This is a genomic window from Ochrobactrum sp. 19YEA23, from assembly GCF_029909865.1.
Lineage (GTDB): Bacteria > Pseudomonadota > Alphaproteobacteria > Rhizobiales > Rhizobiaceae > Brucella > Brucella gambitense.
Genome location: NZ_JASAMQ010000005.1, coordinates 228,465 through 343,807, shown reverse-complemented (window position 1 = coordinate 343,807; position 115,343 = coordinate 228,465). Strand labels below are relative to the sequence as shown.

Genomic DNA, 115,343 nt, shown 5'->3' with positions numbered 1-115,343 from the left:
AAGCGATTCATAGATATGCTTGTCGAGACGGTAGGTTTCCCAGGAATATTGCCGGTTGGGGTCGTAGAAAGTCGGCTCCTGATACTGTCCAACCACGAGTGTGCCGCCGGAAACAGGCTCGCCCGTTGCGGCTTTCGTCGCGCTTGATGTTGCATTGGATGCGGCTTTGGCAGCCGTCGACAGGGTGATTGCGAGAAGCGAGCTGCCCACAAGAAACGAGCGGCGGGAGATAATGCTGGATGTCATAAATTAAGGCCTCGAAGGTTGGACGGTCGGTGGGATTCTGTCGTCTTGCCTTCGGTCTTGATGGCCTGGACAGTCTGGCTCAAACCCTAGATTGGGCGGCGCGGACTGATAAGAAAAGTATTTCTATATTTTTTATAGACTATAAAAAGCCAGTTCGTTCCAGCTCATCTTAATTATCGCGGAATGGCAGAAACAAGTGAGCCTTCCGCCGGAGACGGAAGGCCCAAACGCTTCGTTGTGAAGGGCTAAGCTTGGGAGGTCATTTTCTAAAGGTCTTCGGGTGTTTTGCCCTCAGTGGCGGCGCGCGCGAGCAGTTTCGGCACACCCCAGGAGGCCGGGTCTTTGGCCGCATATTCCGCAATGCGTCGCGCTATTTCCGACAAGCCGACATGTCCCGCCCAACGCATCGGCCCGCCGCGCCAGCGCGGGAATGCATAGCCGTAGATCATCACCAGATCGATATCGGCGGAACGTGCAGCAATGCCTTCTTCCAGAATGCGGAAGCCTTCCTCGACCATGGCCGCCGTCGCGCGGGCAACGATTTCCTCGTCGCTGAAGGCGCGACGCTCAATACCGGCGCGCTTTGATTCTTCGATGACGATGGCGTCGATCAGCGCCGAAGGCGTTGCCTTGCCGCCCTCGTAATCGTACCAGCCCGCATTGGTCTTGCGACCGAGGCGACCCGTTTCATCCACGATGCGGTCAGCAATGGCAATGTAACGGAAGCCTGCTTTGGTCTTCCAGCTGAGACGCTCGCGGTTGGCATAAGCAATGTCGAGACCGGAAAGATCCTGCACCTCGTATGGCCCCATCGCCATACCAAAGCCGCGCATGGCGGCATCGATCTGAGCGGGCAACGCCCCTTCGATCAGCATGATATCGCAGGTCTGGCGATAACGGGTCAAAATGCGATTCCCGATGAAACCATCGTAAACACCGGCCAATACGGGGATCTTCTTCATGCGCCCGGCGAGGCGCAAGGCGGTCGCGAGTGTTTCCGGGCTGGTGTCATCGGCGCGGATCACTTCCAGAAGTTTCATCACATGGGCGGGGCTGAAGAAATGCAGCCCCAGAAAGCGGGCCGGATTGCGCACCACTTCGGCAATGTGATTGACGTCGAGATAGGAAGTGTTGGTCGCCAGAATGGTCGTTTCCGGCAATGCAGCATCGAGTGCGGTAAAGACTGCGCGCTTGACGTTGATATCCTCAAACACAGCCTCAATAGCAATATCGGCTGCGGGCAATGCATCATAGCCGACATGGAAACTGAACCGCGCCGCCTGATCCGCTTCGACCTTTTCCTGTGTGGATATTCCGCGCGCGACCGCCTCGCCGTAGAGCTTGGCGATATTGGCGCGGGCGCGCGCCGCGCCGGCTTCATCGGTTTCGACCAGCGCCACATTGATGCCAAGACCGGCCAACGCATAGGCTATGCCTGCCCCCATCGTGCCGCCTCCAACCACCACCGCGGAGGCGATATCCGCGCCACCAGTCTTGCCCTGTCCCATTGCCGCGCGCTCGGCGAAAAAGACATGGCGCAAAGCAGTCGCCTGATCGCTGGACTTCAGCTCCAGAAAGACGGCGCGCTCCTGCTCCAGCCCGTCATTCAAAGGCAGCGTGCATGACGCCTCGATCAGATCGATGGCCTTTTGCGGAGCAATCTGATTCGGACTGCGTTTTGCCACCTGCTTGCGGGCCGCTTCGATTGCAGCGTTGTTGAGCACAGGGCCACGCAATGCGCCGGTCGCCGGGCGTTCCAGCCAGGAATAGCGCCGCGCTGCTTCAACCGGATTGTCGGCCAAAGCATCGACAAGGCCGATCTTTTCCGCCTCGGCGGCACCGATCACCTTGCCTTCGGAGATCAGCGACAGCGCATTCTCCAGCCCAACCAGTCGCGGCAGGCGTTGCGTGCCGCCAGCGCCCGGCACCACGCCGAGCGTTACTTCCGGCAAACCAACCGTTGCCTTCGGCGCCGCAATACGCACAGCGCAAGCCAACGCCAGCTCCAACCCGCCACCGAGTGCAGTACCGTTGATAGCGGCGACAACCGGCACCGGAAAAGTCTCGATACGGCTGACAATATCCGGCAGATGCGGCGGTTGCGGCGGCGCAGAAAATTCCTTCGCATCGGCCCCGGCCACAAAAGTCCTGCCCGCCCCGGTCAGAACAACCCGTCCGACACCCGCCGCCTGTGCCCCGTCCAGTGCCGCCATCAGCCCTTCACGCACCGCACGTGATGTGACGTTGACGGGCGGGTTATCGATGGTGATCAACGCAATGCCGTCATCAATGGACAGGTGGACCGGATCGGACATGAATAGGCTCTTTACAAATGAGGGTGGAAGCCGCCGGAAACGGCCATGATCTCGCCCGTGACAAAACGGGCAGGCTCCGAAGCGAAATAGGCGACCGCCTCGGCAATTTCCTCCGGCTCGGCCATACGCCGGTTATAGGCTCTCGACACCAGCCGCGCGGCGTTTTCGGCAGGCATGGTTTGCGTGACGGATGTACGCGTCAGCCCCGGCGCAACGGCATTGACGGTAATCGCGGGCGCAAATTCTTCCGCCAGACTGCGCGTGAGCGAGGCTATCGCCGCCTTGCCCGCCGCATAATCCGCCTGCCCGCCCTCACCGCCGATGCGAAGTTGACGATCCGTCCAACCCCGCCCTTCAGCATGCCCGGCGCAAAGGCGCGGATCAGATGGAAACTGCCCATCAGATTGAGGTCCAGCGTGGCGCGAAACCGCGCCTCGTCCATTTGCAGAAAGGGTGTGTAAAGCTGCGAAGAACGGATACCGCCAACCGTGTTCACCAGCACATCGATACCGCCAAAGACTTTGAGCGTTTCCGCGGCGAAAGCCTCCGCTTCCGCCGTCACGGTCACGTCGCCGCGCAAGGTTACGATATTCAGTTCCGGAAATTCCTTCGCCAGCAGGGTGGCTGTTTCGCCAAGCCTTGTGCCGGAAATATCGGTCAGTGCCAGTTGCCGCGCACCGTCCGCGACGAGCCGTCGAATGATGGCGCGGCCCATCGGGCCTCCAGCACCTGTTACGACGACACGCGGTCCGGCGATACGGTTGGCACTGTTGATGGTCACTTGCGGTTCCTCTCATATTCTTCACGCAACTCGTTGCGCAGCGCGAATTTCTGGATCTTGCCGGATGCCGTCGCAGGCAGACGGTCACGCAGTTCCAGACGCTCGGGGAAATACTGGCGCGCCAGATGCTGCGCACCAAGGAACGAAATCATACTGTCGAAATCAACCGTCTGACCAGACCGCGCGACGATGAAAGCGCAGGCGCGTTCACCCAGACGCTCGTCGGGATAAGCGACAATGGCCACCTGCTGCACGGCGGGGTGCTTGTAGAGAAGCGCTTCCACCTCAACGACTGGAATATTTTCCGCGCCGCGAATGATCACATCCTTCGAACGGCCGCAGATACGGATATAGCCTTGCGCATCCATGCGCGCGATGTCGCCCGTATCGAACCAGCCATCGGCATCGGTATTGTTCCATTGCGGGCGCTTCAGATAGCCGACGAAATTCGAGCAGCCGCGCACGAAAAGCTCGCCCTCATGCCCCGCCGGGGCAGGCTTGCCATCGGCCCCGCGTACCTGCAATTCCATGCCGGGCAAGGCCGGGCCGTCAGTATTCACCGAACGGTCATCCGGGTCTTCCGGCGGCACAACGGTCACCGCGCCGTTTTCCGTCATGCCCCAGGCGGAAATCACCTTCGCGCCCAGAATGCGATTGCCACGCTCGACAAGCGGACCCGGAATGGCTGTCCCTGCGCAGAGGAAAATACGCAGGGAAGACGCATCCGTGCCTCCGTCCTCAACCGCCGTGGACAAGTCCATCAGGAACGGTGTGGAGGCCATGGTGAAGGTCACGCGTTCTTCCGCAATCACCCTTGCGGCCAGCGCCTTGTCCCAGAGATCGAGCAGGACCATGCGCGCTTGCAGCATGAACGGCATCAGGAAGCCGTACATAAAGCCGGTCTGGTGCGCCATCGGCGAAGCCATCAGGACAATATCGTCCGTGCCAAGCCCAAGTCGGGCGGCATAGGCAACCAGATTGGAATACATCGTATTGGCGGTGTGCATCACGCCTTTCGGCTCGCCCGTCGTGCCGGATGTGTAGATCAGCTGGCAGACATCATTGGCGTCGCCGCGCACTGTCAGGGAGTAATCACGCAGACCCGGCGCATTATCGAATGCAGGGTCCATCAGCAGTGCGTCGAAACTATTGTCGCCTGCTCCGCCCGCCACGATCACATGCTGCAAATCCGGCAGATCGGGGCGCAAACCTGCGGCCATGGCTTCATGGTCGAAATCGCGGAACACCTTCGGTACAACAAAGGCCTTTACCTCACCGTGCTTCAGCATGAAGCGCAACTCGTGCTCGCGGAAGATCGGCATGACCGGATTGAAGACGATGCCGAGACGACGGCACGCGATATAGAGAACGACAAACTCCCATGAATTGGGCAACTGGCAAGCCAGAACATCGTCCTTGCCTAATCCCAGGCGCCGCAACCCCTCCGCTGCGCGCCAGGACAAATCTTCCATCTGCTTCCAGCTCAGGTCGCGTCGTGCGCCCGAAGATACGGCAATGCTCGTCATCGCCAGCGCATCAGGCTTGGCTTCAAGGCAGTCTTCGAAATAGTCCAGCAATGTCTTGCCCGGCCAGAAGCCTTCGGCCTCCATTTTCGCGCGGCGTGGCTCGATCAGCACAGCGTCGAATTTCATGGTTTCCTCCTCCCACTCATTGTCGGCGCAATGTCAGCCGCTGACAGCGGCCCTTCCCGCACGTTCGCGTGCGATGATGTTTTTCATGATATGTGCGGTGCCATCGCCGATCTGCAGACCGAGCACATCGCGCAGGCGCTGCTCGAACGGCAGTTCGTTGGAATAGGCCGCATGGCCGTGGATCAGCAGGCAGGCATGGATTGCCTCATAAGCCAGAAGCGGCGGCCACCACTTGGCCATGGCAGCCTCGGCCACATGCGGCATGCCCTGATCCTTGAGCCACAGCGCATTGAGCGACAGAAGCCGCGCAGCCTCCACCTTGGTGTCAAAATCGGCAAGCTGATGTGTGATCCCCTGAAATGTCGCCAGCGGCTTGTCGAAGGCCTTGCGTTCCTTTATATAATCCCACGCTTCATCCAGCGACTGGCGCGCCGTGCCAAGACATTGCAGGCCGATCAGCGAGCGCGAGAAATCGAAGCCCTGCATGACCTGCACGAAGCCCTTGCCCTCTTCGCCGAGCAGATGATCCACCGGCACCCGCACATTGTCGAAGAAGATCGAGCCGCGCCCGATCGCATGCTGACCGACATCGACAAAACGCGTGGTGGAAATGCCGGGTAGATCCATCGGCACGAAAATGGCCGAGATGCCCCGCGCCTTGTCTTCCGGCTTGCCGGTGCGGGCAAACACCACTGCGCCCTTGGCCTGATCAGCTGCGGAGATCGACGTCTTTTCACCGTTGATGACGTAATGATCACCGTCGCGCTCCATCTTGAGGCCAAGATTGGCCGCATCCGATCCGCCACGCGGTTCGGTCAGCGCAATGGCAAGCATCAATTCGCCTGCGATGAGTTTCGGCAGCCATTCGCGCTTGATCTCGGGATTGGCGAATTTGGCCAATATCTGCCCGTTCAGCGAGGCGAGCACATTGATATAGCCCATGTTGAAATCGCCGCGGGCAATTTCCTCGATGATGACGCCTGAATAGAGCGCACCGGAACCGAGACCGCCGAATTCTTCCGGCAGCTCAGGGGCGATCAGGCCAAGGCTGCCCATTTCGCGGACCAGTTCCGGGCCGAAGGCGCCGGATTTTTCCCGCGCCTGATAGCCCGGCGCGAGACGGTCCCTTGCAAACTTACGGGCGAGGTCGCGCAGTGCGTTGATCTCTTCGGTATCAAAAATGGTCGGATACATGGCTACCTCACTGACCCTGACGTCAGCGAGGAGGCGCAAAAGCGCTTATGAGGCACTGAAATGCACAGCATTGGTCCCTCCTCCCAGATAGACGTCTGCATATGTTTGTTGTCTGCGCCGGATATGCGGCGCGCCTTGCAACAGGCGCGCCGACCGGTCTTAGCTGGGCGGCTTATTTCGCGAATTTGCGGAAATCGGGCTTGCGCTTTTCGCGGAAGGCGACGCCACCTTCCTTGCTTTCTTCGGTATCGTAATAGAGCGACAGAGCGCGCATACCGAGCGCACCGATGCCCCGGATGTTTTCGCTGTCCGCGTTGAACGACAGCTTGGCGAGCGCCAGAGCGGTCGGCGAGCGCTCCATCAGTTCGGCCACCCAGCGATCCACTTCCGCATCCAGCTCTTCATGCGGGACGACCGCATTGGCAAGGCCCCATTCCAGCGCCTGCTGCGCAGTATAGCGCTTGTTCAGATACCAGATTTCGCGGGCGCGCTTTTCACCGATAACGCGGGCGAGATAAGCGGTCCCGAACCCCGGATCGACGGAACCGACCTTCGGGCCAACCTGTCCGAACTGCGCCTTGTCGGACGCGATAGTCAGATCGCAAACCGTGGCGAGAACATTGCCGCCGCCAATGGCAAAACCGTTGACGCGGGCGATCACCGGCTTCGGCACATCGCGGATCAGGCATTGCAGCTCGTCGACCGGCAGGCCGATCACGCCGCGACCGTCATATTGCCCGTCATGAGCCGACTGATCGCCGCCGGTGCAAAACGCCTTGTCACCAGCGCCCGTCAGCACGATGGCGCCAATGGACTTGTCCCAGCCTGCCTTCTGGAAAGCATGAATCAGCTCGTCAATCGTATGACCGCGAAAGGCGTTGTACTTGTCGGGGCGGTTGATGGTGATCCATGCCGCACCGCCGCGAACCTCATAGAGAATATCGGTATATTCAGTCATGGCTTCCTCCTCCTCATTCAGCCGTGCATCGTCAGGCCGCCGGAGACGCTGATCGTCTGACCCGTGATGAAAGCCGCATCGTCACTCGACAGGAATACAATCGCGCCGGGCAGATCATCCGGGCGACCAAGACGACCAAGCGGCACCGCCTTGGCAAAGGCAGTGCGCAGCTTTTCCTTGTCGCCCGCCGCTTCCATGAAGTTTTCCAGCATGGCTGTCTCGGTCACGCCGGGGCAGACGGTGTTGAAGGTGATGTTGTTGCGCGAATGCTCGCGCGCCAGCGTTTTCATGAAAGCGATCACACCGGCCTTGCATGCCGAATAAACTGACTCACCCGACGAGCCGCCGCGACCCGCATCTGAGCCAATCGACACGACACGACCGCCATTGCCACGCGCCACCATCGAGGCCAAAACCGGCTTGGTGATGTTCAAAACAGCGCGCAGATTGATGTCGATGATCTTTGCCCAATAGTCCGGCTCGGACTTGAGGAAGGGTATGAACAGATCCCAACCTGCATTGTTGACCAGCACATCGACCGGACCATATTCGGCCTCAAGCTTGGCTACTGCCGCACCCGTCGCGTCGAAATTCGTCAGGTCCACGATCATTGCCGTAGCATCGCCGCCCTTGGCCGTGATCGTATCCACCACCCTGGCGGCTGCATCCGCGCTGATATCTGCAACGACAACGCGTGCACCTTCTTCGGCGAAACGCAGGCAAGTGGCTGATCCAATCCCGCCGCCGCCGCCAGTTACGACAACTACTTTACCTTTTAGGCCACGCATGGCGTCCTCCTTCCATATAACAGATCAACAACGAAACGCCTTATAACAAACGTTAAACGCGTATATATCGCCGCATCCTGCCCCGAACCTCGGATCAAACTCCCATTTGAAATAGTTACAGCCAGCGAAAATTTATGTCAATATATTTACGTTATTTTATATGTCACACTCTCTTGACCTAAAGTCGAAGGACGTACACTCTGTCGCCGACAACCGAAGCGGAAAACATGACAAAGACCACAAAAGAGCGCGCTAAATTTACCGACCTGTCGCTAGGTCTCAGCAACCGGCTGTTCTTCCGGATGTATCAGTGCGCCAACATGCTGCATAAAACGGGCACGCGCGCGCTCGAAGAATATGGAATCACCACTCAGCAATGGGCTGTACTCGGCGCGCTGACGCGTACGAATTTTGAAAATGGCGTCGCGGTGGGCGATCTCGCCACCTTCCTGCTAGTCAGCCGTCAAAATCTGGCGGGCGTCCTGTCACGACTGGAAAGTCTCGGCTATATCGAGCGCGCCGTTTCGGAAACCGATAATCGCTCGCGCCTCATCCGGCTGACTGAAAAGGGCCTTAGCCTCTGGGACGAAAATATGCGCCCCGTCATCACCGGCTATTACGAGGAAGCGCTGGACGGATTCTCGACCGAGGACAAGATCCACATGCTGCATTACCTCGACAAGATGCTGCACAATTTCAAAGCCATTGACCCCGAAGCGACCTCAACCGAAGACGCTGCCGAATAGAATAAAGGCGGCAGATCAATCCGCCGCCTTCTGCATCAGGGTTACAGACCGGCCCGCTCTTTCGCGCCTGCAACAAGCGCCTTGGCGATAACGATCTGCTGGATTTGCGTCGTGCCTTCATAGATACGGAACAGACGCGCATCGCGGTAAAGCTGCTCGGCGCGATATTCACGAATATAGCCGTTGCCGCCATGCACCTGCACATTGCGGTCGGCAATGCGCCCCACAGCCTCCGAGGCAAACATCTTTGCGCAGGACGCCTCGACACTGACATTCTGCTTTGCGTCGCGCTTGCGCGCCGCATCCAGCACCATGCAGCGCGCCGCATAGGCATCCGCCTTTGAATCCGCGAACATCGCCTGCAAAAGCTGGAAGTCCGACAGAGGTTTGCCAAACTGGCGGCGGCCCACCGCATAATCCAGCATATCGTTGATGATGCGGTCCGACAGACCAACGCAGGCAGCAGCGATATGCAGACGCCCCTTGTCGAGCACTTTCATGGCCGTTTTGAAGCCCTGCCCCTCGACACCGCCTATCAAAGCGGAAGCCGGAACCCGGCAATCCTCGAAAATCACATCACAGACATGCGCGCCTTGCTGGCCCATCTTCTTTTCCGGCTTGCCAGTAGAGAGGCCGGGCGTACCGCGCTCAACAGCAAAGGCCGACACGCCCGCCGCACCTTTCTGGGTCGGATCGGTCCGCGCCATCACCGTGAACAGACCCGCATGCGGCGCATTGGTAATGAAACGCTTGGTGCCATTCAGCACATAGAAATCCCCATCCCTGCGCGCCGTCGTCTTGACCGCAGCCGCGTCCGAACCAACATCCGGCTCGGTCAGCGCAAAGGAACCGGTCAACTCGCCGGAGGCGAGAAGCGGCAGGTATTTTGCCTTCTGCTCATCGGTACCATCAATGGCGATGCCCTGCATACCGATGCCGACATTGGTGGCGAAGATCGAGCGGAACGCAGGCGCGGCACGCCCCAGCTCAAACATGACCAGGACCTCCTCCTCCATCGTGAGCCCCAGGCCGCCGAACTCCTCCGGCGCGGTCAGGCCAAACAGGCCCATCTCCCGCATCTCGCTTAGAACATCCGCCGGGATGGCGTCGGCTTCGGCCACTTCAGCCTCCGCCGGGATCAGCCTGTCATCAACGAAACGGCGCAGCGTATCCAGAAATTGCGCCAGCGTATCGGAATCCATAGCCATGATATCCTCCCATGTATGGCAATATATTGTCATTTATACCCATATGCCATTTGAAGCAACAGGCTTTTAAAGCCGATATTTAGACGTTATGGTGAAAGAAGCTTGATAAATTGAGTAAATATATTTACCTTCTTTGGCGGAAGGATCGATCATGAAAGCCATTGTTTTGAAAGAGCGCGGCGCAGCTGGCGTCGCCTATATGGATATGCCGAGCCCAGCTTGCCCACCGGGCTTTGCGCGGGTGCGGATGCTTGCCGCCTCGGTCAATCGCGTCGATCTTTATATGCGGGACAATGGCGCGGGCATTACCCATGACCTCCCACTGATCATGGGTGTCGATGGTGTGGGCGAAGTGCTTGAAGCCCCGCAGGACAGCAGCTTGACCGCAGGCGACCGCGTCATACTCTATCCTTACGAATTTTGTGGCACCTGCCGTCCCTGCCTTGCCGGAGACCAGCCGCTTTGCCATTCGGCGCGCATTCTCGGCGAGCACCGCCATGGAACTTTTGCTGAAGAAGTGGTCCTTCCGGCGCGATCTCTGGTCAAGATCAGCAACAAAGCGGATATCGATCAGGCCGCCGTCCTCGGCGTCGCCTATCTGACAGCATGGCGCATGGTGTTCGGCAAAGCACCAACAGGCCCCGGCAGCGTGGTGTTGATCCAGGGTGCGGGCGGCGGCGTTGCCTATGCGGCCATGCAGCTTGCCCGCATGGCTGGCGCTCGCGTCATCGTCACCACATCCGGCGATGACAAGCTCACCCATTTTCGCAATCTCGGCGTCGAGGTCATCGACTATCGTAACGAGGATGTACCGAAAACTGTTCTGCGCCTGACCGGCGGCGAAGGGGCCGATCTCGTGATCGACAATGTCGGCGAGCGGACATGGGGCGCAAGCCTGCGCAGTGCTGCGCGCGGCGGCCACCTCGTCACCTGTGGCGCGACGACAGGCGCTCATCCTTCCGCCGATCTACAGCGCCTGTTTGTGCGCCAGATCTCTATTGACGGCTCAACCATGGGCAGCATGGAAGAGTTCGGTCGCCTGATCCGCGCCTGGGAGACGGGCGGTTTTAAGCCGCTGATCCACAGCACCGTCACGCTGGAAAATGTGCCCGACGCCTTTGCCCAACTCGAAGATCCGGCCCGCATGGGCAAAATTCTGGTCCGCATCGCCTGAGCTTGCCAAGAGGTTCTCATGTCTTATGAAAATATCCTTGTCACCGTCGAAGGACAGGTCGGCATCATCACATTGAACCGCCCGGAAGCGCTGAATGCGCTGAACCGCCAGCTGACCGCCGAGCTTTCCGAAGCTGCGGCCGCTTTCGATACCGATGCGGCCATCGGCGCCATCGTCATAACCGGCTCGGACAGGGCCTTTGCCGCCGGAGCAGACATCAAGGAAATCAAGGACAAGACATTCGCCGAAGTCTATGAGGAGCAGCTCATCACCTCGACTTGGGAGGGGTTGGCGCGGGTACGAAAGCCGACGATTGCCGCCGTTTCCGGCCACGCCATCGGCGGCGGCTGCGAGATCGCCATGATGTGCGACATGATTATCGCTTCCGAAACCGCGCGTTTTGCGCTGCCGGAAACCTCTATCGGCATTATTCCCGGCGCCGGCGGCACACAGCGCCTGACCCGTATCGTCGGCAAAGCCGTGGCGATGGATATGATTCTGAGTGGCCGCGCGCTTTCAGCAGCGGAAGCCCAAAGCATGGGATTGGTGAGCCGCGTCGTTCCGGCGGGGTCGCAGGTGCAAGAGGCGGTGAAGCTCGCCGCCAAGGTTGCCGCTTATTCCCGACCCGTCGTGCAACTGGCCAAGGAAGCAGTCAACAAGGCCTACGAGACCCATCTGCAGGAAGGCATTTATGTCGAGCGCCGCCTGCTCTATTCAACCTTCGCACTGGACGACCGTCGCGAGGGCATGAACGCTTTCGCCGAAAAGCGCCCGCCACAGTTCCGCAACCGCTGATATCGAAAGCGTCTGTCTCGAAGACGGGTGGTCTGCCTTGATGCTCGCATCAAGGCAGACCACCCGAATTTTTTTAATAAAACCATATTGATAAAACGTACTTCTGCTTTAGCGCGCGGCCAACCGCCAGGATGTGGGCACTCAACCGTCATCGGCACGCTGGCTGACATTCCCGCTATTGTCGACGGCAAGAAGGGCACGATCATCAGCGCGGGCTTTTCAGAACTAACATGGCATTGAATTAAGTATTGAAACTCCGATCTTTGATGAAAGATCGGAGTTTTCTTTATTTACACTTGAGCCTACACTCAATTCGCTATCGGGGAGACCATGACGTGAGCGAAAGCGAACAGGGTTCAACAATTGGCGTCCGTCCTCCATCCATGCTGGATGCTCTGGTGCCTTGCATCGCGCTCATCGTCTTTCTGGCCCTCTCCTATTATCTGTTTGGGGAGGAAGCTTCGTCCGGCCCAAACCAGATCGCCCTTGCAATCTGCGGCATGATCGCAGCAGGCGTCGCCTACAAGAACGGATCGCCATGGTCTGCTGTCCGCGCATCCGTCGTCGACGGGATTTCAGCCGGCTTACCGGCCATTCTCATCCTGATGGCGGTCGGCGCATTGATCGGCACATGGGCGCTCAGCGGCACAATCATTTCCATGGTCTATTACGGGTTGAAACTTCTCAATCCCGATTATTTCTATGCAACCACAGCCGTCGTTTGCGCCGCTGTTGCATTCAGCATCGGCAGTTCCTGGACTGTCGCGGGCACCATCGGCATCGGCCTGATGGGTGTCGCGGCCCATATGGAGCTATCACCGGCCATTACGGCGGGAGCGGTCATTTCCGGCGCTTATTTCGGCGACAAGGCATCACCGCTATCCGATACAGTCAATCTGGCGGCGGCATCCGCCGGTTCGGAAGTATTCGACCACATCAGGGAATCGCTCTGGGTATCGATCCCCTCCTTGCTTCTGGCGATTGTGCTGTTTGGCCTTTTGGGCGAGCAGAACGATTTTGACGCCAGTTCTCTGCTCACAAAGATCGACAGCCAGATACAGGTTTCTCTCTGGGCGTTCCTGCCGCTGCTGCTGGTCTTCGTGCTGTCGGTCGCGCGAGTTTCTCCCGTTGTTGCGATCTTCAGCGGCGCTCTGGCCGGAGCGGTGCAAGGCGTCGTCATGGACCCGCAGCGCGTGATCGCTTTTGCCAATGACGCCACGCTGCCCAGCGCGCTCGCGTTGTTGAAGGGCGCATGGTTGGCGCTTGCCACCGGCTATACGAGTTCCGTTGGTGACCACGATATCGACATCATCCTCAGCCGAGGCGGCATGGCCAGCATGATGACAACCATTTGGCTTATCATCACCGCACTCGCCTTCGGCGCGGTGATCGAACATGCGGGCATTCTCAATCGCCTGATCGGCCCAATGATCCGCCGTACCAAATCCGATGCCGGTCTGGTCAGCACCGTTGCAGGAACCGCCGTGCTGACAAATGTGGTCACGTCCGATCAGTATATTTCGATTGCCCTGCCGGGACGCATGTTCAAACAGGCCTTTGCCAATCGCGGGCTGGCGCCTGCCCTCCTGTCCCGCGTGCTCGGCGACAGCGCAACCGTGACCTCTCCGTTGATACCATGGAACAGCTGCGGTGCTTATATGGCCGCAGCGCTTGGGGTCAGCACCACCGCCTATGCGGCCTTTTGCTTCTTCAACATCATCAATCTGGTGATGTCGATCAGCTTTACGCTGCTGGGATGGCGCGTGCTTCGCATCGCCCCCAAACAGGCGTCTAGCTGACGATCCCTTTCCTGCGATAAAGCAGCCAGAGGAACCAGATACCGCCCACCAGAGACGCGATGAGACCCGGCGACATCGGCCATGGGTAGGCGATATTGCGCCCCAGCCAATCGGCGAAGATCAACATCAGCGCGCCAACCAGCGCCGCTGCGGTCAAGCGAACCCCGATGGTGCGAAAGCCAAGCAGCGACACAAAATGCGGAACCATCAGCCCGATGAAACTGATGGGACCGACAGTCAGTGTCGCGGCTGTCGTCGCCACACCGGCTATCAGCAGCAAAATCCCACGGCTTTGCGGCACCTTCAATCCGATGGCGCGGGTGGTGGTATCGCCAAGCGGAAAGATTTCAAGCGGGCGTTTCAGAAGCGCGGCTGCCAGAAAGACGATCAGCGCACAGACACAAACCAGAATGGCGTCGCTGCTGCCGACATTGCCCATGGACCCGGAATACCAGTTCAAAAGCCCGGCCACACGCGGGTTACCGCTGGCGAGAAGCAGAATCATCAAGGCGTGGAAAGCACTGCCAAGACCGACCCCCACCAGCAGAACCCGCTCCGGCTGAAACGCCATGCGCTTGCCGATCAGCGCAATCGCCGCCAGAACGGCAAATGCACCTATGGAGGCGACCACCAGTTTGGACATGCCACCGGAGTTGGGCAGAAACAGCACCGCGACAGCCAGACCGACGCCTGCACCATAGCCGATACCCAACAGATCGGGGCTCGCCATCGGGTTTCTCAATGTGCCCTGCAGGATCACCCCTGCAACAGCCAGACACACGCCAGCACCAGCCGCCGCAAAAATGCGCGGGACACGCCAGAAGCTCGCCGCCATGTCCGACACATCGGGCAGGCTGAAAGCCCAGCCTTGCGCGTTCTTCGTCACCAGAAATGACAAAGCTGCACTCACGATGCATAGACCGCAAAGCATTAGCAGCGCTCTTCCAGGATGCTTGAGAGCGTTGATTTCCGATGCCGGTTCTCCGATTTGCGGCGCGCTGCCAAGCCGCACACGCGTTGCGAGGATCACCAAGACGGGCCCGGTGAAAAGACCTGCAGCAGCGCCCGCCGGAATATTTCCGACAAAGGGCGTGATTGCCCGCAAAAGCTGATCAATGCCCACGAGCAACAGTGCACCCAGAATGGCCGACCATCCCAGACGCCGCCCGTCATAGCCCGGTGCAAAAGCGCGCGCCAGATTGGGAGCAGCAAGCCCGACCATCCCGATCAGCCCGAGGCTGCTGGTGACGATTGCAGCCATCGCCGCAGCGGCAGCCAGCAGGACCAGCCGCATGAAGGCCGGGGACACACCCAGCCCCTTGGCCTGACCATCGCCCAACGACAGGAGGTTGAGCGGTCGCTGCAACAGCAAAATCAGCACAGCCAATGGCAGCAGACGCGGCAGAAGATAGAGGAAGACCTCCCATCCATCCTGTTGCAGGGAGCCTGCCTGCCAGGTCAGAAGATTGATCAGATAATCATGATTGAACAGGACAAGCAGGCTGAAAACAGCGTTGCAATAGAGCCCCACCATCAACCCAGCCAGCACGACGGTCGTGGATGAGAACCGCCCTGCCGAAGCAACCAGCAGGGAAATACCGAGCGCCACAGCAGCTCCGCCAAGCGCGATGGGCTCGCTGCCGACGGTCCACAGACCGGGTGCAAAAACCAGCGCCAAAGCGAGGGCGATCTGTGCACCGGATGCAACGCCGAGCAGGCCCGGCTCTGCCAACGGATTGCGCAGTACCGTCTGGAAAACGGCACCGCCCAACCCCAACACCCCACCCACCAGAAGCCCCACCGCAAGGCGCGGCAGAAAACTGTAGAAACCGATCACATGGCGCGGATCGTCAAGATCGGGCGCGATGAAAATGCGCAACCATTCCGTAGGCTTTGCAATGCTGAGAAAGCCTTGAACCACAAGCAGCAGAACCAGAACCGAGGCAATGATCAGCACTGGCCAGCGAAGCGGAAAGCGCCGTTGCGCGTGTTTGTGGCCGGATGAAACGGAGCCGATACGCATCACCGCAACCTCACGCCTTTTCCGGCATCTGCGTCAGGGCAGAAGCGATCAGCCCCGAAAGATGCACCGCGGAAGCCACACCGCCGAAGGGGTGAAACTGGTTCAGCCAGGCAACGCGTTTGTTACGCACGGGCGCAAGCAATTTCCACATGGTGTTTTGTTGCAGTGATCGCTCCGTCTGAAGCCGTTGCGATGGAATATCGACCACCAGAAATGCCGCATCGGGGTTGTCCATCAGCCGGTCGAGACCGGCGCGCGCCATGCCGGTTCCGTTGACCGGCCCTGTCCATAGATTGGCGAGGCCGAGCTTGCGCAGCACGGCATCCGGCAGCGTACCCGCGCCATACATGGTCATCTCGCGCCCGCCAATATCGGGCAGCATGATACCGACAGGATGATCGTGCCCGGCAAGCTGCGCTCGCGCCTCGGCAAAGCGGTCCTCGGCCATTTGCGCAATCGCATCTGCGCCGGAACGCGGCACGCCGCAAAGCTCGGCCACCCGGTTGAGAATATCGACGGCCAGCTGATAGCGCTCGACATTGGGGGTAGTAATGCTTGGCACCAGCTCCACCCGCGCCACATCCGCGATGCGCGGTGTCATGACCATATTATAGTCGGTGGCGATGATGAAATCGGGCCGCAATTCCGCCAGCGCTTCAAGATTGATTTCCCAGAATGGACCGACATCGGCAACAGTGTCGGGCAAGACCGGCGACGCCATGCGCTGACGGTAGAAACTCGTATCGGACAACCCCACCGGCACGATGCCCAAAGAAAGCATGGCTTCTGCCGCCGCCCAGTCTATCGACACAATGCGCGCTGCATCCCCTGCCCGTGCCTGATGCAGAACGCCGGAAGGCCCCGCGCAAAGCGCGAGGCCCGATCCCGACAACAGGCCGAGTAATATCTGGCGACGGGTCAGCAAAGCATTCGCCTTAAAAACTGACTTTCACCCGGCCGATGACCGAGCGACGGTCGCCTTCATAGCAGCTCACCGCATCCTCACAGGTGGTGAAATACTTCTTGTCAAAGAGGTTTGTCGCATTGAGCTGGAAGGTCATGTCCTTGTATTTGTAGCTCACACCGGCATCGACCAAGGTGCGGCCATCAACCTTGACCGTATTGGCCTTGTCGCCATAGCTGGAGCCGACATAACGCACGCCGCTGCCAAGGCTCAGACCTTCCAAAGCGCCGCTGTTGAATGTGTAGTTCAGCCATGCCGAGGCCTGATGTTCAGGCACCATTGTCGACTGCTTGCCGATATAGGCGGCGGCGTCCTCAGTGATTTCGGTATGGGTATAGGTGTAGGACCCAATGAAGTCCCAGCCATAGGAAAGGTTGACCTTGCCTTCCAGCTCCAGACCGCGCGAATGGACTTCGCCGGTTGCTTGCGGGCCATCAATATAGCTGTAGGAAACTACATTGGACTTCACGATGTCGAACCATGCCATTGTGAACAGGCCGTCGAATTCCTTCGGCTGGTATTTGACGCCTGCTTCCCACTGACGCCCTTCCGACGGATCGAAGGTGTTGCCGCTATTGTCCGTACCGAGATTGGGAACGAAGGATTCCGAATAGCTGACATAGGGTGCAATACCCCAGGGCGTGACATAGGTGATGCCGGCGCGACCGCTGAACTTGCCGATATTCTGATCCGTATCGCTGTCATCGAGACGGTTATGATTGTCGAGGTTCAGCCAGTCATAGCGACCACCGAGTGTCACGATCCAGCTATCGTTGAACTTGATCTGATCCTGCGCATAAATGCCGGTCTGATTGTATTTCTGGCGATAGCTCTGGGTCAGTGTCGTCGGCACGGCGATGGGAATACCGTAAGACGGGTTGAACGGATTGAGGCTTGGCGCAGGATCGCGATACTGCGAGACGTCGGAGTCGGAATAGGAATAGTCGAGACCGAACAGCGCTTCATGCGCGATATTGCCGGTTTCAAATTCGGCTACCGCCTGATTGTCCACGACAAAGCCGCTCATATTCTCGTCGAAACGACGCGCCTGCCGGGTAATCCCCGTTGGTCCAAGACCAAGCGCCAGCACATTGTCGAGAAGGAAGCTGACCTGACCGTAACGCAGGTTCTGCTTCAGGGTCCAGGTGTCGTTCAGATGATGTTCGAACTCATAGCCGATGCTGCCCTGCTTCTGCACGCTTCTGTTGAAGTCGGGATCGCCAACCAGAATGTTCGGGGAGTTCGGATAAAGATTGCTGATCGTGGCAGGCAGAACGCTGCCGCCGCTGTCGTCACGCAATAGTTGGCCGGAAACAGTCAGCGACGTGTCGGCATCCGGCGCCCAGGTGAGCGACGGTGCGAACATGTAGCGGTCGTCCTTGACCTCGTCGCCATTGGAATATTCGAACTGCGTATCGCTTTTGCGCACCACGCCGATCATGCGATAAAGCAGTGTCTTGTCTTCATTGACCGGCCCCGTCAGATCGACGCCAAACTGCTTGCGGTTATAGCTGCCATATTCCACCGAGGCTTCATGAAAGGCTTCGGCCTGCGGCTTCTTGGTGACGCGATTGACCAGACCACCCGCATCGCTCTGGCCATAGAGCGACGACACCGGACCGCGCAACACTTCAATCGAATCCAGCTCGTAGGGGTCCGTGCGGAAGAAGGTGTAGCTGTTGGATAGCTGCCGCAGGCCATCCTGATAGGAACTGGTGGACTGGGCATTGAAACCACGCATCAAAATCCAGTCATAGCCCTTCGGGTCCGGACCATAGGTTTCAATCGTCACGCCTGGCACATAGCGCAGGATTTCCGTTACGCTCTGGGCATTCTGGGTTTCGATCTGCTTGCGGCTGACCACCGAAACCGACTGCGGCACTTCAATCAAAGGCGTATCGGTCTTGGTTGCGCCTCTGGAATTTTCGACCACGACGCTGCCAGACGTGTCGCCCGCGACTGCGCCTTGCAGGGTGATCGTGTCGAGAAGCAGCGAACCGTCCGCAGCCACGGCTCCCGCATCACCTGCCTGCTGGGTGGAAATGGTCACGGTGTTACCGCGAATGCGATAGGAGAGGCCCGAGCCGGACAGGATGCTGTTCAACGCTTCCGAGCGGGTGAGCGAGCCTTTCGCACCGGACGAATTCTTGCCGCGCACGATATTGGCATCATAGAAAAGTTGGACGCCGGTATTGTTGGAATATTGCACCAGAGCCTTGGACAAAGGTTGCGCGGCAATATCGAAGGAAATGCGCTGTACCTGCTGCCCGGCACCAGCCGCCTGCGCCCAGACAGGGCTTGTCGCAAACGAAGCGACGGCAACCAGCGCACTTGCTGCCAGAAGATGCAAGGATAGCTTCGATTTGAGAAGAAGAGCTGCGCGTCCCTGGCCAATCCCTGTCTGAATTCCGCTCGTCTTATCCACGCGCATGCTGCAATCCCCAATGTCTGACACCCCCGCCGACGGGCGGGAAACTCCGTTTCATGGCGGCCGCCAAGCAGCCCCTCAGATGGTTAGACACCTCGGAAGCGCGAACTAATGATCGGTCTGGAAAATATTTCTGATAATTTTTGTCAGGTTAACGTCGCGTGACGACTGTTACCCAGCCGGAAGCGTTCATAACCTTGACGGGAAGGGTTTCCGCAATGGTGGCAAGCGCCGCCTCTGCATCGCGCGTGTCGAAGATTGCCGTCACCGGCATGTTCCCTATTTCGGCATCGGTCAGGAAAATCCTGCCCCGGCGATAACGTTCCAATTCCGTCAATACACGGCGCAGCGGCACATCTTCGAAGATCACGCGGTCATTGCGCCATGCTTCGACAATCTGACTGTCGGAGCGATGCGGCGCGGCGATAGCGTCACCACCGAACGTCAGTTGCCAGCCTTCGTCGAGCCGCACCGGCGCGGCATCGCCAAAGGCCACCGACACAGCATGTTCAACCACGGAAACCGTAACCGCATCCTCGTCCAGCTTGACATCGAAGGCTGTGCCAAGCGCGGTGATGGTGCCGCCTTTGGCGGAAACTACAAAAGGGCGCGCCGCATCGGCAGCAACCTGAAAGAAGCCTTGCCCCTGATGCAGCACCAGATCGCGGCGCTTGTCGGAAAAATCGACCGAAAGGGCGGAATAGCTGCCAAGCTCCACCGTGCTGCCATCGGCAAGGGTAAAGCTGCGGCGCTCGCCCACACCAGTCTTGTAGGTCGCAAACAAGCCGGGGCGCGATAGCATATAGGCACCGGGCGCCAACACCAGCGCCGCAAGCCCGCCCAGAACGACCCCACGCCTGCTGACGCGGTTCGAGCCCTTGTACCTGTCATATTCGGGTTTTACAGCATCGAAACGCTGCCACAGGACTTGCGCACGCTCATAAGCAACACGGTGCGCCGGATCGGATGCCATCCAGGTCGAGAACGCGCGCCGGTCATCAGCGCTGACGGCGGTATCCTGCAAAAGCACGAACCATTCCAACGCCTTCATGAAAACCGGGTCGGTCTCGAAATCCTTCATGCCTGTCCACAACTGCCTTGGCTCTTCCTAGGCGGAGAGCCGTTTGTCGAGTTCGGCCAGAGCCGCCACAATCTGGGTTATAACCGTATTGCGCGAAATTCCCATACGCTCGGCAACTTCGTCGTAAGTCAGGCCTTCGATCCTGTTGAGGACGAAAGCCTCACGGCGACGTGGCGGCAAGTCTGCAATGGCCTGCAAAAGACGGCGCAGCTCGCTGCGATAAAGTGCTGTGATTTCCGGCGAAGGCGTGCTGTCGGCATAACGCTCCGGCGCGTCATCTTCAATCTCCACATCGGAGCGGCGGCGCGCATCGCGCAGGTGATTGAGAGCCAGATTGCGTGCGGCGCGTTTGACATAGGCCGCGCCTGGAGCACCATCGCGTGAGCCGTCATCCGGCCGCGACAGCATGTTGAGAAAGGCCTGCTGGACGACATCTTCTGCGGTCGCCGTGTTGCCGACGATGCGCCGCACGAAAGCGCGCAGACCAACCTGTTCGCTCTCGTAAAGTTCAGTCAGATCCCACAGCCGTGAGGTCATTCTATCGCGATCCCCGCAGACATATTGCTCTGCATCGGCAATAGCGTTTCGCAAAATCTCATGCAATCACAGTGATTTAGAAGAATTCCAGCTAACGCGACAAAATCATGTGCTAAATAGTCATGTTTTTACAAACAAAACATAGGCTTCCACTGATAAGCCAGCGTTCCATCAGTCTGCGAACAGGGGCTGGACAGCCAAGCTTTCCAAAGCGCATGTATCAAAAATACCACATTTTATAGGGAGTTGCGGCGCGCCAGGAGCGCAATGAAGCAGGCCCCACCCAGAAGCGAGGCGAACAGGCCAAGCGGCAGATTGTAAGGGAAGGCCACCATCCGCGCGAGCCAGTCTGCGCTGACCATCATCAAAGCGCCGATCAGCATGGAGGCCGCCAGGAAGCGTTTCGGCGTATGCAGCCCGAAATTGCGTGCCAGATGTGGAGCAATCAGCCCGACAAATGAAAGCGGCCCAACCATCATGGACGCAATGGCCGTCAAAAGCGCTGCAATCATCACGATGACAAGACGCGGCAGGATGAGCGAAAGACCAAGACTCCGCATGGTCACCGAACCGAGCGGCAAAATGTCGAGCCAGCGCGACAGGGTGAGCAGAAGGGCAAACCCCACCGCCAATGCGATTGCCGCCAGCCAAAGCTGCATCGGCGTCGCCTGCGCACCGGTGCCGCTTAACCAGCCGAGCAGGACAAAAGCCTGCGGAGAACCGGTTGCGATAATGGCTGTCAGAATGGAGCTGACCATCGCGCCAAGGCCGACACCAGCCAGAAGCAGCTTTTCAGCACCGAAGCCGCTGCGCGCTGCGACGGCCAGAATGAAGATCAGCGCCAGTACCGACCCGATGGAAGCGCCTAACCATTGCATGGACAGGCCCGCAACCGGTAGCAGCAAAACCACCGCCAGACCGCCACCCGCACCAAGGCCGACGCCCAGAATTTCCGGACTGGCGAGCGGATTGCCGGTCATGCGCTGGAGAATGGCCCCGGCCAAGGCCAGCATACCGCCCGATAGCCCGGCCAGAGCAAGCCTTTGCAAGCGCCAGTCGAAAAGCGCGTCGAACAGTTCACCACGGGCAAGGACAAAACCGTCCTGCCCCCGACCGAGACTGAGCGTGATGGCAGCAGCAAGCAGGACAAGCACAAGCAGAACGGCGAAGAAAAGACCCGTGCGTTTCAGACGAATCGCGTTCGCTTCGCTCTGACCGGCTGGCCATTCAAACATGCGCAGACGCGGCAGCATCCACAGCAGCAAGGGGCCACCGAGCAGTGCGGTCGCAGCGCCGACCGGCAGGCGGTCGCCAGTGACAGTCTGCAACAGGCTGACGCAGCCGTCAGTCAACCAGAGCAAAACCGCCCCAATAGCGGGTGCAACGATCAGCTTTGTTTTAAGACGCCGCGCGCCGGACAGCTGCGCCAGCGTGGGGGCGACCAGACCGACAAAGCCCAATATGCCGACCTCGGCGGTAATGCTGGCCGCCAGCCAGACGGCAATGGCAATCACCAGAAGGCGGCTTGCCGCCAGCGACAGGCCGAGACTGCGCGCATTGGCATTGTCGAGCGCCAGCAATGTCAGTGGGCGCAGCAGGAAGAAGGCAATCCCGCCGCCGATCAGAACCCGTAGGCCAAGTGAAACGCCCGGCCCCCAGCTTTGCTGTTCCAGCGAACCGCCGCCCCAGACGAACAGCGAGAAGACATATTCACCATTGGCGAGAATAAGCGCCGTGCTTGCCGCCGTTGCGGTCAGCGACACGATCATGCCGCAGAGAATGACCGAAGCCGGTTCCAGCGAGCGTTTCCAGTTGAGCCCCAGCACCAGACTGACCGCCGCCAGACCGCCCGCCAGTGCCAGCCATTCGCGGGAGATCAACGCCGCGGGTAGATAGAGCATGCCAGCCGTCATGGCGAGTTGCGCCCCGGCAGCAATGCCGAGTGTCGAAGGTTCGGCGAGGGGATTGCGCAAGACCTGCTGCAACAGCAAACCCGAGAGCCCAAGACCTGCACCGCAGATCAAGGCCATGGCATTGCGCGGCAGAACGGTGTCGAATGCAATCACGCGATGCAGCGCCAGCAGTTCCGGTGAACCGGCTGGAGCATTCAGTGCCCGCGTAAACTCGAAAGCGGCCATAAGAGCTGCGACAAGGGCGAGCAGCCCCCAGAACAGGATCGGCCTTATGCCTGCAGCTCTGGCTTCGACCACCTGCGTCATAGGCGGGCCTCCCCGTTCTCTCCCCAAGTCTGGAGAAGAAGCCAGGCAAAGCGGCGCGCCGCTGGCAATCCGCCGAAATGATCGAGCGGCGGCAGGAACAGCACGCGCTTGTCACGGACGGCTGGCAGCGCATTCCATAGGGAATTCTGCGGCAAACGATAGAGCGTTTCGGGATCGGTTGGACCGATGACCATGATGGATGCGTCCGGCGCTTGGGCCAACTGTTCCAGCCCCACCGGCGCTGCGGCTGAATAGCTTGTGTCCTGCGCCCACGCATTTTCGAACCCAAGCCGAACCAGCACGTCGCCAAACAGACTATCGCGACCAAAGGCACGAAAATGCCGGGCATCGCCCAGACTGATAATGAAGACCTTATGCCTGGAAGCTGATGCGAAATGCTGGCGCGCCTCGGCAATCTCGCGCGCGACCATCGCAATATAGGCGCGAGCTTCGGTAGCCAGACCGAGCTTTTCGCCAAGGTTCAGTGTCGCCTCTTCCAGCATTGCGTAGGGCGGTTGACCCGCACTGTAGACAGTCGGCGCGAAGACCGGCGCAATGCGTTCAAGGGCCGCCCGCTGATACTCATAGAAGTTGGACGCGACGATCAGATCCGGCGCGATCATGCGCAGCAGCTCGAGATTGGGTGCGCCGCGCAAACCGAGATCGGCGACGCTCTCCGGTACTGCCGGTTCAAGCTGCATCTGCCGGTACTGGCGCAGTTCTGATGCTGCTGCCGGCACAGCGCCGATGGCCAGCGCGGTCTCCAGCATGGCCCAGTCGATCACCGCAAAATGGGTTGATGCGGCGTGGGCCGAACGCAGTGCAGGCGCCACGAAAAGGGCGCCTGCAATTCCGAGAACCGTGCGACGGGTAACTGTCATGACGGAACGCGCGGCCAGAACCGGTGCATCACCACTTGGTGTGCACCTTGAGCAAAGCCTTCCTGCCTTCGCCATAACCGCAGACATAGACGCCCTGACATCCAGCGACATAATCCTTGTCGAACAGATTGGTCACGTTGAGATCAATGCCCCAATTATCCTTTTCATAGCCGAGTTTCAAATCGGCGAGTGCCACAGCTGGCACCTTGAGCGTGTTCTGCTCGTCGGCATAGGACGAACCGACATAGCGCACGCCGCCGCCGAGCGTGACGCCCTTGAGCGCGCCTTCAGGCACCTTGTATTCGACGAAGAGCGAAGCCTGCTGTTCCGGCAGAAGATAAGGGCGCTTGCCAACCAGCGATTCATCCGAAGCGTTTTCCTTGACCTTCAGATCATAGGCGGTCACGCTCGCCGTGACTTTCCAGTCGTCGGCAACATTGGCCTGCACTTCAAGTTCGAAGCCGCGCGAATTAACCCTGCCAAGCTGTTCGCGGGCAAAGCTGGAACCGGTCAGCGAGTTTTCCTTGGTCAAGTCAAAGAAGGACGCGGTGATCAGGCCGTCAAAGAATTCCGGACGATATTTGACACCCGCTTCGTACTGAACACCAGTTTCAGGCTTGGCATAGCTGCCGTCATACAGGGTCTCGATGATGGGATTAAAGAAGGTCGCGGCGCTGACATAAGGCGTAATGCCGTTTTCAAATTCGTAGCCGAGACCCGCACGACCCGAAAAACGGCCCGTGTCATATTCGAAGCTCGGCAGACCCGAAGCCTCGGTCCAGACATGATCATAGCGACCGTTCAGCGTCAGTATCCAGCCATCGCCGAACTCCATGCGGTCCTGCGCATAGACACCCACCTGATTGCGACGCAGATCCTGATCGATATAGGGATCCCACATGGGCCCCTGCGGCTCACCGTAAACCGGGTTATAGGCGTCGATGATCGTCGCGCCGCCCGTCTGCTGCATCTGGTCGATGCGGAAATAGCGGTATTCCGCGCCGAACAGCAGATTGTGGTCGATGGCCCCGGTCGTCACCTTGCCTTCAAGCTGGTTGTCGGCCTGGAAGGTGTTTACCGTCGTGTCGTGCTTGAAGTTGATGCGAGACAGATAAGGATTGCCCGCCGTCGGCTGAGCAAGGAAACCGTCATATCCGTATGGATAGAGGCTGTGCTCCTTCACATGCGCAAAGCCGTAGCGGACGTTCTGGCGGATCGTCCAGTCACTGTCGAATGTATGTTCGAACTCATAGCCGATCGATAGCTGCTCGCGGTCATAGGAATCGACATCCGGCTCGGTAAAATTGGCCTTGCGCGAAATCTTGCCGAACTCTGTCGGCACCACCGTGCCATAGTAAGGCAGAAAGCCGCCATCATGTGTCAGGTCGAGATGAGTATAGTTGGCCAGAATGGTGAGGCTGGTCGATTCATCCGGCTTATATTCGATGCTCGGCGAGATGACGCCGCGAAATTCCTTGGAGAAATCCGTGTAGTTGTCGCCGCCCTGAATCTTGCCATTGACGCGGTAATTGACCGTCTCCGTTGCCTTGTCGCCAATGTCGAAGCCGAGATAGCCATTGCCATAGCTGTTGATGCCCGCTTCGAGATAGCGCAGCCGCTCACCCGTCGGGCGCTTGCTGATATAGTTCACGATGCCGCCCGGATTGGCGCCGCCGTAAAGGGCGGATGCCGGGCCGCGCAGAACGTCGATACGCTCGATCCCGAAACTGTCGATGAAGTAACCGCCGAAGCCGTAGCTGAAATTCTGCAACCCATCGAGATAGGTGCCGTTGGCCGTCGCGTCGAAGCCGCGAATATAAAGCCAGTTGGTATCATTATCGACGCCGAAAGGCTGGGCCAGTACACCGGGCGTATAGCGCAAGGCTTCGTCGATCTTCTGCGCGCCGAGCGCGTCCATCTGATCGCGACCGACAACCGATACGGATTGCGGGATCTTATCGATTGCAACACTGTCTTTCGAACCGGTGGTCGTCGCACGCGGGACAAAGCCCTTGACCGGTCCAAGACCTTCGGCGCGCGTGGTGCCGCCATTGCCATCCGACTGGATGACAACCGTGTTCAGCTCGAGGGGTTTGGCGGCTTCCTGCGCAAATGCAGGAATAGCGGCAAGCACGGTGCCGCTTGCCAGCAGGACGAGAAGATTGTGCTTCATCGACGGCATATGATGTGACCCCTCAAAGGATAAAAACGCGAGCCTTCCCAGGCTCCCGCGACCCCGCAGACGGGCTCGTTAATATGAGTGCTTATATCAAGATTATACGGCGGGATTGTTCATTCTTCCGCCAAATTGAACGATTTTCAGCTCATCTCAGCGCGCGGTAAAAAAGCAATCGGGACTGTTGCGATATTACAATTGCTGCTTTAGCCAAGCAGCAGGTGTAGTGCCAGTCTGCTTCTTGAAAACACGGGTGAAATGGGCCTGATCGGAGAACCCGACCAGCGCCGCAATATGCGGCAATGGCGTGTGCGCCTGAAGCAGCAGCACTTGCGCCCGCGCAATGCGCCGCTCCATCTGCCAGCTATGCGGCGACACGCCTGTCGATGCCTTGAAGGCGCTACAGAAATAGGTTTCCGACAGGCCTGCCAGATCGGCCAGTTCCTGCAAGCGGATAATGCGCGCGTAATTATCCTCGATAAAATCGGTCACGCGCCGCAGCCGCCACGGAGAGAGCTTGCTGGCGCCCGCTCGCGGCTGCGCTTCCGCTCCGAACAATTCCGCGACCAGCGCGTTGATCAGGCCTTCGCCATAGAGATCGTGCAACGGCGCATTGGACAGGCACTCTTCCGCCAGAAGCCCGCCGATCTGTTCAATCTTGGTATTGGAAAACAACAGTCGCGGACGCTCAATCGCGGCTCTGTCGAGCGCGCCGCCAAAGCGCTGCTGAAGCGTGTTGATGTCCAGATGCAGATCGAGATGCTTGAGCTTGCCCGGTCTTGCACTCTCGCTCCAGATCGTCATGCCCGCCGGAATATAGCAGAGGCGCGACGGGTTCGCGCCTTGCGCGACCGCACGCCCTTTGCTGCCGGGACGGATATCCAACGCGCCCTGACTTTCGCAGACGAGAAACAGGCGCGGCGCTTGCGAAACATATTCGCCACGCGCGCCGGGACCGCATTCGACAGACCACACGTCGGCAATCGCGCCGTTCCAGACGCGATAATGAAGATCGTCAAGTAAAGTGACGTCTTCGATCCGGCTTTTCATATGCGGATGGAAACCCAACTGATCTTTCCCAAGGCCACGATTGCGAGCATTTCCTGCACATGCGAGACGGCTTTGCGTTTTGACGTGCTCAAAATATGTATAACGCACTCATGTTTTTGTGGCAACTTTCGAAAAGCCGCGTTATTGCATGGCATCCATCTGCCAAAAGGACAGAGATTGATGACTTCCAACTTGTTCGAACTTGAGAATGTCAGCTTTTCGGTTGCCGGGCGCACCTTGTTGCAGCCTTTGACCATGTCGATACCGGCAGGAAGCGTGACGGCTTTGATCGGACATAATGGCTCCGGCAAGTCGACGCTGCTCAAAATCCTGGCCCGACAGCAGCTCGCTTCGGGCGGCACAATTCATTTTGCAGGCAAGCGCCTCGACCAATGGGGCGACCGCGAATTTGCGCGTAAGCTTGCCTATCTCCCGCAGCAAACGGCATCCGCATCGGGAATGCTGGTCAAGGAACTGGTCGCGCTTGGTCGCTATCCGTGGCACGGCGCATTGGGCCGGTTTGGCGAGACCGACCGGGCCAAGGTGGAAGAGGCAATCGAGCTGACCGGCATCGCACCCTTTGCCGACCGGCTTGTCGATACGCTATCCGGCGGCGAACGCCAGCGCGTCTGGCTGGCCATGCTGGTGGCGCAGGATGCGCAGTGCCTGCTTCTCGATGAGCCTACATCGGCGCTCGACATTGCCCATCAACTGGAAGTTCTGTCGCTGGTGCGCAAGCTGTCACAGGAAAAGGAATTGAGCGTTTTCATCGTGCTGCACGATGTGAACATGGCCGCGCGCTTTTGCGATTCCATTTTTGCGCTGCACAGCGGCCGCCTAATCGCCCAGTCAACGCCTGAAGGCGTGATGGAGCCAAAACGACTGCAAGAGATTTACGGCGTGCCGATGGAAGTCATGCGCCACGCCGCAACCGGGCATCTGATTGCCGCTCCTCTATAATGAGAAGCGACACTGTGTTCTATCAAAGCGGCTGGCCCGCAAGGTAGCGCTCCAGTGTCTTGACCGTGCCATCCTGCCAGATTGCTTTCAGTGCCGAACTGAATGCGGCGACATAGGCAGGATTGGCGGAAAGCGCCCCGAAAATATCATCCATTGCCAGCCACGCAGCCGGATCGGCCTTGGCAAGCGCCGCCTGTTTGGTCAGGCGATCCCATGACGGATCATTCGGCTCGATGACCGCACCGCTGTCCGTCGTGCCATAGCAGTAGCGGCACCAGAGAGCCGAGACCAGCGCCAGCCCGGTCACCGAATGGCCCTTCGCCGCGCGATCGGCAGCGGTGGGCAGGATGAATTTCGGCTGGCGGTTGGAGCCATCCAGACACAGGCGACGGATGGTGTCGCCAATGCTTGGATTGGCAAAGCGCTTGTCGATCAGAACGCGATAGGCTTCAAGATCGGTATCCGGCACGGGGGGTATTTCCGGGATGATCTCATCCTTGGTCAGCTTTTCCAGATAGCGCCGGATTAGCGGATGCTCCATGGCCTCATGCACGAAATGAATGTCGAGCAAGCCGCCCGGATAGGCGATGGCCGCATGGCCGCCATTCAGGATGCGGATTTTCATCAACTCATAAGCGGCAACCTGATCGGTGAAGGTAACGCCGACTTTTTCCAGAGCCGGGCGTCCGGTCGGGAAATTATCCTCCATCACCCATTGCTTGAAAACTTCGCAGAACACCGGCCAGCCGTCATCGACGCCGAAATCCTTCGCGGCAATCTCGCGTTCGCGCGCGCCGGTGGCTGGCGTGATGCGATCCACCATGGAATTCGGGAAAGCGACATTGGCGGAAATCCAGTCGGCAAAGGTTGGATCGCTCAGCTTGGCCAATCCCGTCACGGCGTCTTCCGTCACATGCCCGTTGCCCGGAATGTTATCACAGGACATGACCGTAAAAGGCTGGACGCCTGCCGCCTTGCGCAGTTTCAGCGCCTGAACGATCAGGCCGAATACGGTTTTCGGATGGTCTGGATGCGCGGCATCCGCAACGATATCCGGATGAGCGGGATCGAAAGTCTGGCTCGCCGGATCGATATAGTAACCGCCCTCGGTGATGGTCATCGCAACGATACGTGTGTCCGCTGACGTCAGATAGGCCATCAGGGCCTTGCGCCCTTCCTCAGTTGAAATGGTGACATAATCGACCATCGATGCGGTGATGCGCGCGCCCGCATGATCGGCCTCCTGCTCAACAACGGTGGTCAGCCAGTCCTGCGCCTTGAGCGTATCGCGCATGGCATCGTCGCTTGGCCGCACTCCAGCGCCCACCAGCGCCCAGTCATGCCCCTCGCCAGTCGCAAACAGATCGTCGAGATAGACAGCCTGATGCGCGCGGTGAAAATTGCCGACGCCAAAATGCACGATACCCGGCTTCAGCGTGGCTGGGTCGTAGCCGGGCTTGTGCACTTTATCGAAGCTTTGAAGCGTTGCGCGCGATAGCTTGGTCATGACGGTATCCTTTATTCAAGCGGGTACGAACTGGACTTTCATGGTCGCGGGGTCGCCACCATGCTTGGTGAAGAACGGCAGCATTTCCTCCAGCGGCAGCCGGTGGGAAACGAGCCGCGCCATTGAACCGCCATTTGCGCCGGAAAAGTCCTGTTTCAATATTTCCAATGCCTGCGGAATATTACGGTTCAGCGAATGCGAACCGGCAATCTTGATCTGGCGACGGAAAATCTCAAACGGCGCTACCGAAATCCGCGCTTCGGGGGCGCAGACGCCGAACACGAGAACCGTCCCACCGTCGGCGGTGAAACCGACCATGCTTTCCGCCACCTTGGCTATACCTGTGGCGTCGGCGACGAAATCGAAGCTGCGCTGACGCTTGTCCAGCGCTTGAGAACCAGACACGACCGGCTCAAGCCCGAGGCTTTCAACGAAGGCCAGTCGGTGCTCGTTGATATCGGCGACGGCGACCTGTGGCACGCCCTGTGCCTTTAGCGACAGGGCCAGCAACAGACCGATGGGACCTGCCCCGAACACCAGCGCGTTTTCAGTGCCATGCGGACCGGTTTTCAACTCCGCCGCGCCAAGCCCGTTCAGGACGCAGGCCAACGGTTCGGCAAGGGCCGCCACATCATAGGGCAGATCGCCGATGGAATGGAGATGGCTGGCATTGACGAGGCTCATGCCCGCAAAGCCGCCATTATGGGTCACGCCATAGGCTTTCAGATCAGAGCAGAGATTGGTCAAACCCTTGAGGCAGGCGCGGCAATGACCGCACGGAATATTCGGATCAACCGCAACGCGGTCCCCCACCTTCACATTGGTCACGTCTTCAGCCACTGCCACGACAGTGCCAGCATATTCATGCCCCGGCACCAGCGGAAAAGCACTGGACCCGTAGCGGCCATGCAGCACATCGATATCGGTGTGACAAAGACCCGACGCCTTGACGTCGATCAGCGCGTGTCCCGGCTGCAATGCCGGTTCCGGCAAATCGGCCAGACCTGCTTCGCCATGGCCGGTAAAATAAATCGCTTTCATTGTCTGTCCCGGCCTCGTCTCACGCCATCCAGTTGCCGCCGTCGACACCAAAGGTCTGGGCGAGGATATAGTCGCTGTCGGACGAAGCAAGGAAAACGGCCATGCCGGTAATATCTTCCGGCGTCGCGAAGCGACCAATCGGTACCGACTTTGCCACGGCTGCTTTTTTCTCGCCCGGCTTCAGGCCTTCCCATTTGGCGAAATTCGCATCCACCACGTCCCAATGTTCGCCATCAACCACGCCCGGCGCAATCGCATTCACGTTGATGCCGTGCTTGACCAGAGCGAGAGCCGCTGACTGCGTGACGGAAATCATCGCCGCCTTGGATGCACAATAGAGTGTCACCAGCGCCTCGCCGCGGCGACCGGCCTGGCTCGCCATATTGATGATCTTGCCGCCGCGCCCGCGCTTGATCATCACATTCGACACCGCCTTCATCATGAAAAGCGGCCCCTTGAGATTGATGCCCAGCACGCGCTCGTAGCTCTCTTCGGTCAGTTCGTTGATCGGCGCCATGTCGAAGATCGCCGCATTATTGACCAGAATATCGATGCCGCCATATTCGGCGTCAATGGCTGCAACCACCTTGTCGATTGCGCCCAGATCCGTCACGTCCAGCTTCACCGCCTTCACAGACGGACCGATACCGCGTGCTGCTTCTTCCGCCCGCTCGATATTGATATCGGCGATAATGACCTTTGCACCCTCTTGCGCATAGGTCGCCGCAAAGCCAAGCCCAATGCCGCGCGCAGCGCCGGTAATAAGGGCAACCTTGTCTTTCAGTCTCATAGACTTTCTCCGGTAATGTAATTAACTTTTTTACGCATTATCCGACGCAAAACCGCTTCGCACTTTTGCTGGAAATGCTTCTTTAACGGTGCGTTTTCTTTTCAGACAGGATCATCGGGTGGCGGTCACGGCGCTGGAGCGACAGGCCATCGGGCGTGAAGAGATGCGCGTCGGCGGCATCGAAGCCGAGCCGCGCCGTCTCATGCGCACGGGCCGTGCTATTGCCGCCGGCTTCCGCCACGATCAGGCCGGAAGCAGCATCGTTTTGCACATAGAGATATGTCTGCCCGCCAAGACGCTCGACCACCATGATCTCGCCTTCGAGAATGCCGTCATCTGCCGGATGCAAATGTTCCGGGCGAACACCGAGAACCAGCGGCGCACCGGCACTGACGCCATCTACTGCGACTGGCACTTTGACCGAACGCCCATTGGCAAGCTGCACCGTCACGCCGTCGCTATCGACCGCGCTCGCCTTGACCTCGATGAAGTTCATGGTCGGCGATCCAATGAAGCCCGCCACGAAACGATTGACCGGGTGGTGATAAAGCTCCAGCGGCGAACCGACCTGTTCCAGCTTGCCATCGCGCAGCACGACAATCTTGTCGGCCAATGTCATGGCTTCAACCTGATCATGCGTGACATAAATCATCGTCGCATTGAGCCGGTCATGCAGGCGCGCCAGCTCGATGCGCATCTGCACGCGCAGCGCCGCATCGAGATTGGACAGTGGTTCGTCGAACAGGAAAATCTTCGGCTCGCGAACCATGGCGCGCCCGATGGCGACACGCTGGCGCTGACCACCCGAAAGCTGTTTCGGTTTGCGATCCAGCAATTTGTCGAGCTGCAATGTCTTCGCGACGTCTTCCACCTTGCGGTCGCGCTCGGCTTTGGCAATACCTGCAAGCTTGAGCGCGAAACCCATATTGTCTCGCACATTCATATGCGGGTAGAGCGCATAGGTCTGGAACACCATCGCAAGCCCGCGCTCATCCGGCGGCGTATCATTGCATTGCTGCCCGTCGATCAGCAGATCACCGCTGGTGATTTCCTCCAGCCCGGCAATCATTCGCAAAAGCGTGGATTTGCCCGAACCGGACGGGCCGACGAAGACCACGAATTCGCGGTCTTCGATATTAAGGTCCACACCCTTGATGACATCGATATTGCCGAAGGACTTGGTGGCGTTATGAAAAGAAAGCGTAGCCATGGGGTTCCCTTTATTTCACGGCGCCGAAGGTGAGACCGCGCACCAGCTGGCGCTGCGTAACCCAACCGAAGACGAGGATCGGCGCGATGGCGAGCGTGGACGCTGCCGAGAGTTTTGCCCAGAAGAGCCCTTCCGGTGACGAGAAGGACGCGATGAATGCGGTGAGAGGCCCGGCCTGCGAAGCCGTGAGATTGAGGCTCCAGAAGGCTTCGTTCCAGCACAGAATGATGGAAAGAAGCGCCGTCGATGCAATGCCGGGCAGGCTCAGCGGCAGGAGCAGATAGCGTATCTGCTGGCCAACCTTCGCCCCGTCCATGCGGCTCGCCTCAAGGATTTCATGCGGCACTTCCTTGAAGAAGGAATAGAGCATCCAGACCACAATCGGCAGGTTGGAAAGGGTGAAGATGATGATCAGCCCGGTGCGCGTATCGAGAAGCCCTGTATCGCGTGCCAGAAGATAGATCGGCACCAGAACACCCACCGCAGGCAGCATCTTGGTGGAGAGCATCCACAACAGCAGATCCTTGGTGCGCTTGCCGGGAAAGAATGCCGCCGCATATGCCGCCGGAACGGCGATCAACAGAGACAGGATCGTCGCGCCAAGGCTCTCGATCACGCTGTTCATGGCGTAGCGGAAATAGTCGGCCCGCTGATTGACCGCCGCGAAGTTTTCCAGCGTCGGCTCGAAAAACAGCTTCGGCGGAGCGACCGCGTCGATCTCCGTCTTGAATGCCGCAAGCAGCATCCAGAGGATCGGAAAGAACATCAAAAGCGCCACGATCCATCCAATAATCCCGGCGGAGAGTGCAGCTTTGTTGAACTTGCGTTTTGCAGCCATCGTTCATCTCCCCCTAATTGTCCAGATTGCGCGCCACGGTTCGGATCAGAAACGCGGCAACGATGTTGGCGAGGATGATGGCGATAACACCGGCAGCCGAAGCGCCGCCGATATCCCACTGAAGGAGCGCCTTCAGATAGATGAAATAGGTCAGCGTCGTGGTGGCGATACCCGGCCCACCGGATGTGGTGACGAGGATTTCCGCGAAGACCGACAGAAGGAAAATCGTCTCGATCATGATGACGACCGAGATCGGGCGCAACAGATGCGGCAGGACGATATAAAAGAACATCACCGGCCCTTTGGCGCCATCAAGCCGCGCCGCTTCCATCTGCTCGCGGTCGAGCGACTGCATTGCAGTCATCAGGATCAGTGTTGCGAAAGGTACCCACTGCCAGGACACGATCATGATGATCGACGCCATCGGAAACTGTCCGAACCAGTCTATGACCGGCAGCCCGAGACTGCGCGAGATAAAGGCGAACAGCCCGTTCACCGGGTGCATCAGAAGGTTTTTCCAGATCAGCGCCGACACCGTCGGCATGACGAAGAACGGCGCGATGACCAGAAGCCGCGCAATGTTCTTACCCCAGAAATCCTGATCGAAAATCACGGCGAACAAAACGCCGAACACCACCGAAATGGCAAGAACCGAGCCCAGCAGAATGAGCGTCTTCATGATGGCCGACCAGAGCCCCGGATCGGACAGCAGGAATTTGTAGTTCGAGAATCCGGCAAAACCGGTCACGAAGGGATTGATGAGATTGTAATACTGAAACGAAAACCAGAGCGTCATCGCCAGTGGGACGATCATCCATAGCAAGAGCAGGATGACGGCGGGTGCAAGCAGAGGTCCGGTGCGGACGCTGCGGCGCGATTTTGCGGCAAAGCGCGATTTGGTGCCTGTGGCCAAGGCCGGATTTGCTGGCATGTCTGACGTTCCTCCCCTTCCCGCTTTGACATCGGCTGCGCCTTTCAAGGGTGCAGTGGATCGCGCGAAAATCGAGCCTGCCGCCCTGCTCCTTCAGGCATTTCCAGTAAGGGGCCAAGTGGCTTTGCTGGAAATGCGCAGAAGCGAACATGCGGCGGCAGGCTGATGGTAACCGGATTACTTGATGTAACCGGCCTGCGTCATGATCTGTTCGGCCTGCTTCTGTGCGCCATCGAGCGCCGCATCGACGCTTTGCTGACCGGCGACAGCCGAAGAGATAGCCTGACCGACAATCGTACCAATCGCCTGAAATTCAGGGATCGCCACGAACTGGATACCGGTATAGGGGACCGGGTCCTTGGTCGGCTTGGTTGGGTCGGCCGATTCAATCGCCTTGAGAACAGTCTCGGCGAAAGGTGCGGCCTTCTTGTACTCTTCATTGGCATAGGTCGACTGACGCGTGCCTGGCGGAACGGCAACCCAGCCTTCCGACTTACCGACCAGTTCGACATAGCCCTTCGAGGTCGCCCATTTCAGGAACGACTTCGCAGCTTCCGCCTTTTTGGTCGATGCGGGGATGGCGAGGTTCCACGACCAGGCCCATGAAGAACCGTTCGGCGTCACTTCGACAGGCGCCTTGGTGAAGGCGACCTTGTCGGCAACCTGGCTCTGCTTCGGATCATAGATGCGGCCCGCAGCCGAGGTGGCGTCGATCCACATGGCGCAATGGCCGGTGGAGAACAGCGCCTGATTTTCATTGAAGCCGTTCGAGGTGATTCCGGGAGGGCCTGCTTCCTTCATCAGATCGACGTAGTAGTTGATGGCTTTTTTCCAGGTATCGGAGCTCATCTGCGGCTTCCAGCTCTCATCGAACCAGCTGCCGCCAAACGTGTTCACCAGCGTCGAAAGATAGGCCATGTTTTCGCCCCAGCCCGGCTTACCGCGCAGGCAGAGACCGTACTGTTCTTTCGATTTGTCGGTGAGTTTGGTCGCGAATTCCTTGATCTCGGTATAGGTCGGCGCATCCGGCATTTTCAGGCCGGCAGCTTCGAACAGATCCTTGCGATAAAGGGTGAACGAGCTTTCTGCATAGAATGGCACCGCATAAAGCTTGCCATCGACGGTCAGACCGGCGCGCACCGGCTTGATGAGATCGTCATAGTCGTAATCGTCGCCGAGATCATCGACCGCAAGAAGCCATCCGGCCTTGCCCCAGATCGGGGTTTCGTAACCGCCGATGGTCATGATGTCGAACTGGCCGCTCTTGGTTGCGATGTCGGTGGTGACACGCTGGCGCAGCACGTTTTCTTCAAGCACCACCCAGTTGAGCTTGTTGCCGGTGGCCTTTTCCCATTCCGGCGAAAGCTTCTGCATGATGATCATATCGGCATTGTTGACCGTTGCGATCGTGAGCTCCTCCGCCCACGCCGAACCGGCCAGCATCGCGACGCCAGCGGCAGACGCAATAAGCCCTGTCACATAAGTTTTGGTCCGCATTTCGTCTCCTCCTTTACGAATGCATAGCAAAATTCTTACATATGTAAAATTTATGACGCGGCTATCCGTAGCTTGTCAAGCACGGTTTTTGATTTTGATTTGCGCGACACAAAGACTGCCAATTCGATTGCTTTCGCGGCGGAAATAACGGATTTTCCACCACGCGACTTGACCCCGAAATTATCTTAGCACATTCGGATATGCACTGCATCGGTGCAAGTGTTTGATATTGTCCGCTTGACCTTTGCTTCAGCCTTTGACAGTTTGACTTGGCCTTGCCTTGAAAAACTTCGGGGCGGGTCTGGTTGGAGGAACATCCTGAAATTATTGGGAAACAAGCTGCAGACCACGTGTCATGCATCTCTGGGTCAGCTCATCTCGACCCGACCGATAGCAGGAGAATGTGAGCTACCACCGCAAGAAATTGCAGCGGGCAGCTGACGGACAGGACAGAGAACCGTGCGCAAAACCATACGCACCATGGAAGACTTTTCGGAATTCGTCGGGCTGTCTCGCCCTACGGTTTCCAAATATTTCAACGACCCATCATCCGTCCGCCCGAAGACCCGCGAGATCATAGAAGCGGCCGTCAAGCAGTCCGGCTTTCGGCCCAATCTTTTCGCGGTGAACCTTAATCGTCGTCGCGCGACAATTTTGGGAATCATCATCCCGAACCAGCTCGATCATTTTTACATGGCGATGACGCGCAGGCTGCAAACGCTGGCCGAGCAACGCGGTTATCTCACTGTGGTTCTGTCTTCGGACGGCAAGCCGGAGCTGGAAAAGCGCGCGATTGAAACGCTGCGCTCGCTCAATGTCGCAGGCGCGATTATCGCGCCGCTTGGTGAACAATCGCAGCATTCCGCGCTGGCGCGTCTCGCTGATGACGTCCCCATCGTCTATGTCGACTCGCCGCTTGACAGCACGTCGCCCTTTGTCGGCACCGACAACCAGAAATCCTTCCACCTGATCGTGGATTATCTCTGCCGTTCCGGCAGCGAGCCCTGCTATTTCTCGATGCCGATTGTGAACAACAACGCCATAAAACGGCGCGAAGCCTATACGACGGCGATGGAAAAGCTCGGTCACGAGCCACGTATCATCGAACTGGAACCCAGCCGCAGCTGGGATTTCGAACAATATGCCTTCGAGCAGACGGCCCGCATCATGCGAGAAAAGGCGAGTTTTCCGACTTCGACGGTGCTCTGCTCCAACGACCGTATCGCCTTTGGCGTTACGGGAGCTCTCTGGCAGGCGGGGCTGAAAATTGGCAGGCTCAAGGATTGCGATATTCGGGTCGCTGGTCACGATAACAACCCGCTGTCGGAATATACCTGTCCGCCGCTTACCACTGTCGCGCAGGATTATAACGAAATCGGCAGGCTGGCGATTGAGCTTCTTTTCCGCACATTGGGCGAAGATTCCGAAGACCGGCTCGAACTGCCAGAAAACAACCGCATCCTGCTGAATGCTGAGATCAAGCTGAGAATGTCAGCTTAAAGCATTTCCAGCAAAAGTGCGAAGCGGCTTTGCGTAGGATAATGCGACGGGAAAGAATCTGTCAGGCAGAGCTGCGCATGATCAGATGGCTGTCGAGATAGCGGATATCCTCGCCAGTCGCGCTGCTGCTGTCCTGTTCATTGATGCGTGAGAACAGCATATCCAGACCAAGCTGCGCGATCTGACGGTAATCCTGGGCAACCGTCGTCAAGGGCGGGCAGGTGAAGCGGCTGAGCGGATGATCGTCGTGCCCGGCAACCCGCAGATCGCTGCCTTCTTCCCTCCCGACATGACGTCTGCGCTCAAAGGCGGCCGAAATCACACCGAAGGCCAGACGATCATTGGCGCAGAGAACCGTGCGCGTCGGGAAACCGCCGCGGTCGAGAATACGGCCTGCCTCCTGATAGCCAAGCTCTTCAAAACTCCAGTTTTTTGGCGTCATCGGCAAAACGATGGGCTCGATACCGAGCCGTTCCATCGTGGCGATGTAAGCCGCGCGGCGCTCAAGCGCGTTCTGGTTGACGGCAGGCATTTCCAGAAAACAGGGGTGCTCGCCAGTCCTGCACAGATATTCCGTAATGTTGCCAATGCTGACCCGGTTGTCGGTGCCGACAAAGGGTTGATCCTCGCCGATACGGCTGTCCAGAAACACCACAGGCATCGAATCGGAAAGGCTGGTCAGAAGCTTGGTGTCGGTTTCGAAACCGAGCGGCGCCATCAGAACACCGGCGATCTTGAGCGACATCAGCGAGCGCATGGCGCGTGCTTCAAGCTTGCGCTCGCCATGCGATGACAGAACGATAGTCCAGTAACCTTCGGCGAGGCATCGCAATTCAATCTGGCGAATGATTTCGGCGTAGAACGGATCTGAAATATGCGGAACGATGACGCCGATATTCTTCGGCTTCTTCCGGTTGAGACTGACGGCAAAAATGTTGGGCTGATAGTTGTGATCCTTCAGCGCCTTCTCGATGCGAGCCCGCGTCGAAGGCTTTACGCTTTCAGGATTATCGAAATATTTCGAGACCGTAGGACGCGACAAACCGCTCGCCACGGCGAACTCCTCCATCGTCCTGATCTTGTTTTCAGCCATGCTCCGCTTTCCTCGGACTATCCCCGACCGGGTGCCGAGACGCTCACTCCACGCCTCAATATTTTTTCATGCGTAAATTTTTTTCTTCACAGAAGCAACTTGAATTTCATCAACAGAGACGCCCAATCCCTCGACAAAAGCTGATAAGCCCCGCTGGTTGGCCCGGATTTGATACTCCTTAAGCGAATTTAAATCGTTATAAATTTTACACGTGGAAAATTATATATTGACACGTTGAACAAGCTCCATCATGTCTAGTGAAGCTCGATAATGAGCTGAAGGCACCTGCCCTTCCGGGAGGTTTGAAGACTGACGCAAAGCGCGAAGGTCCGATGAACCAGCAGGTAAGTCATCATTCATGTCCCTGTTAGAAGGACAGCCCGGCAAGCGCCGGTTCATTCGGAGGAAATCATGTTTCGCAATTCTCTCGGCCGTATTCTCTTTTCCGGCGTCGCTCTGGCCATGATGGCAGGCGTTGCCTCTGCCGAAGGTGTTGGCGCATCGCTTCTCACCCAGCAGCATCCTTTCTACATCTCGCTCGCTGAAGCGATGAAGAAGGAAGCGCAGGCAGAAAACGTGCCGCTCGAAATCTCCATCGCCAATCAGGATCTGAGCAAGCAGCTCGCCGATGTGGAAGATTTCATCACCAAGGGCGTCGACGTCATCATCATTTCGCCGGTTGACAGCAAGGGCGTTCGCTCGGCCATCAACAAGGCTGAAAAGGCTGGCATCAAGGTCATCACTGTCGACGTGCCTGCAAACAATGTCGACGTGACGTCCTTCGTCGGCACCGACAACTTTGCCGGTGGCGAACGCGCTGCCGAGCTGATGGCCAAGACCATCGGCGAAAAGGGCAATGTCGCCGTCATCGACTATCCGACGGTTCAGTCGGTTGTTGACCGCATTGAAGGCTTCAAGAAGGGCATCGCCAAGTACCCGGACATCAAGATCGTGGCGATCCAGCCGGGCATCACCCGTCCGGAAGCTCTGGCCACTGCGCAGAACATCCTGCAGGCCAATCCGGATATCGTCGGCATCTTCGGCTTCGGCGACGATGCTGCACTGGCTGCCGCATCGGCTGTGAAGGCTGCCAAGCTCGAAAATCAGGTCAAGGTGATCGGCTTCGACGGCATGGAAGAAGCCCGCAACGCCGTAAAGAACGACCCGATCATGGTCGGCGTTATCGCACAGTATCCGGACCAGATGGGCAAGGTTGCGGTTGAAACCGCTGCCAAGATCATCAAGGGCGAGAGCGTTCCGGCCAAGCAGCCAATCGTTCCGGGCGTCGTCACCAAGGACGGCGAAACCAAGTAAGACCGCGTGAAGCAGCGACACTCCTCCCAGTCGCTGTTTCCTTTCAGCGTGTGGCGGCCAGGAAAGCCTCCCCTTTCCGAGCCGCCACCGCATCCCTTTAGACAGCAGCACTGTGCGACCCCGGTAACATCCGGTTCGTGACAGACTGCAGCAAACGGAGCGTGGAGGCCTCAAAAGTGACAGATCCTGTGACAGCCACCAAATCCGAACAGAAGACGGCAGCAGATACGGTTCTGGAAATTCGCGATGTCGCGAAATCTTTCGGCCCGGTCATCGCGCTGAAGCGCATGAACCTGACGGTGCGTCGTGGTCGCGTGCATACGCTGCTCGGCGAAAACGGCGCCGGCAAATCCACACTGATGAAGATTCTGGCCGGCGTGTTCAAGCCAACCTCCGGCACCATTCTGCTCAAAGGCGCGGCCTATGCGCCGAAGAATCCGCGCGACGCACGCGCCAGCGGTATCGCTATCGTCTTTCAGGAATTGAGCCTCTCCCGCAACCTGACTGTTGCCGAGAATATTTTCGCGAACCACGAGCCAAGCCGTTTCGGCTTTATCCGTGAGCGCGAGCTGAATGCGGAAGCGACCAGGCTTGTTGCCGATCTCGGACTCCCGGTCGATCCGCGCGCCAAGGTCGGCGATCTTTCGATTGCCCAGCGCCAGCTCGTCGAAATCGCCAAGGGATTGAGCCAGCCTGCTGACGTCGTCATTCTGGATGAGCCGACCTCGTCGCTGTCGGACAGCGAAGCGGAAATCCTGTTTTCGATCATTGAGCGCCTGAAGACACAAGGCACTGCGGTCATCTATATTTCGCACCGCATGGAAGAAATCATGCGGCTTTCCGACGACATTACGGTTGTTCGCGATGGCGAATATGTCACGACCGCCGAAAAGAGCGAGACCAGCATCGACCGTCTGATCGCGCTGATGGTCGGCCGCGAGATGAACGACATCTACCCGCCGCGCGAAGCGCTGCGTCCCTCGGAAAATGTTCCGCCGATTCTGGCGACGAAAAACCTCTCCGTGCCGGGCAAATTTCACGATGTCACCATCGATGTGAAGCCGGGCGAAGTTCTCGGGCTGTTCGGGCTTGTCGGTTCTGGCCGTTCGGATGTGATGAAGGCGCTGTTTGGCATGCTGCGGCCCACGGGCGAAATCAGGCTCGATGGCGAGGTCATCACGCTTTCCTCGCCGACCGATGCCATTCGCAATGGCATTGCTTTCGTGACCGAGAATCGCAAGGAAGAAGGCCTTGTTCTTCCGCATAGCGTTGAGCGCAACATCAACATGGTCGGGCTCGGACAGCTGGCGGGGCCTTTCGGCCTGATGCGTTCCAGAGCAGAGCGCTCCGCTGCCAAGGCGGAAGTGCTGCGTCTTGCCATCAAGACAGCATCCATCGACACGGTTGCCGGATCGCTCAGCGGCGGCAACCAGCAGAAGATCGTGCTGGCGAAGTGGCTGCAGACAAAGCCGCGCATTCTCATTCTCGACGAACCGACGCGCGGTGTCGACGTTGGCGCGAAATTCGAAATCTATCGCATCATCCGTGAACTTGCCGCCAATGGCGCGGCGATCCTGATGGTTTCCTCCGAACTGCCGGAAGTGCTGGGTCTCAGCGACCGTGTGGCCGTCATGCACAACAAGCATGTCGCCGCCATTGTCGATGCCGATGGCCTCACGCCCGAAACCGTCATGAGCTACGCAGCAGGAATGCACATATGAGCAACGTACCAAATCTCCAGAAGAAAGCCGTGGACGCAGAAGTCCGCCGTTCGCTTTTCAGCTCTCCGCTGATCCGTCAATATGGCGGCATCATCATCTCGCTGGCCGTGCTCTGCGTGGTCTTCGCAGTGCTGAACCCGCGTTTTCTGGCCTTCAACAACTTCATGAACATCATGCAGCAGGTGGCGGTGATTGCCGTTGCCGCCTATGGCATGACCTATGTGATCCTGCTCGGCGAAATCGACCTTTCCATTGGTTCGATCATTGCGGTTTCCGGCATGGTGGCGGCGCAAGCCTTTGCCATGGGTTTCGGTTTCGTGCCGACTGTTGTTTTCACCCTTGCGGCGGGCGCCATCATGGGCGGGCTGAATGGTGTGCTTTCGGCAAAGCTGATGCTCCCATCCTTCATCGTGACGGTCGCAACAATGGGCATCTATCGCGGCATGGTCAGCCTGCCGACCAATGGCGCGCCTGAAATCATCGAAAACGACACATGGCTCGCCATCGGTTCGGAAAATTGGCTCGGACTGCCGATCATCATCTGGATCGTCGGCATCCTGTTCGTCTTCAACTATATCCTGCTGTCGAAGACCGTTTTTGGCCGCCGCATCTATCTGTCGGGCGGCAACAAGGAAGCAGCGATCTATTCGGGCATTCGCGTCGACCGTATCAAGATCATAGTCTTCATGCTTTCCGGCGTCATGGCGGCGATCAGCGGCATTCTCCTGTCGTCGCGTCTTTCCTCGGCGCAGACCAATGCGGGCATGGGCTACGAACTCGACGCCATTGCGGCGGTCGTGCTGGGCGGCACCTCGCTTGCTGGCGGCGTCGGCACCATGATTGGCACCATCCTCGGCGCGCTCATTATCGGCGTCATCAATAACGGCATGAACATGCTGTCGGTGCCTTACTTCTATCAGCTCATCGTCAAGGGCGTGGTCATTCTGGTCGCAGTCTGGCTCGATGTGCGCTCGAAATCCGTACGTACATAATCTCGGTGCAGCATATGAAAAAGATCATCACCATCGGCGAAATCGTCGTCGAGATCATGGCCGTAGAAACCGGCAATGGTTTCAAGTCCGCCATCCCGTTGATCGGCCCGTTCGCTTCCGGCGCGCCTGCGATCTTCATCGATCAGGCGGCCAAGATGGGCCAGCCTTGCGGCATGGTCAGCGCGGTCGGCAATGACGATTTCGGTGCACTCAATGTCGAGCGCCTGCAAAGAGACGGCGTTGATGTTTCGGCCATCGGCGTACATCCGACAGCCGCCACCGGCAGCGCCTTTGTGCGTTATCGCCCGGATGGGAATCGCGATTTCATCTTCAACATCAAGCACAGCGCCTGCAGCGCCATCGGCCTGACGCCGGAAGCCGAAAAGCTGATCGAGACCGCCGATCACCTGCATATCATGGGCTCGGCCCTGTTCTCCGATGGCATTGTTTCGGCGATCCACGAGGCGACAATCCGCATCAAGGCGAAGGGCGGCACTGTCTCCTTCGACCCGAATATCCGCAAGGAAATGCTGGAATTGCCGGGCATGCGCCAGGCACTGGCCCATGCGCTGGAAAACACCGACCTGTTCATGCCGAGCGGTCCGGAAATCTTCCTCTTCACCAAGGTGACCGAGGAAAAGGCTGCCGTGGAGGAACTGCTGGCCCGCGGTATCAAAGCCGTAGTGATCAAGCGCGGTGCTGAAGGCGCAAGCTATTTCGACCAGTCCGGCGAAGTCTTGGCACCTGCTTTCAAGGTCGATGAAATCGACCCAACCGGAGCAGGCGACAGTTTTGGCGCAGCATTCGTTACCTGCTGGCTGCGCGACATGGCCCCGAAGGAAGCTCTTGTCATCGCCAACGCCACCGGCGCACGCGCCGTTGGCGTCAAAGGACCGATGGAAGGCACCTCGACCATGACCGAAATTGAAGCCTTCCTTCAGAAAAACGGAGTTCCAGCATGAGCAGCACGAAAGTTCTGAGCGCACTTCCCGCACGTTACGCCCGCGGCATTCGCGGCGGCATCACGTCGATCTGCTCTGCGCATCCGCTGGTGATCGAGGCAGCCCTTCTCGAAGGCATCGCGACCGAGACGGACGTGCTGATCGAGGCTACCTGCAATCAGGTCAATCAGGACGGCGGCTATACGGGCATGACGCCTGCCGACTTCCGTCGCTTTGTGGAAGATATCGCGGCTCGCGTCGGCTTCGACACCAAGCGGCTTATTCTGGGTGGCGACCATCTCGGTCCGAACCCGTGGAAGCATCTGCCTGCCGAAGAAGCCCTGCTGAAATCGGATGTCATGATCGATGCCTTCGTGCGCGCGGGTTTCACCAAAATCCACCTCGACACGTCGATGGGCTGCGCTGGTGAACCGGTCGCGCTGCCCGATGCTGTGACCGCCGAGCGTGCAGCGCGCCTGGCCAAAGTTTCTGAAGCAGCGGCCCGCGAAGCCGGATACGACCTGCCGGTCTATATCATCGGAACGGAAGTCCCGATCCCCGGCGGCGCTATGGAAGAAATCGAAGAGCTGGAACTGACCAAGCCGGGCGCTGCGGTCGAAACCGTCGCCATTCACCGCAAGGCTTTCGCAGCACTTGGACTGGAAGACGCCTTTGCTCGCGCCATCGGCGTGGTGGTGCAACCGGCTGTCGAATTCGGCAACGAAAATGTTGTCTTCTACAACAGCGAGAAGGCGACGGCGCTGAGCGGTGTTCTCAGCGAAATGCCGCAATTCGTGTTCGAAGCCCATTCAACCGACTATCAGCCGGTGGAAGCGCTTTCCGATCTCGTTCACGACGGTTTCGCCATTTTGAAAGTCGGCCCCGGCCTGACTTTTGCACTGCGCGAGGCGCTTTACGGTCTCGACCAGATTGCAGCTTTCCTCGACAAGCTGCCGGAAGAAGAAACCCTGCGCGGCAAGATGGAAGCATTGCTTCTGACCGAGCCGAAGAACTGGGAAAAGTACTATCACGGCGATGCGGAAGAACTGCGTCTGCAACGCCATTTCTCCTATAGCGACCGCATCCGCTATTACTGGCCGCACCCGGTGGCAACCGCTGCTGTGGATGCACTTTTGAAGCGTCTGGAAGGTCGCAAGATACCGGAAACGCTGATCAGCCAGTATCTGGGCACGCTTTATCCGGCGGTTGCCTCCGGTGACGTCGAACCGACGCCGCACGCCCTGATGGTGGAAGCCGTCCGCAATGTCGTGCGCACTTACGGCAAGGCTGTAGCCTAAATTTCAAGAATAGCTTGCGCCCGAAACGGGCGCACGCTGTTGCCTATTTCTCCGGCGCAAGCCGTGCCAGAAAATCGTCGCACCATCGTGTGACGTCGTGGGTTTTCAGAAAATCCATCATCCCGTTAAAGCGCTCCTGCCGCTCCTCCAATTGCATGGAGAGCGCACGCGCTATCGCATAGGCCACCGCTTCCGTGTCATAGGGATTGACCAGTACCGCGCCGTCCAGTTCCTGCGCCGCACCAGCAAAGCGTGAGAGCACAAGCACACCCGGATCATCGGGGTCTTGCGCCGCAACATATTCCTTTGCAACGAGATTCATGCCATCACGCAGCGGCGTGACCAGCCCCACTTTCGACAAGCGATAAAGCCCGGCCAGCACATCACGGTTGAGAGACCGGTTGATGTAGCGGATCGGCGTCCAGTCGAAGGTCGCATTGGCCCCATTGATGCGCCCGGCCATTTCCGCCACCTCCCGCTGCATCGCCTTATATTCCGGCACCTCGGTTCGCGACTTCGGCGTTACCTGCAAGAAGGTGACATTGCCGCGATTGACCGGATCGATTTTCATGAAATGCTCGAAAGCTTCGAGCCGATTGGTAATCCCCTTGGAATAATCGAGCCTGTCGACGCCGATGATCAGATCGCGCCCACTCATGCTGGCGCGCATGCGCTTTACGGATGGGCTGTTCTGGGTCTTGCTGGCGATCTCGGCAAACATCTCCGTTTCGATACCGATGCCGAAACTGTCCACGCTGAAACTACGCCCGAACGCTTCGAAGCGGCGAGGTTCGATCTGTTTGCCGATCTTTTCGCGCCGCAAACCACTGATGAAATTCTCGACATCGTTTTCAGTCTGAAACCCGACGAGATCATAGGCCGTCAAGCCGCGAATGATCGCCTCATGCACCGGTAGCGTCAAAAGCAGATCAGCCGGCGGCCAGGGGATATGCATGAAAAAGCCGATGCGATTTTCCACACCGCAGCGCCGCAACTCTTCGGCCAGCGGGATCAGATGATAATCATGCACCCAGATGATGTCGTCCGGCTCAAGCAGCGGCAGCAATTGCTGCGCGAACAACCGGTTCACGCGGAAATATCCCGCCATGTCTTTGCGGGTATAGTCGATCAGGTCGAGCCGGTAATGACAAAGCGGCCACAACATTCGGTTGGCAAAGCCAGCGTAATATTCGTCGATATCTTTCTTTTGCAGGCTCAACAGCGCATAGCTGATCGGCCCGACCTGCTTTGTTTCAAGCTGGTGTGTCTGCCTGCCGGACAATGTTTCACCCGACCAGCCAAACCAGACCCCGCCGCGCACATTCAAAGCCGCCTGCAAGGCGACGGCCAATCCTCCCGCCGGTGCTTTCCCCTGCTTGTCCGGCAAGGGCACCCGGTTGGAAACCACGACAAGGCGTCCCACTCCATTCTCCTTTCATCATATTATTGCTCACCCGCCATTTCGATCACCCATGCCCGCAAGGCTTCCGGCGAGGCAACCCTGTCAGTGGACAGATCGCCGATCGCATCGCCCACCGCAACGCCCAACCCGCCCATATCCATCGCTGCCTGCAGCATCGGCACATCCGTCAGATCGTCACCGAAGGCGATCGGAAGACGACCGGCAAAGGCCGCGCTCCGCATCAAACGGCGCAAGGCTGCTCCTTTATCGCCATGACGCGAGCGCAGTTCGAAGACATATTTTCCAGCCTGCACCCGCCAATCGGGACCAGCCAGTTTTTCCGCCGCGTCGATCAGCTCTCGGGCGATGTCTTCCTTGTCGGGCGCAGCCCTGAAATGGACAGCGATGGCATTGCCCTTATCCTCGACCAGAAGACCGGCAATCCCCGCCTGCGTCTGACGAATGAAATCCTTGGCACGCTCGAATTGTTCGCCGGGTTCCAGCATCTCGACATGCCCCGATGGCAGGCGAAACTCGGTGCCATGCAATGCCGCAACAGCGCCCGAATAAGACGGAAAACGCTCCGCCACAAATTCCAGCGGGCGTCCGGTCACAATCGCCACAGCACCGGACAAACGCTGGCGCAGTTTTTCCAGCGCGGTCACCAGCGCTGAATCGACCACGACGCTGTCCGGCGTCGGTGCCAGATCCAGCAAGGTTCCGTCTATATCGAAGAAAAGCGCATATCCGGCATTATCCGTCGATAGCGCCGCAAGCGAGGTGCTTTCTGAATTCGCTTTTGAAACGTGCATGAATTTCAAACCCCTCACAGCGTGAATGGTTCCCTATTTCATGCAGGCGCCGGAGCACGGCTGGAAAGTTTCATTCAAGCCGTGCGCGGTGTTTTCCTTTTGAACAGCACCGCCGCCAGACCGAGGATCAGGGTTCCCGCGATAAACAGGAAGGCTGCGGCGGCAATCGCCGGGCTGATGTTTTCGCGGATCGTGGAAAACATCTGTCGGGCCAGCGTTCGCTGGTTTGGCCCGGCGACGAACAGCGTCAGCACCACCTCGTCCAGCGACGTGGCGAAGGCCAGCACGGCACCTGAAACCACGCCCGGCATGGCAAGCGGCAAAGTCACCCGGCGAAACACAGTCAGCGGTGATGCGCCAAGGCTTTCCGCCGCAAGTTCCACGCGCCGGTCGATGCCCGCCAGCGCGCCGGTGACGCTCACCATCACAAAGGGGATCGAAACCACCGTATGCGCGACGATGACCCCGAAATAGGAATTCGCAATCCCCAGCCGCACGAACAGCAATTGCATGCCGACGCCCATCACCACCGCAGGCACGACCATCGGCAGCAGAAACAGCGTGCGGATCGGGCCCGACAGGAACAGCGCCCGATTGCGCAGGCCAAGTGCTGCCATTGTGCCAAGCACCGTCGCCAGCGCCATCGTGCCAGTGCCGATGATCAGGCTGTTGACGATGGCGCGTCGCCAGGCATCGGCCGTTGCCAGTTCTTCGAACCAGCGCATCGACCAGCTCGGCACCGGATAGGTGAGAAACACGCTTGAGGTGAACGCCAGTGGCAGAATGGCAAACAACGGCGCGACCAGAAATATGACCGCAGCAACGCCGAAGATGATTTTGACGGGACGGCCCATGGTCACGCCCTCCCCGGCTTTTCGTTGGTCAAGCGGCCATAGACCGCATAGAGCACCAGACAAACGACCAGCAGCACCATGCCCAGCGCACCAGCCATGCCCCAATTGGCCGAGCCGGTTGCATAATAAGCGATGATGGAGCTGATCATCTGGTCGCTCGGACCGCCGATCAGCGCCGGTGTGATGTAATAACCAATGGCGCTCATGAAGACGAGCAGCATGCCGGACAGGATACCACGCATACTGAGCGGCAGCAGGACCCGCAGGAATGCGCGCCATGGCGGCGCGCCCAGCGAAGCGGCGGCAGGCATCAGATTGTTCGGGATCGACACCAGCACGCTGTAGATGGGCAAAACCATGAACGGCAACAGCACATGCGTCATGGCGATGATCACGCCCGTCCGGTTGAAAATCAGCGGCAGCGGCCCGTTCGTCAACCCGAGCCAGGTCAGCGTGTCATTGATCAACCCCTTGTCCTGCAATAGAATGAACCAAGCCGCCGTGCGCACCAGAAGCGACGTCCAGAGCGGAAGCAGCACCGCTGCAAACAAGGCGCTTTTCACCCAGCCCGTGGCGGAAGCCAGCAACACCGCATAAGGATAGCCGATAGCGGCGCAGGCTAATGTGACCAGCGCAGCAATCCAGAAGGTGCGCAGCATGATGGCGCGATTGGCCGATGTGCCCGGCGCCATGGAAACAATCTCGCCGGAACTGTCGCGTTCCATATCCACGGCGGCCAATAAATTGCGATCCGTGGTGGGGGACAATGCGTTGGCGATTGCGCGCCAGTATTGGGACTGGCTCCAGCGTTTATCAACGGCCTCAAGATCGAGCGCGGGATCGCCCTTCTCAATGGCCGAGATCGTCTTGCTCATCAGCGTTCGAAAACCCGACTGGGCGCTGTTCAGCCGCCGCACCATATCGCCGACAGCCTGCTGGTCCGTGGAGGTCTTGAGATCGGCAACCAGCGCCTGTTTCATCTCTGGTGTCGGGCCGGATTGACCGTCCCATGCGCCCACCGCTTCTGCCGTTTGCGGCAAAACACGCAGCACCGCCGTGTCGGAAATTGCCTGTTTCACCATTACGCCGAGCGGCCACAGGAAGAACAGCGCAATGAAGATTAAAAGCGGGGCGATGAGCAGAACGGAGCGTGTGCTCTTGGTGGAGAGTACCGTCATGCGACAATGGTCCAGCAATCAGCGGCATTGAAATGTGCCACAACATCGACGCCGGGCTGCCATTCGCGCGCCTTGCGGTCGAGGCGAACAATGAAATTATGCGCCTTGTCATCCAGCTGGATGCGCAGGTGGTCGCCCTGATAGACACTGTCGGTAACGCGCGTGATAAGACTATTGTCAGCCTTGCCCTCACCACCCAGTTCTATCCGCTCTGGACGGATTGAAAGCAACACGTTCTGTCCCGGCGTCAGTGCCCCGGACGAAGAAGCGTTCAGCTCGGCGCCATTGTTGAGGCGGATCAACGTATTGGTTCCGTCGATACGTTCCACCTTGCCTTCGGCAAGATTGGTTTCGCCGATAAACTCCGCCACGAAACGGGTCTTGGGTTCATCATAGATTTCGCGCGGTGAACCGATCTGTTCAATCTGACCTTTGTTGAACACGGCGATGCGGTCCGACATGGTCAGAGCCTCGCTCTGGTCGTGCGTCACGAAAACAATCGTCAAACCGAGGCGGCTATGCAGAGCGCGGATATCGAGCTGCATCTGTTCGCGCAACTGCTTGTCGAGCGCCCCGAGGGGTTCGTCCATCAGCACCACACCCGGTTCGAAAACCAGCGCGCGGGCCAAAGCCACACGCTGCTGCTGCCCGCCGGAGAGCTGCGACGGCTTGCGCTCGCGCATAGTGGAAAGCTGCACCATATCCAGCACTTTTCCGACCTTGTCGGAAATTTCCGCCTTGCCAAGCCCACGCATCTGCAATGGAAACGCGACATTCTCGCCGACACTCATATGCGGAAACAGCGCATAGTTCTGGAAGACAACGCCCATATTGCGCTTATAGGACGGCACATCGTTGATAGACTTGCCATCGACGATGAGCTTGCCGCCGCTCGGGTTTTCAAAACCTGCGAGCATCATCAGAAGCGTAGTCTTGCCCGAGCCCGATGGTCCCAGCAGACTGACAAACTCACCGCGTGCGATATCGAGGTTAAGCCCGTCTATAACTTTGAAATCGGCGTAGGATTTACTGATATTCTCAAATCGAATTCGATAGTCCGTCAATGAATCACTCCATTTGCCGGCAATCGGAATATCCCGTCTACCAGCCAGAGCCGTTCCGGTATTAACGGAACCGCTCCGGCCATTTGTTGTCACGGCAGACGGGACGGCGATGAACTTTGGCAGGCTGCCTCTGTTACTGAGCCAGCCAGGCGTTGAAACGCTTCGTCAGCTCTTCCGAATTGTCGATCCAGAAATCGACATTAAGCGGAATGGCATCTGTCATGTTAGCTTCCGCCGTCGGCAGATCGTTTGCGAATTCCGCCGGAACCTTGCTGGCGGCTTCCTTGTTCGGAAGACCATAGGCAACAAATTTCGGTAGCTTGACCTGGTTTTCAGGCTCGCTTGTGAAAGCGATAAAATCCATGCCCGCGTCCTTGTTCTCGGCGTCCTTCAGAACAACCCAGCTATCGACGGCATAGATGCTGCCCGGCCAAACCACCTTGAAATTCTTGCCCTCAGCGCGATTGATGCCGGTGATACGACCATTATAGGCCGAGGCCATCACGACTTCGTCGGATGCCAGCAGTTGAAGCGGCTGCGCGCCGGCTTCCCACCAAACGATATTTGGCTTCAGCTCATCGAGCTTTTTGAATGCACGGTCAACACCTTCCGGCGTGCCCAGCACGTCATAGACTTCGTCCTTCTTGACGCCGTCTGCGAGCAGCGCGAATTCCAGCGTGTATTTTGCGCCCTTGCGCAACGAACGCTTGCCGGGGAACTTCTTCACATCCCAGAAATCCGCCCAGGACTTGGGGCCGTCTTTCAGCTTGTCGCCATTATAGGCGATAGCCGTGGACCAGACGATGGCGCCGACGCCGCAATCATTGACCGCGCTGTCGAGAAACTTGTCCTTGCCGCCGAGCTTGGACCAGTCGATCTTTTCATAAAGACCATCGGCACAGCCGAGCGCCAGCTCTTCAGCTTCCACCTGCACCACATCCCAATTGGGCTTGCCAGCCTTCACCTTGGCCTGAACGACACCGTAACCGCCGTCCCAGGATTCATCGAGAAGCGGCTTTCCGGTCTTTTCCGAAAACGGTTTGAAATAGATTTCGCGTTGCGCATCCTGATAGTTGCCGCCCCAGGAGACAACTGTCAGATCGCGCGCCGCAGCAGGCGCAACATGAAAACCGGTGACAGTTGCGAGAAGTGCACCGGCGAAGGCAAGGCGTGCCATTTTCATAATCTTATTTCCCCATTTGTCTCGACAGGTTTGTCCTGCCGTTGTTGTAATAGGGACATGCTAGCCCGATCATTTGCTGCGGGCAATAAAGTATTCTCAGTATATTGCGAAAGGCTAATATTTGCCGCCTGCCGCGAAACCACAGCTGAGGAATATGCCGTTCATTCCTTGCTTTGCTGGGGGCTCCTATGCTGCCGCGAGCAATTGTCGGGAGCGAAGCACCGATAAAGCGCCTTCGGCGAAATAATAGGCTTCCTCGATATGCGGCTGGCCGGACAGGATGAAGTGATCGAACCCGACCTCGTGATATTGCGCAATCAGCTCTGCCACCTGCTCGTGACTACCGACGATGGCCGTTCCCGCACCACCGCGAACCAACCCATAACCCGCCCAAAGGTGCGGATAGATTTCGAGGACGCGCGCGCTGCGAAGCGTAAAAGCCTGTTCGCTTTTGTCCTTATGGAGCGCGTTCATCCGCGTCTGGCCGACCGACTGGGTGCGCGCCAGAATAGCCTGCGCGCGCTGGATGCGTTCCGGTGAAAGCTTCGCCAGCAAGGCATCGGCTTCCGCCCAGGCCTGCGCCTCCGTATCGCGACTGATCACATGCAGGCGAATACCGAAGGACAATTTGCGCCCAAGCGCCGCCGCCTGCGCCTTGAGGGTTCGGATGCGTTCCGCCTCGAACTCTGGATTCTCGCCCCAGACCAGATAGGTATCCACATGCTGCGCCGCGACATCACGCGCGGCCTCGCTTGCGCCGCCGAAAAAGATCTTCGGCAGGCCATATCCGCCGAAGTCGATCTGCGCACCCTCGATGCGATAATGCTTGCCATCGAAATCGAAGCGCTTGTCTCCACCTGCCGGTAAGGCGACACCACGCAGAACTTCCAGAAACTCGCCCGTTCGTTCATAACGGGCATCGTGATCGAGATAATCACCGAACCGTCTCTGTTCGACCGGATCCCCGCCCGTCACCACGTTTAGCAACAGCCGTCCGCCGGAAATGCGCTGGAATGTCGCCGCCTGATGAGCGGCAAGCGTTGGCGAAATGAAGCCCGGACGAAAAGCGACGAGAAACTTCAAGCGGCTGGTCACGCGTGACAGCGCGGCTGTGGTTATCCATGCGTCTTCGCACCATGTGCCGGTCGGCGTCAGCACGGCTTCGAAGCCAAGAAGTTCCGCTGTTCTGGCAATCTGCTCCAGATAATCGATGGTCGGTTTGCGCCAGCTCAGACCTGATGGGCCATTGCCGAGATGTGAGTCGTCACCGGAGCCGACAATCTCACGGCTGTCGCCATTGGTCGGCAGATACCAGTGGACATGAATACCGCTCACTGCGCCGCCTCCGTAACAGGAGACGCCCATTGCGAGCGATCACGCGCCGCTGCACCCGGATGATCGTCACGCAGCAGACGGTGACCTTCGCCCTGAAAGCGCTCGCGGATTGTCAGCGGCTCATCAGTGCGCGCACGGATACGCCCGCGCTTGCGCAATTCCGGGACGACATGTTCGACAAAATCTTCAAAGGTGCCGGGGCTGATCACATAGGCCAGATTGAAACCGTCGATACCGCCCTCATCGGCAATACGTTCCAGTTCGTCGGCGACAGTCTGCGGCGAGCCAACCAGCTTGGGATGAATGCCGCCCACACCGATATATTCGGCAATGCCTTCCACCGTCCAGCGACGATCGGCATCGATGCTGGTGAGGCCCGCAAGCGCCGAACGCCCGGCATTGGTTTCGATATATTCCAGCGGATGGTCGAGCGGATACTGGCTCCAGTCCACACCGGTCCAGGCAGAGAAAAGCGCCAGCGCCGCTTCCACATTGGTATAGGACAGATAGTCCTTGTACTTTGCCTGTGCTTCTTCGTCGGTCGGCGCGGTGATCACGGTCACAGCCGTGATGAATTTGATGGCATCGGGCGAACGGCCAAGCGCGGCGGCCTGCGCGCGGATGGCATCCGTCGAGCGGCGGATGGCCGCCGTATTAGTACCGCCGAGGAACACCACCTCCGCATTGCTTGCCGCAAATTCGCGCCCACGCGGCGAAGTGCCTGCCTGAAACAGTAAGGGTGTCCGTTGCGGGCTTGGCTGCGAAAGATGAGCGCCCGGCACATTGAAATAGCGACCGTGGAAATTGATCGGGTGGACCTTGGAAGGGTCGGTATAAATCCCGTTTTCCCGATCGCGCACCACGGCGTCATCCTCCCACGAACCTTCCCAGAGACGGTAGGTCACGTCGAGAAATTCCTGCGCGCGATTATAGCGCTCGTCATGATCGATCTGGCGATCAAGCCCAAGGTTTTTGGCTGCTGACTCCAGAACCGACGTCACGATGTTCCACGCAATTCGCCCCTTGGTCAGATGGTCGAGCGTCGTGAATTTGCGCGCCAGCAGATAGGGCTGCTCATAGGTCGTCGAAACAGTAATGCCGAAGCCCAGATGACGGGTGGCCGCACCCATAGCGGAAACGAGCAGAAGCGGGTCGTTCACCGGCGACTGCGCGGCTGTGCGCAGCGATGAATCCGGCGTTCCGTTGAAAACATCCAGATGCCCAAGCGCATCGGCCAGAAAAAGGGCGTCGAAGCCACCTTCGTCCAGCGTTTTGGCAAGGTTCACCCAGTAGTCGATGCTGGTGTAATTGTGCGCCTTGTCCTGCGGATGCCGCCACAGGCCAGCCGAGACATGGCCAACGACATTCATGCCGAACCCGTTGAGAATGAATTGCTTTTTTGTACTCACGGCAGTGTTCCATTACGAATTATTCTATAATTTCCATATATTTAATTCGATGAATGGATACTGTCGTGCGCATTCCTGCCAAAAAAGAGACCCGCAGGAACATATTTTTCCTGCGGGTCTATACTTGATCCCAATACTTAAAAGCTGTCGGCTAGTGGATTGAAAAAGGTGCCGCTTCTTATACGGCCAAATGTCTGGTGGCTCTCAGCATCAGCGTCCAACCCCAGTCATTGGCTTCGAGCAGATCGCGAAGACGATGTCCCATCACCGGCGCGAGCGCATTGTTGAGTTTCTGCGATGTCAGGAAACGCCGATAACCGCGTTGCGCCATAGGCGTGATGGAGCGCAGCTGTTCTATCTTGAAAAAAGGCGACGCCAGCCCGGCCAGTTCTGTCCGGTCGACCCAACGGCGAACCTGTCCCGGACCGGGCGGCGCGACGCTGCAATGCTTTTGCAGCACGGGCCGGTTTTGCGTTGCGAGCAGCAACATGCCACCGGGCACTAGCAGATCGGCCAGCCGCTCCATGAATTGGGGCTGGTTCTCGACATGCGACAGCACTTCCAGACTGACAATCACGTCGAAGGATTGCGGCTCGAAGGACAGCGAGAAGAAATCACCCGACACGAATTTGATCTCAGGCCAGCGCGTCTGCGCCCGTTGCAAAACCTCGTCAGAAAGGTCGGTTCCCACCACATCGCCAAACCGGGCAAGCTCCGGACAGAGCCACCCCGCGCCGCAACCGACTTCGAGGATTTTCAACCCGCTTCTTCCGGTGCGCGCCAAGCTGTCGAGAACCATCTCGGCCTGCCGACGCGAGATTTCATGCAGCTCCTTTTCGCGGGTCTGCGCGTTCCAGTCATTCCAGAATTGGCGTTGCTGTTCAGCTTCTATCTTCATGCAGATAGAATGCACAAACAGAGCTACCGGGCATATCGCCGTATAAGGCGGAACCGCTACGCCTTTCGACGGAGCGACGGCCCCACCGTTACCTATAATTTCTTCGCGAGAATCTTGTCGATGCGCCGGCCGTCCATATCGACGATTTCAAAGCGCCAATCGTCATATTCGAAACTGTCGCCAACGGAAGGCAGATCGCCGAGCTGAAGCAGGGCAAAACCGGCAATCGTGTGATAGCCGCGATCTTCCGGCACTTCTGTAAATCCCAGACGATGGAAGGCCTCATGGGCCGACATCAAGCCGTCAATCAGAAGCGACCCGTCCGTGCGCGTCACGATATCCGGCTCTTCGTCGTCAATATCCGGAATGTCGCCAGCAATCACTTCAAGCAGGTCCGACTGGGTGACGATGCCTTCGAGGATGCCATATTCATCCACGACGACGACCAGCCGCACAGGACTTTTCTTGAAGATTTCAAGCACACGGAAAATCGGCGTCGCCTCATGCACCACGACGAGTTCCCGGATTGCCTTCAGCGGATTGACCGCATGGCCATCGAGCACCTGATCGAGCAGATCTTTCTTGAGAACCATGCCAATGGGTTCGTCGATGCTCTGATGCGCAACCAGCAATTGTTCATGGCGGCAGTCGCGGACAGTCTTGAGCATCTGCTCCTGCGTGTCGTCGGCGTCCACCCAGTCGATCTCACGCCGGGGCGTCATGATATCGCCCACGCGGCGGTCACCGATGGTCAGCGCACGCGCCACCACCTCGCGCTGCGTCATTTCAATCAGGCCAGCTTGCTGGCTAGCCGCGACGAGCAGCTTGATCTCTTCGGGAGAATGGGTCGATCCCTCTCCATTGCCCGGTTGCAAACCGCACAATCGCAGCACCAGATTTCCCAGCGCGTTGAGCGTGGAAATAGCGGGCCAGAAGATAAAGGTGAAAGCACCGAGCGCACGGACGACAAACAACGCCGTGCCCTCGCTGCGCTGCAAGGCGAGGCTTTTGGGCGCAAGTTCGCCCAACACAATATGCAGCGCCGTGATGATGATGAAGGCAATCGCAACCGCGATGGCATGCGACCCAAAACTCACCCATTCGGTCGGCAGCGCGCTCAAAGCGGGTTCGATGAGATGGGCAAGGGCCGGTTCACCGATCCAGCCAAGCGCAAGCGAGGAAATGGTGATACCGAGCTGTGTAGCCGCCAGGTTGGCATCGAGATGATCCACTGCGCGCTGAAGAGCAGTCGCGTTCGACCGCTTGGCGGCGACGAGTTCGGCCACCCGGCTTTTGCGGACCGCCACCAGTGAGAATTCAGCGGCAACGAAGAAGCCGTTGGCGGCCACCAGAAGAAGGACCGCCAGAATGCCAATAATATCCGCCCAATACATGCTCAATCCTTATCGCGGCGCCCTATCGCGGGTTGCGACTCTGTCATAATTGAAAACACTATGCCTTAGGCTTGGGCGACGCTCAAGAAATGCTCGAATTTTGCTGGCAAATCAATCAGGGCTTTAGTCGACCACCGTTACCATTGACGGTGCGTCACCGACCGTTCCGATAATACGCGCCGCCGAATAACCGGCGGAGCGGATTGTCGCGAGAATACGCTCCGCCGCATCCGGTGCACAGGAAACAAGCAGTCCGCCGGAGGTCTGTGGGTCGGTCAGCAATTGCTGTTTCCAGAGTGGAGCGTCAGCCGCAAGACGCACTTCGTCGCCATAGCTCGCCCAGTTGCGGGTCGAAGCGCCGGTGATAAAGCCCTCCTCTGCAAGGCGTGCAGCCTGACCCAAAAGCGGAAGTTCACTGTATCGAAGTGTGATGCCGACCTTCGATCCCCGCGCCATTTCAAGTGCGTGGCCGAGGATGCCGAAGCCTGTCACATCGGTGACCGCATGAACGGCCTCATCCTTGCCGAGTTCAGCGCCAACACGGTTCAGCAGAGTGACGGTGGCCATCATCTCCTCATAACCGGCACTGTCGAGCACCTGTTTCTTGAAAGCGGCGGAATAAATGCCGACGCCAAGCCCCTTGGTCAAAATGAGCACGTCGCCCGGTTTGGCTCCGCTGTTCTTGCGCAGATTGGAGAGCTTGCATGTGCCGATCACCGCCAGCCCGTAAATCGGTTCCGGCGCATCGATGGAATGGCCGCCTGCCACCGGAATACCGGCTTCGGCGCAAATGCTGGAACCGCCTTTCAGAATATCGCGGATCATTTCCGCAGGCATCTGGTTCACCGGCATGCCGAGGATCGCCAGCGCCATGATCGGCGTTCCGCCCATGGCGTATACATCGGAGATGGCATTGGTTGCGGCAATGCGCCCGAAATCGACGGGATCATCCACCATCGGCATGAAGAAATCCGTCGTGGCGATCACGCAGGTTTCATCGTCGAGCTGCCAGACCGCCGCATCATCGCCGGTTTCGGTACCGACAAGCAACTGCTTGAACGGCTGAATGGCGGGCTGATCGGCAAGCAGATTCTGCAACACGGCGGGCGCCAGCTTGCAGCCACAACCGCCGCCATGCGCCAGAGTGCTGAGACGGATGGGCGATGCGATATCCATAATTCCTCCTGAGCCGAAGGCGGTTCCTTCGTTGATCCAAACAGAAACCGCCCCGGCATGTTATTTCGTATCAGATCGAAATTTCGCGGGCCGTCATGCTGTAACGGAACGCGTCCGCGTCGAGACAATCGAGACGGGTGCTGGCGACTTCTGCTTGCGGATACATCAGGAAGCCAAGCTCCCCACCCTTCGCGGATGGCAGATCGACGTCACTGCCGTCATTGAAGGCGATCCAGTTGCCTTCCCATGCACCGAAGAGCTTCTGACGAACAGCAACGACACGCGGATCGTCTGCTGTCAGCCCGTCCTTTTCCTCTTCAAGCATGACCTTTCGGACATCGGCAGGATCAGTCGCCACCCAACCGACGCCGTCGAGATAGATTTCAGCACGGCAATGCTGCGACTTGGTGATGACCTCGTTTTTCGCGCCAAGGCTTTTGTAGCCGAACACGGATGGTGCCACCCGCACCCCATAGAGATCACGTGCAGGAATGCCGGCTGAGCGTACCAGCGCCACGAAAAGCGGGTTGAGATCAGCGCATTTGCCGCCAAGATCACCGCTCTTCAGCATGGCCACGATATCGCCATCACCGCAACCGCGCGTGGAGGCGCGTCGATAGGTGTTGGCGACAACCCAATCATAAATGCGGCGCGCCTTGTCCTGATCGCTCGCGGCATCGCCGACAATCTTGTCGGCGGTTTCCCGAACGATACCATCCACTGGAGCCAGCCGTGTTCCGGCAAGATACTTGGCGCGCTCTGTTTGCGTCAGCGGCGCTACCGCCGACGATGCTTCAAGCTTGCTTGCGCGGTCGCGGGTCGAAATGAGGCTGATGATTTCCGCAGACGGCGCTTCCTCGCCCGGCGCCCATTCGAGATAGAGAAGCCCTACCCCGCTATGCGGATCGCGATCCAGTTGGGCGACCTTGGCGTTGGTCGTCCAGCGATTGCCTTCCGGGCGGTTCCAGTCATCCGCCTGAAACCCGGCCAGTGGCACCCATGCCCGGATGACATCCTTGGACGCGGTCGGATTAACGACGGTCTTGATTTCGAAACTGCGCCAGTTCGACGGCTGCGGCGCGAAGGTGCCGTCAGCAGCGAAGGCAGGCGCCAAGGTTAAGCCCGGCATGGCGCTGAAGGCGGCGCAGGCCGCACCGGATTTCAGGAGTTCCCGACGATTCATGACGATCCCCTTAAATAGCCCCTGCTGGAGCCATGAGCTTTGTTTCTTGCGTTTGTGGGGAGAAAGCGCTGCTGTTGCGCCTGACCGGAACGGTCAGCGCAGGCCAATATTGATCCGTGATCAAGGCCCCGAAACTCGGGAGCAGCGAAAGAAGTCACACCGGTAGTCTGCCGCGTTTACAGAAGTCCGTCAATCAACGAACAAACAATACAAAGTGTTCGTGAAGATTACATTCATGTATTAATACCTGACTGCAACAGTCATGTTATTTATAAATGCACTTTGTTGTTACATTTTTCGACCTTCGCTTCGGTTGACAACTGCAATTTATTGCGTTGAACTAACGACTTGAAAGTCAAGCCTGCCCGGCAACGTGCCTGCGACTATATCCCGGCACGTCGGTTCTGATCATCAGGGAGGTATCGCGCTATGAATGTAGAGCTCTCACGCCGCCAGTTTCTGGGCGGAACGGGAGCGGTGGTAGCGGCTTCGGCGCTCGGTTCTTTCGGCTTTGGTGCGGTGGAAACCGCCTATGCCGAGTCCATTCGCCCCTTCAAGCTGGCCAATACGACCGAAACCCGGAATACCTGCCCCTATTGTTCGGTGGCCTGTGGCATCATCCTTTATTCCAAGGGCGATGTGCGCAAGGGCGAAAAAGCCGACCTGATCCATGTCGAAGGCGATACAGACCACCCGACCAATCGCGGCACACTGTGCCCGAAGGGTGCGGCTCTCAAGGATTTCGTCAAGGCGGAAACCCGCCTGCAATATCCGATGGTCCGTGAACCCGGCTCCGGCGCATTCAAGCGCATTTCATGGGACGACGCGCTGGATCGGATCGCGCGTCACCTCAAGGATGACCGCGACGCGAACTTCATCGCCAAGAACGATGCCGGCATTACCGTCAACCGCTGGACATCGACAGGATTCCTCGCCGCTTCTGCAACAACCAACGAAACAGCGTTTCTCACCTACAAGGTGGTGCGCAGTACCGGCATAGTCGCATTCGATAATCAGGCACGCGTCTGACACGGCCCGACGGTGGCGAGTCTCGCCCCATCATTTGGCCGTGGCGCAATGACCAACGCCTGGACCGACATCAAGAACACTGACCTCATCGTCGTCATGGGCGGCAATGCGGCGGAAGCGCATCCATGCGGCTTCAAATGGGTGACGGAGGCAAAGGCCAACCGTGGCGCCCGGCTGATCGTTGTCGATCCGCGTTTCACGCGCACGGCATCGGTAGCGGATTATTATTCGCCGATCCGTCAGGGTTCGGATATCGCCTTCCTGCTCGGCGTCATCAACTACTGCATCCAGAACGATCACGTGCAGTGGGAATATGTGAAGCACTTCACCAATGCCAGCTACATCGTCAAGGACGGCTTTGAATATAAGGACGGGCTGTTTACCGGCTATGACGAGGAAAAGCGCGATTATGATCGATCGAGCTGGGAATATGTGATCGGCGACGATGGCTATGCCGTCGTGGACGACACATTGCAGCATCCGCGTTGCGTGTGGAACCTGCTGAAACAGCACGCTTCCATCTACACACCGGAAATGGTCGAGCGCATCTGCGGCACGCCGAAGGAGAAATTCCTGAAAGTGGCCGAAATGATCGGCGAATGCTCGTCGCCCATCAAGACCATGACATCCATGTATGCGCTTGGCTGGACGCAACATTCCAAGGGTGCGCAGAACATTCGCGGCATGGCGATGCTTCAGTTGATCCTCGGCAATATCGGGGTGCGGGGCGGCGGCATGAATGCGCTGCGCGGCCACTCCAATATTCAGGGGCTGACCGATATCGGCCTGATGTCCAATCTTCTGCCGGGCTATATGAATATCCCGGTGGAGAAGGAGATTGACCTCGACACCTATATGTCGACGCGCAGCTTCAAGCCTTTGCGTCCGAACCAGACGAGCTACTGGCAGAACTACAAGAAGTTCTTCGTAAGCTTCCAGAAGTCCATGTGGGGCAACGCCGCCACCGTGGAAAACGACTTCGCCTATGACTGGCTGCCGAAGCTCGACGTGCCGAACTATGACGTATTGCGCATTTTCGACATGATGAACGATGGCAAGGTCAACGGCTATGTCTGCCAGGGCTTCAACCCGCTGATGGCGGTGCCAAACCGCAACAAGCTGACCGCAGCCCTGTCGAAGCTGAAATTCCTCGTCACGATGGACCCGCTCGAAACGGAAACATCGCGCTTCTGGGAAAATCACGGCGAATATAACGACGTCGACACGGCGTCGATAAAAACGGAAGTGTTCCAGCTTCCATCCACCTGCTTTGCAGAGGATGAAGGCTCGCTAACCAATTCCGGCCGTTGGCTGCAATGGCACTGGCCGGGAGCAACACCGCCCGGCGAGGCGAAGACCGACAACTGGATCATGGCGCAGATCTACATGCGGCTGAAGGCGCTTTACAGCAAGGAAGGCGGCCCGTTCCCTGATCCAATTCTCAATCTGGTCTGGGATTACAAGGACCCGGATGAACCGACCGCCGAAGAACTGGCACAGGAGCTGAACGGTCGTGCGCTGACCACGCTGATGGACCCGACAGACCCGAGCAAAGTGGTTCTGGAGGCTGGGAAACTGCTGCCCGGTTTTGCCGCGCTGCGCGATGACGGTTCCACATCGTCGGGCTGCTGGGTTTATTCCGGCTGTTTCACCGAGGCAGGCAACAACATGGCCCGTCGCGACAATCACGATCCCGACGAGACCGGAGCCTATCTCAACTGGTCCTGGGCATGGCCCGCCAACCGGCGCATCCTCTATAACCGCGCTTCCGCCGATCTTGACGGCAAGGCGTGGGATCCGAGCCGCAAGCTCATCGAATGGGATGGGACCAAGTGGACAGGCTATGACGTGCCGGACATCGCGCCGACCGCCAAGCCGCATGAAGTCGGGCCGTTCATCATGAATGCGGAAGGCACATCGCGTCTGTTCTGCCGTGGCATGATGCGCGACGGTCCGTTCCCCGCCCATTACGAGCCGTTTGAGTCACCGCTGGCCAATGTGGTTGCGCCGAATATCCGGGGTAATCCGGTGGCCCGCGTCTTCAACAACGACTTCAAACAGTTCGCCGATACGGCATCCGAGGAGTTCCCTTATGCGGCAACCTCCTATCGCCTGACCGAACACTTCCACTACTGGACCAAACACGTGCATGTGAATGCCGTGCTGCAGCCGGAATTTTTCGTGGAAATTTCGGAAGAGCTGGCAAAGGAAAAGGGCATCGCCAAGGGCGACTGGGTGCGCGTCTGGTCGAAGCGCGGCTCGGTCAAGGCCAAGGCCGTGGTGACCAAACGCATCAAGCCGCTGATCTGCGACGGCAAGACGGTGCATGTGGTCGGCATTCCGCTGCATTGGGGCTTCATGGGCGCTGCCCGCAAGGGCTTCGGTCCGAATTCGCTGACCCCGTTTGTCGGCGACGCAAACATCGAGACGCCGGAATTCAAGGCGTTTCTGGTCAATATCGAACGCAGCAGCGCGCCTGTTGCTTAGAAGGGATTGAAGAATGTTTCCACCCGTTCCCAATCCCAGTGTTCAGTCACAGGCTCCGCGCTTCGGTGACAGTGACCTGATGCGGCGGTCGGCGTCATCCGTGACACCGCCCGCCGAACGCCAGACCGAAGTGGCCAAGCTGATCGACGTGTCGAAATGCATTGGCTGCAAGGCGTGCCAATCGGCCTGTGCCGAGTGGAACGATACGCATGAGGAAGTCGGCATCAATGTGGGTGTCTATGACAACCCGCACGATCTGACGCCCAATACCTTCACGCTGATGCGCTATACCGAGTGGGATAATCCCGATACCGGCAATCTGGAATGGCTCATCCGCAAGGATGGCTGCATGCATTGCGAGGACCCTGGCTGTCTCAAGGCCTGTCCGGCCCCCGGCGCAATCGTGCAATATTCCAACGGCATCGTCGATTTCATCCACGATAACTGCATTGGCTGCGGCTATTGCATCAAAGGCTGTCCGTTCAACATCCCGCGTGTCTCGGAAGTGACCCACAAGGCCTATAAATGCACGCTGTGCTCCGACCGAATTGCGGTTGGACAAGGCCCGGCCTGCGCAAAAGCATGCCCTACCCAGGCCATCGTCTATGGAACCAAGGACGAAATGAAGGAATGGGCCGATGGACGCATTAAGGATCTGAAATCCCGTGGGTTTGAAAACGCTGGGCTTTATGATCCGCCGGGAGTCGGCGGCACACACGTCATGTATGTGCTGCACCACGCCGACAAACCGGAAATTTATGCCAACCTACCGAACAATCCGCGCATCAGCCCGGTTGTCGAGGTCTGGAAAGGCGTCTCCAAATATGCGGGCATGGCGGTCATGGGACTGGCCGCAGCCGCTGGCTTCCTGCACTATATCATCAAAGGTCCAAACGTTGTGACCGAGCATGACGAGGAAGAGGCCGAGAAGCTCACGGGAGAAAAAAGCTCATGAGCAAGACCGACTTTGACGATGTATCCGCCAGCGACGACATAGAACCGGGCAAGCCGGTGCGCGTGCACCGCTATTCCGGCAGCGCACGCATCAATCACTGGATTACCGCCTTCAGCCTTGTGTTGCTGGCGCTGTCTGGACTTGCCATGTTCCACCCCTGGCTGTTTTTCCTGTCCGGTCTTTTTGGCGGCGGCCAGTGGACACGCGCTATCCATCCGTGGATCGGCGTGGTGCTGTTCTTCAGCTTCTTTGGCCTTTTCGTGCGTTTCTGGAGCGCCAATCTTTGGAAGCGTGAAGACACGCGCTGGCTCGGCCAGGTGAATGACGTCATTGCGGGCGATGAGGAAAAGCTGCCCGAAGTCGGCAAATATAATGCCGGGCAGAAGCTGGTTTTCTGGTCGATGTCGCTGCTGATCATCATCCTGATCGTTTCGGGTCTCGCCATCTGGAACGAATATTTCGGCTCCATCGTCAGCATCAACCAGCAGCGCTGGGCGCTGCTCGTCCACTCGATGGCCGCTGTCGTCGCCATCTGCGTCTGGATCGTCCATGTCTACGCTGCAATCTGGATCAGAGGCACATTCAGCGCCATGACGCGCGGCACGGTGACCGGTGGCTGGGCATGGCGCCACCATCGCAAATGGCTGCGCGAGCTGAACGCCAAGCGAAAGGCCAAGCCGACAAGCGGCAAACCGGCTGCATAATTTTATGGATCGCCGGGTTGAAAAATCCGGAGACCGACCAAGAATAAATATTGTTGCACTGGTCCACGTGGCCCGGCGGGTTCGTGAGGGAGTAGAATGGCAGGTAAGATAGATCTGGCGCCGGATCCAACGGCGATTGGCGAGGTATCATCTCCACCCTTTGTGCGATTGCCCGATCCCGACGACCTGTTTGCCCGGAGAGCCGCGCGCCTGCGGCTGCTGGGGTCGGTGAGCCCGCTCAAACCCTATCTCGAATTTGTCGCCGATCTAAGCGATGCGCAAGCAGCCGTCCAGAAAGAGCTTGGTCCGGTCTCGCCCTCGGACATCACCCAGAAGCCCGAAATGCCCTGCATTGACCGCGATGTGGCTGCGTCAGAAAGCGCCCTGAATTCAATCTTCGACAAGTTGTTTGACCGCGCACGCAATATCGCCAAACCGCAGGATGCCGCCGACGCTTTGGAGCGGATGATCGCCGCCAGCACAGCGGAACGCCGCCGCATGATCGATGCGGTCTTCACTGGCATGCTGCCGCCGGATGCAATTGCCGAACATATCTATATCTGGGCCGGTCTCCAGTTGCATTTCACGCGGCTGGCATCCGCGCTTAATCCAAAAGCCGTGAACCCTGTTGCAGACGGCGTCTGCCCCGCTTGCGGCAGCATGCCGTCGAGTTCAGTCGTCGTTGGCTGGAAAGGTGCGCATGGCGCGCGCTTTTGTTCCTGCTCGGTCTGCAACACGCTCTGGCACTATGTCCGTATCAAGTGCACCTGCTGCGGCTCAACCAAGGGGGTCGGCTATAAGGAAGTCGAAGACGGCCGCGGCGTCATCAAGGCGGAAACCTGCGACGAATGCGGAAGCTGGACCAAGATCATCTACCAGCAGCAGTCCACCGACGCTGACCCGATGACCGACGATGTGGCAAGCCTTGGCCTTGATATGCTGATGCGCGAAACGCCCTATCGGCGCGGCGGCTTTGCTGCCCTGCTTGCAGGATTGTGAGGCACCATGGATCAGACCCGGTCTCACCTGCGGCAATTGCCCTCCGTCGATACGCTTTTGCAAATGCCGGAACTTGGTTCCGCGCTCGAACGCTTCGGTCGCCCGGCATTGACAGAAGCCATTCGCACGATCCTGACCGACATGCGTGAAGCCGTGAAATCCGGCGCTGCACCGTCCAACAGCGTAGAGATTACAGGGCGGGCCATCGATCTGCTTGAAGCTTCCGGGCAATCGAGCCTGCGCCCGCTATTCAATCTGACGGGAACGGTTCTGCACACCAATCTCGGACGTGCCATTCTGGCTGAAGCGGCAATCGAGGCTGCGACGGCAGCCATGCGCGAAGCCGTTTCGCTGGAGTTTGATCTTTCAACCGGCGCGCGCGGCGAACGCGACGATCATCTGCGCGCACTCGTCTGCGAACTGACCGGCGCGGAAGACGCAACCGTCGTCAACAATAATGCTGCCGCCGTGCTGCTGGTGCTGAACAGCCTTGCGGCAGGCAAGGAGTCAGTCGTTTCACGTGGCGAACTGATCGAAATCGGCGGCGCGTTCCGCATGCCGGATATCATGACCCGCGCCGGCACCAGACTGGTGGAGATTGGCACCACCAATCGCACCCATCCGCGCGATTATGAAGGCGCTATCGGGCCGGATACCGGGCTTATATTGAAGGTCCACACTTCCAATTATCGCATCGAAGGATTCACACGTGAGGTATCGGCGACGGAGCTTGCTGCAATCGCCAAGACGCGCGGTGTGCCGCTGGTCAACGACCTTGGGTCCGGCACACTCGCCGATCTGACCGCATTTGGCCTGGCGCATGAGCCAACCGTGCGCGAAGCCGTTGCCGAAGGGGCCGATGTCATCACCTTCTCCGGCGACAAGCTGCTCGGCGGACCGCAAGCCGGGTTCATCGTCGGGCGGCGCGATCTGATCGCCCGCATCAACAAAAACCCGATGAAGCGCGCCCTTCGCGTGGACAAGATCAGGCTCGCTGCGCTGGAAGCAACGCTGAAGCTCTATCGCAACCCCGAAAGACTGGCCGAAAAACTGCCTACGCTCCGCTATCTGGCGCGACCGAAAAGCGACATCGCCATTCAAGCCACCCGATTGCAGCCGGAACTGCAATCAGTGCTCGGCGCCGACTTTGATGTGACCGTCACCGATTGCGCCAGCCAGATCGGCTCCGGTGCCTTGCCATTATCGACCGTTCCGAGCGCCGGATTGTCCATCGTACCGAAAGACGGCAGCGGCTCCGCGCTCACCGCTTTGGCCACCGCGCTGCGACAATTGCCGCTGCCGGTGATCGGTCGCATTGAAAAAGGCGCGTTCATTCTCGATCTGCGCTGCCTCGATGATGAGACGCGCTTTGTCAGGAATCTGGCTTCCTATGCGGCTCACTGATCTTTTCTCCCGCAAGCCGAAACAGGACAGTGACGCGCAGTTACTGGAACAGGCGCTTGTCGCGGCAAAATCGGGAGATTATGGCACGGCGCTGTCAATATGGGAGCCGCTTGCACGCAAGGGTAATGCGCGCGCCCAGAACAATATCGGCGCTTGCTTTGCCGGTGGCATGGGCGTCGAAAGGAACATTGACCTCGCCCATCAATGGCTGGCCTTGTCGGCTAAGGCTGGCGACGCCTCCGGCCAGCGCAATCTCGCCTCACTTCTCTTCAAGGGCGAGGACATTGACCCCGATTTTCCGGAAGCGGCAAGGCTTTATCGTCTGGCTGCCGAACAGGGCGACCCACAAGCGCAGGACATGTTGAGCTGGATGCTGCTGGAAGGCGACACCGTTGCTGCCGACCCGGTGGAAGCACGCGAATGGGCTCAGAAGGCAGCCGAGGGTGGCGTTGCCGCCGCCATGACGCGGCTTGGTATGATCTATCATAACGCGGTTGGTGTGCCGCGCGATCCAGCACAGGCCGTGTTCTGGTGGCGGAAGGCGGCAGACGCTGGTGATGCCGATGGCGAGGCAATGCTCGGCGCAGCATTGCATCTCGGCATGGGTGTGGAGCGCGATGCTTTATCGGCTTATGAACATCTGCTGCGCGCGCAATCAGAAGGCAGTTCCCTTGCCGACTCGTTTGTGCAGGCTGCACGCGACCAACTCGATGACGACGCACGCCGGATAGCGGAAGCGCGCGGCACAGAGAGACACCGCCCATGATTATCGGCACGGCGGGACATATCGATCACGGCAAGACGTCCCTCGTCCGCGCGCTGACGCAAGTCGACACCGACCGGCTCAAGGAGGAAAAAACACGCGGCATTTCCATCGATCTTGGCTTTGCCTATCTGCCCCTGACAGGCAACGAACAGGAAATCCTCGGCTTCGTCGATGTGCCGGGGCACGAAAAATTCGTGCATACCATGCTGGCAGGCGCGGCCAGCATCGACTTCGTTCTGCTGGTGGTCGCCGCCGACGATGGCATCATGCCGCAAACACGCGAACATCTGGCCATAGTCAATCTGCTCGGGATCGAACGCGGCATCGTCGTGGTCACCAAAAGCGATCTCGTCGACGCCGCGCGTCTGGCCGAGGTGGATACGGATATCCGCAATGCACTGGCCTCAACCGTGCTTGCCGATGTGGCGATACTGCCGGTGTCCACCATCACTGGCGTAGGGCTGGACCAGCTTAAAGCGGCCCTCGAAAGCGAGGCTCACAATTTCCCGCATCGCCGCGCCGATGGACGCTTTCGCCTCGCCGTGGACCGCTCTTTCACCATTCAGGGCGCGGGGACCGTGGTGACTGGCACGGTCCTGTCCGGCACTGTCAGAATTGGCGATCAACTAACCATCAGCCCTTCGGGCAAGCAGGTGCGCGTGCGTACGGTCCATGCGCAGAACCGGCCAAGCGAAACTGCACAAGCAGGCGACCGTTGTGCGCTCAATCTGGCAGGCGACGGCATTTCCAAGGAAGCTGTCAGCCGCGGCGACATGGTGTTGTCGCCCGAACTGCACATGCCGACAGACCGTATCGACGCCTCTCTTTCAATCCTGCCGTCGGAACGCAAGCCGATAGACCAGTGGTTTCCGGTGCGGCTGCACCACGCATCGGCGGAAATGGGTGCGCGCATCGTGCTGTTGCAGGACAATGACCTCGCGCCGGGCACTCAAGCGCGCGTGCAACTGGTGCTGGATCGCCCGATTGCAGCTGCGTCAGGTGATCGTTTTGTCATTCGCGATGTTTCCGCACAGCGAACAATCGGCGGCGGTCGATTTCTCGACCTGCGCCCGCCGCAGCGCAAGCGCCGCAGCCCCGAGCGGATGGCACAACTCGACGCTCATGCCATTAATGATCCGGTAGAAGCGGCACGGGCACTGCTGTCCGTCGACCCGTTTTATCTGGATGCAACGGCGTTCCTGCGCGACCGGGCTTTGCCCGATGAGCCGCACTCTCTGGCACAGGCACTCAATGCGACGGTTCTGCCGCAGGGCCAATCCCAATTGCTGCTTTTGCCGGAACACTGGGATGCGTTGCAGAGTGCCATTCTTGAGCGGCTTGGCAATTTCCATGACGAAAACCCGGACCTGATCGGCATGGGGGTAGAAAGGCTGCGCCTGCTTATAAAGCCGCGCCTGCCTGCAAGCGCTTTCCGGGCTGCGATAGCCGCACTGACGGATGCGCAACTGGTGAAGCTTGATGGCGCTTGGCTTCGTCTCAGCGATCATGAAGTGACCTTGAGCGATGCCGACACGGCGCTATGGGAGCGGATTGCGCCGATGCTCGGCGGCGAAGCGCGCTTTCGCCCGCCGCGCGTGCGCGACATTGCCGGTTTGCTTGATGAAAAGGAGGAAGAAATCCGGCGTATTCTCAAGCTCGGCGGCCGGATGGGACGTGTGCATGAAGTTGCAAACGATCACTTTTTTCAGCGAAGCACGATTGCCGAGATGATCGCGATACTTTCGGTGATGGATGCGGAGTTCGACAGCGGCTGGTTCATCGCAGCGCGCTTTCGCGACCGTGTGGATAGCGGTCGCAAGGTGGCCATCCAGATTCTTGAATTTTTTGATCGAAACAGCGTCACGATCCGACGCGGAGATTTGCGTCGGCTAAACCGGCGCAAGCTGGACTTGTTCGGCGATTTCACGCAGAGTGAACCAGCTGCAAGTACGCGCTAAATAGTGGAAGAGACGCGTCCCTGGTGGGGCGTCCGGACTTCAAATCCGGGAGGGGCCGATAGACGGTCTTTGGTGGGTTCGACTCCCATTCTCTTCCGCCAGGAACCCCATTGGGTCTACCAATCTGCACACATCTCCAGCAAAGCTGCTTCACAACCTCGCTGGAGATGCAGAAGTTAGATCAGACGCGCTCAAGCGCGATGGCAATGCCCTGTCCGACGCCGATGCACATGGTGGCAAGCGCATATTTGCCGCCATTCAACGACAGTTCCAGCGCCGCCGTGCCAGCAATGCGCGCACCCGACATACCGAGCGGATGGCCGAGCGCAATCGCGCCGCCATTCGGATTGACGCGACTGTCGTCATCGGCAATGCCCAGCTCACGCAACACGGCAAGGCCCTGCGAAGCGAAAGCTTCGTTCAGCTCGATCACGTCGAAAGCATCAGGCGCAACGCCGATGCGGGCGCTGAGCTTTTTCGTTGCCGGTGCCGGGCCAATACCCATGATACGCGGCGGCACGCCAGCCGTCGCACCACCCACAACGCGGGCGATCGGCGTAAGGCCATATTTCTTCACCGCCGCTTCCGAAGCAACGATCAGCGCGGCAGCGCCGTCATTGACGCCCGATGCATTGCCCGCAGTGACCGTGCCGCCTTCGCGAAAAGGGGTTGGCAGCTTGGCCAGCGCTTCGATGCTGGTGGCACGCGGATGCTCGTCCTTGTCCACGACGATCGGATCGCCCTTGCGCTGCGGAATGGTAACCGCCACGATTTCCTTGGCCAGACGTCCGTTGGCCTGCGCCTCAGCGGCCTTGTTCTGGCTGCGAACGGCGAAGGCATCCTGATCGGCGCGCGAGACCTTATAGTCTTCGGCAACGTTCTCGCCGGTTTCCGGCATGGAATCGACGCCATACTGCTTCTTCATCAGCGGATTGACGAAGCGCCAGCCGATGGTGGTATCGAAGATTTCGGCCTTGCGCGAAAAGGCGCTGTCAGCCTTCGGCATGACGAAAGGCGCACGGCTCATGCTTTCCACGCCACCCGCAATCATCAGTTCCGCTTCGCCTGCCTTGATCGCGCGTGCAGCGGCGATAACCGCATCCATGCCCGAACCACAGAGACGGTTGATGGTGGTGCCAGAAACGCTGACCGGCAGACCAGCCAGCAGCAGCGACATGCGCGCGACATTGCGGTTGTCTTCGCCTGCCTGATTGGCCGAACCGAAGATGACGTCATCGACGGCTTCCCAATCGACGGAAGCGTTGCGCTCCATCAGAGCCTTGAGTGGCACAGCGCCAAGATCATCGGCGCGGACTGCGGAAAGCGCGCCGCCATAACGACCGATGGGTGTACGGATATAATCGCAAATATAGGCTTCGGTCATGACAGGTCTCACAATTCTGGAACAACGAGATCGGCGACAGGGCCATCGATATGCAGCTTAGCGCCGGTCATAGCCTGTAGCTCTTCCAGCGTCATCGCCGCAAGCTTTTCGCGCAGTACAAAGCGGCCCTTGTCGATGTCAATCACCGCATGGCTGGTATAGATGCGCGTGATGCAGCCAACGCCGGTCAGCGGAAAAGCGCATTTTTCGACAAGCTTCGGTTCGCCCTTCTTGGTGACGTGCTCGGTTATGACCACCACCTGCTTGGCCCCATGGACAAGATCCATCGCGCCGCCGACGGCAGGCACACCCTTGGCGCCCACGCGCCAATTGGCCAGATCGCCATTCTGTGCAACCTGATAGGCGCCGAGGATTGCCACATCGAGATGGCCACCGCGCACCATGGAAAAGCTGTCGGCGTGATGGAAGAAAGCCGCACCCGGCTTCAGCGTCACAGCCTTCTTGCCTGCGTTGATGAGATCCCAGTCTTCCTCACCTTCCGGTGGCGCTTCGCCGAAATCGAGAATGCCGTTCTCGGTGTGGAAGATCGCCTCGCGGCCTTCCGGCTGATAGCGGGCAACCATTTCTGGAAAACCAATACCAAGGTTCACATAAGCGCCGTCGGCAATATCCTGCGCCGCGCGCCAGGCAATCTGGGCGTTGGAAAGCTTGATGTCCTCACGTGTATCGACGGTCATACGTAGGCCACTCCTGCCCGAATGAGTTCTTCTTCCTGCTGCGGGTTTGCCACTTCGACAATGCTGTCTACGAAGATGCCCGGCGTGATGACGTTTTCCGGCTCGATGCCGCCAAGCGGCACGATCTGGGATGCCTGCACGATGGTCTTGGCGGCCGCCATGCACATCAGCGGGTTAAAGTTTCGCGCCGCCATACGGTAGTTGAGATTGCCGTGAATATCGGCCACATGCGCCTTGATCAGCGCAAAATCCGCCTTGAGCCAGCGCTCCTGCACATAAGGGCGGCCATCGAATTCGGCGATCACCTTGCCATCGGCAAGCTCAGTACCATAAGCGGTCGGCGTATAGAAAGCCGGGATGCCTGCACCACCCGCGCGGATACGTTCGGCGAGCGTTCCCTGCGGAACCAGCTCAAGCTCGATTTCTCCGGCCAGATATTTGTCGGTGAAGGCGCGCGGATCGGACGAGCGCGGAAACGAACAGATCATCTTCCTGACCAGTCCCGCGTCGATCATGGCAGCAATGCCGATGCGACCGTTACCGGCATTGTTGTTGATGACCGTCAGATTTTTCGACCCCTTGTCGATGAGCGCGTGAATGAGTTCAATCGGCGCGCCCGATCCACCAAACCCGCCGATCATCACGGTCGCGCCATCGCCGATACCGGCAACCGCTTCCGCAAGGCTTCCTATTGTCTTGTCCATATTCTTCTCCTCAGACGACCGCAGCGCCAAAGTCGGGCCGGGCAGTGCGCATGCCGAAAATCGGAAACCGTCCTTCAAAAATGCGCTTCAGATTGAATAAAACGACGCCCCCTCGACCACAATGATTTTGTGCGCTATGCTTACTTTGTTCGATAATCGCACAAATACGGAGGTTGCCCGCGTGCAGATCAAGGATCGCGACATGATGGGCGGACTGGCCAAGGGCCTCAAAGTGATTGAGGCTTTCACGTTCGATCACCCACGCCTCAGCATTTCCGATGCAGCGGAACTTTCCGGCTATGACCGCGCCACGACGCGCCGCTGCCTGCTGACATTAGCCGAGCTTGGTTATTGTGCTTATGACGGCAAATATTTCACGGTGACGCCGCGCATTCTGCGGCTTGGCACCGGATGCCTCGCCTCCATGCCGCTTCCGCGTATCGTGCAGCCTTTTCTCGACCGTCTGTCGGATGAAATCCGCCAGAGCACCTCTGTCTCCATTCTCGATGAGACGGAAATCGTCTATGTCGCCCGCGCGGCGCAGCAGCGCGTCATGTCTGTCATGCTAATGCCAGGATCGCGACTGCCCGCCTATTGCACCTCGATGGGACGGGTGCTGCTGGCAGCCCTGCCCGACGAAGAGGCGCTTGCAACGCTGAACGCAAGCCAGCGCATCGCCCGCACTCCGCGAACGGAAACCGATCTGACGCGCATCATGGAAGAGCTAGCCCGCATCCGCGAGCAAGGCTATGCGGGCATCGATCAGGAAGTGGAGATCGGCCTGCGCTCCATGGCCGTACCACTTACCAATTTCCACGGGAAAGTCGTTGCAGCGCTCAATGTCGGACTGGCTTTGACCGATGAACCGATGGCCGACGTCATCGCGCGCTATCTGCCAGCGCTGAAGGAAACGCAGGCGGAAATATCCCGCACTTTGCGGTAGAATATTCCAGCAAAGACGAACGCCGATCTGTTGCTACAGACCGGCGCTCGTTTGGTTAGCTTGCGACCACTTCCGGCAGGGGCTTGTCAACGACCATGGCATGATCGAGCACGCGTTGCAGATTGGCGGCGTGGCGGAAACTGGGTTCGAGCCCAATGCCATCGGCCACAGCGCGGGCAAAGCGCTGATAGTTTGTCTCGACAATACCGGCATCGATGTCGCGCCAGACCGGCGTTTCGATATCCTCGCCGATAGAGCCGCGAAGGCTCGATCCGGTCGGCGTGTGAAGAACTTCCAGCGCGCCCTTGTCGCCATGAATGCGCAGGCGCAACTCGTTCAGATGTCCGGTCGCCCAGCGGCTGGCATGAATGACCCCCAGCGCACCATTGGCATATTCGGCCATCATGACGAAGCTGTCATTCGCGTCGAGCACATATTCGCCAATATGATCGTTATCCGCCTTGTCGAAGGTTTTCAGCCGCGCAGACGCCCGCTCCACATCGCTGCCGATGGCATAGGATGCAAAGTCGAGAATGTGGATGCCGACATCGCCAAGAACTCCGTTCGACCCGTGGCGGGTCGAAAGACGCCAGAGCCATTTGCTCTCGGTCTTCCAGTCACCCCAAGCTTTCGACACAAGCCAGCTTTGCAGATAGGACGCCTCGAAATGGCGGACCTGCCCGATTTCGCCAGCCAGAACCATCTCGCGCGCCTTCTGCAAGGGCGCGACGTTGCGATAGGTCAGATTGACCATATTGACGACATTGGCCTGCTCTGCGGCATCGGCCATTTCAGCCGCCTTTTCATAGCTTTCCGCCAGCGGCTTCTCGCAAAAGACATGCTTGCCCGCGCCGACCAGCGCCAGCGTGGTCGGGTGATGAATGGCGTCCGGCGTGACATTGGCGACCGCATCGAAACGGTCCCATTCCAGCGCATCTTCAAGCCGCGTGAAGCGGTTATGAATGTCGTGGTTTTCCGAAAACGCATCGACACGTTCTGCCGACACGTCACAGGCCGCAACCACCTCGACGCCCTCAATCGCCTTGAAGGCTTCGGCATGGTTTTTCGCCATGCCGCCAGTACCCAGAATAAGAAGACGCATCATGCACCTCAGCGATAACCGGCTTCACCGGCCTTGTGCAGCTTGGGCCCGCGCTCGACAATTGGCTCCAGCGCCTTTTCGACCGGAACATTCGGCGCGGTGTGGATGCCTGTCCATGCCGGCTGCGGATTATAAGCCCATTTGACCGAATTGCGCAGAACGGTCTGCACATTGGCATCGTGATAGGTCGGGTAGGTTTCATGGCCGGGGCGGAAATAGAACACATTGCCTGCGCCGCGACGCCAGGTCATGCCGGAGCGGAACACTTCACCGCCCGCGAACCACGAAATGAACACGGTTTCCAGTGGTTCCGGCACGGAGAACTGTTCGCCATACATTTCCTCATTTTCAAGCACGAAATTCTCGTCCAGCCCCTGGGCAATGGGATGGCCGCGATTGACGACCCACACGCGCTCACGCTCGCCCGCCTCACGCCATTTAAGTGCGCAGGGCGTGCCCATGACACGCTTGAAGATTTTGGAGAAATGGCCGGAATGGAGCACGATCAGCCCCATGCCCTCGAAGACGCGCTTTGCCACACGCTCCACCACTTCATCGCTGACGGCGCCATGATCCTTGTGCCCCCACCAGACCAGAACGTCGGTCTCGGCCAAGCGCGCTTCCGGCAAGCCATGCTCCGGCTCCTGCAAGGTGGCGGTCGTGGCACTAATGCCGCTATCTGCGTTCAACGCATCGGCAATCGTGTTGTGCATGCCATTCGGATAGACCGAACGCACCGTTTCATTGATCTGCTCGTGGATGTTCTCACCCCAGACGATTGTGCGAATAGGCACGGATATTCTCCTTGCTGCGGGCATCACGGCCCGGTTGTCTCGTGTGTCATTGAGCTTGGGAGGTCGACGTCAAACGGCGCGGCCCTTTTCATCGAAACGATGAACATTGTCCCCTGTCGGGGAAACCGAGAGTGTCTCGCCTGATTTGCGCACCGCGACGCCGCTTTCGCGGACCACCAGCGGTTCCTCCAGGCCGAGATCGATATAGACGTAGGTATCGGAACCGAGGATTTCGGTGTGGATCACCTGACCGGTCCAGTGACCGCCTTCGGGAACAACGGCAAGATGCTCGGAACGCAAACCCACCGTGTGAGCGCCGAAAGGCTCGGCATGTTTGCCGGTCAGGAAATTCATCTTCGGCGATCCGATGAACCCGGCGACGAAAAGCGAGTTGGGCTTTTCGTAAAGCTCAAGCGGTGTGCCGACCTGCTCCACGCGCCCATCGCGCAACACGCAGATACGATCCGCCAGCGTCATCGCCTCCACCTGATCATGTGTCACATAGATCATGGTGGTGTCTTCCATGCTCTGGTGGAGCTTGGCGATCTCAAGCCTTGTAGCCACACGTAGCGCCGCATCGAGGTTGGACAAGGGTTCGTCGAACAGGAAAACCTTCGGGTCGCGCACAATAGCCCGACCGATGGCCACGCGCTGGCGCTGACCGCCGGAAAGCTGGCGCGGCAGGCGCTCCAGATAGGGCGACAGCTGCAGCATCTCCGCTGCTTTATGAATACGGCTTTTGCATTCGTCCTTGGTCTTGCCCGCAAGCTGCATGCCAAAGGCCATGTTTTCATAGACCGTCATATGCGGATAAAGCGCATAGGACTGGAACACCATGGCGATACCGCGCTTCGACGGGGTGAAGCTGTTGACCACAGTTCCATCGATGGCAAGGCTGCCTGATGAAATCTCCTCCAGTCCCGCGATCAGGCGCAGCAGGGTGGATTTGCCGCAACCGGACGGGCCGACAAAGACCATGAACTCGCCGGGGCGGATGTCCATATCGACGCCCTTGATGACATCGAAGTTGCCGAAAGACTTGCGCACATCGCGCAATTGAAGTTCTGCCATGACCTTACTCCTAGCCCTTTACGCCACCCGCCGTCAGACCGGAGACGATCCGCCGCTGGAAGATGAGCACGAGGATGACGAGGGGAACCGTGACGATGACCGAAGCCGCCATGATGTTACCCCAGGGGATTTCGAACTGACTGCTGCCGGACAGAAGCGCGATTGCCACCGGCACGGTGCGCTGTCCACCAGACGAGGTGAAAGTGAGCGCGAACAGAAACTCGTTCCATGCGGAGATGAAGGCGAGCAGACCTGTCGTCACCAGCGCGGGCCACATGAGCGGCATGAACACCCGCGTTATGATGACCCAAGGCGACGCACCGTCGACAATGGCCGCTTCTTCGATCTCCATCGGCAGATCACGCATAAAGGTGGTGAGTACCCACACGGTGAAAGGCAGTGTGAAGATCATGTAGGAGAAGATCAGCGCCAGCGGTGTATTAAAAATACCGAGGAAACGGATCAGCTCGAACAGACCGGCCAACACCGCAATCTGCGGGAACATCGACACCGAAAGAATGGTGAGCAGCAACAGACCCCTGCCCCGGAAGCGTACCCTTGCAAGCGCATAGGCCGCGGTTATTGCAAGCAGAAGCGAGATCGCCACCACAACGGTTGCCACTAGTAGCGAATTGCCGAGACTGCGCAGGAAACTGCCTTGTGTCAGCACGCTGGTATAGTTTTCAATCGAGAAGTTGGTCGGCCAATAATCGACCTGAAACAGCGCCGTTCCCGATTTCACACTGGTGATAATCGCATAATAGAACGGGAATACTGCCACCAGAATGATGATCGCCACGAGGAGATAGAAGCCAGCTAACTTTATATACTGCATCTCTACTCTCCCCTGCTGGTGATGTTCACACGTCCGAAGAACATGTAGAGCAAGGTGATGCCTGCGATGATGAGGAACAGCATTGTCGACGCCGCCGCTCCATAGGCAAACTTGTCGAAATCGAACAGATTTTCACGCGCAAAGACCGACATGGTTTTGGTTTGCGCATTGTTGGGCGTCAGCACATAGATCAGATCGAAAATGCGCAGCGCATCCAGCATGCGGAAGATAATCGCCACCATAAGCGCCGGGCGTATCAGCGGCAACGTTACCCGCCAGAACACTTTCAGCGGATGCACGCCGTCGATCTTCGCCGCCTCATAAATATCCGTTGGCACCATTTGCAGACCGGCCAGAATAAGCAGCGCCATGAAGGGCGTCGTTTTCCAGACGTCGACAATCAGCACCGCGATCATCGCCGTGTCCGGATTGGCAGTCCAGGCGATCTTCTGGCTGATAAGTCCGAGATTAAGCAGGATGTGATTGAGAATACCGAACTGGTCGTTGAGCATCCAGTGCCAGATCTTGGCCGAAACGATGGTGGGGATCGCCCATGGGATGAGGATTGCGGCACGCACCAGCCCGCGCCCCGGGAAGTTGGCGTTGAGCACCAGCGCCACGATCAAGCCGAACACCGTTTCCAGACTGACCGAAAGCAGCGTGAATTTTATCGTGTTCCAGACAGCGCCCCACCATGCGGGGTCTGCGAGAAGGCCACGATAGATCGTGCGTCCGCTCTTCAGTGTGATCCAGTTGAAATAATTACTGAAGCCGACAAACTCTGCCGTGCCGAGACTGGTCAGCGAGGCATTGGTGAAACTGAAATAGATGGTTCTGAGCAATGGCCATCCGGCCACCAGCGCCAGCACAAACAGCGTGGGGGCGAGAAAAATCCATGCAGACCGGATGCGCTGACTGCGCAAATCGGAATGAACACGGACCCTTGGAGGCGCGGCCTCCGCACTATCGAGAGAAGTCTCTGTCATGATCCAGCTCTGGTCCTGCTCAGAGGAATATAAGCGTTCGGGTTGCCCACTTTGGGGGATGGGCGGGGCTTGGGAGGACAACCCGAACGCGGCTTGATCGGTCCTTACCAGCCAGAACCTTCCAGCTCAGTCAGTTCGACCTCAAGCATTTCGAGATTCTCCGCAGCGGTTCCGTTGCCAGAGAGTGTCTTGTGAACCGCCGTCCAGAATTTTGACGACACTTCATTATATTTCACCTTTGTCGCAGCCGACGGCCGCGGCACGGCGTTCTGGAAAATCGGTTTCCAGTTGGCCATGAAAGGCTGCGCAGCGATGACATCCTTGTCATCGTAAAGCGCTTCAATGGTCGGCAGGCGCGAAATCTCGACGGCCTGCACCTTCTGCACTTCCGGCGACGCCAGATATTTAACCAATGCGATGGCTGCATCCTGCTTGGTCGAATATTTGGACACGGCAAGGTTCCAGCCGCCCAGTGTTGAGGATGGCGCCTCACCATCGGCACCGGCGGGCAGTGGTGCTACGTCGAACTTGCCCTTCACCCCGCTATCCGCGCTGTTGCCCAGCGCATAGGCATAGGGCCAGTTGCGCATGAAGACGGCATTGCCGGTCTGCCACACGCCGCGCGATTCCTCTTCCTGATAGGCAAGCGCGCCCTGCGGCGAGATTGAGCCAATCCAGCCCTTGGCGCGGTCGATGGCTGCGGCAGCCTTTTCATTGTTGATCGAAATCGTGCCGTCTGCCTCGACGATCTGGCCACCGCCCGACGACTTGATCCATTCAAGCGCGTTGCAGGTCAGCCCTTCATAGGCGTTACCCTGAAAGACAAAGCCCCAAAGATCGGACTTACCGTCAGCCCGTTCCTTGTCCATGATTTCCTTGGCGGTCGCCGTCATTTCATCCCAGGTCTTGGGGACCGGCTTGCTGTATTTTTCGAGAAGATCCTTGCGATAGAACAATGCCGGCGCATCCGTGTAGAACGGCAGGGCGACGAGTTTCCCGTTGACGGTCTGCGATGCGATGATCGACGCAAAATGCGTGCCCGTCACATCCTTTGTAGCCTCGGTCAGGTCGACAAACTGGTCAGACAATTGCGGGGCCCAGACCACGTCGGTCTGATAGACATCGATATCCGCATTGCCCGCTGCCAGCCACAGACGATACTGGCTGAACTGCTCGCTCGAGGACGACGGCATGGACACGATATTGACCTTATTGCCGGTGTCTTTCTCGAACTTGACGATCTGATCCTGCAAGAACTTGATGTTGTTACCGGTCGAATTGGCGGCAATCGAAATCTCGACAGCCTGCGCACTGACCGTTGCAAAGCCCAATGCCAAACAGGCAGCGAGCACACCCTTTAATGGTTTCATTGTTCCCTCCTCCCATCCATTCTGTAAGCGGATTATTAAAATCGAAAACGGTTTGGATGACAAAAAGTTGCAGAGGACCGCATTTCTGTCAAGCGACAGATTCTTACAGATCGAGCGCTTCGATGAATTTCTTCAAAAGATATAGATATTTCAATGAAATATACGGATAAGCGCATTTTCGACAAGTCGAGCATCCGCCATCCGAAACTTGATTCCATGCTTCATTTTGAAACAAACTTGAAAGCGGTTTGGATTTGTTGCACAATGATAATTAGTCACGCCGTCTTCGGGCTGCGAGCCAATTGTTAATCGCAAGGAAGCGGCTATAATCCTCCACCTTGCCTGCCTTTGAACTCGACATACCAAATGAAACTTCGCGAATTTGCCAAACAACTGGGGCTTTCAGCCACGACCGTCAGTCGTGCTCTAAGCGGCTATCCTGAAGTCGCCGAGAGCACGCGCAAGCGGGTGATGGATGAAGCTGTGCGCCTTGGTTACCGCCCCAATGAAAATGCCGTCAGGCTGGCAACCGGGCGCGCCGGCGCCATCGGCGTTGTGATGGGTCGCAACAGCGAATTTCATTTCGCCGAATTCATGCGCGGCATGGCTGAACGGCTCGGTCAGGACGAAGTCGACATTCTTGTCAGCCCCATTTCTCACGATGGCTCGGAAGATGAGATTCAGATTTGCCGTCGTCTCGCCACCAGCCGCCGTGTCGATGCGATCATCGTATCCTCCCCAAAACCGAATGATGAGCGCATTCGCCTGCTGCATGAACTCGGCATGCCGTTTCTGGTACACGGGCGTTCGGAAACCGCCATTCCGCATGCATGGCTCGACATCGACAATGAAGGCGCAGTCTGCCGCTCGACGGCCCATCTGCTCGATCTCGGCCACCGTCGCATTGCGATGATCAATGGGCGCTATGGCTTCACATTCTCACTCCATCGCGACGAAGGTTATCGCAAGGCGCTGGAAAGCAGGGGTATCCCCTTCGATCCAGAACTGGTGGAGCATGGCGATTTCACCGACGAGATCGGCTACCGCCTTGCGCTCAAGCTTCTGGAACGCACCCCGCGCCCGACAGCCTTTGTGGCTGGATCTATGATGACGGCGCTTGGGATCTATCGGGCGGCGCGGTCGCTCGGGCTGACCATAGGCAAGGACATTTCGGTCATCGCTCATGACGACGTGATCTCGTTCCTGAGCGCGGAGAATATGGTGCCGTCACTGACAGCAACACGCTCCTCCATGCGGGCGGCTGGCAAGCGCTGCGCCGACCTTCTGATGAACATGCTCGACGGGCATGCCGCCAGCGATATTCACGAACTTTGGCCCGTCGAGCTGATCCTGCGGGATTCCGCCACGCGTGCGCCCGAAAAAAGCTGATAAAAGCCAATACACAGAACACGATGCTCGAGACTTAAGTGAATCTCGCGTAATCTTCGTCATGAGACTGACAGAAGATTCGATTACTTAGTCGGGAGGGCGTTGTCGGGGCCACCAACGAGGAGTATGCCATTGGCCGAAATCGAACTGAAGCTCGAAATTTCCCCTGCCGATCTTGAAAAGATCGCTCTGTCCAGTTTTCTGGGAGAACCAGCTGCGACACTGGAATTGCATTCAGTTTATTTCGACACCGGCGATTGCCGGCTTTTCGATAATGGCTTCACCTTGCGTATCCGCCGGTCCGGCGACAAGAGCATTCAGACCGTGAAAGCGACCGGCTCCAATGCATCGCTTTTCGCCAGATCCGAGTGGGAAACCCCCGCCAAGACGAACATACCCGTTTTCGATTATAACAGCCCTCTCCTCAACCGGTTCGGTCCGATCGAACGTGATCTCGTCGTGCAGTTTGAAGTTGTCACCAATCGCCGCATCTGGAACCTGACCGAGAGCACAACGAGCATCGAAGTGGCAGCCGATTCCGGCACCGTGATCGCAGGCGACAGACAGGCGCCATTTCATGAAATCGAGCTTGAACTGAAGGGCGGAGAGCCGAGACAACTGTTCGCGCTCGCCCGCAAGGTCAATGCCATTGTCCCGGTGAAGATCGGCGTTCAATCCAAATCGGAGCGCGGCTACCGCCTGTTGTCGGCGATGCGCAGCGCAGCGAAGGCGGAAGCCATCGAACTGGAGCAACGGCTGAATGCTGGCGAGAGCTTCCGGATGATCGTGCTGTCCTGCTTCCGTCAGTTCCGGCTGAACGAGACCTTGCTGCTGCAAAGGGGCAATGCAGGCAGCCTGCATCAGGCCCGCGTTGCCATGCGGCGCTTGCGTTCCGCACTATCGCTATTCAAGCCTCTGCTCGATGAGAACGCCAAGCGGTTTTCGGACGAGTTTGGTTGGCTTGCCAATGCACTTGGCGAAGCTCGCAATCTGGATGTGCTTTTGTTGAAGGCCACCGATGGCGAACTGCGGGAAAAACTCGAAGCCGCCCGCAAAAGCACTTACGATGAGATTGTCGACGTACTGGGGTCGGCGCGCAGCCGCACACTGATGCTCGACTTCAACGAATGGGCGCTTTGCGGTGACTATGCCAAACATCCGGACTGCGAAAAGCCCATCGAAGACTTCGCCGCGAAAGCGCTCGACCGGATGCGCAAGAAACTCAAGCAGCATGGTCGCGATCTTTCCGGGATTGATGACGAGCACAGACATGAGGCGCGCAAAGACGCCAAGAAACTGCGCTATGCTGCGGAATTCTTCGCACCGCTCTTCACTGACAAGCGCGGACTGCGCCGCTACAGGAATTTCAACAAGGCCATGGAGGCCCTGCAAGACCGGTTGGGCGCCCTGAACGATCTGGCCATAGGCCACGACGTGCTGAAGAAATATGGCATCGAAGAAACGCCCGAGACTCAGAAGCTGATCTTTTATGCGGATAAGAGCCAGCTGATTGATAAAGCCCAAGCAGCGCTTGATGACGTTCTCGATGCCAAGAAATTCTGGCGGTAAGCCGGGATCAGAAAACCGCCGTCGAAGCGTCGATCACGCCCGATGATTGAAGATATTCAACGGCTTCAAAGGCCGGCTTGGCGGCGAAGAACACCAGTCCGTCCATCAATGTGACATAGACCCTGCGCGGCACGACATCCAGGGTCGTCAAGTCACGATAGATGGAGAAATTTGGCCAGAAACGCGGCACTTCCCGAAGATAAGCCGCATAAGGCTCACCGAACATGCCCGCCAGATGCTTTTCTTCCCTCCGGATGACGAACTGAAACAGCACGACGCATCCGAGAGCGAAGATCAATCCGATGGCAACACTACCGGATTGCAGCCCCACCCCACCAGCGGCAATGGCCGAGAAGACATAAAGCGGATTGCGGCTGATGGAGTAAGGACCCTGACGGACCAGTTCCGACGATTTCTTGCCACCGATATAAAGCGTGCACCACAGTCTCCCGACAATGCCCGCGACGATGAGGAAGAGCCCCACCACCTCAATCGTCTCATGAGTTTCACCGGCCCAGGCCGACCTCACCTGCGTCAGAGCAAGAAATGCGAGAAACACGGCTGCACCAACCCAAAGGCGCCGGAAATACTGAAACTTGCTCAAGGTCATGTTTTGCAAACCTATGCTGACAGATGTTCAACGAGAAGGGACGTGCCAAGCGCACAAAGTACAAGACCGGCTGCCACTTCGGCAAATTTGCCGAACTTGTCGCCGATTGCCTTGCCGATCATCAGGCCCATTGTGGACATGATGAATGTCGCAAAGCCGATGGCGAGCGAAATCGCGATGATACCCTGCAGACCGATGCCGAGAAAGGCGAGCGACAGGCCGACAGCCATGGCGTCGATGCTGGTGCCAAGCGCCATCGCAAGCAGGACGAGGAACGAACCGCCCTGGGGCGTCTCATCTGCGTCGTCATCCTTGGGCCAGATCACCGTGTAAAGCATATGCAGACCGACCGCTGACAACAGGCCGAATGCCAGCCAGTGATCGACATGGGAAACCCAGTCGCTCGCGAGAACACCGGCCACCCAGCCGAGAAACGGGGTGATGGCTTCAACAACACCAAAAACTATGCCGGTGCGCAATGCCTCGGAAAGCCGGGGGCGGTTCAAGGCGGTGCCACGCCCGACAGAAACTGCAAAAGCATCGACCGACATGCTGACGGACAGAAAAAATACAGTGATGGGGGACATCTTGTCTGCTCAGACGGAGGATTGGCCGGGCAACAACGGCCATCCGTCCGTCGGCGGATGGCTGATACCACGGTCTTGCCGGGCCGTTAAACGGCTGATCACGCCACGCTTTTCAGCGATTGTGTTGACGTGATCCCACTTAAACTCAGCGCCGCCCGAATTGGGCCGCGCTTCGGTGGTGGCTACTCCCCGATGCGGTTTCTCTATTTGCAACTGGAAAAATTGTCAAGCAATATCAATACGTTGAATGATTATGATAAGCATTTGCAACTGGAAAAATTATAAAAGCAGGCCAAGACATTGATGCGTTTTTAATGTTTTGACCGGGTCGCTCGTCTCGAATTTATATGCGCCCGGTCATAGATTTTGTGCATCGCCACCGGTTCCATCGAGCCGGAGCGAGGGTGGGAAACCATCCGAAACGCGGAGACCAATGATTATGGCTTATGATGAACTCAAAACGAGACTTTGCGGCGTAACGACCGCGCTTGTCACACCGTTTCGCAATAGCGAAGTCGATTATCGAGCCTTTGCCGATCTCATAAACTGGCAGATCGAAGAAGGCATCCAGGCGGTTTCCCCCTGCGGAACGACTGGCGAAGCGCCGACATTGAACACAGCTGAAAAAATCCGACTCATCAAAAATTGCGTCGAGGTTTCGGCCCGGCGCGTGCCGGTCATCGCGGGAACCGGAACGAATGACACGCTCTCGACCATCGCACTGACGAGTGCGGCGGCAGCATGCGGAGCCGACGCCGCGCTTATCGTGACGCCCTATTATAACCGCCCCTCGCAAGAAGGGCTCTATCGTCACTTCGAAGCCGTCGCCAACAACACCCAGATTCCAATCATTCTCTATAATGTGCCCGCGCGAACCGGTGTCGACCTGTCGCTGGACACAATCGAACGGCTTTGCAAACACCCGGCGATTATCGGCGTCAAGGACGCCACCGGCGATCTGGATCGTCCCAAGCGCCTCATCCGCCGTCTGGGAAGTCGGCTCATCCAGCTTTCAGGCCATGACACCACCTCCACAGCTTTCAATCTGGAGGGCGGTGACGGCACGATATCGGTGATCTCGAACGTCGCTCCAGCCGCGATGGTCGCAATCCACAATGCCTGCCAGCGCAATGATGGCTGTAGTGCGCGCTCGCTCGCCTTTGCACTCAAGCCGCTCTTGATGGCGCTGGAACAGGACACCAACCCGGTTCCCATCAAATATGCGCTGCATCACACGCGCGGCCTTTCGCCAGATGTGAGGTTGCCGCTTGTTACGGCAAATGACGAGACCATGGCCGCTATCCGCCGCGCGCTTGCGGCGCTCGATCCCGATGCGCATCCAATTGCGGCTCTGCGCGACATCGATGGCAACAGCCGCACGCAACTGGCGGTCGTTCCGCGCTGACACATTCCTTGAAACGATACTTAAGGTATAGCCATCATGAGCCACATCCGGAAAACTGTACTCCCAGAACAACGGGCCAGATTTACTGTCGGCCAGGACCAGCGAGGCCAATGGGTCGTGTGTGACCAGCTTGGCCTGACCGGCGGATTGTTTACCGACCGCGAAACTGCACTTCGTTTTGCGAAGAGAGCTTGCCGCGCGGCATCAGACACGGTCTGCTTCTTGTCCGGTTCCATCGCCTCCGATGCGATCTTCGGCAAGAAATCGACGCTCTTGAGACTGGTCCGATAGGCAGCACTTTGGCCCACAGATTTCACCAAATTCGCGCCCGCATTTACCCACGCGGGCGATGCTCTCCAGATCAGCACACATCGGCCTGTTCACGCATATTGGACGTCTTCTACACCATGTCGCCTCTCATCGTCGCTGGTGTGCTGGCATGGGTGTTGACCACGATTTTCTCGCCGTCCTGAGACGTCGCCGAACGCGCCGCTTCGTTCAGGCAATCGGGCTTTGCGCCGGGCAGCAGCTTCGTAAACCGCCAATAATGATGCGTGAATCGTAAAGTGACTTTGTCAGTTTCCCCTATCATATTGTTCCCAACAAAAAACAAAGGGGAGAGATGATGAAGAAGCTCAATCACTTGCTGGTGGCGGGTATCGCAATCCTGTCCGCTGCTCCGGCTGTCGCAGCCGAGGCAGAATCCTGTAAAGCGCCGAAATTTTCGGATGTCGGCTGGACCGATATCACCGCGACCACGGCGCTCGCATCGCTTTTGCTTGAAAAGGCTGGATACCAGCCCCAGACGACAATCCTCTCAGTACCGGTGACCTTCCAGTCGCTGGAAAATGGCCAGATCGATATCTTCCTTGGAAACTGGATGCCGCTTCAGGAGGAAGCGCGCAAACCCTATCTCGAAGGAAAGAAGATCGAGCAGGCCGGTATCAATCTCGAAAATGCAAAGATCGGTCTTGCCGCAACGGGCAAGGATCTCGGCATCAAGACTTATGCCGACATAGCAAAATTCAAGGACCAGCTCGGCGGAAAAATCTACGGCATTGAAGCAGGCAGCAGTGCCAATGCAACGATCCAGTCGATGATCGAGAAGAACAATTTCGATCTCAAGGATTTCCAGCTGGCGGAATCGAGCGAACAGGCCATGCTGTCACAGGTGCAAAACGCCGTGCGCAAGGATGAGCCGGTGGTATTCTTCGCATGGACCCCACATCCGATGAACATTCGCTATAAGCTCACCTATCTGGAAAATGGCGATAATCTCTTTGGTCCCAATGACGGTGCCGCCACGGTCGAGACGCTGACCCGAAAGGGCTATGCAGCCGACTGCCCGAATGTCTCGCATTTTCTGTCGAAGTTGAAGTTCACGACCGAGATGGAAAGCACCATGATGAACATGATCCTCAATGACGGGATGGAAGCCAAAGATGCCGTCACGAAATGGATCAAGGAGAACCCGGCGCAGCTCGACGCATGGCTCGACGGTTTCAACACGTTCGACGGCAAGCCAGCGCTCGCCGAAGTGAAATCCGGCCTTGGCTTGTAATATTTATTAAGCCGCGAAACTATTTTTGCCGCAACTTGCTCGGCGCCTGTCCGAAATGCCGCTTGAAAGCGCGGGAAAGCGAACTGATCGACGAAAAGCCGGTCTGCTCCGCCGTATCCGCCATTGAAAGATGCGTATCGAGGATGAGGCGTCGAGCAGCCTTGAGCCGCAGCGACAGATAATAATTGCCCGGCGATTGCCCGATCACATTGGCAAACAACATTTCAAGACTGCGCGTTGAAAGCCCGAGCCGTCTGGCGATCCGCGTCACCGGAATCGGCCGGTCTATATGATTTTCCATGATCTTGATGGCATCGGCCAGCCGCGGCTCGCGGTTCAAAAGCCGCCCCAGCGACACCAGCGGCTGCGCATCCGAAGCCTGCCGCACCTCGTCATAGACATAAAGGCTCGCAACATCGAGCGCTATGGAATAACCGTGCCGCGCGCGGATCAGCGCCAGCATCATGTCGAGCGCAGGCGCCGCCCCGCCCGTGGTTAGAAAAGTACCGTCGCGCACCCATCGGTCCGACTGCATCTCCACATCCGGGAACCGTTGCGAGAAGGCTTCGAGATCCTCCCAATGGGTGGTGGCTTTTCTGCCATTTAGCAGCCCGGCCTTTGCCAGAACCCACGAACCCGCCTCGACGCCGATCACCAGTTGAGATTGTTTGGCCGCCTGACGCAACTGCGCAAGAAGCTTTGGGGTCGCGTGTTCCAGCGCATGAAAAGCGCTGACGATAATCAGGATATCCTGCGGCGTTGCCTCGAATTTTCCATTCGCACCGACCTTCAGGCCGCTTGATGTGATGGGGTCACTCCCATCCGGAGATACCACCCGCCACGAATAGAGCGAGCGACCCGTCACGCGGTTGGCGCCGCGCATCGGATCGAGCGTCGCTGCGAGCGACATGAGCGAGCAATCCGGCAAAACCAGCAGGGTGACAGACAGTTGTTCATCGGATGGTTCAAAGATCACGTGCTTCGCTCTTCGCCAAACTAATTTCGTAAAATGATAATCTCAGCATTCTGCGACCTGTCAAGCTCGACAAAAATCGAGGGAAATCATCATGCCTTTGCAGCCCGCTCGCGAAACCTTCATCACAGCCGCCGTTACCGGCGCTGGCGCCACCACACACCGCTCCAACAAGGTGCCCATCACGCCGCGACAGATTGCGGACGCGGCGATTGAAAGCGCTAGAGCAGGCGCGGCAATCGCTCATATTCATGTGCGCGATCCAGAAACGGGCGAACCATCGCGCAAGGTCGAACTGTTTCGCGAAGTCGTCGACCATATCCGGGCGTCGGGTGTGGATATCGTGCTTAACCTGACCGCAGGCGTCGGCGGCGATCTGGTCTTCGGTTCTGCCGAAGCACCGCTGCCGCCGGATGCGTCGAAGACCGACATGGCGGGCGCGACCGAGCGCCTGGCGCATATCGCAGCACTTCTGCCGGAAATCTGCACGCTTGATTGCGGCACCATGAATTTCGGTGAAGGCGACTATGTGATGACCAACACCCCTGCCATGCTGAAAGCAATGGCAGCGCAGATTCAACATCTGGGCGTGCGCCCGGAAATCGAAATATTCGATACGGGCCATCTGCCACTGGCTCAATGGCTGCAACAGCAAGGCCTGCTTGACGATCCGGTGATGGTGCAATTGTGCATGGGCATACCATGGGGCGCACCGGACGATCTTGCAACGCTTGTATCCATCCTTCACAACCTGCCGGACAACTGGGTCTTCTCGGCATTTTCCATCGGTCGCAACCAGTTGCCTTATGCTGCACTTGCGGTTCTCGCAGGCGGCAATATCCGCGTCGGCCTCGAAGACAATATCTGGCTCGAAAAGGGCGTCCTCGCCTCCAATGGTGATCTGGTGGAACGCGCCAGAAACATCGCGGTCAATATGGGGTCCAAGATACTCACGCCCGCTGAAGTTCGCGAAAAGCTCAAGCTCAAGAAGCGTTGGTGATGCCCATGAACAACCATCCTCCCAAGATCGCCTGCATCGGCAGCGGCGTCATCGGCAGCGGCTGGGCCGCGCGTTTTCTTCTCAACGGCTATGATGTCGCCGTCTATGACCCGTCGCCCGATGCAAAAGCCACAACCGAGCACATTCTCGACAATGCCCGGCGTGCACTGTCCGCCCTCACCCCGAAGCGTCTGCCGGATGAAGGCAGACTTTCCTTTGCGCCTTCGCTGGCCGATGCTGTGCGCGATGCCATACTGATTCAGGAAAGCGTGCCCGAAAGGCTCGACCTGAAACTCGCGGTTCTCAAAGAGATCGAGGCGTCTTGTTCGAGCGATGCGCTGATCGCATCTTCCACCTCCGGCTTCCTGCCGAGCAAGCTGCAAGCCCCTTTGCAGCACCCGGAACGGTTGATCATCGCGCATCCCTATAATCCGGTCTATCTACTGCCTCTGGTGGAACTCGTACCGGGGGAAAAGACCGCCCGGCAGGCCATAGAAAAGGCCGCCGCTCTGTACCGCCACACGGGTATGGAAGCCGTTATTCTCGAAAAAGAAATAGATGCCTTTGTCGGCGACCGCTTGCTGGAAGCCCTGTGGCGCGAAGCGCTCTGGCTCGTCAAAGACGGCATCGCAACGGTCGAGCAGATCGACAATATCATCCGCTATTCGTTCGGTTTGCGCTGGGCGCAGATGGGCTTGTTCCAGACCTATCGCATCGCGGGTGGTCCGGCGGGGATGAAGCATTTTCTGGCGCAGTTCGGTCCCGCCTTGCGATGGCCGTGGACGAAACTGACAGATGTTCCGGAGCTGGATGACACGCTGATCAGTCGTATTGCCAACCAGTCGGACGAGCAGAACGAAAACCTGTCGATCCGCGATCTTGAAGCCATTCGCGACGCCAATCTGGTAGCCATCATTCGCGCCCTTTCCCAGCAACAGCAAGGCAGAGGCTGGGGTGCAGGTGCACTTCTGAACGACTATACCGCGCGGCTCGATACATCCCACGACGAGGCCACGCCCCGCTCTGGTCCATTGCGGTTGCTCGACACCCGCGTGATCCCGGAGTGGATCGACTATAATGGCCATATGACCGAGCATCGATATCTGGACCTTTTCGGACAGACCACCGATCAGTTTCTTGCGCATATCGGTGTCGACGCAGCCTATTTGAACAGTGGTCACAGTTATTACACTGTCGAAACCCACATCATGCATCGCGATGAAGCCAAGGTCGGCGACGCGTTGCATGTCGAGACACAGCTTCTGTCGTTCGATGCAAAGCGCATACACCTCATCCATTCGCTGAAGCGTGGCGAGACGGAGCTGGCAAGCGCGGAACAGATGCTGCTTCATGTCGATACGAAGGCAGGCAAGGCGGTTGCCGCCGATCCTGTCATTCTGCAAACGCTGGAAGACCTCACACTCTCCCAGAAGGGCTTGGCCGTTCCAGTCGCCGTCGGACGATATGTGGGACAGCGCGCCTGAGCGCTGCCCGAACTGGCCACAGAGCGACCCATCACGCAAATCCGTTTCAAATTTTCGCGAAAAATGCTCTAAGATTCCTCCCAGGTGGTACGGAGGAGGAAATAAAATGGCCGAAAAGGCACCATCCAAGCCGGTGCTTCTATCCGGCGGCAACCCGCAAATTCCAAAAGGCGAAGGCAATGCGCCGGTCCATGCTTATATCGCGGCCATGCCAGGCTGGAAAAGCGATGTGGGACGTCGGCTGGATTTCCTCATCGAACAATCGGTTCCAAACGTCCACAAGGCGGTCAAATGGAATTCGCCTTTCTATGGGCTTGAAGGACAAGGTTGGTTTCTGAGCTATCATTGCTTCGCCAAATATATAAAGGTCGCCTTTTTTCGCGGCCTCTCCCTGACGCCGCAGCCGCCCGTGGAGTCCAAGAGCCAGGATACACGTTACTTTCATATCCATGAAAACGATGTGCTGGACGAAGCGCAATTTACCGACTGGGTCAAACAGGCCAGCCAGCTGCCCGGCGAAAAGATGTGAGCCAAATGATGACTACCAACGAAAGCAAATCCGCTTCACAGCTGATCGATGAACGCATTGCCACACTTGACGACTGGCGAGGCAAAACGCTGGCCAAGGTTCGTGCCATCATCACGAAAGCCGATCCGGAGATCATTGAGGAATGGAAATGGCGCGGCGTACCCGTATGGGAACGTGATGGCATTATCTGCACCGGCGAGACCTATAAGCAGGTCGTCAAACTGACTTTTGCCAAGGGCGCATCGCTGGACGACCCGACTGGTTTGTTCAACTCAAGTCTGGACGGCAATATGCGCCGGGCCATCGATATTAGCGAAGGTGAAGAGATCGACGCGGATGCTCTGACGACTCTTGTGCGCGCAGCCATAACACTCAATAGCGCAAAGCCGCCACGCAAGAAAAAGACGTCGTGAGGCGTTAATAGCTGACCGTCACCACCACCGTATCCGAATAGGTTCCCGGTGGTGGTGTAGTCTGCGGTGCAACCCGCCCATAGACGGTCAGGCTTTGCGCGGTGCCAGTTCCGGTGCCAGTCACGATCTGCCCGGTTGTGTTGCCCCAGGGAGTTGTGCGCGCGGTATTGGTGTAGAGCCCATAGACGACGGCATTGGCGCCGAGGGTCATCCGTCTTTGTGTCGGTGTGGCATTACTCAAACCACCGTTGAGCGAAACACTATAAGGCAAGTTGGTGGTACAGCTTACTGACAGAGTACCGGTCGCGTCCACATTGGTAGTCAGGACGCCGCGATTGCCAAAATTGATCGTCGTGGCGGAAACGGTACAGGTTCGATCGACATTGGCCGTCACATTGAAGCTCGGCTGTGTCGGATTCTCCGTCACGGCGGTACAGGCGGGCGCTACAAGCAGATAGCTGACATAGTTGAAGCGGGTTTGAGCACCTGAAAAGGTAGAGAGATAAGCACCGCCCGGCGTCGCCGCCTGACCAGACAAGATACGTCCATAAATCGTGCGTGTTGCTGTCGTGTTGGTAAGCGGCAGCAATGTCATATCAATGGGTGGTGGGGAACCCAAAGCCGTATTGGTAACAGAGCCCCATGGAACAGTGCGAGCCGTATCGGAATAAAGCTGATAGGTCAGCGAATTGGTACCACTCAACATGGTGCGGAGACCGCCGCTTGAGCCGCCACTTCCCGCATTGATATTGGGACACACGCGAAGGAAAAGGCTGAGGTTAAGGGTATTGGAACAATTGACGTTCAACGTCGCTGTCGTATCAACTGCACCTCCCCCCAAAAGATTGACGGTGCCAAAGTTGACATTGGTGACACTGAAGGAACAGGTCTGGGCATAAGCCAAACCAGGTAGAAAGATCAGTATATTGAACAGTGCCAAAGCGACAATGCGATAAAGTCTCATTGTGTGCTCCTGCATACAGCGTCCGGGATGGTAACCCGTTCGGTCGTGTTACGTGGTGCGTTGAATGATATCTGACAGCTGCCTTTCTCGGACTGCACCACAATCAGCGTATTGGAGTTCTCAATACCTTCCAGATAGACCTGTCCGTCATACCCAACGATAAATTCCTGAGAGCCATTGAGCTGCGCCGTTGACCCCGCTTCAATATAGGCTCCGCTTTCGTCGCGAAGGGTGACAAGGGCTGCGCGCGTATCGGCCTTGACGTTGAAGTCCACCACGGCCCCACCCCGATCGCTGGGGCTCACAACTTGTCGGGTTTCTCCCACAGTGGCATCAATTGGCAGATTGCTGGGGTCAATGGAGATGGCGTTCTTGTCATAGGAACGCAGATTGGGCAGCAACATCTTGCCGCTCTTATTGGTCTTGCCCATGGGACGATTTTCGAACTCGACCTCAACATCCGGCGCGCCTACATCCACCACACCAAAAGCATCATCGATGCGGTTGGAGAGGAACACACCACCGCCTGCCAGAACGACGGCGCCGTCAATCTGCGCGCTGGCGCGAACATTCTCGTCGAACTTCTCAACGCTACCTTCAATGCGACCGATCTGGCCGCGATAACTTCCGCTGGCGGCAACGATATCGCTCTGGCCATAAGAGCCGCGCAACCGCCAGCCGGTGCTTCCAACTTCCGCCTGTTCAGATTTCATCAAATCGACGGAGCCGGTCGTCCCATTCTCATCAGCCGATATGCTTGTCGATGCCGTGATATTGTGATCGAACGACCACGACAGCCCGGCAAACAGGCCGAACGAGCCTTTCTGCTCGAAGTCTGTATAGGCGGACATAAACATGTTGCCCTTTTCACCGAAGGGCCGTGTGGCGGTGACGCCGAGGATCCGCGATTTGTCGGAATCGGCGGTTTCAATCTGCGCGTAGGAGAAATTCAGGTTTGTGTCATCGAAAATCGGAGGCAGTGAAACGGAAACCTGATCGAGGGCTTTGGCAGGCTTGGCGCTGTTGGACGGCAGCCCCGTCTCCACGATATCGGCTGTAACCGAGGCAATATCGTTATAGTCACCAAAGGTGCGCTGCGTGCGCACGTAGAATTTGATATCCCAGAGTTCGGCTTCGACGCTTGCGGCAATCTGGTAGCCGGTTTCTCCACCAAATTTGCTGGTCGCGCCAGACAAGGTTCCAACGCCGAAAGGCCCGATATTGAAGACGCCACCGACGCCCGCATTGTAGAAATTCTCTGCGCCTTCCACATGACCTTCGAAAGTCACATTGTTGGTGAGGCCGTAGCGCAACGTGCTGCTGCCGACAATACGGTCATCATAATCATTCGATTCCGTGCCGTAATATCGGCGCGCAAATCCGGTTTCAGCGGAGAAATCCGCAAGACCTTTAGCCAGCAAATCAGCCGAGGCATAAAAGGGCGTCTCTGTCACCGTCTCACGGCCCAGAACGTCGCGAACCACCATGCGCGCCGTGCCTGCGCCGGTGACGACCGGGAGGTTGGTGATCGAAAACGGGCCGGATGCAACAGAGCTGGTCGCGCGACGCGCATTGTCGATATAGACATCGACCGTTGACGGCACCGCAGCCGATCCGGACAGCTCAGGCATCGGCATGGTGACCAGATCAGGCCGCAGCGAAAAATTGCGTCGGATTTGCACACCGCCCAGACGGGTTGGCCGCGTCCAGGAAAGTCCACCTGTAATGAAGTCGCCAACATTATAGGTCATCAATGTTTCCGGGTCCGAATAGGACCATCTCGTATCGAGACGCGTCGACCCGAACCTGTCGGCATCGGACGAGCTGATCACCTGCGACGAAGACAACACGCCGTAGGGGCCAAACAAGCGTCCCTCCATAAGGCCCGAAACACCTTCGAACTCCGTCAGGTCATACCAATCCTGGCCGCCGCTGGCGCCATAGATCGTGTAATTTACCAGCCCGCCGAAATTGCTCTTGGCCTTGGGCTTATCTTCCTCATCCTCTGACGCGACTTCTTCGCCAGACTGCGCATCAATCACACGCGCGGCACGCTTATTCTCCTCGGCATCAAAACGGACAATCTGGTTCTCCTCATCATAGGTGACGTTGACCCCGGAGAGCCGGTTCACGTCGATCCATCCGTCGTCCCGCGTGGCTTCCTTGGCGGGCTTTATCCCGACATTCTTGAGCTGATCCGGCTCAATCAGAAGCGACCCGTCCGGTGTTTGACGAAACGTAGCGATCAGCGCCGATGATGCGCCATTGACATAGACCTCAAGCTGCAACTCCAGAGGGGCATCGTCGGAAACAAGCGCTCCCGACGACGTAGGTGGCAATTCCTGCGCCGCAGCTTTCAGACATCCTGTGCAGACCGTTAGAAACGCAATCGTCAAAACCGCAAGATCAACCGCCCCTGACGCTCGCTTGCGCATTTATCGGGCCAGCTTCGCTTTGAGCTGAGATCGTCAGCGAGCCACCACCCCGACTACCACCTGTTCCGGGAATGAACCAAGTTGCACTTGATTGCCCCAGAACATATCCAACAAGGCCTTTCTGCTGTGCTACGGCACGGCCGCCCGCACCCTGCAATGCAAGATCGGAAACGCGCAGTCGCTTGTTCCCCTTGTTGCTGACGGTTACCTGATAACCGCCCGATTTACGTTGGACACTCCATGATGGGTTCGCATCCGGCGTGCCGGGTTGCGAAAAGAAAACCGGAATGGAATGGCGGATCACCAGATTGACCGTGCCGGATCGCCGCTGCGCACTATCAGGAAGTTCATCGACAATCAGCCGGTAGCTTTCTTCTGCCTTGACCGGGCTTTTCGAGGTGCGAACAACGCGCACGATGTTTTCGCCGCCGGGTTTCAGCTGCGATATGGGGGGACTGACGACGACATCGGTTGCTGCCGTGTAAGTATCCACGCCATTGCTCTGGCTCCAACGGAAGATTCTGGCCTGAACATTGATGGGCCGCTTGGCATCGTTCCAGATGCGGATGTTGGAAGCTGCCGTTGGCGCGCTCAGGTCGATGATAACCGGCGATACGCGCAACGAAGCCGCATTTGCCGGAATGAGGTACAAGCTCGCAAATAACGCCGCGGCAAAAGTCAGAACACGCATTCTACCCTCCGTGACATTAATAGCTGATCGTTGCTGTTATCGTATCCGTATAAACACCTACTGCTGGCGTCGTCTGGCCCGGCACACGCCCGTAAACCGTATAGGCCTGCGCGTTGCCATTGCCTGTGCCGGCAACCGTGTTGGTTCCAACAGTATTACCCCAGACAGCAGTGCGAGCCGCTGTGGTGTAAAGCGAATATCCAACCGTGGCGCTTGCCGGACCGGTCATCAAACGGTTCGTAACCGTTGCACCCGTGCCGTTACCTGCACTCAGGCCGATTGTGTAAGGCGTCAAATTCGTGCATTGCACGGTGATGGTGCTGGTGGCATCAACATTTGCCGCCAAAACACCGTTGGAACCAAAGTCCAAGTTGGTTGCAGAATTAAACACACAAGCTGCAGTAATTGTAATCTGTACGTTGAACTGCGTTGTGGCCGTCTGGGCCATAACGCATGTTGATGAAAGAAAAAAACTCGCTACAAGCGCGGGAAACGCGTACTTTCTGTATACCATATTCCCTCCTATATGTCGGGACGGCAATAATTGCCGACCTTTCACCCAGGTTCACTTGCCCCCCATTCCTTCACGTCAAATCATTCTACTAATTAGTGATTCTCTATCATAAGCAGGTTAATATTTTTTTCAAGAATCGCACCGAAACCCACCAAAATCAGAAATGTATTCTTCAACCACATAGAATTATGTATATTTTACAAGACGCTAATTCACGAGTTTTATTTTTACAGATGAATGTTTCCGACGGAAAATTTCTTTGGAAATAATCGATAAATATTTTTGAACAAAAAAAATTCTATCTATGATGATAAAATACCTTTCAGATTGCATAATCTAAAAATATTTCCAATTTACATAAATTAGATTGATGCTGTTCTTGGAAGAAATCTTGGACCGCTCAGCATTGACTCATCAAGCGCCTGCCCTTTTTCGTCGGACAAGCGCTTGATATGCGCTTTTAAGCACACCTTTATCGGCGGTAGAGAATCATTCCGCCATGATGGAGAACGTTATTGATGAAATGCCCGTCAGCAGTGAACCCGGTATCGTCCCAGTAATAGATATAGTCACCGCGAACTTCATAACGTCCCTGATAGGCGCTCTCACGACTGCCGCGCGCCTCGTCATAGCGCCCGTTGGGGAGAAGATGATGGCGGACATGACCATCACCCGTGATCCACATGCCCGAATAAGGATGGCTCTTGTCAGCGGGAGCTGAAAGATCAGACTGGTTGTTCATTGTGAAGCCTTTGGGGGTCAGAAGAAGCAAATTCACGACCAATGCAAACGCGGCGATCATGGGCAGAGAGTATGCAGGCATCACCTCATCCTTCTCAGGTGGTGGCTGTTGGCCGAATGACGATTTCATTGACGTCCACATCATCCGGTTGCTCAATCGCGAAGCGAACAGCCCGCGAGATTGCATCGGGTTTCAGAGCGATAGCGCGATAGGTCTTCATCGCCTCAATTGCGATGGGGTCAGTGATCGTGTGCGCAAGATCGCTTTCCACGACACCCGGGTGAATGCAGGTGACGCGCAGTGCACTGTTTTCCTGCCGCAGCCCTTCGGATATTGCCCGAACCGCGTATTTCGTGGCGCAATAAACCGCGGCTGTCGGGGCGACACTCAATGCGCCAATCGAGGCAATATTGATGATGTGGCCGGAACCGCGGGCCGTCATTTCTGGCAGTACCGCAGCGATGCCATAAAGAACGCCTTTGATGTTCACATCAACCATACGGTCCCATTCTTCGACCTTCAATGAAGCCATCAGCGATAGTGGCATGATACCGGCATTGTTGACGATGACATCGACCCGCCCCCACAAATCGCGCGCCGCATCGGCAAAGGCATTCATGCTGTCACGGTCGGTGACATCAAGCGGATGGGCGAAGGCAGTTCCGCCTGCTTCGTTCAGTTCGGCGGTCAGCGCTTCGAGACGCTCGATGCGACGCGCACCAAGCGCGACCTTCGCGCCAGCTGCTGCAAGTTCCCGAGCAATGTCTGCTCCAATGCCGCTGGATGCGCCGGTGACGAGAACAACTTTATCGACAGCCATGGCTGTTCCTTTCATTGAGAATTGAGGATGCCTTGACTGTAAGCGCCAATCATTGTTTCGATAACTACGCTTGTTTTAAACAGACTGGAAAGGAAAGCTAACCAATGACTCCAGATCTGAATGCGCTCGCCATTTTTGCACTTGTCGCGGAAGAGCGCAGTTTTCGGGCTGCTGCCGAGCGGCAAGGGGTGACGCGTTCTGCAATCAGCCAGACGATCCGCAAGCTTGAAGAGGGTCTTGGCATTGCGCTGATCCTGCGCACGACACGCAGTGTCAGCCTGACGGAAGCCGGCGAAAGGCTCTATGGCCAGATCGCGCCAGCCGTGGCGGAAATGACCGCAGCGCTGGAGGGAACGGAGGCGCTGAAAGAGCGCCCGCGCGGACGCTTGCGCCTCGCTGTATCGTCTATCGCAGAGCGCTTCCTATCCGGTCCGCTTCTGGCAACATTCCTGAAGCAGTATCCTGAAATCGAACTGGATATCATGGTGACGGACGACGAGTTCGATATCGTCGCGGAAGGCTATGATGCTGGTGTGCGACTGGGCGAAGTGATTGCGCAAGATATGATCGCCGTCCCGATTGCCGGAGAAGAACGGCAACTTGCCGTCTGTGCGCCGTCTTATCCCGAGCGCTGCGGGATCCCCGGACACCCGGCGGAACTGACATCGCATTTCTGCGTCGGCTGGCGTCCCTTTCCGAAATCATCGCCCTATCGCTGGGAATTTGCCGAAAACGGTAAAGAGTTCAGCGTCGCGGTGCCGCCAACTGTCACCACCAACGACATGGAACTGATGATCAAGCTGGCCGTTTCAGGTGCTGGCATTGCATTCGGCATGGAAGAAAGCTTCCGGCCGTGGATCGAACGCGGCGAACTGATCCCCATTCTCGAAGATTACTGCCCGTATTTCGCTGGTTTTTATCTCTACTATCCGACCCGCAAAAACATCGCGCCCAAGCTTCGTGTGCTGATCGAACATGTTCACCGCAGCCGGGCGGCTCAGGCTTAAACAAAAGGCGGCGGAGCTTTCAACCCGCCGCCTTTGTTCTTCAAATGCTAGTGGTCTTTATGATTCCAACATTTGCTCAGCGCTTGAACCGAGGGAGGCAAATGTTGGAATCAGACCACTAGTACCGATCAGTGCGCAGTCTGGCTCTTGCGAACCGCAGCAACATCACCAGCCGAAACCGCGCCAGCCTTGTTGCCCCATGCGGAGCGAACGAACGAAGCTAGGTCCGCCACTTCCTGATCCGACAGGCGATCGGCATAGCCCTGCATCACAAGACGCATCGGACGCTTTGCCGTCGACGGTACTTCCGCGCCATGCAGAATGATGGAGACTAGCGGCTTCACTTCCGAACCCGTCACCAGATCATTGTCAGCCAGTTCCGGGAAAATTCCCGGCGCACCCTTGCCGGTCACGAAGTGACAGGCGGCGCAGTTGTCAAGATAAAGACGCGCACCCACCGGCATATCCGGTGACGCATCCGTCAGCATCTTCGCAGTTGCTTCGCCAGCAGCACCGGCAGGGGCTGCAGGCAGGACTGTGGGCGCTTTGGCCGCAAAGCTCTGCGGAACTTCGACAGCTGCACCATCAATGCCCTTGAGGAAGGCCGCAATCGCCAGCGTATCGGCATCCGTCAGATGCTGGAACGATTGCTCGACCGCCAGACCCATTTCGCCGTTTGCGGTCGAGTGAGCATTACGACCTGTTGCGAGATAGGCAGCCATTTCCTCGACGGACCATTTCTGGGGAGCCGATTGCGGGCCACGCAGCGAAGGTGCATTCCAGCCGTCGACAACGCCGCCGGTCAGGAAGTTCTTGTCGCCAGCGCTAACACCCTCCTGCGCCATGAAGCTGGTGCGCGGGCTATGGCAGGCCGCACAATGCGCCGGACCTTCGACCAGATACTGGCCGCGTTCCTGAACCTCGTTCTTGCCCGCTGGCGTAAAGCCCGCCTTATGGGTCAGCGCGAGCCAGTTCCAGGCGCGAATGCCAAAGCGCAGATTGAACGGGAAGCCGAGTTCGGTCTGCTGAACTTCATTCTTCACCGGCTGCACATCGTGCATGAAGTAGTCGTAGAGCGCACGCACATCTTCTTCGGTCAGCTTGCGATAGTTTTCGTAAGGCATGGCCGGATAAAGATGCGCGCCATCGGCGCGGATGCCGTCATAGAGCGCAGCGCGGAACTGATCGAGTGACCAGTTTCCGATGCCGGTTTCCTTGTCGGGGGTTATATTGGTTGTCCAGATTTGACCCATCGGGCTTGCAATGGCGCGACCGCCCGCAAATGGCTTGCCGCCATCCGCCGTATGGCAGGCCATGCAGTCGGACGCATACATGACATATTCGCCCTGACCCTTGGCGGGCTTCCAGTCGGCGGCCAGTTCCTTCGTCGGCTTTGTAAGCAGCACCGGAACGAACAGGAAAGCCAGCAAGGCCACGATACCGAGAACGATGAGAACACCGATTATGCGAAGAAAAGTTTTCATCACCGTTCTCCTCAAACCAGCGGACGCGGATTGGAAAGATACTGCGAGCGGATCGCATGTGCCGTCCAGTAGGCAAGGCCGCCGAGCAAGCCGGTCGGGTTGTACTGGGTGTTTTGCACAAAGTTACCTGCGCCAAGCATGAACACATTATGCTTGTCCCATGCCTGCGAGAAGCGATTGACCACGCCCTCACGCGCATTTTCCGACATGATGTGTCCGCCGGTCGTATGGGTCGTCTGGTAAGGACGAACGTCGAACTGAGCGCCTTCCTTCTTGAAGGACGACTGGATCAGGTCCGGGTTCATCGTCTTGGCCAGCGCTTCCGCCTTGGTCTTCATGAACTGGGTCATCCGGATATCATTCGGATTCCAGTTGAAGGTCATGCGCATCAGCGGACGACCGTGCGGATCCTTGTAGGTTGGATCGAGATCGAGATGGTTGGTCTTGTAGGACATGACGGAACCATGGGTTCCGATGTTCATCGAGTGGCCATACCATTCGGCAATCGACTTTTTCCAGCCAGCACCCCAGCTCGGCGTGCCGGACGGCAATATCATGCTGCGGATCGGCTGGCCGTTGGTCTGGCCGGTGCGCCAGTAAGCGCCGCCGATGAAGCCCTCGCGACCGAAATCAATCTGGTTAACGCCGAAATCGTCAATGCACATGCCATTGGCGCCGGTGCCGATGAACGGATTGAACTCCTCATCCTTGAAGAAGAGCGTCACGCCGCCGGTCAGCTGGTAGGCAAAGTTGCGTCCGGTGACGCCTTCGCCCGTTGCCTGATCGTATGGCTGTCCAATGCCCGAAAGCAGCGCCAGATGCACGTTGTTCAGCTGGAACGACGACAGGATGACGATATCGGCAGGCTGGAAGACTTCTTCCTGCGTCTTGTCGTCGAAATAGGTCACGCCGGTCGCGGTCTTGCCGTCCGGAGCCAATTCAACACGCAGCACTTCCGATTCCGTGCGATAGGAGAAGTTCGGCATCCGCTTCAGCGCATCGAGGATCGTGGTTTGCGGTGACGACTTCGAATACTGGTAGCAGCCAAAGCGCTCGCAGAAACCGCAGTGATTACACGGTCCCATCTGCATGCCATATTCATTGACATAGGCGGTCGAGGCAATGCCGCCCGGCGACGGGAACGGGTGGTAACCCGCAGCCTGCGCTGCATCGGCGAACTTGCGTCCGTCCCAGGTCGTCTTCATCGGCGGCATTGGATAATCGTTCGCACGCCAGCCCTCAAACGGGTTGCCGCCTTCAACGATCTTGCCCTTGAGATTGCCCGCCTTGCCGGAAATACCGGCGACGCGCTCGAAGCGGTCGAAGAACGGTTCCATCTCGTCATAGGTGACGGGATAATCGCCAAGAAGCATGTCTTCCGGGATGATCTGCTCGCCCCAATGCTCGCGCACGTGGGAACGCAGGCGCAGTTCTTCGGCCTGCGGACGCCAGTTGAGGCCGTTCCAGTGCGTACCCGCGCCACCCACGCCATTACCCGGCAAAAACGAGCCAAAGCTGCGGTAAGGCAGCGCGTTTTCTTCCGCACTGCGGCGCACGGTAACGGTCTGCTGGCTGGCGCGCTGCATCATCTTGAGACGCACGCCATATTTCAGCTCATCGATCATGTTCGGATATTTGAAATCCGGCACGGTATTCTGATCATGGCCGCGTTCAAGCGCAACGATGTCGAGACCTTCCTGCGCCAGTTCCATTGCCAGAATAGAGCCAGTCCAGCCGAGGCCGACAATGACCACGTCTTTCTTCTTTTCCTGACGTGCCATGGTTAAGCCCTTTCGCCCTTGATCGAAACCGGACCCAGCGGGTAAGCGACATTGTAGCGCTCAACCCACTCCTTGTAGCTGCCGCGCGCGCCGGGGAAGCCAATATAGGTCCAGGCCTGCATGCCGTGATTGCCGCCATACATCGGGTCGGCGAAATAGCCTTCCTTGGTGTTCTGGAGCAGAATGCCGAAGAACTCGCGCAATTCCGGCTGCAAACCGACTTCGCCCTTTTGAAGCGCAGTCAGCGCTTCGTCCTGCTGTTCAGGCGTGAGAGCGGCAAAAGCGGCGCTATATTTCTGTTCGCACCAGCCGTTGAAGGCCGGGATAGCCTGGCGATAAATCTGCGCCGGGTTGAGCGGGGTCTGCCAGCCGCGTGTCGGATCGGCCGACGCATCATGCGGGCCAACCATGTACCAGTCATCAGCGCGGCCATAATCGCCGGCAAGCTGGAGATCGATAAACACAGGGACGCGGGTTTCGATGGCGCCGGGGCCATCACCATCCGAGGGGATCAGCCTTGCCGTCGCGGCGAGGATAAATGTCCATTCAAGATCGGTAAAATATTGACGTTCATAGTCTTCGAGCGAAACCGGTGGCGTCTTCGGTTCGGCCTGCGCTGAAACAGCCAGTCCTGAAAGCATGACGCTTACTGCGGAGGCTTTCAGAAAACTGCGACGACTCGGATATCCGGGGAGGTCAGTCATTGTCGTTTCCTGCCTGTTAGGTGGGTAAGACGGAGGGATGCTTTTCTGAAATGAAACCGCATTGCACGATTGAGAAAAACATAGCGCTCGATACACACCAGACTAGAACAGTTCAAATAACTTGTACCCTAGCTGTGCAAAACATGAGGGAATCCGGTGCCCTGAAGCAGCCCTTTCTGCGAAAAAATTGCCCCTAAAATACCAGAAACAGGCGACATCGGGCCCGCCACGCGCAGGACAATCACATTTATGTGATTACATGATCATGTACTTAAATAATGGCTCGAAACTGCAAATTTGACCGGTCGGACAAATTTCAAAAAGCTGAGAAAGACTCAGTCGGCCAGCGCTGAAACGCTGGCCGAACGCCGCTCATCAAGCGGCAATTTCACCCACGAGAGCGAGGTCGAAAACGTGGTGATGAATGTGGCCGTCGAACATTGCGAGGAGGCCTTTCGTGGCCTCCCGGCTTTCGTAGCGGATGGGTGACTCCAGCGCCTCGGCCAGCGCTTGTCGGCCATCATAAACCGTCCACAACACCATCGGATAGGAGGGTGCGCCCTCGTCGCGTTCTACGGCATAAAGAACGCGCACATCCCGGATGCCCGGAAACTGAAGCCACATCGGCATCAGGGTTTCCGCGACATAAGCCTTGAACGCATCTTCGCGCCCGGCATGAATTTCACCTTCGAAGAAAGCCTGTCTGACAATCATCGCAAAACTCAATTTACCTTGGTGGGCGGAACATCGCCTGCGAAATAGGCCTGCAGATTGGCAAGCACCAGTTCACCCATGCCGATGCGCGTTTCGACAGTTGCACTGCCCTGATGCGGCATCAAAACCGTGTTGGGAGCTGTGAAGAATTCTTCACGGATCGTCGGCTCGTTGACGAAGACATCAAGACCGGCACCGGCAATGACACCATCATTGAGTGCGGCCAAAAGTGCATCTTCATCGACCACCGTGCCGCGCGCGACATTGACGAGATAGCCCTTGTTGCCAAGCGCCGTCAGCACGTCTGCATTGACGATATTCGCCGTGGAGGCATTGGCTGCCACGCAAACCGCCAGCACATCGCAGTTTTCAGCCAGTTCGACCGGCGATGCATGAGCCACCCAGTTCTTGTCTGCCACTGGCGAGCGGTTCCAGTAATGCACTTCCATGCCGAAAGCCTCGGCGCGCTTTGCCAGCGACTTGCCGATCTGGCCAAGGCCGAGAACGCCGATGCGCTTACCCTTGGGGCTGATGCCCAGAGGAAAAGCCTGCCGCTCGGCCCATTTTCCTTCACGTACAAAGCTGTCGCCAAGCGCCACATGACGCAGCAGCGCCAGCATCAGGGCAATACCGGTATCGGCAACATCATCGGTCAGAACGCCGGGCGTCGTGCTCACATGTACATTGCGGCTACGGGCAAAAGGGAGATCGACCTTGTCCGTCCCGACGCCATTGATGGCGATCAGGCCAAGCGACGGCAGACGCTCGATCCATTCATTGGAAAGGCCCGAACCGCCACCGGTCACGACCGCGCGGATCGAGCCCAAAGCCGCATCGATAGCAGCCTTTTCGTCCGCCTTGTAAAGCCGGTGCACCTTATAGCCCGCATCGAGACGCTCCTCGATAGCGGACATCATCGGCTCCACGAGCAGAATTTCCTTCGTCACGTCAAACTCCAGTTCCAGATTGGGGGAAACACATCGCGAAAGGTGGGATTTAGCCTTTGCGATATGCGTCAGAACAAACGATGCGAGCGGTCAGGAAATCTGACCGATAAAGGCCCTTGTCCGCTCATGCTTCGGATTGCCGAAAAACTCTTCCGGCTCCGCCATTTCGAGGATCTGTCCCTGATCCATGAAAATAACCCGGTCGGCGACCTGTAGCGCAAAGCCCATTTCATGGGTGACGCAGAGCATGGTCATGCCCTCCTTGGCGAGATCAATCATGGTGTCCAGAACTTCCTTGACCATTTCCGGATCGAGCGCCGAAGTCGGCTCATCGAAAAGCATGATCTTGGGGTTCATACACAATGCGCGCGCAATCGCCACGCGCTGCTGCTGGCCGCCTGAAAGCTGCGCCGGATATTTGTCCGCCTGCTCCGGAATGCGCACGCGCTCAAGAAATTTGCGCGCCGTCTTTTCGGCTTCCGCTTTGGCAACGCCGCGCACTTTCCTCGGTGCAAGCGTGCAGTTTTCCAGAACGGTCATATGCGGAAAAAGATTGAACTGCTGGAACACCATGCCGGTTTCCTGCCGGATAATGTCCACATTCTTGCCGCCCGCCGTCAGGTCAAGACCATCGACGACGATGCGCCCTTCCTGAATGGTTTCAAGCTGGTTGATGCATCGGATCAGCGTGGATTTTCCGGAACCGGACGGGCCGCAAATAACAATGCGCTCGCCGCGCGCCACAGTCAGTTCAATATTTCTGAGCGCATGATAGGTGCCATACCACTTGTTGACGCCTTCCATCAGCACCGCAGTACCGGAGTCCTGCGATGCCCCGTGAGCCGTGTTCTGAGCCGTCTTATTCATGTCGAGAACTCGCTTTGCTGAACGTGATCGCCGGATGCGGCGTTTGCCGTCATGCCCGGCCAATACCGGGCATGGCGTCTGTCAAAGACTTACTTCGCCTTGGAAACGAAATCCGGCAGCGGAGAACCGAGCCACTTTTCGTGGATCTTGTTCAACTCGCCGTCGCCCTTCACCTTCTCGATGAACTTGTTGACGAATTCGAGCATTTCGGTCGAACCCTTGCGCACTGCGATGCCCTGCACCTGCTGGCTGAGCTGGATTTTCTGCTCATAGCGTCCAGGCGCTGCCTTCTCGATTTCAGCGGCAACGACATTGGAAAGACCGATCAAATCAACCTGACCCGACAGCAAAGCCTGCACGGCGCTGGCATCGTCATCGAAGCGGCGGATATTCGCATCCTTTGGCGCAACCTTGGTCACCGCCGTATCCTGCGTCGAAGCGCGCGCCACGCCGATGGTCTTGCCCGACAGGTCTTCCGGCTTGGCGACCGCCGCATCCTTCGGTCCGAAAACACCGATGGAAATACCGGCATAAGGCTGGGAGAAGTCGACGCTCTTCGCGCGTTCTTCGGTGATACCCAGCGAAGCCACAAGCAGGTCAACCTGTCCGCTCTGCAGGTAAGGAATGCGGTTCGGGCCGGTGACCGGCACGATCTGCGCCTTCACACCTAGCTCGGCGGCGAGCAGCTTTGCCACATCGGCATCGTAGCCGTCCGGCTCGTTATTGGTGTTCATGATACCGAATGGCGGAAAGTCGACCAGCATGCCGATCTTGACGGTTCCGGCTGACTTGATGCCTTCGACGGTCTGCGCAAATGCGGCAGGTGCGAAAGCCGTAGCAAGAGCGCCTGCGCCGATCAGCGTCATCGCTATGCGTCTGGTGATATTCATGTTTTTCCCTTCCCTATTGTTAAACCGGACTCCTCGCCGGCATATTAATCTCGACAAAAGCCCCCGATTACCGAGCGGTCGCGCGAGAAAATTTGTTTTCCATATTGCGGGCCAGTATCGAGAGCGGCCAGCACAGAATGAAATAGACAACCGCCACCGTGCCGAAGACCATGAATGGGCTGAAGGTTGCATTGTTGATGATCTGGCCCTGACGGGTCAGCTCGGTAAATCCGATAATGGCGGCAAGCGATGTGCCCTTGATAAGCTGCACAAGGAAGCCGACCGTCGGCGCAACCGAAATGCGCGCAGCCTGCGGCAGAATGATATAGCGCATACGGTTGTAATAACGCAGGCCAAGCGCAGTTGCAGCTTCACGCTGGCCCGGCGGCACAGCATCGATACAGCCGCGCCAGATTTCGCCAAGGAAAGCACTGGCATGCAGGGTCAGGGCGATAGCCGCTGCAATCCACGGATTGATGCCAAGGCCGAAAATATTCAGCCCGAAGAACACGAGGAAAAGCTGCATCAAAAGCGGTGTGCCCTGAAACAGGCGGATGAAGCCAAGCGCGATATAGCGTAGCACACGATTATCCGAGACGCGCATCAGCGCTACGATCATGCCGCCAATGCCGCCGCCCACAAAGGCGATGGCTGAGAGGGCAATGGTCCACTGCGCCGCATAGACGATAATGAGAAATTCGTTCCAGCCGAAAGGTCTGATCATGGCCTTGCTCCTATCGGCTCAGTGGATATTTGAACGCCAGTTTCTCGATCAGCGAAAACACTGCCGAAAACCCGATGGACATGATGAGATACATCACCGTGATGACGATATAGACCTCGAAGCTGGCGAAGGTCGCCGACTGGAGATCGTTACCGGCGGCGGCCAGTTCATTGGCCGAAATCACCGACACGACGCTCGATGTCAGCATCAGATAGATGAACTGGCTGGTCAGCGACGGATAGACCGTGCGCAGCGCGGGCTTCATGATGATGTAGCGGAAGACCTGCAGGCGCGAGAGGCCAAGCGCGGTGCCCGCTTCCACCTGCCCCTTATGGATGGACTCAATGCCTGCGCGGATAATTTCGGTGCCGTAAGCGCCGAAATTCACAACCAGCGCTAGAAGTGCCGCGCTATTGGGCGACAGGCGCAGACCAGCCGAGGGCAGGCCGAAGAAGATGAAGAAGATCTGTACCAGAAACGGTGTGTTGCGGATGATCTCCACATAGGCGTCGATGACAAAGCGCACCGGCTTGGAGCCGGATGTCTTGCCCAAGGCGCACACAATGGAAACGACCAGCCCGAGCACCATGGCAGCGACAGAAAGCTCGATCGTTTGCCAGGCGCCGAGAAGCAGCTTGTCCATCGACGCGAACACTGGCGCGAAATTGAAATTGTACAATGCTGGATCCTCCCGGTCGGCGAATTGGCCGTCTTCCTCCAAGATCAGCCCAATTTAGATCGATCTAAATTCGTTTAACCCCTCTCGTCAATCATTAATTCCGATTAGATGATCAAATTTACCGTCAGCCCACAGGGCGTCCACAGGACTGGCGAACCTGCAAATAGGTCTCACTGACGATCCGCTGTGCAGCCGTTTCCGGTTCTGCAAGGCGCGAAAGCAGCAATCTGGCCGCGTTTTCGCCGACTGTCACCGGGCGTGTCGCGACAGAACTCAGGCGCGGACGTGTCGCCTCGGCATCGTTGACATCGTCAAAGCCGATCAGCGAAAAATCCTCCCCGATTTTTCGCCCGCAATCGTAAAGCCCAGCCGAAAGGCCGAGCGCAATCACATCGTTAAAGCAGATTGCCGCTGTTGGTTCCGACCCTTGCTGAAACAGAAGCGGCGCGGCCTTGGCGATTTCCGGCATGGTGCTTGGCAGATGGACGATCAGCTCCGGGTCCAGGCCCTTCTGCAGCATGGCTTCGCGGAAGCCCTCGACGCGTTCGCGGTAGGCGGAATGCACCGGGCCATGCACCGCAAAAGCGATAGTCTTGTGACCCAGTCCAGACAGGTGATTGACCGCCTGTCGCATGCCGCCCGCATAATCAACCCCGGCATAGTCGATCCTGTCGGTCACATGGCGGAGCACCTGCACGACCGGCAGTCCCCAATCGGCAATCTGCTCGATAAATTCCGGCTCGGTTCCCGCCGTCAGTGAAACGATCACGCCATCGACGCCATGCTCGCGCATCCGCTGCATCAACGTGTTCTGATTGGCAAAATTCTCATGACTATTGGCCAACAAAACAACCATGCCAGCTTCACCGACAACACTGTCGATGCCCGCCAGCAGCTCGCCATAAAACGGATTTCCGAGCGTCGGGACAATCACGCCCACCGTATTCGAGCGGTCGGCCCGCAAGCTCGCCGCGCCCATATTATAGACGTAGCCCAGTTCTTGCAGCGCCTTCTCGACCTTCTCCCGCGTCGCGGCTCCCACAAGCGGGCTCTTGCGGATGACAAGCGACGCCGTGGCGCGCGAAACATTCGCATGGCGCGCCACATCAAGAAGCGTAACCCGGCTTTTCTTACGGTCGTCGGTCGGCATAAAACTCACCTGTCAGTATGAATCCATGTCCCGTAATAGCATCCGAGGATACCGCCTTCAGGTCAGATTCGATGCCGGTATATTCAGTACAGACAGATGAAATGGTCAATCCGCAGCGTAAAACACCTGCGGATTGACCATGAATCAGGCACTTAAAACTCCCAGTCTTCATCCTCCGTCGCCACGGCCTTGCCGATGACGTAGGAAGAGCCCGAACCGGAGAAGAAGTCATGGTTTTCGTCGGCATTCGGCGAAAGTGCCGACAGGATAGCCGGATTGACCTTGCAGGCCTCTGCCGGGAAAAGCGCCTCGTAACCGAGATTCATCAGCGCCTTGTTGGCGTTGTAATGCAGGAACTTCTTGACGTCTTCGGTCAGGCCGACGCCGTCATAAAGCGCTTCCGTATAGCGGATTTCATTGTCGTAAAGTTCAAGCAGAAGCTCAAAAGCAAAGTCCTTGATTTCCTGCTTCCGGTCTTCGCCCAGCACTTCAAGTGCACGCTGGAACTTGTATCCGATATAATAGCCATGCACGGCTTCATCGCGGATAATTAGCCGAATAAGGTCTGCCGTATTGGTCAGCTTCGCGCGGCTTGACCAGAACATCGGCAGATAGAAGCCCGAATAGAACAGGAAGCTCTCCAGAAACACGCTGGCGATCTTTTTCTTGAAAGGATCATCCGCACGATACTGTTCGAGGATCAGTTCGGATTTGCGTTGCAGGAATTCGTTTTCCTCCGACCAGCGATAGGCGTCATCGACATCCGGTGTCAGACACAGCGTCGAGAAAATCGAGGAATAGGAGCGCGCATGCACCGCTTCCATGAAGGCGATGTTGGAAAGCACCGCCTCTTCATGTGGCGTCGCCGCATCTTCCATCAGCTCGACCGCACCCACAGCGTTCTGGATCGTATCAAGCAGGGTCAGGCCCGTGAACACGCGGATCGTCAGCTGCTTTTCCTGCGGCTTCAATGTTTCCCAGGACTGGATATCGTTGGAGAGCGGCACTTTTTCCGGCAGCCAGAAATTGCCCGTCAGGCGGTTCCAGACTTCCAGATCCTTGTCATCTTCAATGCGGTTCCAGTTGATGGCGCGCACGAGACCGGGAGTCTTTCCCTTGCCGGTTTTGAATTGCATATTCATTGGATTTCCTCTGATCTCATCTTGGGCTTACAGGGCGCAGGAAACGCAGCCTTGCACCTGCGTCCCTTCAAGCGCCATCTGGCGCAGCCGGATGTAGTAGATCGTCTTGATGCCCTTCTTCCACGCATAGATCTGGGCGCGGTTGATGTCGCGGGTTGTGGCCGTATCGCGGAAGAACAAGGTCAAGGACAGGCCCTGATCGACATGCTGGGTAGCAGCCGCATAGGTGTCGATGATCTTTTCCGGCCCGATCTCATAGGCGTCCTGATAATAATCGAGATTATCATTGGTCATGAACGCAGCCGGATAATAGACGCGACCGATCTTGCCTTCCTTGCGGATTTCGATCTTGGACACAATCGGATGGATCGAAGAGGTGGAATGGTTGATATAGGAGATCGATCCGGTCGGCGGCACCGCCTGAAGGTTCTGGTTGTAGAGGCCACCCTCCATCACCGCCTTTTTCAGATCGCGCCAATCGTCCTGCGTCGGAATTGCGATGCCCGCCTTTTCGAAAATCTCACGGACTTTCTCGGTCTCTGGCTCCCAAAGCTGATCGGTATATTTGTCGAAATATTCACCCGATGCATATTTGGACTTCTCAAAACCGCTGAACGACTTACCCGCTTCGACGGCAATGTGGTTCGAAGCACGCAATGCGTGATAAGTCACGGTGTAGAAATAGATATTCGTGAAATCTACGCCTTCTTCCGAACCGTAGAAAATCCGCTCGCGAGCCAGATAGCCATGCAGGTTCATCTGGCCGAGGCCGATGGCGTGGCTCTCATCATTGCCGCGCGCAACAGACGGCACCGAGCCAATATGGCTCATATCGGAAACTGCCGTCAGCGCCCGAATGGAGGTTTCGATGGTCTTTCCAAAATCCGCCGAATCCATCGCGGCTGCGATGTTGAGCGAACCCAGATTGCACGAAATATCCTTGCCCAGATGCGAATAGGACAGGTCTTCATCAAAGATGCTGGCCTCGCTGACCTGCAGGATTTCCGAGCACAGATTGCTCATGGTGATGCGCCCGTCGATCGGGTTGGCGCGGTTCACCGTGTCCTCGAACATGATATAGGGATAGCCGGACTCGAACTGAATTTCCGCCAATACCTGGAAGAACTCACGCGCATTGATCTTCCGCTTGCGGATGCGCGCATCATCGACCATTTCGCGGTATTTTTCCGTGACGGAAATCTCGGTCAGCGGCTGACCATAGACCCGCTCCACGTCATAAGGCGAGAACAGATACATATCCTCGTTGTTGCGGGCGAGTTCAAAGGTGATATCCGGGATCACCACACCCAGCGACAAAGTCTTGATGCGGATTTTTTCGTCGGCATTCTCGCGCTTGGTGTCGAGGAAGCGCATGATATCGGGATGATGCGCATGCAGATAAACTGCACCCGCACCCTGTCGCGCACCAAGCTGATTGGCGTAGGAGAATGAATCTTCCAGAAGCTTCATCACCGGAATGATGCCCGAAGACTGGTTCTGGATCTGCTTGATCGGGGCGCCGGATTCGCGAATATTCGTCAGGCTCAAGGCCACGCCGCCGCCGCGCTTGGACAGCTGCAATGCGGAATTGATGGAGCGTCCGATGGACTCCATATTGTCTTCCACCCGCAGCAGGAAGCAGGACACGAGTTCGCCGCGCTGTTTCTTGCCAGCATTAAGGAAGGTTGGTGTTGCGGGCTGATAGCGACCGGAAATAATCTCATCGACAAGGTCGCGCGCAAGCTGTTCACTGCCACGCGCCAATGCCAGCGCCACCATGCAGACACGATCTTCATAGCGCTCCAGATAGCGCTTTCCGTCGAAGGTTTTCAGCGTGTAGCTGGTGTAATATTTGAAAGCGCCGAGAAATGTCGGGAAACGGAATTTCTTGGCATAGGCCTCATCGAAAAGGTCGCGCACGAAATTGAAGGAGTACTGGTCCAGCACCGCCTGTTCGTAATAGTTTTCGGTCACCAGATAATCGAGCTTCTCCCGCAGATTATGGAAGAAGACCGTGTTCTGGTTGACGTGCTGAAGGAAATATTGCTGCGCAGCCTGCCGGTCACGATCAAGCTGGATCTTGCCTTCATCGTCATACAGATTGAGCATCGCGTTCAGCGCATGATAGTCCAGCCCATCGGTAGACTTGACGGGCTTGGGGCTGTTCGACGCCGCCGCTTGCGGCGCGTCCTGCGTGACCGGCTCTGCGTCGCGCTCGCGGATCAGGGTTGTGTCTGCCGTGTCCAAAATCGTTCCATCCCGTTCCTGACATTGCCAATGTCTTCATCTGTTCCCAAAAGCTCGAAGCGATAGAGATAGGGAACCTGACATTTGGCAGAGATTATTTTGCCGGCTATGCCGAAAGCTTCGCCGAAATTGCTGTTGCCCGCGGCAATCACGCCGCGGATCAGCGAGCGATTGCCCGCATTGTTGAGAAAGCGGATGACGGGCTTGGGCACAGCCCCCTTGGTTCCGCCGCCGCCATAGCTTGGCGTCATGAGCACGAATGGTTCGTCTATCTGCAACGAGCCCGGTTCTTCCTCATCCCTTTGCAGGATGGGGATGCGCCTTGCGCGCATTCCAAGCCGCTCGACGAAACGATGTGTGTTTTCGGAGCGACTGGAAAAATAGACAAGGAGACCCATTGCCGAGCTCATGACAGAGCCACGGTCACGAAAGACCGTTGATCATATCCGGACGGAAGCCGGCCCAGTGGGTTTCTCCGGCCACAACGACGGGCACCTGACGGTAGCCCAGCCCCGTGACGAGATCGTAAGCGTCCATATCTGCAGAAATGTCGATGACCTGATAATCGATCCCCTGACGGTCGAGGGCACGGGTGGTTGCGGTGCACTGGACGCAAGCGGGTTTGCTATAGACGGTGACGTTCATTTCTTCCTCACTGGATGGGGCGCGAGCTGTCAAAGGCACAAGCCATCGGGACAGATGCGCATAAGAGATTGTTCGCGCATGGAACATGCGCGTTAAGGCGGACAAAATCGGGGAACAGTCAGCGATGCCTGAACACCACTGAACCGCGCAAAATCACCTCTGGAAAGGTGGACCTGAACTGAGAGAACAATACAAACTAGACAATGTGTCAGACATGGACTTCACCCCGAAGCTTGTGAGCGGGCATTCGGAGTAGCAATCGGCAAGAAGCACATCTCGCCTCAATGATTGCACACCAACCGGACACCCCGCCCGTGGACGTTCATTGCTCAAGGCAGGTCTCCTGGCTCACGGGTCAGCGCTCTTGTCGGTCTTCCCAGCTTACGCCAGTGACGTGATCAACAAGAACTCACCGCTTACAGTTGCGGGGGCAGCTTCGGCTTCGTCTCAACCTTCATGGCGGCGACTCACCGAATTCCCTCTTAGCTTTCGACTCATCGAATCGAAAGAACCTAGAACACTATATATAGTAGCCGAAGTTAAAAGACCGTCAACGGATAGTTGGTGAAAAGCGAAAAATCAGCAATCCATTTTGTAATGGCTGTGAAGAACGTGGATAACCGGACTTCATCGCGCTGGTTTGATCGGCTTCGGGCGAAATTCGGGCTTCAGAGCCTTGAGCGCCATACGATCCACGATTCGCGGCGCGATCAGCTTGAGCCAGCGCCCCAATCGCATTTGCCGCGTCATCAATACCTCGCGTTTGCGCCTCTGCAAACCATCGAGCATGAGACGCACCGCTTCTTCCACAGACATCATATCGTCTTCACGCACGCCGCTGGTTCCCAGCGCTTCACCGCTGGCGCCATAACCGACCTTGCGAATATCTGTCTTCACAACGCCCGGATAAACAATCGTCACGGAAATACCGCTGGGCTCCAGTTCCGAACGAAGTGCTTCGCAAAATCCGGAAAGCGCGAACTTTGTCCCACTATAGGCCGAGCGCCCCGGCACGCCGATCAAGCCCGCGACAGACGAGACCACCCCAATCCGTCCTTTGGTCTTTGCAAGGTGCGGAAGTGCGGCATGGATCGGCCAGATGCTGCCGAAGTAATTCAACTCCATAAGATCGTGCATCCAGTGCAGATCTTCCGGTTTGATTTCCGCGAAATTGGCGTGGGCCGACATGCCCGCATTGACGATCAGCGTGTCGATCCGGCCAAAAGTCGAGGCCGCTTTTTCAATCAAGGCAATGCAGGCATTGCGATCTGTAACATCGGTCGGCACGACCAGCACGGTGCTGCCCTCAAGCCGCAATTCTGTTGCCAGCTTTTCAAGCTTCTCGACATTACGCGCAGCCAGAACAAGAGCAGCCCCTGCGCGATCGCGATGCGCAATCTGGCGTGCGGTTTCCGCTCCGATACCGTCGGACGCGCCCGTTATAATCGTTACATCCATGTCGGTCTCCCTACCGATAAGATGCACGATTATGCCGCCGAAAGCGGCCAGCTGAAACAAACTATTTTGACACAGTCACAGTTTTGAGAATCCGCCGTCAGATTGTTTGCCACCTAACGGTCAGTTCACCTGTGCCGCATGCAATTGCTGATAGCGGCCGCCCGAACGAGCCACCAGTTCATCGTGAACACCCTGTTCGATAATCCGGCCTTCTTCCACCACGACAATCCGATCTGCATTGACAATGGTTGCAAGCCGGTGCGCGATGACCAGCGTGGTACGCCCCTGCGAAAGATCGGCAAGCGATTGCTGGATTGCGCGTTCGGTCTCTGTGTCCAGCGCCGAGGTCGCTTCATCGAGAATCAGGATCGGCGGATTTTTCAGGAAAATACGCGCAATCGCCAGACGCTGCTTCTGGCCGCCCGAAAGCTTGACGCCACGTTCGCCCACAACCGTATCCAGACCGGCAGGCAAGGCGGCGATAACATCATCAAGACGGGCGCGCCGCGCTGCTTCGAGGATTTCCTGCTCCGATGCCTCCAGCCTGCCATAAGCAATGTTGTCGCGGATTGTTCCCGCAAACAGGAATACATCCTGACTGACAATACCGATATTGGACCGCAGCGACTTGAGCGTCATATCGCGAATATCGATGCCATCGATGCTGATCGCGCCCTCAGTCACGTCATAAAAGCGCGGCAGCAGCGAACAGATCGTCGTCTTGCCCGCGCCGGATGAACCGACAAAGGCGACCGTTTCACCAGCGCGGATGGACAGGGTCAGATCGGCGAGCAGCGGCTTTTCCGAACGATAACCGAAGCTGACGTCTTTATACTCGATATCACCATGCAGACGCTGCACGGAAACAGCTTGCGGCCTGTCGGCAATATCCGGCTCCGTATCGAGAAAGGCCGAATAACGCTGGAAACCGGCAATGCCCTTCGGATAGCTTTCGATGATCGAATTGATCTTCTCGATGGGCCGGAAGAAGACGCCGATGAGCAGCAGGAAGCCGACGAAACCGCCTTCCGTCAGCTGGCCGCGCACAACGAACCAGGCGCCTGCCAGCATGACGATAATCTGGACAAAGCGCATCGAAAGATAAGACAGCGACATCGAAGCCGCCATGATCTTGTAGGCCCGCAATTTGGTGGTCAGATAGTTACGATTGCTTTCGGCAAACAGCTTGCGTTCGTGGTCTTCATTGGTGAAGGCCTGTACCACGCGAATGCCGCCGACATTTTCCTCGATACGCGCATTGAACTCGCCGACACGGCCATAAAGTGCATGCCAGTTCGAGGTCATCCGGCTGCCATAGCGGATGCTCACAATCGCCGTCAGCGGGACGACCAACGCCGTGATCAGCGCCAGCGGAACGTGAATCCAGAGCATCAAAGCGAAAGCGCCAATCAGCGTCATAACGGCGATGAACAGATCTTCGGGGCCGTGATGGGCCACTTCCCCGATCTCTTCCAGATCCTTGGTGAGCTTGGCGACCAGATGCCCGGTCTTCTGATCATCGAAGAAACGGAACGACAGTTTTTGCAAATGGTCGAATGCCTTGCGCCGCATCTCGGTTTCGATCTTGATCCCGAGCATATGGCCCCAATAGGTCACGATGACCTGCAAACCGGCATTAAGGAGATAGATCAGAAACAGCCCTGCAACCGCGAGCGCGATCAGCCCCAGCTGATTGGTCGGCAACAGACGGTCGATGAACAGCGTCACCGCAACAGGAAAGGCAAGCTCCAGCAGGCCGGCAACGACGGCGCTTGAGAAATCAAGCGCAAACAAGCTCTTGTGCGGTTCATAATAGGCAGCAAAGCGCTTCAGCAAACTATTCATCGAAATCCCGGCTTACACTTTTGGGGCGACGTTCAAAGAGGTCTGAACACGCGCCCATCCCTAACGCCTGTTAGCAAGTTTTTGAACTATGTGGCGTTTATTTTCTCATTATTCGGCCGGATCAACCGATTTGTGATCATTTAACTCAACTTTACGACAGCTGGCCGCTAAAGATTCGGCAAAAGGCTCATCAGATTCTCGACCAGCGGGGAGTGATTGCTCTTCATGGAGGCGAGCGCCAGGCGCGCTGAAAGCGGTTCACCTTCAATTGGTCGGTAGGCCACACCGGCGAGCCTGATCTGGGCAATCGCGGCTGGCACGATGGAAACGCCGAGGTCAGCAGCCACCAGATTGACGACCGATGGCATTTGCGGGGCTTCCTGCGCGACGATCATTTCAAAACCGGCATCACGGCAGGCGGCAACCACATCGTCATAAAGGCTGAGGCCGACAATGCGCGGAAACATCACAAAAGCTTCGTTGGCAAGCGCTGAAACCGGCAAAGTCTCATGGGCTGCCAGCGGATGATGGCTCGGCAAGGCGATCAGCATCGGCTCATCGGCCAAGCGCTTCATCCGCACATCCTTGGGATTTTCCAGACCGGGGCGGATGAAAGCTGCATCCACTTCGCCGCGCACAAGCTTGTCC

Annotated in this window: 104 protein-coding genes, 1 tRNA gene and 2 riboswitches (2 of these 107 cut by a window edge); of the genes, 31 read left to right on the top strand and 74 right to left on the bottom strand. The window is 57.7% G+C overall.

Translation table 11 applies throughout. The features are described 5' to 3' along the window. From QBD01_RS15460 to QBD01_RS15425, 8 genes are all read right to left on the bottom strand, one after another. Nucleotides 1–246: the beginning of an ABC transporter substrate-binding protein gene (locus tag QBD01_RS15460; protein WP_280993528.1), read on the bottom strand. It extends 1,371 nt beyond the left edge of the window; only the first 246 of its 1,617 coding nucleotides appear in the window; its start codon is at nucleotides 244–246; its stop codon lies beyond the left edge, outside the window. Between the two features lie 266 nt (nucleotides 247–512). Continuing rightward, nucleotides 513–2,561: an FAD-dependent oxidoreductase gene (locus QBD01_RS15455; protein WP_280993527.1), complete on the bottom strand. Its 2,049-nt coding sequence runs from the start codon at nucleotides 2,559–2,561 to the stop codon at nucleotides 513–515. An 11-nt stretch (nucleotides 2,562–2,572) separates the two neighbouring features. Continuing rightward, nucleotides 2,573–2,815: an SDR family oxidoreductase gene (locus tag QBD01_RS15450; protein ID WP_280993585.1), complete on the bottom strand. Its 243-nt coding sequence runs from the start codon at nucleotides 2,813–2,815 to the stop codon at nucleotides 2,573–2,575. 17 nt (nucleotides 2,816–2,832) lie between these two features. After that, complete coding sequence (locus QBD01_RS15445) at nucleotides 2,833–3,342, bottom strand: SDR family oxidoreductase (RefSeq protein ID WP_280993526.1); 510 nt, start codon at nucleotides 3,340–3,342, stop codon at nucleotides 2,833–2,835. Next, on the bottom strand, nucleotides 3,339–4,994 hold the full coding sequence (gene aliA, locus QBD01_RS15440) for a cyclohexanecarboxylate-CoA ligase (protein ID WP_280993525.1): 1,656 nt from the start codon (nucleotides 4,992–4,994) through the stop codon (nucleotides 3,339–3,341). The genes QBD01_RS15445 and aliA overlap by 4 nt, the downstream gene beginning before the upstream one ends. A 33-nt stretch (nucleotides 4,995–5,027) precedes the next feature. Continuing rightward, entirely contained in the window at nucleotides 5,028–6,188 is a 1,161-nt protein-coding gene (gene aliB, locus QBD01_RS15435; RefSeq protein WP_280993524.1) for a cyclohexanecarboxyl-CoA dehydrogenase, read from the bottom strand. Nucleotides 6,189–6,360: 172 nt separating this feature from the next. Then, a complete protein-coding gene (gene badI, locus QBD01_RS15430) occupies nucleotides 6,361–7,146 on the bottom strand; it encodes a 2-ketocyclohexanecarboxyl-CoA hydrolase (protein ID WP_078338376.1) in 786 nt (261 codons plus the stop codon). Nucleotides 7,147–7,163: 17 nt separating this feature from the next. Further along, nucleotides 7,164–7,934: an SDR family NAD(P)-dependent oxidoreductase gene (locus QBD01_RS15425; protein ID WP_280993523.1), complete on the bottom strand. Its 771-nt coding sequence runs from the start codon at nucleotides 7,932–7,934 to the stop codon at nucleotides 7,164–7,166. Between the two features lie 227 nt (nucleotides 7,935–8,161). On the opposite strand from QBD01_RS15425, the gene QBD01_RS15420 reads away from it, so the two are divergent. Continuing rightward, nucleotides 8,162–8,680, top strand: coding sequence for a MarR family transcriptional regulator (locus QBD01_RS15420; RefSeq protein WP_280993522.1), 519 nt, complete (start codon nucleotides 8,162–8,164; stop codon nucleotides 8,678–8,680). Between the two features lie 41 nt (nucleotides 8,681–8,721). Here QBD01_RS15420 and QBD01_RS15415 read toward each other — a convergent pair whose 3' ends face one another. Beyond that, the gene (locus tag QBD01_RS15415; RefSeq protein WP_280993521.1) at nucleotides 8,722–9,888 is read right to left on the bottom strand and encodes an acyl-CoA dehydrogenase family protein; all 1,167 of its coding nucleotides are present in this window, start codon (nucleotides 9,886–9,888) and stop codon (nucleotides 8,722–8,724) included. A gap of 151 nt (nucleotides 9,889–10,039) precedes the next feature. Between QBD01_RS15415 and QBD01_RS15410 the strand changes: the two genes are divergently transcribed. The 3 genes from QBD01_RS15410 (at nucleotide 10,040) to QBD01_RS15400 (ending at nucleotide 13,656) form a co-directional block, all read left to right on the top strand. Beyond that, complete coding sequence (locus QBD01_RS15410) at nucleotides 10,040–11,062, top strand: zinc-binding dehydrogenase (protein ID WP_280993520.1); 1,023 nt, start codon at nucleotides 10,040–10,042, stop codon at nucleotides 11,060–11,062. A gap of 18 nt (nucleotides 11,063–11,080) precedes the next feature. Next, on the top strand, nucleotides 11,081–11,857 hold the full coding sequence (locus QBD01_RS15405; RefSeq protein WP_280993519.1) for an enoyl-CoA hydratase-related protein: 777 nt from the start codon (nucleotides 11,081–11,083) through the stop codon (nucleotides 11,855–11,857). A gap of 335 nt (nucleotides 11,858–12,192) precedes the next feature. Then, complete coding sequence (locus QBD01_RS15400) at nucleotides 12,193–13,656, top strand: Na+/H+ antiporter NhaC family protein (RefSeq protein ID WP_280993518.1); 1,464 nt, start codon at nucleotides 12,193–12,195, stop codon at nucleotides 13,654–13,656. On the opposite strand, the gene fhuB (QBD01_RS15395) is transcribed toward QBD01_RS15400, so the two are convergent. The 9 genes from fhuB (QBD01_RS15395) to QBD01_RS15355 form a co-directional block, all read right to left on the bottom strand. Next, nucleotides 13,649–15,679 (bottom strand): Fe(3+)-hydroxamate ABC transporter permease FhuB, encoded by a 2,031-nt coding sequence (gene fhuB, locus QBD01_RS15395; RefSeq protein ID WP_280993517.1) that lies wholly within the window; start codon nucleotides 15,677–15,679, stop codon nucleotides 13,649–13,651. The two genes, QBD01_RS15400 and fhuB (QBD01_RS15395), sit on opposite strands and share 8 nt — an antisense overlap. A 10-nt stretch (nucleotides 15,680–15,689) precedes the next feature. Continuing rightward, on the bottom strand, nucleotides 15,690–16,604 hold the full coding sequence (locus QBD01_RS15390; protein WP_280993516.1) for an ABC transporter substrate-binding protein: 915 nt from the start codon (nucleotides 16,602–16,604) through the stop codon (nucleotides 15,690–15,692). A gap of 10 nt (nucleotides 16,605–16,614) precedes the next feature. Further along, nucleotides 16,615–19,074 carry a TonB-dependent siderophore receptor gene (locus QBD01_RS15385; RefSeq protein ID WP_280993515.1) on the bottom strand — a complete coding sequence of 820 codons (2,460 nt, stop codon included), beginning with the start codon at nucleotides 19,072–19,074 and terminating at the stop codon, nucleotides 16,615–16,617. Between the two features lie 148 nt (nucleotides 19,075–19,222). Then, entirely contained in the window at nucleotides 19,223–20,152 is a 930-nt protein-coding gene (locus QBD01_RS15380) for a FecR family protein (RefSeq protein WP_280993514.1), read from the bottom strand. A gap of 27 nt (nucleotides 20,153–20,179) precedes the next feature. Next, nucleotides 20,180–20,689 (bottom strand): sigma-70 family RNA polymerase sigma factor, encoded by a 510-nt coding sequence (locus tag QBD01_RS15375; RefSeq protein ID WP_182522887.1) that lies wholly within the window; start codon nucleotides 20,687–20,689, stop codon nucleotides 20,180–20,182. A gap of 236 nt (nucleotides 20,690–20,925) precedes the next feature. Continuing rightward, complete coding sequence (fhuB, locus tag QBD01_RS15370; RefSeq protein WP_280993513.1) at nucleotides 20,926–22,908, bottom strand: Fe(3+)-hydroxamate ABC transporter permease FhuB; 1,983 nt, start codon at nucleotides 22,906–22,908, stop codon at nucleotides 20,926–20,928. Continuing rightward, nucleotides 22,905–23,789: an iron-siderophore ABC transporter substrate-binding protein gene (locus QBD01_RS15365; protein WP_280993512.1), complete on the bottom strand. Its 885-nt coding sequence runs from the start codon at nucleotides 23,787–23,789 to the stop codon at nucleotides 22,905–22,907. Before QBD01_RS15365 ends, fhuB (QBD01_RS15370) begins: the two co-directional genes overlap by 4 nt. A gap of 28 nt (nucleotides 23,790–23,817) precedes the next feature. Further along, nucleotides 23,818–25,971: a TonB-dependent siderophore receptor gene (locus QBD01_RS15360; protein WP_280993511.1), complete on the bottom strand. Its 2,154-nt coding sequence runs from the start codon at nucleotides 25,969–25,971 to the stop codon at nucleotides 23,818–23,820. 186 nt (nucleotides 25,972–26,157) lie between these two features. Further along, nucleotides 26,158–27,033: an AraC family transcriptional regulator gene (locus QBD01_RS15355; RefSeq protein WP_280993510.1), complete on the bottom strand. Its 876-nt coding sequence runs from the start codon at nucleotides 27,031–27,033 to the stop codon at nucleotides 26,158–26,160. A gap of 162 nt (nucleotides 27,034–27,195) precedes the next feature. Here QBD01_RS15355 and QBD01_RS15350 point away from each other — a divergent pair, with 162 nt between their 5' ends. Further along, nucleotides 27,196–27,975 (top strand): ATP-binding cassette domain-containing protein, encoded by a 780-nt coding sequence (locus tag QBD01_RS15350; protein WP_280993509.1) that lies wholly within the window; start codon nucleotides 27,196–27,198, stop codon nucleotides 27,973–27,975. A gap of 22 nt (nucleotides 27,976–27,997) precedes the next feature. Here QBD01_RS15350 and QBD01_RS15345 read toward each other — a convergent pair whose 3' ends face one another. The 6 genes from QBD01_RS15345 to QBD01_RS15320 form a co-directional block, all read right to left on the bottom strand. Then, nucleotides 27,998–29,482, bottom strand: a complete 1,485-nt coding sequence (locus tag QBD01_RS15345; protein ID WP_280993508.1) for a mannitol dehydrogenase family protein — start codon at nucleotides 29,480–29,482, stop codon at nucleotides 27,998–28,000. Nucleotides 29,483–29,497: 15 nt separating this feature from the next. Beyond that, on the bottom strand, nucleotides 29,498–30,523 hold the full coding sequence (locus QBD01_RS15340; protein ID WP_280993507.1) for a zinc-dependent alcohol dehydrogenase family protein: 1,026 nt from the start codon (nucleotides 30,521–30,523) through the stop codon (nucleotides 29,498–29,500). 19 nt (nucleotides 30,524–30,542) lie between these two features. Further along, nucleotides 30,543–31,313 (bottom strand): L-iditol 2-dehydrogenase, encoded by a 771-nt coding sequence (locus tag QBD01_RS15335; protein ID WP_280993506.1) that lies wholly within the window; start codon nucleotides 31,311–31,313, stop codon nucleotides 30,543–30,545. Nucleotides 31,314–31,395: 82 nt separating this feature from the next. Further along, the gene (locus tag QBD01_RS15330) at nucleotides 31,396–32,523 is read right to left on the bottom strand and encodes a sn-glycerol-3-phosphate ABC transporter ATP-binding protein UgpC (protein ID WP_280993505.1); all 1,128 of its coding nucleotides are present in this window, start codon (nucleotides 32,521–32,523) and stop codon (nucleotides 31,396–31,398) included. 10 nt (nucleotides 32,524–32,533) lie between these two features. Continuing rightward, a complete protein-coding gene (locus tag QBD01_RS15325) occupies nucleotides 32,534–33,361 on the bottom strand; it encodes a carbohydrate ABC transporter permease (protein ID WP_280993504.1) in 828 nt (275 codons plus the stop codon). Between the two features lie 13 nt (nucleotides 33,362–33,374). Beyond that, a complete protein-coding gene (locus QBD01_RS15320) occupies nucleotides 33,375–34,292 on the bottom strand; it encodes a carbohydrate ABC transporter permease (protein WP_078338353.1) in 918 nt (305 codons plus the stop codon). Between QBD01_RS15320 and QBD01_RS15315 the strand changes: the two genes are divergently transcribed. After that, a complete protein-coding gene (locus QBD01_RS15315) occupies nucleotides 34,291–34,458 on the top strand; it encodes a hypothetical protein (RefSeq protein ID WP_280993503.1) in 168 nt (55 codons plus the stop codon). The genes QBD01_RS15320 and QBD01_RS15315 overlap by 2 nt on opposite strands. Before the next feature lie 11 nt (nucleotides 34,459–34,469). Here QBD01_RS15315 and QBD01_RS15310 read toward each other — a convergent pair whose 3' ends face one another. Then, on the bottom strand, nucleotides 34,470–35,789 hold the full coding sequence (locus QBD01_RS15310; protein ID WP_078338352.1) for a sugar ABC transporter substrate-binding protein: 1,320 nt from the start codon (nucleotides 35,787–35,789) through the stop codon (nucleotides 34,470–34,472). A gap of 480 nt (nucleotides 35,790–36,269) precedes the next feature. Between QBD01_RS15310 and QBD01_RS15305 the strand changes: the two genes are divergently transcribed. Further along, nucleotides 36,270–37,289 (top strand): LacI family DNA-binding transcriptional regulator, encoded by a 1,020-nt coding sequence (locus QBD01_RS15305; RefSeq protein ID WP_280993584.1) that lies wholly within the window; start codon nucleotides 36,270–36,272, stop codon nucleotides 37,287–37,289. 61 nt (nucleotides 37,290–37,350) lie between these two features. Here QBD01_RS15305 and QBD01_RS15300 read toward each other — a convergent pair whose 3' ends face one another. Further along, a complete protein-coding gene (locus QBD01_RS15300) occupies nucleotides 37,351–38,382 on the bottom strand; it encodes a LacI family DNA-binding transcriptional regulator (RefSeq protein ID WP_280993502.1) in 1,032 nt (343 codons plus the stop codon). A 411-nt stretch (nucleotides 38,383–38,793) separates the two neighbouring features. Here QBD01_RS15300 and QBD01_RS15295 point away from each other — a divergent pair, with 411 nt between their 5' ends. The 5 genes from QBD01_RS15295 to QBD01_RS15275 all read left to right on the top strand — a co-directional run bounded on the left by QBD01_RS15295 (nucleotide 38,794) and on the right by QBD01_RS15275 (nucleotide 44,648). Further along, nucleotides 38,794–39,696 carry a substrate-binding domain-containing protein gene (locus tag QBD01_RS15295; RefSeq protein WP_280993501.1) on the top strand — a complete coding sequence of 301 codons (903 nt, stop codon included), beginning with the start codon at nucleotides 38,794–38,796 and terminating at the stop codon, nucleotides 39,694–39,696. Between the two features lie 176 nt (nucleotides 39,697–39,872). Then, a complete protein-coding gene (locus QBD01_RS15290; protein WP_280993500.1) occupies nucleotides 39,873–41,417 on the top strand; it encodes a sugar ABC transporter ATP-binding protein in 1,545 nt (514 codons plus the stop codon). Next, on the top strand, nucleotides 41,414–42,409 hold the full coding sequence (locus tag QBD01_RS15285; RefSeq protein WP_280993499.1) for a ribose ABC transporter permease: 996 nt from the start codon (nucleotides 41,414–41,416) through the stop codon (nucleotides 42,407–42,409). The genes QBD01_RS15290 and QBD01_RS15285 overlap by 4 nt, the downstream gene beginning before the upstream one ends. A gap of 14 nt (nucleotides 42,410–42,423) precedes the next feature. After that, entirely contained in the window at nucleotides 42,424–43,371 is a 948-nt protein-coding gene (locus QBD01_RS15280) for a sugar kinase (RefSeq protein WP_280993498.1), read from the top strand. Continuing rightward, nucleotides 43,368–44,648: a D-tagatose-bisphosphate aldolase, class II, non-catalytic subunit gene (locus QBD01_RS15275; RefSeq protein WP_280993497.1), complete on the top strand. Its 1,281-nt coding sequence runs from the start codon at nucleotides 43,368–43,370 to the stop codon at nucleotides 44,646–44,648. Before QBD01_RS15280 ends, QBD01_RS15275 begins: the two co-directional genes overlap by 4 nt. A 43-nt stretch (nucleotides 44,649–44,691) precedes the next feature. On the opposite strand, the gene otsA is transcribed toward QBD01_RS15275, so the two are convergent. The 12 genes from otsA to QBD01_RS15215 form a co-directional block, all read right to left on the bottom strand. Next, complete coding sequence (gene otsA / locus QBD01_RS15270; RefSeq protein ID WP_280993496.1) at nucleotides 44,692–46,071, bottom strand: alpha,alpha-trehalose-phosphate synthase (UDP-forming); 1,380 nt, start codon at nucleotides 46,069–46,071, stop codon at nucleotides 44,692–44,694. 20 nt (nucleotides 46,072–46,091) lie between these two features. Next, nucleotides 46,092–46,862: a trehalose-phosphatase gene (gene otsB, locus QBD01_RS15265; RefSeq protein WP_280993495.1), complete on the bottom strand. Its 771-nt coding sequence runs from the start codon at nucleotides 46,860–46,862 to the stop codon at nucleotides 46,092–46,094. Nucleotides 46,863–46,936: 74 nt separating this feature from the next. After that, on the bottom strand, nucleotides 46,937–47,716 hold the full coding sequence (locus tag QBD01_RS15260) for an ABC transporter permease (RefSeq protein WP_182521211.1): 780 nt from the start codon (nucleotides 47,714–47,716) through the stop codon (nucleotides 46,937–46,939). A gap of 2 nt (nucleotides 47,717–47,718) precedes the next feature. Continuing rightward, nucleotides 47,719–48,894, bottom strand: coding sequence for an ABC transporter permease (locus QBD01_RS15255; protein ID WP_280993494.1), 1,176 nt, complete (start codon nucleotides 48,892–48,894; stop codon nucleotides 47,719–47,721). Beyond that, the gene (locus QBD01_RS15250; protein ID WP_280993493.1) at nucleotides 48,891–49,958 is read right to left on the bottom strand and encodes an ABC transporter ATP-binding protein; all 1,068 of its coding nucleotides are present in this window, start codon (nucleotides 49,956–49,958) and stop codon (nucleotides 48,891–48,893) included. The genes QBD01_RS15255 and QBD01_RS15250 overlap by 4 nt, the downstream gene beginning before the upstream one ends. Nucleotides 49,959–50,091: 133 nt before the next feature. Further along, nucleotides 50,092–51,141, bottom strand: coding sequence for an ABC transporter substrate-binding protein (locus QBD01_RS15245; RefSeq protein ID WP_280993492.1), 1,050 nt, complete (start codon nucleotides 51,139–51,141; stop codon nucleotides 50,092–50,094). A 186-nt stretch (nucleotides 51,142–51,327) separates the two neighbouring features. After that, entirely contained in the window at nucleotides 51,328–52,476 is a 1,149-nt protein-coding gene (locus QBD01_RS15240; protein WP_280993491.1) for an LLM class flavin-dependent oxidoreductase, read from the bottom strand. Further along, the gene (locus QBD01_RS15235; protein ID WP_280993583.1) at nucleotides 52,473–53,846 is read right to left on the bottom strand and encodes an LLM class flavin-dependent oxidoreductase; all 1,374 of its coding nucleotides are present in this window, start codon (nucleotides 53,844–53,846) and stop codon (nucleotides 52,473–52,475) included. Before QBD01_RS15235 ends, QBD01_RS15240 begins: the two co-directional genes overlap by 4 nt. 217 nt (nucleotides 53,847–54,063) lie before the next feature. Continuing rightward, complete coding sequence (locus QBD01_RS15230; protein WP_182521216.1) at nucleotides 54,064–54,783, bottom strand: class I SAM-dependent methyltransferase; 720 nt, start codon at nucleotides 54,781–54,783, stop codon at nucleotides 54,064–54,066. Between the two features lie 92 nt (nucleotides 54,784–54,875). After that, entirely contained in the window at nucleotides 54,876–56,177 is a 1,302-nt protein-coding gene (locus QBD01_RS15225; RefSeq protein WP_280993490.1) for a hemolysin family protein, read from the bottom strand. A 123-nt stretch (nucleotides 56,178–56,300) separates the two neighbouring features. Further along, complete coding sequence (selD, locus tag QBD01_RS15220; RefSeq protein ID WP_280993489.1) at nucleotides 56,301–57,353, bottom strand: selenide, water dikinase SelD; 1,053 nt, start codon at nucleotides 57,351–57,353, stop codon at nucleotides 56,301–56,303. Between the two features lie 70 nt (nucleotides 57,354–57,423). After that, nucleotides 57,424–58,536 (bottom strand): transglutaminase domain-containing protein, encoded by a 1,113-nt coding sequence (locus QBD01_RS15215; protein WP_280993488.1) that lies wholly within the window; start codon nucleotides 58,534–58,536, stop codon nucleotides 57,424–57,426. Between the two features lie 429 nt (nucleotides 58,537–58,965). Here QBD01_RS15215 and fdnG point away from each other — a divergent pair, with 429 nt between their 5' ends. From fdnG to QBD01_RS15175, 8 genes are all read left to right on the top strand, one after another. Then, nucleotides 58,966–62,052 (top strand): formate dehydrogenase-N subunit alpha, encoded by a 3,087-nt coding sequence (gene fdnG, locus QBD01_RS15210; RefSeq protein ID WP_280993487.1) that lies wholly within the window; start codon nucleotides 58,966–58,968, stop codon nucleotides 62,050–62,052. 13 nt (nucleotides 62,053–62,065) lie between these two features. Continuing rightward, entirely contained in the window at nucleotides 62,066–63,007 is a 942-nt protein-coding gene (gene fdxH, locus QBD01_RS15205) for a formate dehydrogenase subunit beta (protein WP_280993486.1), read from the top strand. Beyond that, nucleotides 63,004–63,711 carry a formate dehydrogenase subunit gamma gene (locus QBD01_RS15200; RefSeq protein ID WP_280993485.1) on the top strand — a complete coding sequence of 236 codons (708 nt, stop codon included), beginning with the start codon at nucleotides 63,004–63,006 and terminating at the stop codon, nucleotides 63,709–63,711. The genes fdxH and QBD01_RS15200 overlap by 4 nt, the downstream gene beginning before the upstream one ends. Nucleotides 63,712–63,807: 96 nt before the next feature. After that, nucleotides 63,808–64,710, top strand: coding sequence for a formate dehydrogenase accessory protein FdhE (fdhE, locus tag QBD01_RS15195; RefSeq protein ID WP_280993484.1), 903 nt, complete (start codon nucleotides 63,808–63,810; stop codon nucleotides 64,708–64,710). Between the two features lie 6 nt (nucleotides 64,711–64,716). Further along, complete coding sequence (selA, locus tag QBD01_RS15190; protein WP_280993483.1) at nucleotides 64,717–66,114, top strand: L-seryl-tRNA(Sec) selenium transferase; 1,398 nt, start codon at nucleotides 64,717–64,719, stop codon at nucleotides 66,112–66,114. Next, complete coding sequence (locus QBD01_RS15185; protein WP_280993482.1) at nucleotides 66,101–66,880, top strand: tetratricopeptide repeat protein; 780 nt, start codon at nucleotides 66,101–66,103, stop codon at nucleotides 66,878–66,880. Before selA ends, QBD01_RS15185 begins: the two co-directional genes overlap by 14 nt. Continuing rightward, the gene (gene selB / locus QBD01_RS15180) at nucleotides 66,877–68,838 is read left to right on the top strand and encodes a selenocysteine-specific translation elongation factor (protein ID WP_280993481.1); all 1,962 of its coding nucleotides are present in this window, start codon (nucleotides 66,877–66,879) and stop codon (nucleotides 68,836–68,838) included. Before QBD01_RS15185 ends, selB begins: the two co-directional genes overlap by 4 nt. 5 nt (nucleotides 68,839–68,843) lie before the next feature. Further along, nucleotides 68,844–68,939, top strand: a tRNA-Sec gene (locus QBD01_RS15175). Nucleotides 68,940–69,019: 80 nt separating this feature from the next. Here the strand turns inward: QBD01_RS15175 and pcaF are convergent. From pcaF to QBD01_RS15160, 3 genes are read right to left on the bottom strand one after another with little or no spacing between them, the layout of a single operon-like run. Next, entirely contained in the window at nucleotides 69,020–70,222 is a 1,203-nt protein-coding gene (gene pcaF / locus QBD01_RS15170) for a 3-oxoadipyl-CoA thiolase (protein ID WP_280993480.1), read from the bottom strand. Between the two features lie 8 nt (nucleotides 70,223–70,230). Continuing rightward, nucleotides 70,231–70,920: a CoA transferase subunit B gene (locus tag QBD01_RS15165; RefSeq protein WP_182521227.1), complete on the bottom strand. Its 690-nt coding sequence runs from the start codon at nucleotides 70,918–70,920 to the stop codon at nucleotides 70,231–70,233. Then, nucleotides 70,917–71,624 carry a 3-oxoacid CoA-transferase subunit A gene (locus QBD01_RS15160; protein ID WP_182521228.1) on the bottom strand — a complete coding sequence of 236 codons (708 nt, stop codon included), beginning with the start codon at nucleotides 71,622–71,624 and terminating at the stop codon, nucleotides 70,917–70,919. The genes QBD01_RS15165 and QBD01_RS15160 overlap by 4 nt, the downstream gene beginning before the upstream one ends. 181 nt (nucleotides 71,625–71,805) lie before the next feature. Here QBD01_RS15160 and QBD01_RS15155 point away from each other — a divergent pair, with 181 nt between their 5' ends. After that, the gene (locus QBD01_RS15155) at nucleotides 71,806–72,567 is read left to right on the top strand and encodes an IclR family transcriptional regulator C-terminal domain-containing protein (protein ID WP_280993582.1); all 762 of its coding nucleotides are present in this window, start codon (nucleotides 71,806–71,808) and stop codon (nucleotides 72,565–72,567) included. Nucleotides 72,568–72,622: 55 nt separating this feature from the next. Here QBD01_RS15155 and QBD01_RS15150 read toward each other — a convergent pair whose 3' ends face one another. The 6 genes from QBD01_RS15150 to QBD01_RS15125 form a co-directional block, all read right to left on the bottom strand. Next, entirely contained in the window at nucleotides 72,623–73,669 is a 1,047-nt protein-coding gene (locus QBD01_RS15150; protein ID WP_280993581.1) for a Gfo/Idh/MocA family oxidoreductase, read from the bottom strand. An 8-nt stretch (nucleotides 73,670–73,677) separates the two neighbouring features. Then, nucleotides 73,678–74,463 (bottom strand): ThuA domain-containing protein, encoded by a 786-nt coding sequence (locus tag QBD01_RS15145; protein ID WP_078338302.1) that lies wholly within the window; start codon nucleotides 74,461–74,463, stop codon nucleotides 73,678–73,680. 69 nt (nucleotides 74,464–74,532) lie between these two features. Beyond that, nucleotides 74,533–75,534 (bottom strand): ABC transporter ATP-binding protein, encoded by a 1,002-nt coding sequence (locus QBD01_RS15140; protein ID WP_280993479.1) that lies wholly within the window; start codon nucleotides 75,532–75,534, stop codon nucleotides 74,533–74,535. Nucleotides 75,535–75,544: 10 nt separating this feature from the next. Then, nucleotides 75,545–76,369 (bottom strand): carbohydrate ABC transporter permease, encoded by an 825-nt coding sequence (locus tag QBD01_RS15135; protein ID WP_182521231.1) that lies wholly within the window; start codon nucleotides 76,367–76,369, stop codon nucleotides 75,545–75,547. Nucleotides 76,370–76,371: 2 nt separating this feature from the next. Next, nucleotides 76,372–77,355, bottom strand: coding sequence for a sugar ABC transporter permease (locus QBD01_RS15130; protein WP_280993478.1), 984 nt, complete (start codon nucleotides 77,353–77,355; stop codon nucleotides 76,372–76,374). A gap of 104 nt (nucleotides 77,356–77,459) precedes the next feature. After that, nucleotides 77,460–78,725, bottom strand: a complete 1,266-nt coding sequence (locus QBD01_RS15125) for an ABC transporter substrate-binding protein (protein ID WP_280993477.1) — start codon at nucleotides 78,723–78,725, stop codon at nucleotides 77,460–77,462. A gap of 366 nt (nucleotides 78,726–79,091) precedes the next feature. On the opposite strand from QBD01_RS15125, the gene QBD01_RS15120 reads away from it, so the two are divergent. Beyond that, on the top strand, nucleotides 79,092–80,114 hold the full coding sequence (locus QBD01_RS15120) for a substrate-binding domain-containing protein (RefSeq protein WP_280993476.1): 1,023 nt from the start codon (nucleotides 79,092–79,094) through the stop codon (nucleotides 80,112–80,114). A gap of 132 nt (nucleotides 80,115–80,246) precedes the next feature. Beyond that, entirely contained in the window at nucleotides 80,247–81,683 is a 1,437-nt protein-coding gene (locus QBD01_RS15115; protein ID WP_392391417.1) for a CHAD domain-containing protein, read from the top strand. 7 nt (nucleotides 81,684–81,690) lie between these two features. Here QBD01_RS15115 and QBD01_RS15110 read toward each other — a convergent pair whose 3' ends face one another. Then, nucleotides 81,691–82,293: an isoprenylcysteine carboxylmethyltransferase family protein gene (locus tag QBD01_RS15110; RefSeq protein ID WP_280993474.1), complete on the bottom strand. Its 603-nt coding sequence runs from the start codon at nucleotides 82,291–82,293 to the stop codon at nucleotides 81,691–81,693. Nucleotides 82,294–82,304: 11 nt separating this feature from the next. Further along, nucleotides 82,305–82,880: a manganese efflux pump MntP family protein gene (locus tag QBD01_RS15105; protein WP_280993473.1), complete on the bottom strand. Its 576-nt coding sequence runs from the start codon at nucleotides 82,878–82,880 to the stop codon at nucleotides 82,305–82,307. A gap of 9 nt (nucleotides 82,881–82,889) precedes the next feature. Beyond that, nucleotides 82,890–83,083: riboswitch (yybP-ykoY riboswitch) on the bottom strand. Between the two features lie 236 nt (nucleotides 83,084–83,319). Between QBD01_RS15105 and dapA the strand changes: the two genes are divergently transcribed. Further along, a complete protein-coding gene (dapA, locus tag QBD01_RS15100; RefSeq protein WP_280993472.1) occupies nucleotides 83,320–84,285 on the top strand; it encodes a 4-hydroxy-tetrahydrodipicolinate synthase in 966 nt (321 codons plus the stop codon). A gap of 36 nt (nucleotides 84,286–84,321) precedes the next feature. Beyond that, entirely contained in the window at nucleotides 84,322–84,576 is a 255-nt protein-coding gene (locus QBD01_RS15095) for a hypothetical protein (RefSeq protein WP_280993471.1), read from the top strand. Between the two features lie 109 nt (nucleotides 84,577–84,685). On the opposite strand, the gene QBD01_RS15090 is transcribed toward QBD01_RS15095, so the two are convergent. Next, nucleotides 84,686–84,877, bottom strand: coding sequence for a hypothetical protein (locus QBD01_RS15090; protein ID WP_280993470.1), 192 nt, complete (start codon nucleotides 84,875–84,877; stop codon nucleotides 84,686–84,688). Between the two features lie 33 nt (nucleotides 84,878–84,910). Here QBD01_RS15090 and choX point away from each other — a divergent pair, with 33 nt between their 5' ends. Next, nucleotides 84,911–85,846: a choline ABC transporter substrate-binding protein gene (gene choX, locus QBD01_RS15085; RefSeq protein ID WP_280993580.1), complete on the top strand. Its 936-nt coding sequence runs from the start codon at nucleotides 84,911–84,913 to the stop codon at nucleotides 85,844–85,846. A 19-nt stretch (nucleotides 85,847–85,865) separates the two neighbouring features. Here choX and QBD01_RS15080 read toward each other — a convergent pair whose 3' ends face one another. Beyond that, on the bottom strand, nucleotides 85,866–86,822 hold the full coding sequence (locus QBD01_RS15080) for a GlxA family transcriptional regulator (protein ID WP_280993469.1): 957 nt from the start codon (nucleotides 86,820–86,822) through the stop codon (nucleotides 85,866–85,868). A 91-nt stretch (nucleotides 86,823–86,913) separates the two neighbouring features. On the opposite strand from QBD01_RS15080, the gene QBD01_RS15075 reads away from it, so the two are divergent. The 4 genes from QBD01_RS15075 (at nucleotide 86,914) to QBD01_RS15060 (ending at nucleotide 90,245) form a co-directional block, all read left to right on the top strand. Next, nucleotides 86,914–87,819, top strand: coding sequence for a 3-keto-5-aminohexanoate cleavage protein (locus tag QBD01_RS15075; protein ID WP_280993468.1), 906 nt, complete (start codon nucleotides 86,914–86,916; stop codon nucleotides 87,817–87,819). A 5-nt stretch (nucleotides 87,820–87,824) separates the two neighbouring features. Then, on the top strand, nucleotides 87,825–89,303 hold the full coding sequence (locus QBD01_RS15070; RefSeq protein ID WP_280993467.1) for a carnitine 3-dehydrogenase: 1,479 nt from the start codon (nucleotides 87,825–87,827) through the stop codon (nucleotides 89,301–89,303). 106 nt (nucleotides 89,304–89,409) lie between these two features. After that, entirely contained in the window at nucleotides 89,410–89,832 is a 423-nt protein-coding gene (locus QBD01_RS15065; RefSeq protein ID WP_280993466.1) for a DUF1801 domain-containing protein, read from the top strand. A 5-nt stretch (nucleotides 89,833–89,837) separates the two neighbouring features. Beyond that, nucleotides 89,838–90,245: a DUF1801 domain-containing protein gene (locus tag QBD01_RS15060; RefSeq protein ID WP_280993465.1), complete on the top strand. Its 408-nt coding sequence runs from the start codon at nucleotides 89,838–89,840 to the stop codon at nucleotides 90,243–90,245. 4 nt (nucleotides 90,246–90,249) lie between these two features. Here QBD01_RS15060 and QBD01_RS15055 read toward each other — a convergent pair whose 3' ends face one another. The 6 genes from QBD01_RS15055 to QBD01_RS15030 form a co-directional block, all read right to left on the bottom strand. Continuing rightward, nucleotides 90,250–91,209 (bottom strand): spore coat protein U domain-containing protein, encoded by a 960-nt coding sequence (locus QBD01_RS15055; RefSeq protein WP_280993464.1) that lies wholly within the window; start codon nucleotides 91,207–91,209, stop codon nucleotides 90,250–90,252. Next, nucleotides 91,206–93,644, bottom strand: a complete 2,439-nt coding sequence (locus QBD01_RS15050) for a fimbria/pilus outer membrane usher protein (protein ID WP_280993463.1) — start codon at nucleotides 93,642–93,644, stop codon at nucleotides 91,206–91,208. Before QBD01_RS15050 ends, QBD01_RS15055 begins: the two co-directional genes overlap by 4 nt. Beyond that, the gene (locus tag QBD01_RS15045) at nucleotides 93,616–94,335 is read right to left on the bottom strand and encodes a molecular chaperone (RefSeq protein ID WP_280993462.1); all 720 of its coding nucleotides are present in this window, start codon (nucleotides 94,333–94,335) and stop codon (nucleotides 93,616–93,618) included. Before QBD01_RS15045 ends, QBD01_RS15050 begins: the two co-directional genes overlap by 29 nt. A 16-nt stretch (nucleotides 94,336–94,351) precedes the next feature. Beyond that, nucleotides 94,352–94,783, bottom strand: a complete 432-nt coding sequence (locus tag QBD01_RS15040; RefSeq protein WP_280993579.1) for a spore coat U domain-containing protein — start codon at nucleotides 94,781–94,783, stop codon at nucleotides 94,352–94,354. 538 nt (nucleotides 94,784–95,321) lie between these two features. Continuing rightward, nucleotides 95,322–95,591: an Atu4866 domain-containing protein gene (locus QBD01_RS15035; RefSeq protein WP_280993578.1), complete on the bottom strand. Its 270-nt coding sequence runs from the start codon at nucleotides 95,589–95,591 to the stop codon at nucleotides 95,322–95,324. 94 nt (nucleotides 95,592–95,685) lie between these two features. Further along, nucleotides 95,686–96,411: an SDR family oxidoreductase gene (locus QBD01_RS15030; RefSeq protein ID WP_182521247.1), complete on the bottom strand. Its 726-nt coding sequence runs from the start codon at nucleotides 96,409–96,411 to the stop codon at nucleotides 95,686–95,688. Nucleotides 96,412–96,515: 104 nt separating this feature from the next. Between QBD01_RS15030 and QBD01_RS15025 the strand changes: the two genes are divergently transcribed. Continuing rightward, nucleotides 96,516–97,418: a LysR family transcriptional regulator gene (locus QBD01_RS15025; RefSeq protein ID WP_280993461.1), complete on the top strand. Its 903-nt coding sequence runs from the start codon at nucleotides 96,516–96,518 to the stop codon at nucleotides 97,416–97,418. Nucleotides 97,419–97,546: 128 nt separating this feature from the next. Here the strand turns inward: QBD01_RS15025 and QBD01_RS15020 are convergent, their stop codons facing one another. From QBD01_RS15020 to QBD01_RS14940, 17 genes are all read right to left on the bottom strand, one after another. Beyond that, a complete protein-coding gene (locus QBD01_RS15020) occupies nucleotides 97,547–98,902 on the bottom strand; it encodes a c-type cytochrome (RefSeq protein ID WP_280993460.1) in 1,356 nt (451 codons plus the stop codon). 11 nt (nucleotides 98,903–98,913) lie between these two features. Beyond that, nucleotides 98,914–100,683 carry a GMC family oxidoreductase gene (locus tag QBD01_RS15015; RefSeq protein ID WP_280993459.1) on the bottom strand — a complete coding sequence of 590 codons (1,770 nt, stop codon included), beginning with the start codon at nucleotides 100,681–100,683 and terminating at the stop codon, nucleotides 98,914–98,916. 2 nt (nucleotides 100,684–100,685) lie between these two features. Next, nucleotides 100,686–101,387 carry a gluconate 2-dehydrogenase subunit 3 family protein gene (locus QBD01_RS15010; RefSeq protein ID WP_280993458.1) on the bottom strand — a complete coding sequence of 234 codons (702 nt, stop codon included), beginning with the start codon at nucleotides 101,385–101,387 and terminating at the stop codon, nucleotides 100,686–100,688. A gap of 375 nt (nucleotides 101,388–101,762) precedes the next feature. Further along, entirely contained in the window at nucleotides 101,763–102,101 is a 339-nt protein-coding gene (locus tag QBD01_RS15005; protein ID WP_182521251.1) for a hypothetical protein, read from the bottom strand. Between the two features lie 8 nt (nucleotides 102,102–102,109). Then, on the bottom strand, nucleotides 102,110–103,060 hold the full coding sequence (locus QBD01_RS15000; protein WP_392391422.1) for a 2-hydroxyacid dehydrogenase: 951 nt from the start codon (nucleotides 103,058–103,060) through the stop codon (nucleotides 102,110–102,112). A 78-nt stretch (nucleotides 103,061–103,138) separates the two neighbouring features. After that, nucleotides 103,139–103,915 (bottom strand): amino acid ABC transporter ATP-binding protein, encoded by a 777-nt coding sequence (locus QBD01_RS14995; protein ID WP_280993457.1) that lies wholly within the window; start codon nucleotides 103,913–103,915, stop codon nucleotides 103,139–103,141. An 89-nt stretch (nucleotides 103,916–104,004) separates the two neighbouring features. Next, nucleotides 104,005–104,805 carry a transporter substrate-binding domain-containing protein gene (locus QBD01_RS14990; protein WP_280993456.1) on the bottom strand — a complete coding sequence of 267 codons (801 nt, stop codon included), beginning with the start codon at nucleotides 104,803–104,805 and terminating at the stop codon, nucleotides 104,005–104,007. Nucleotides 104,806–104,872: 67 nt separating this feature from the next. Continuing rightward, nucleotides 104,873–105,529, bottom strand: coding sequence for an amino acid ABC transporter permease (locus tag QBD01_RS14985; RefSeq protein WP_182521254.1), 657 nt, complete (start codon nucleotides 105,527–105,529; stop codon nucleotides 104,873–104,875). A 10-nt stretch (nucleotides 105,530–105,539) separates the two neighbouring features. Further along, complete coding sequence (locus QBD01_RS14980) at nucleotides 105,540–106,208, bottom strand: amino acid ABC transporter permease (RefSeq protein ID WP_078338272.1); 669 nt, start codon at nucleotides 106,206–106,208, stop codon at nucleotides 105,540–105,542. A gap of 124 nt (nucleotides 106,209–106,332) precedes the next feature. Next, on the bottom strand, nucleotides 106,333–107,358 hold the full coding sequence (locus QBD01_RS14975) for a LacI family DNA-binding transcriptional regulator (protein WP_280993455.1): 1,026 nt from the start codon (nucleotides 107,356–107,358) through the stop codon (nucleotides 106,333–106,335). 152 nt (nucleotides 107,359–107,510) lie between these two features. Then, nucleotides 107,511–108,500, bottom strand: coding sequence for a class 1b ribonucleoside-diphosphate reductase subunit beta (gene nrdF / locus QBD01_RS14970; RefSeq protein WP_392391416.1), 990 nt, complete (start codon nucleotides 108,498–108,500; stop codon nucleotides 107,511–107,513). Nucleotides 108,501–108,527: 27 nt separating this feature from the next. Continuing rightward, complete coding sequence (gene nrdE, locus QBD01_RS14965; RefSeq protein ID WP_280993454.1) at nucleotides 108,528–110,747, bottom strand: class 1b ribonucleoside-diphosphate reductase subunit alpha; 2,220 nt, start codon at nucleotides 110,745–110,747, stop codon at nucleotides 108,528–108,530. Then, nucleotides 110,723–111,145, bottom strand: a complete 423-nt coding sequence (nrdI, locus tag QBD01_RS14960) for a class Ib ribonucleoside-diphosphate reductase assembly flavoprotein NrdI (RefSeq protein ID WP_280993453.1) — start codon at nucleotides 111,143–111,145, stop codon at nucleotides 110,723–110,725. The genes nrdE and nrdI overlap by 25 nt, the downstream gene beginning before the upstream one ends. A gap of 25 nt (nucleotides 111,146–111,170) precedes the next feature. Further along, nucleotides 111,171–111,392 carry a glutaredoxin-like protein NrdH gene (gene nrdH, locus QBD01_RS14955; RefSeq protein WP_280993452.1) on the bottom strand — a complete coding sequence of 74 codons (222 nt, stop codon included), beginning with the start codon at nucleotides 111,390–111,392 and terminating at the stop codon, nucleotides 111,171–111,173. Nucleotides 111,393–111,707: 315 nt separating this feature from the next. Next, nucleotides 111,708–111,923, bottom strand: a riboswitch (cobalamin riboswitch). Between the two features lie 96 nt (nucleotides 111,924–112,019). Beyond that, entirely contained in the window at nucleotides 112,020–112,850 is an 831-nt protein-coding gene (locus tag QBD01_RS14950) for an SDR family oxidoreductase (protein WP_280993451.1), read from the bottom strand. Nucleotides 112,851–112,970: 120 nt separating this feature from the next. Then, entirely contained in the window at nucleotides 112,971–114,695 is a 1,725-nt protein-coding gene (locus QBD01_RS14945; protein WP_280993450.1) for an ABC transporter ATP-binding protein, read from the bottom strand. A 167-nt stretch (nucleotides 114,696–114,862) separates the two neighbouring features. Continuing rightward, a protein-coding gene (locus QBD01_RS14940) for a LysR family transcriptional regulator (protein ID WP_280993449.1) crosses the window boundary here: on the bottom strand, nucleotides 114,863–115,343 show its 3' portion. The gene runs 401 nt beyond the window's last position; 481 of the gene's 882 nt are visible here — the last part of the coding sequence; its start codon lies off the right edge, out of view; its stop codon occupies nucleotides 114,863–114,865.

Bases quoted from the DNA above. Each gene is read 5' to 3' on its own strand.
- fdhE (WP_280993484.1), top strand. From the start codon at position 63,808: ATGGCAGGTAAGATAGATCTGGCGCCGGATCCAACGGCGATTGGCGAG.
- QBD01_RS15130 (WP_280993478.1), bottom strand. From the start codon at position 77,355: ATGACAGAGACTTCTCTCGATAGTGCGGAGGCCGCGCCTCCAAGGGTC.
- QBD01_RS15305 (WP_280993584.1), top strand. From the start codon at position 36,270: ATGGAAGACTTTTCGGAATTCGTCGGGCTGTCTCGCCCTACGGTTTCC.
- QBD01_RS15035 (WP_280993578.1), bottom strand. From the start codon at position 95,591: ATGAACAACCAGTCTGATCTTTCAGCTCCCGCTGACAAGAGCCATCCT.
- QBD01_RS15410 (WP_280993520.1), top strand. From the start codon at position 10,040: ATGAAAGCCATTGTTTTGAAAGAGCGCGGCGCAGCTGGCGTCGCCTAT.
- QBD01_RS15020 (WP_280993460.1), bottom strand. From the start codon at position 98,902: ATGAAAACTTTTCTTCGCATAATCGGTGTTCTCATCGTTCTCGGTATC.
- selA (WP_280993483.1), top strand. From the start codon at position 64,717: ATGGATCAGACCCGGTCTCACCTGCGGCAATTGCCCTCCGTCGATACG.
- badI (WP_078338376.1), bottom strand. From the start codon at position 7,146: ATGACTGAATATACCGATATTCTCTATGAGGTTCGCGGCGGTGCGGCA.
- QBD01_RS15420 (WP_280993522.1), top strand. From the start codon at position 8,162: ATGACAAAGACCACAAAAGAGCGCGCTAAATTTACCGACCTGTCGCTA.
- QBD01_RS15065 (WP_280993466.1), top strand. From the start codon at position 89,410: ATGGCCGAAAAGGCACCATCCAAGCCGGTGCTTCTATCCGGCGGCAAC.
- aliB (WP_280993524.1), bottom strand. From the start codon at position 6,188: ATGTATCCGACCATTTTTGATACCGAAGAGATCAACGCACTGCGCGAC.
- QBD01_RS15055 (WP_280993464.1), bottom strand. From the start codon at position 91,209: ATGAGACTTTATCGCATTGTCGCTTTGGCACTGTTCAATATACTGATC.
- QBD01_RS14995 (WP_280993457.1), bottom strand. From the start codon at position 103,915: ATGAATAAGACGGCTCAGAACACGGCTCACGGGGCATCGCAGGACTCC.
- selB (WP_280993481.1), top strand. From the start codon at position 66,877: ATGATTATCGGCACGGCGGGACATATCGATCACGGCAAGACGTCCCTC.
- QBD01_RS14950 (WP_280993451.1), bottom strand. From the start codon at position 112,850: ATGGATGTAACGATTATAACGGGCGCGTCCGACGGTATCGGAGCGGAA.
- QBD01_RS15300 (WP_280993502.1), bottom strand. From the start codon at position 38,382: ATGGCTGAAAACAAGATCAGGACGATGGAGGAGTTCGCCGTGGCGAGC.
- QBD01_RS15150 (WP_280993581.1), bottom strand. From the start codon at position 73,669: ATGCGTCTTCTTATTCTGGGTACTGGCGGCATGGCGAAAAACCATGCC.
- QBD01_RS15125 (WP_280993477.1), bottom strand. From the start codon at position 78,725: ATGAAACCATTAAAGGGTGTGCTCGCTGCCTGTTTGGCATTGGGCTTT.
- QBD01_RS15245 (WP_280993492.1), bottom strand. From the start codon at position 51,141: ATGAAAATGGCACGCCTTGCCTTCGCCGGTGCACTTCTCGCAACTGTC.
- QBD01_RS15075 (WP_280993468.1), top strand. From the start codon at position 86,914: ATGCCTTTGCAGCCCGCTCGCGAAACCTTCATCACAGCCGCCGTTACC.
- QBD01_RS15110 (WP_280993474.1), bottom strand. From the start codon at position 82,293: ATGACCTTGAGCAAGTTTCAGTATTTCCGGCGCCTTTGGGTTGGTGCA.
- fhuB (WP_280993513.1), bottom strand. From the start codon at position 22,908: ATGACGCAGGTGGTCGAAGCCAGAGCTGCAGGCATAAGGCCGATCCTG.
- QBD01_RS15380 (WP_280993514.1), bottom strand. From the start codon at position 20,152: ATGAAGGATTTCGAGACCGACCCGGTTTTCATGAAGGCGTTGGAATGG.
- nrdF (WP_392391416.1), bottom strand. From the start codon at position 108,500: ATGAATATGCAATTCAAAACCGGCAAGGGAAAGACTCCCGGTCTCGTG.
- QBD01_RS15260 (WP_182521211.1), bottom strand. From the start codon at position 47,716: ATGGGCCGTCCCGTCAAAATCATCTTCGGCGTTGCTGCGGTCATATTT.
- QBD01_RS15165 (WP_182521227.1), bottom strand. From the start codon at position 70,920: ATGACCGTCGATACACGTGAGGACATCAAGCTTTCCAACGCCCAGATT.
- QBD01_RS15030 (WP_182521247.1), bottom strand. From the start codon at position 96,411: ATGGCTGTCGATAAAGTTGTTCTCGTCACCGGCGCATCCAGCGGCATT.
- QBD01_RS15275 (WP_280993497.1), top strand. From the start codon at position 43,368: ATGAGCAGCACGAAAGTTCTGAGCGCACTTCCCGCACGTTACGCCCGC.
- QBD01_RS15050 (WP_280993463.1), bottom strand. From the start codon at position 93,644: ATGCGCAAGCGAGCGTCAGGGGCGGTTGATCTTGCGGTTTTGACGATT.
- QBD01_RS15330 (WP_280993505.1), bottom strand. From the start codon at position 32,523: ATGGCTACGCTTTCTTTTCATAACGCCACCAAGTCCTTCGGCAATATC.
- QBD01_RS15010 (WP_280993458.1), bottom strand. From the start codon at position 101,387: ATGACTGACCTCCCCGGATATCCGAGTCGTCGCAGTTTTCTGAAAGCC.
- QBD01_RS15070 (WP_280993467.1), top strand. From the start codon at position 87,825: ATGAACAACCATCCTCCCAAGATCGCCTGCATCGGCAGCGGCGTCATC.
- QBD01_RS15105 (WP_280993473.1), bottom strand. From the start codon at position 82,880: ATGTCCCCCATCACTGTATTTTTTCTGTCCGTCAGCATGTCGGTCGAT.
- QBD01_RS15060 (WP_280993465.1), top strand. From the start codon at position 89,838: ATGATGACTACCAACGAAAGCAAATCCGCTTCACAGCTGATCGATGAA.
- QBD01_RS15310 (WP_078338352.1), bottom strand. From the start codon at position 35,789: ATGCGGACCAAAACTTATGTGACAGGGCTTATTGCGTCTGCCGCTGGC.
- QBD01_RS15235 (WP_280993583.1), bottom strand. From the start codon at position 53,846: ATGAATGTCGTTGGCCATGTCTCGGCTGGCCTGTGGCGGCATCCGCAG.
- QBD01_RS15405 (WP_280993519.1), top strand. From the start codon at position 11,081: ATGTCTTATGAAAATATCCTTGTCACCGTCGAAGGACAGGTCGGCATC.
- QBD01_RS15005 (WP_182521251.1), bottom strand. From the start codon at position 102,101: ATGATTGTCAGACAGGCTTTCTTCGAAGGTGAAATTCATGCCGGGCGC.
- QBD01_RS15200 (WP_280993485.1), top strand. From the start codon at position 63,004: ATGAGCAAGACCGACTTTGACGATGTATCCGCCAGCGACGACATAGAA.
- QBD01_RS15345 (WP_280993508.1), bottom strand. From the start codon at position 29,482: ATGACCAAGCTATCGCGCGCAACGCTTCAAAGCTTCGATAAAGTGCAC.
- QBD01_RS15350 (WP_280993509.1), top strand. From the start codon at position 27,196: ATGACTTCCAACTTGTTCGAACTTGAGAATGTCAGCTTTTCGGTTGCC.
- QBD01_RS15385 (WP_280993515.1), bottom strand. From the start codon at position 19,074: ATGCGCGTGGATAAGACGAGCGGAATTCAGACAGGGATTGGCCAGGGA.
- QBD01_RS15040 (WP_280993579.1), bottom strand. From the start codon at position 94,783: ATGGCCCAGACGGCCACAACGCAGTTCAACGTACAGATTACAATTACT.
- QBD01_RS15335 (WP_280993506.1), bottom strand. From the start codon at position 31,313: ATGAGACTGAAAGACAAGGTTGCCCTTATTACCGGCGCTGCGCGCGGC.
- QBD01_RS15185 (WP_280993482.1), top strand. From the start codon at position 66,101: ATGCGGCTCACTGATCTTTTCTCCCGCAAGCCGAAACAGGACAGTGAC.
- QBD01_RS15215 (WP_280993488.1), bottom strand. From the start codon at position 58,536: ATGAATCGTCGGGAACTCCTGAAATCCGGTGCGGCCTGCGCCGCCTTC.
- QBD01_RS14985 (WP_182521254.1), bottom strand. From the start codon at position 105,529: ATGATCAGACCTTTCGGCTGGAACGAATTTCTCATTATCGTCTATGCG.
- QBD01_RS15120 (WP_280993476.1), top strand. From the start codon at position 79,092: ATGAAACTTCGCGAATTTGCCAAACAACTGGGGCTTTCAGCCACGACC.
- QBD01_RS15455 (WP_280993527.1), bottom strand. From the start codon at position 2,561: ATGTCCGATCCGGTCCACCTGTCCATTGATGACGGCATTGCGTTGATC.
- fhuB (WP_280993517.1), bottom strand. From the start codon at position 15,679: ATGCGTATCGGCTCCGTTTCATCCGGCCACAAACACGCGCAACGGCGC.
- QBD01_RS15025 (WP_280993461.1), top strand. From the start codon at position 96,516: ATGACTCCAGATCTGAATGCGCTCGCCATTTTTGCACTTGTCGCGGAA.
- fdxH (WP_280993486.1), top strand. From the start codon at position 62,066: ATGTTTCCACCCGTTCCCAATCCCAGTGTTCAGTCACAGGCTCCGCGC.
- pcaF (WP_280993480.1), bottom strand. From the start codon at position 70,222: ATGACCGAAGCCTATATTTGCGATTATATCCGTACACCCATCGGTCGT.
- QBD01_RS15325 (WP_280993504.1), bottom strand. From the start codon at position 33,361: ATGGCTGCAAAACGCAAGTTCAACAAAGCTGCACTCTCCGCCGGGATT.
- QBD01_RS15160 (WP_182521228.1), bottom strand. From the start codon at position 71,624: ATGGACAAGACAATAGGAAGCCTTGCGGAAGCGGTTGCCGGTATCGGC.
- QBD01_RS14945 (WP_280993450.1), bottom strand. From the start codon at position 114,695: ATGAATAGTTTGCTGAAGCGCTTTGCTGCCTATTATGAACCGCACAAG.
- aliA (WP_280993525.1), bottom strand. From the start codon at position 4,994: ATGAAATTCGACGCTGTGCTGATCGAGCCACGCCGCGCGAAAATGGAG.
- QBD01_RS15425 (WP_280993523.1), bottom strand. From the start codon at position 7,934: ATGCGTGGCCTAAAAGGTAAAGTAGTTGTCGTAACTGGCGGCGGCGGC.
- QBD01_RS14975 (WP_280993455.1), bottom strand. From the start codon at position 107,358: ATGCCGACCGACGACCGTAAGAAAAGCCGGGTTACGCTTCTTGATGTG.
- QBD01_RS15015 (WP_280993459.1), bottom strand. From the start codon at position 100,683: ATGGCACGTCAGGAAAAGAAGAAAGACGTGGTCATTGTCGGCCTCGGC.
- QBD01_RS14990 (WP_280993456.1), bottom strand. From the start codon at position 104,805: ATGAATATCACCAGACGCATAGCGATGACGCTGATCGGCGCAGGCGCT.
- otsB (WP_280993495.1), bottom strand. From the start codon at position 46,862: ATGCACGTTTCAAAAGCGAATTCAGAAAGCACCTCGCTTGCGGCGCTA.
- choX (WP_280993580.1), top strand. From the start codon at position 84,911: ATGAAGAAGCTCAATCACTTGCTGGTGGCGGGTATCGCAATCCTGTCC.
- QBD01_RS15045 (WP_280993462.1), bottom strand. From the start codon at position 94,335: ATGCGTGTTCTGACTTTTGCCGCGGCGTTATTTGCGAGCTTGTACCTC.
- QBD01_RS15230 (WP_182521216.1), bottom strand. From the start codon at position 54,783: ATGAAGATAGAAGCTGAACAGCAACGCCAATTCTGGAATGACTGGAAC.
- nrdI (WP_280993453.1), bottom strand. From the start codon at position 111,145: ATGGGTCTCCTTGTCTATTTTTCCAGTCGCTCCGAAAACACACATCGT.
- QBD01_RS15360 (WP_280993511.1), bottom strand. From the start codon at position 25,971: ATGCCGTCGATGAAGCACAATCTTCTCGTCCTGCTGGCAAGCGGCACC.
- QBD01_RS15415 (WP_280993521.1), bottom strand. From the start codon at position 9,888: ATGGCTATGGATTCCGATACGCTGGCGCAATTTCTGGATACGCTGCGC.
- QBD01_RS15340 (WP_280993507.1), bottom strand. From the start codon at position 30,523: ATGAAAGCGATTTATTTTACCGGCCATGGCGAAGCAGGTCTGGCCGAT.
- QBD01_RS15315 (WP_280993503.1), top strand. From the start codon at position 34,291: ATGTCTGACGTTCCTCCCCTTCCCGCTTTGACATCGGCTGCGCCTTTC.
- QBD01_RS15280 (WP_280993498.1), top strand. From the start codon at position 42,424: ATGAAAAAGATCATCACCATCGGCGAAATCGTCGTCGAGATCATGGCC.
- nrdH (WP_280993452.1), bottom strand. From the start codon at position 111,392: ATGAACGTCACCGTCTATAGCAAACCCGCTTGCGTCCAGTGCACCGCA.
- QBD01_RS15320 (WP_078338353.1), bottom strand. From the start codon at position 34,292: ATGCCAGCAAATCCGGCCTTGGCCACAGGCACCAAATCGCGCTTTGCC.
- QBD01_RS15285 (WP_280993499.1), top strand. From the start codon at position 41,414: ATGAGCAACGTACCAAATCTCCAGAAGAAAGCCGTGGACGCAGAAGTC.
- QBD01_RS15095 (WP_280993471.1), top strand. From the start codon at position 84,322: ATGAGCCACATCCGGAAAACTGTACTCCCAGAACAACGGGCCAGATTT.
- selD (WP_280993489.1), bottom strand. From the start codon at position 57,353: ATGGATATCGCATCGCCCATCCGTCTCAGCACTCTGGCGCATGGCGGC.
- dapA (WP_280993472.1), top strand. From the start codon at position 83,320: ATGGCTTATGATGAACTCAAAACGAGACTTTGCGGCGTAACGACCGCG.
- QBD01_RS15090 (WP_280993470.1), bottom strand. From the start codon at position 84,877: ATGATAGGGGAAACTGACAAAGTCACTTTACGATTCACGCATCATTAT.
- QBD01_RS15365 (WP_280993512.1), bottom strand. From the start codon at position 23,789: ATGACAGTTACCCGTCGCACGGTTCTCGGAATTGCAGGCGCCCTTTTC.
- QBD01_RS15140 (WP_280993479.1), bottom strand. From the start codon at position 75,534: ATGGCAGAACTTCAATTGCGCGATGTGCGCAAGTCTTTCGGCAACTTC.
- QBD01_RS15255 (WP_280993494.1), bottom strand. From the start codon at position 48,894: ATGACGGTACTCTCCACCAAGAGCACACGCTCCGTTCTGCTCATCGCC.
- QBD01_RS15225 (WP_280993490.1), bottom strand. From the start codon at position 56,177: ATGTATTGGGCGGATATTATTGGCATTCTGGCGGTCCTTCTTCTGGTG.
- QBD01_RS15295 (WP_280993501.1), top strand. From the start codon at position 38,794: ATGTTTCGCAATTCTCTCGGCCGTATTCTCTTTTCCGGCGTCGCTCTG.
- QBD01_RS15135 (WP_182521231.1), bottom strand. From the start codon at position 76,369: ATGCAGTATATAAAGTTAGCTGGCTTCTATCTCCTCGTGGCGATCATC.
- QBD01_RS15375 (WP_182522887.1), bottom strand. From the start codon at position 20,689: ATGACCTCACGGCTGTGGGATCTGACTGAACTTTACGAGAGCGAACAG.